The 101,127-nt window shown below is 67.1% G+C and carries 81 protein-coding genes; 31 read left to right on the top strand and 50 right to left on the bottom strand.

Going from position 1 to position 101,127, the window contains the following annotated elements:
• Positions 1-239 precede the first annotated feature (239 nt).
• The gene (locus ACFOPO_RS17830; protein WP_386705015.1) at positions 240-1,538 is read left to right on the top strand and encodes an APC family permease; all 1,299 of its coding nucleotides are present in this window, start codon (positions 240-242) and stop codon (positions 1,536-1,538) included.
• A gap of 75 nt (positions 1,539-1,613) precedes the next feature.
• On the opposite strand, the gene ACFOPO_RS17825 is transcribed toward ACFOPO_RS17830, so the two are convergent.
• Positions 1,614-2,363 (bottom strand): N-acetylmuramoyl-L-alanine amidase, encoded by a 750-nt coding sequence (locus ACFOPO_RS17825; RefSeq protein WP_386705013.1) that lies wholly within the window; start codon positions 2,361-2,363, stop codon positions 1,614-1,616.
• Between the two features lie 17 nt (positions 2,364-2,380).
• On the bottom strand, positions 2,381-3,331 hold the full coding sequence (locus tag ACFOPO_RS17820; RefSeq protein WP_386705011.1) for a winged helix DNA-binding domain-containing protein: 951 nt from the start codon (positions 3,329-3,331) through the stop codon (positions 2,381-2,383).
• Between the two features lie 57 nt (positions 3,332-3,388).
• On the opposite strand from ACFOPO_RS17820, the gene ACFOPO_RS17815 reads away from it, so the two are divergent.
• A complete protein-coding gene (locus ACFOPO_RS17815; protein WP_386705009.1) occupies positions 3,389-3,958 on the top strand; it encodes a hypothetical protein in 570 nt (189 codons plus the stop codon).
• Between the two features lie 58 nt (positions 3,959-4,016).
• Here ACFOPO_RS17815 and ACFOPO_RS17810 read toward each other — a convergent pair whose 3' ends face one another.
• The 4 genes from ACFOPO_RS17810 to ACFOPO_RS17795 all read right to left on the bottom strand — a co-directional run bounded on the left by ACFOPO_RS17810 (position 4,017) and on the right by ACFOPO_RS17795 (position 6,478).
• Complete coding sequence (locus ACFOPO_RS17810) at positions 4,017-4,454, bottom strand: hypothetical protein (protein ID WP_386705008.1); 438 nt, start codon at positions 4,452-4,454, stop codon at positions 4,017-4,019.
• Positions 4,455-4,559: 105 nt separating this feature from the next.
• Positions 4,560-5,465 (bottom strand): phosphogluconate dehydrogenase (NAD(+)-dependent, decarboxylating), encoded by a 906-nt coding sequence (gene gnd / locus ACFOPO_RS17805; RefSeq protein WP_386705006.1) that lies wholly within the window; start codon positions 5,463-5,465, stop codon positions 4,560-4,562.
• Positions 5,466-5,541: 76 nt separating this feature from the next.
• Positions 5,542-5,970 (bottom strand): hypothetical protein, encoded by a 429-nt coding sequence (locus ACFOPO_RS17800; RefSeq protein WP_386705005.1) that lies wholly within the window; start codon positions 5,968-5,970, stop codon positions 5,542-5,544.
• Positions 5,971-6,040: 70 nt separating this feature from the next.
• Complete coding sequence (locus ACFOPO_RS17795) at positions 6,041-6,478, bottom strand: hypothetical protein (protein ID WP_386705003.1); 438 nt, start codon at positions 6,476-6,478, stop codon at positions 6,041-6,043.
• 165 nt (positions 6,479-6,643) lie between these two features.
• On the opposite strand from ACFOPO_RS17795, the gene ACFOPO_RS17790 reads away from it, so the two are divergent.
• The gene (locus tag ACFOPO_RS17790; protein ID WP_386705001.1) at positions 6,644-8,188 is read left to right on the top strand and encodes a phospholipase D family protein; all 1,545 of its coding nucleotides are present in this window, start codon (positions 6,644-6,646) and stop codon (positions 8,186-8,188) included.
• 9 nt (positions 8,189-8,197) lie between these two features.
• Here ACFOPO_RS17790 and ACFOPO_RS17785 read toward each other — a convergent pair whose 3' ends face one another.
• On the bottom strand, positions 8,198-8,503 hold the full coding sequence (locus tag ACFOPO_RS17785) for an antibiotic biosynthesis monooxygenase (RefSeq protein WP_386705000.1): 306 nt from the start codon (positions 8,501-8,503) through the stop codon (positions 8,198-8,200).
• A 1-nt stretch (position 8,504) separates the two neighbouring features.
• Positions 8,505-8,714, bottom strand: coding sequence for a hypothetical protein (locus ACFOPO_RS17780; protein WP_386704998.1), 210 nt, complete (start codon positions 8,712-8,714; stop codon positions 8,505-8,507).
• Positions 8,715-8,937: 223 nt separating this feature from the next.
• Between ACFOPO_RS17780 and ACFOPO_RS17775 the strand changes: the two genes are divergently transcribed.
• On the top strand, positions 8,938-9,147 hold the full coding sequence (locus ACFOPO_RS17775; protein ID WP_386704996.1) for a dodecin: 210 nt from the start codon (positions 8,938-8,940) through the stop codon (positions 9,145-9,147).
• Between the two features lie 15 nt (positions 9,148-9,162).
• Here the strand turns inward: ACFOPO_RS17775 and ACFOPO_RS17770 are convergent, their stop codons facing one another.
• From ACFOPO_RS17770 to ACFOPO_RS17750, 5 genes are all read right to left on the bottom strand, one after another.
• Positions 9,163-9,720: a lipocalin family protein gene (locus ACFOPO_RS17770; RefSeq protein ID WP_386704995.1), complete on the bottom strand. Its 558-nt coding sequence runs from the start codon at positions 9,718-9,720 to the stop codon at positions 9,163-9,165.
• Positions 9,721-9,833: 113 nt separating this feature from the next.
• The gene (locus ACFOPO_RS17765) at positions 9,834-10,655 is read right to left on the bottom strand and encodes an aldose epimerase (RefSeq protein ID WP_386704994.1); all 822 of its coding nucleotides are present in this window, start codon (positions 10,653-10,655) and stop codon (positions 9,834-9,836) included.
• Positions 10,645-11,661: a glycoside hydrolase family 43 protein gene (locus ACFOPO_RS17760; protein WP_386704992.1), complete on the bottom strand. Its 1,017-nt coding sequence runs from the start codon at positions 11,659-11,661 to the stop codon at positions 10,645-10,647. The genes ACFOPO_RS17765 and ACFOPO_RS17760 overlap by 11 nt, the downstream gene beginning before the upstream one ends.
• 35 nt (positions 11,662-11,696) lie before the next feature.
• Entirely contained in the window at positions 11,697-13,181 is a 1,485-nt protein-coding gene (locus tag ACFOPO_RS17755; RefSeq protein WP_386704990.1) for an MFS transporter, read from the bottom strand.
• 142 nt (positions 13,182-13,323) lie between these two features.
• Positions 13,324-16,329, bottom strand: coding sequence for a TonB-dependent receptor (locus tag ACFOPO_RS17750; protein WP_386704988.1), 3,006 nt, complete (start codon positions 16,327-16,329; stop codon positions 13,324-13,326).
• A gap of 459 nt (positions 16,330-16,788) precedes the next feature.
• Here ACFOPO_RS17750 and ACFOPO_RS17745 point away from each other — a divergent pair, with 459 nt between their 5' ends.
• The 6 genes from ACFOPO_RS17745 to ACFOPO_RS17720 all read left to right on the top strand — a co-directional run bounded on the left by ACFOPO_RS17745 (position 16,789) and on the right by ACFOPO_RS17720 (position 26,132).
• Entirely contained in the window at positions 16,789-18,093 is a 1,305-nt protein-coding gene (locus ACFOPO_RS17745; protein WP_386704987.1) for an MFS transporter, read from the top strand.
• Positions 18,094-18,116: 23 nt separating this feature from the next.
• Positions 18,117-19,118 (top strand): endo-1,4-beta-xylanase, encoded by a 1,002-nt coding sequence (locus ACFOPO_RS17740; protein ID WP_386704985.1) that lies wholly within the window; start codon positions 18,117-18,119, stop codon positions 19,116-19,118.
• Between the two features lie 22 nt (positions 19,119-19,140).
• A complete protein-coding gene (uxaC, locus tag ACFOPO_RS17735) occupies positions 19,141-20,562 on the top strand; it encodes a glucuronate isomerase (protein ID WP_386704983.1) in 1,422 nt (473 codons plus the stop codon).
• 35 nt (positions 20,563-20,597) lie between these two features.
• Positions 20,598-23,282: a beta-galactosidase GalB gene (gene galB, locus ACFOPO_RS17730; RefSeq protein ID WP_386705018.1), complete on the top strand. Its 2,685-nt coding sequence runs from the start codon at positions 20,598-20,600 to the stop codon at positions 23,280-23,282.
• Complete coding sequence (locus ACFOPO_RS17725) at positions 23,282-24,346, top strand: SMP-30/gluconolactonase/LRE family protein (RefSeq protein ID WP_386704981.1); 1,065 nt, start codon at positions 23,282-23,284, stop codon at positions 24,344-24,346. The genes galB and ACFOPO_RS17725 overlap by 1 nt, the downstream gene beginning before the upstream one ends.
• Before the next feature lie 172 nt (positions 24,347-24,518).
• Complete coding sequence (locus ACFOPO_RS17720) at positions 24,519-26,132, top strand: ABC-F family ATP-binding cassette domain-containing protein (RefSeq protein WP_386704979.1); 1,614 nt, start codon at positions 24,519-24,521, stop codon at positions 26,130-26,132.
• A gap of 3 nt (positions 26,133-26,135) precedes the next feature.
• On the opposite strand, the gene ACFOPO_RS17715 is transcribed toward ACFOPO_RS17720, so the two are convergent.
• The 6 genes from ACFOPO_RS17715 to ACFOPO_RS17690 form a co-directional block, all read right to left on the bottom strand.
• Positions 26,136-27,593: a mannitol dehydrogenase family protein gene (locus ACFOPO_RS17715; RefSeq protein ID WP_386704977.1), complete on the bottom strand. Its 1,458-nt coding sequence runs from the start codon at positions 27,591-27,593 to the stop codon at positions 26,136-26,138.
• A gap of 151 nt (positions 27,594-27,744) precedes the next feature.
• Positions 27,745-30,441: a glycoside hydrolase family 3 C-terminal domain-containing protein gene (locus tag ACFOPO_RS17710; RefSeq protein ID WP_386704975.1), complete on the bottom strand. Its 2,697-nt coding sequence runs from the start codon at positions 30,439-30,441 to the stop codon at positions 27,745-27,747.
• An 83-nt stretch (positions 30,442-30,524) separates the two neighbouring features.
• Positions 30,525-32,213 (bottom strand): glycoside hydrolase family 43 protein, encoded by a 1,689-nt coding sequence (locus ACFOPO_RS17705; protein WP_386704974.1) that lies wholly within the window; start codon positions 32,211-32,213, stop codon positions 30,525-30,527.
• A gap of 5 nt (positions 32,214-32,218) precedes the next feature.
• Entirely contained in the window at positions 32,219-33,490 is a 1,272-nt protein-coding gene (gene manD, locus ACFOPO_RS17700; RefSeq protein WP_386704973.1) for a D-mannonate dehydratase ManD, read from the bottom strand.
• 25 nt (positions 33,491-33,515) lie between these two features.
• Complete coding sequence (locus ACFOPO_RS17695) at positions 33,516-35,552, bottom strand: sialate O-acetylesterase (RefSeq protein WP_386704971.1); 2,037 nt, start codon at positions 35,550-35,552, stop codon at positions 33,516-33,518.
• 6 nt (positions 35,553-35,558) lie between these two features.
• A complete protein-coding gene (locus ACFOPO_RS17690; protein WP_386705016.1) occupies positions 35,559-37,697 on the bottom strand; it encodes an alpha-glucuronidase family glycosyl hydrolase in 2,139 nt (712 codons plus the stop codon).
• Between the two features lie 197 nt (positions 37,698-37,894).
• Between ACFOPO_RS17690 and ACFOPO_RS17685 the strand changes: the two genes are divergently transcribed.
• Complete coding sequence (locus ACFOPO_RS17685) at positions 37,895-38,980, top strand: LacI family DNA-binding transcriptional regulator (RefSeq protein ID WP_386704969.1); 1,086 nt, start codon at positions 37,895-37,897, stop codon at positions 38,978-38,980.
• Between the two features lie 68 nt (positions 38,981-39,048).
• Here the strand turns inward: ACFOPO_RS17685 and ACFOPO_RS17680 are convergent, their stop codons facing one another.
• The 4 genes from ACFOPO_RS17680 to ACFOPO_RS17665 form a co-directional block, all read right to left on the bottom strand.
• Positions 39,049-40,482, bottom strand: coding sequence for a sugar porter family MFS transporter (locus ACFOPO_RS17680; RefSeq protein WP_386704968.1), 1,434 nt, complete (start codon positions 40,480-40,482; stop codon positions 39,049-39,051).
• A 104-nt stretch (positions 40,483-40,586) separates the two neighbouring features.
• On the bottom strand, positions 40,587-41,921 hold the full coding sequence (xylA, locus tag ACFOPO_RS17675; RefSeq protein WP_386704967.1) for a xylose isomerase: 1,335 nt from the start codon (positions 41,919-41,921) through the stop codon (positions 40,587-40,589).
• Between the two features lie 54 nt (positions 41,922-41,975).
• Positions 41,976-43,481 (bottom strand): xylulokinase, encoded by a 1,506-nt coding sequence (gene xylB / locus ACFOPO_RS17670; RefSeq protein ID WP_386704966.1) that lies wholly within the window; start codon positions 43,479-43,481, stop codon positions 41,976-41,978.
• 189 nt (positions 43,482-43,670) lie between these two features.
• Positions 43,671-44,738 (bottom strand): phosphotriesterase, encoded by a 1,068-nt coding sequence (locus ACFOPO_RS17665; protein WP_386704965.1) that lies wholly within the window; start codon positions 44,736-44,738, stop codon positions 43,671-43,673.
• A gap of 197 nt (positions 44,739-44,935) precedes the next feature.
• Between ACFOPO_RS17665 and ACFOPO_RS17660 the strand changes: the two genes are divergently transcribed.
• From ACFOPO_RS17660 to ACFOPO_RS17650, 3 genes are read left to right on the top strand one after another with little or no spacing between them, the layout of a single operon-like run.
• Positions 44,936-47,170, top strand: coding sequence for a DNA/RNA non-specific endonuclease (locus ACFOPO_RS17660; RefSeq protein ID WP_386704964.1), 2,235 nt, complete (start codon positions 44,936-44,938; stop codon positions 47,168-47,170).
• The gene (locus tag ACFOPO_RS17655; RefSeq protein ID WP_386704963.1) at positions 47,167-48,339 is read left to right on the top strand and encodes a T6SS phospholipase effector Tle1-like catalytic domain-containing protein; all 1,173 of its coding nucleotides are present in this window, start codon (positions 47,167-47,169) and stop codon (positions 48,337-48,339) included. Before ACFOPO_RS17660 ends, ACFOPO_RS17655 begins: the two co-directional genes overlap by 4 nt.
• Complete coding sequence (locus ACFOPO_RS17650) at positions 48,336-49,640, top strand: alpha/beta hydrolase (RefSeq protein ID WP_386704962.1); 1,305 nt, start codon at positions 48,336-48,338, stop codon at positions 49,638-49,640. Before ACFOPO_RS17655 ends, ACFOPO_RS17650 begins: the two co-directional genes overlap by 4 nt.
• Positions 49,641-49,652: 12 nt before the next feature.
• Here ACFOPO_RS17650 and ACFOPO_RS17645 read toward each other — a convergent pair whose 3' ends face one another.
• The 9 genes from ACFOPO_RS17645 to ACFOPO_RS17605 all read right to left on the bottom strand — a co-directional run bounded on the left by ACFOPO_RS17645 (position 49,653) and on the right by ACFOPO_RS17605 (position 62,130).
• Positions 49,653-50,000 (bottom strand): gamma-glutamylcyclotransferase family protein, encoded by a 348-nt coding sequence (locus ACFOPO_RS17645; RefSeq protein ID WP_386704961.1) that lies wholly within the window; start codon positions 49,998-50,000, stop codon positions 49,653-49,655.
• Positions 50,001-50,017: 17 nt separating this feature from the next.
• Positions 50,018-50,995, bottom strand: a complete 978-nt coding sequence (gene glk / locus ACFOPO_RS17640) for a glucokinase (RefSeq protein ID WP_386704960.1) — start codon at positions 50,993-50,995, stop codon at positions 50,018-50,020.
• 68 nt (positions 50,996-51,063) lie between these two features.
• The gene (locus ACFOPO_RS17635; protein WP_386704959.1) at positions 51,064-52,836 is read right to left on the bottom strand and encodes a cellulase family glycosylhydrolase; all 1,773 of its coding nucleotides are present in this window, start codon (positions 52,834-52,836) and stop codon (positions 51,064-51,066) included.
• Positions 52,837-52,846: 10 nt separating this feature from the next.
• The gene (locus ACFOPO_RS17630; RefSeq protein ID WP_386704958.1) at positions 52,847-54,373 is read right to left on the bottom strand and encodes a tryptophan halogenase family protein; all 1,527 of its coding nucleotides are present in this window, start codon (positions 54,371-54,373) and stop codon (positions 52,847-52,849) included.
• Positions 54,374-54,383: 10 nt separating this feature from the next.
• The gene (locus tag ACFOPO_RS17625) at positions 54,384-55,403 is read right to left on the bottom strand and encodes a cupin-like domain-containing protein (protein ID WP_386704957.1); all 1,020 of its coding nucleotides are present in this window, start codon (positions 55,401-55,403) and stop codon (positions 54,384-54,386) included.
• A complete protein-coding gene (locus ACFOPO_RS17620) occupies positions 55,387-56,094 on the bottom strand; it encodes a SapC family protein (protein ID WP_386704956.1) in 708 nt (235 codons plus the stop codon). Before ACFOPO_RS17620 ends, ACFOPO_RS17625 begins: the two co-directional genes overlap by 17 nt.
• 51 nt (positions 56,095-56,145) lie before the next feature.
• The gene (locus tag ACFOPO_RS17615) at positions 56,146-57,687 is read right to left on the bottom strand and encodes a tryptophan halogenase family protein (RefSeq protein WP_386704954.1); all 1,542 of its coding nucleotides are present in this window, start codon (positions 57,685-57,687) and stop codon (positions 56,146-56,148) included.
• A gap of 90 nt (positions 57,688-57,777) precedes the next feature.
• Positions 57,778-60,819, bottom strand: a complete 3,042-nt coding sequence (locus ACFOPO_RS17610) for a TonB-dependent receptor (protein WP_386704952.1) — start codon at positions 60,817-60,819, stop codon at positions 57,778-57,780.
• Positions 60,820-61,122: 303 nt separating this feature from the next.
• Entirely contained in the window at positions 61,123-62,130 is a 1,008-nt protein-coding gene (locus ACFOPO_RS17605; protein ID WP_386704950.1) for a LacI family DNA-binding transcriptional regulator, read from the bottom strand.
• 295 nt (positions 62,131-62,425) lie between these two features.
• On the opposite strand from ACFOPO_RS17605, the gene ACFOPO_RS17600 reads away from it, so the two are divergent.
• The 3 genes from ACFOPO_RS17600 to ACFOPO_RS17590 are packed head-to-tail and all read left to right on the top strand — an operon-like array spanning position 62,426 to position 67,098.
• Positions 62,426-64,930 (top strand): glycoside hydrolase family 3 N-terminal domain-containing protein, encoded by a 2,505-nt coding sequence (locus ACFOPO_RS17600; protein ID WP_386704948.1) that lies wholly within the window; start codon positions 62,426-62,428, stop codon positions 64,928-64,930.
• On the top strand, positions 64,896-65,768 hold the full coding sequence (locus ACFOPO_RS17595; protein ID WP_386704946.1) for a polysaccharide deacetylase family protein: 873 nt from the start codon (positions 64,896-64,898) through the stop codon (positions 65,766-65,768). Before ACFOPO_RS17600 ends, ACFOPO_RS17595 begins: the two co-directional genes overlap by 35 nt.
• 28 nt (positions 65,769-65,796) lie before the next feature.
• Positions 65,797-67,098, top strand: coding sequence for a sugar MFS transporter (locus tag ACFOPO_RS17590; protein ID WP_386704945.1), 1,302 nt, complete (start codon positions 65,797-65,799; stop codon positions 67,096-67,098).
• 86 nt (positions 67,099-67,184) lie between these two features.
• On the opposite strand, the gene ACFOPO_RS17585 is transcribed toward ACFOPO_RS17590, so the two are convergent.
• Positions 67,185-68,444, bottom strand: coding sequence for a cation:proton antiporter (locus ACFOPO_RS17585; protein ID WP_386704943.1), 1,260 nt, complete (start codon positions 68,442-68,444; stop codon positions 67,185-67,187).
• Positions 68,445-68,674: 230 nt separating this feature from the next.
• Between ACFOPO_RS17585 and ACFOPO_RS17580 the strand changes: the two genes are divergently transcribed.
• From ACFOPO_RS17580 to ACFOPO_RS17570, 3 genes are read left to right on the top strand one after another with little or no spacing between them, the layout of a single operon-like run.
• A complete protein-coding gene (locus tag ACFOPO_RS17580) occupies positions 68,675-69,346 on the top strand; it encodes a DoxX family protein (RefSeq protein WP_386704941.1) in 672 nt (223 codons plus the stop codon).
• Positions 69,347-69,361: 15 nt separating this feature from the next.
• The gene (locus ACFOPO_RS17575; RefSeq protein WP_386704939.1) at positions 69,362-70,219 is read left to right on the top strand and encodes a DUF692 domain-containing protein; all 858 of its coding nucleotides are present in this window, start codon (positions 69,362-69,364) and stop codon (positions 70,217-70,219) included.
• Positions 70,212-70,955 carry a DUF2063 domain-containing protein gene (locus ACFOPO_RS17570; protein WP_386704938.1) on the top strand — a complete coding sequence of 248 codons (744 nt, stop codon included), beginning with the start codon at positions 70,212-70,214 and terminating at the stop codon, positions 70,953-70,955. The genes ACFOPO_RS17575 and ACFOPO_RS17570 overlap by 8 nt, the downstream gene beginning before the upstream one ends.
• A gap of 131 nt (positions 70,956-71,086) precedes the next feature.
• On the opposite strand, the gene ACFOPO_RS17565 is transcribed toward ACFOPO_RS17570, so the two are convergent.
• From ACFOPO_RS17565 to ACFOPO_RS17550, 4 genes are all read right to left on the bottom strand, one after another.
• A complete protein-coding gene (locus ACFOPO_RS17565; protein WP_386704937.1) occupies positions 71,087-71,578 on the bottom strand; it encodes a transposase in 492 nt (163 codons plus the stop codon).
• 139 nt (positions 71,579-71,717) lie between these two features.
• Positions 71,718-73,094, bottom strand: a complete 1,377-nt coding sequence (locus tag ACFOPO_RS17560; RefSeq protein ID WP_386704936.1) for an aspartate aminotransferase family protein — start codon at positions 73,092-73,094, stop codon at positions 71,718-71,720.
• A 12-nt stretch (positions 73,095-73,106) separates the two neighbouring features.
• Complete coding sequence (locus ACFOPO_RS17555) at positions 73,107-73,535, bottom strand: VOC family protein (RefSeq protein WP_386704935.1); 429 nt, start codon at positions 73,533-73,535, stop codon at positions 73,107-73,109.
• Complete coding sequence (locus ACFOPO_RS17550) at positions 73,532-74,506, bottom strand: iron-containing redox enzyme family protein (protein WP_386704933.1); 975 nt, start codon at positions 74,504-74,506, stop codon at positions 73,532-73,534. The genes ACFOPO_RS17555 and ACFOPO_RS17550 overlap by 4 nt, the downstream gene beginning before the upstream one ends.
• 103 nt (positions 74,507-74,609) lie before the next feature.
• Between ACFOPO_RS17550 and ACFOPO_RS17545 the strand changes: the two genes are divergently transcribed.
• On the top strand, positions 74,610-75,425 hold the full coding sequence (locus ACFOPO_RS17545) for a hypothetical protein (protein WP_386704931.1): 816 nt from the start codon (positions 74,610-74,612) through the stop codon (positions 75,423-75,425).
• A 4-nt stretch (positions 75,426-75,429) separates the two neighbouring features.
• Here the strand turns inward: ACFOPO_RS17545 and ACFOPO_RS17540 are convergent, their stop codons facing one another.
• Positions 75,430-76,056, bottom strand: a complete 627-nt coding sequence (locus ACFOPO_RS17540) for a DUF4136 domain-containing protein (protein ID WP_386704929.1) — start codon at positions 76,054-76,056, stop codon at positions 75,430-75,432.
• A gap of 205 nt (positions 76,057-76,261) precedes the next feature.
• Between ACFOPO_RS17540 and ACFOPO_RS17535 the strand changes: the two genes are divergently transcribed.
• From ACFOPO_RS17535 to ACFOPO_RS17525, 3 genes are all read left to right on the top strand, one after another.
• Entirely contained in the window at positions 76,262-76,621 is a 360-nt protein-coding gene (locus ACFOPO_RS17535) for a hypothetical protein (protein WP_386704927.1), read from the top strand.
• Positions 76,622-76,773: 152 nt separating this feature from the next.
• Positions 76,774-77,445: a class I SAM-dependent methyltransferase gene (locus ACFOPO_RS17530; RefSeq protein ID WP_386704926.1), complete on the top strand. Its 672-nt coding sequence runs from the start codon at positions 76,774-76,776 to the stop codon at positions 77,443-77,445.
• Between the two features lie 78 nt (positions 77,446-77,523).
• Positions 77,524-78,105, top strand: coding sequence for a manganese efflux pump MntP family protein (locus tag ACFOPO_RS17525; RefSeq protein ID WP_386704924.1), 582 nt, complete (start codon positions 77,524-77,526; stop codon positions 78,103-78,105).
• 37 nt (positions 78,106-78,142) lie between these two features.
• Here the strand turns inward: ACFOPO_RS17525 and ACFOPO_RS17520 are convergent, their stop codons facing one another.
• From ACFOPO_RS17520 to ACFOPO_RS17510, 3 genes are all read right to left on the bottom strand, one after another.
• Positions 78,143-78,586 (bottom strand): EF-hand domain-containing protein, encoded by a 444-nt coding sequence (locus tag ACFOPO_RS17520; RefSeq protein WP_386704923.1) that lies wholly within the window; start codon positions 78,584-78,586, stop codon positions 78,143-78,145.
• 86 nt (positions 78,587-78,672) lie between these two features.
• Entirely contained in the window at positions 78,673-79,065 is a 393-nt protein-coding gene (locus tag ACFOPO_RS17515) for a hypothetical protein (protein WP_386704922.1), read from the bottom strand.
• 109 nt (positions 79,066-79,174) lie between these two features.
• Positions 79,175-79,639: a hypothetical protein gene (locus ACFOPO_RS17510; protein ID WP_386704920.1), complete on the bottom strand. Its 465-nt coding sequence runs from the start codon at positions 79,637-79,639 to the stop codon at positions 79,175-79,177.
• 142 nt (positions 79,640-79,781) lie between these two features.
• On the opposite strand from ACFOPO_RS17510, the gene ACFOPO_RS17505 reads away from it, so the two are divergent.
• Complete coding sequence (locus tag ACFOPO_RS17505) at positions 79,782-80,723, top strand: alpha/beta fold hydrolase (RefSeq protein WP_386704919.1); 942 nt, start codon at positions 79,782-79,784, stop codon at positions 80,721-80,723.
• A gap of 14 nt (positions 80,724-80,737) precedes the next feature.
• Here ACFOPO_RS17505 and ACFOPO_RS17500 read toward each other — a convergent pair whose 3' ends face one another.
• The gene (locus tag ACFOPO_RS17500; protein WP_386704918.1) at positions 80,738-81,229 is read right to left on the bottom strand and encodes a hypothetical protein; all 492 of its coding nucleotides are present in this window, start codon (positions 81,227-81,229) and stop codon (positions 80,738-80,740) included.
• Between the two features lie 325 nt (positions 81,230-81,554).
• Between ACFOPO_RS17500 and ACFOPO_RS17495 the strand changes: the two genes are divergently transcribed.
• On the top strand, positions 81,555-82,322 hold the full coding sequence (locus ACFOPO_RS17495) for a TerC family protein (RefSeq protein ID WP_386704916.1): 768 nt from the start codon (positions 81,555-81,557) through the stop codon (positions 82,320-82,322).
• 72 nt (positions 82,323-82,394) lie between these two features.
• Here ACFOPO_RS17495 and ACFOPO_RS17490 read toward each other — a convergent pair whose 3' ends face one another.
• The 4 genes from ACFOPO_RS17490 to ACFOPO_RS17475 all read right to left on the bottom strand — a co-directional run bounded on the left by ACFOPO_RS17490 (position 82,395) and on the right by ACFOPO_RS17475 (position 89,766).
• Positions 82,395-85,415, bottom strand: a complete 3,021-nt coding sequence (locus tag ACFOPO_RS17490; protein ID WP_386704915.1) for an autotransporter domain-containing protein — start codon at positions 85,413-85,415, stop codon at positions 82,395-82,397.
• Positions 85,416-85,544: 129 nt separating this feature from the next.
• Positions 85,545-86,759: a hypothetical protein gene (locus tag ACFOPO_RS17485; RefSeq protein WP_386704913.1), complete on the bottom strand. Its 1,215-nt coding sequence runs from the start codon at positions 86,757-86,759 to the stop codon at positions 85,545-85,547.
• On the bottom strand, positions 86,759-89,110 hold the full coding sequence (locus ACFOPO_RS17480) for a putative bifunctional diguanylate cyclase/phosphodiesterase (protein WP_386704911.1): 2,352 nt from the start codon (positions 89,108-89,110) through the stop codon (positions 86,759-86,761). Before ACFOPO_RS17480 ends, ACFOPO_RS17485 begins: the two co-directional genes overlap by 1 nt.
• Positions 89,111-89,124: 14 nt before the next feature.
• Positions 89,125-89,766, bottom strand: coding sequence for a methylamine utilization protein (locus ACFOPO_RS17475; protein ID WP_386704909.1), 642 nt, complete (start codon positions 89,764-89,766; stop codon positions 89,125-89,127).
• Positions 89,767-89,992: 226 nt separating this feature from the next.
• Between ACFOPO_RS17475 and ACFOPO_RS17470 the strand changes: the two genes are divergently transcribed.
• Both ACFOPO_RS17470 and ACFOPO_RS17465 read left to right on the top strand, forming a co-directional pair.
• Positions 89,993-90,745 (top strand): DUF72 domain-containing protein, encoded by a 753-nt coding sequence (locus tag ACFOPO_RS17470; protein ID WP_386704908.1) that lies wholly within the window; start codon positions 89,993-89,995, stop codon positions 90,743-90,745.
• Positions 90,738-91,469: a DNA-formamidopyrimidine glycosylase family protein gene (locus ACFOPO_RS17465; protein ID WP_386704907.1), complete on the top strand. Its 732-nt coding sequence runs from the start codon at positions 90,738-90,740 to the stop codon at positions 91,467-91,469. The genes ACFOPO_RS17470 and ACFOPO_RS17465 overlap by 8 nt, the downstream gene beginning before the upstream one ends.
• A 12-nt stretch (positions 91,470-91,481) precedes the next feature.
• Here the strand turns inward: ACFOPO_RS17465 and ligD are convergent, their stop codons facing one another.
• Together ligD and ACFOPO_RS17455 are read right to left on the bottom strand one after the other, a co-directional pair.
• Positions 91,482-94,013, bottom strand: coding sequence for a DNA ligase D (gene ligD / locus ACFOPO_RS17460; RefSeq protein ID WP_386704906.1), 2,532 nt, complete (start codon positions 94,011-94,013; stop codon positions 91,482-91,484).
• On the bottom strand, positions 94,010-94,921 hold the full coding sequence (locus ACFOPO_RS17455) for a Ku protein (RefSeq protein WP_386704905.1): 912 nt from the start codon (positions 94,919-94,921) through the stop codon (positions 94,010-94,012). Before ACFOPO_RS17455 ends, ligD begins: the two co-directional genes overlap by 4 nt.
• Positions 94,922-95,068: 147 nt before the next feature.
• Here ACFOPO_RS17455 and ACFOPO_RS17450 point away from each other — a divergent pair, with 147 nt between their 5' ends.
• On the top strand, positions 95,069-96,334 hold the full coding sequence (locus ACFOPO_RS17450) for a phosphatidylserine/phosphatidylglycerophosphate/cardiolipin synthase family protein (protein WP_386704903.1): 1,266 nt from the start codon (positions 95,069-95,071) through the stop codon (positions 96,332-96,334).
• Positions 96,335-96,376: 42 nt separating this feature from the next.
• Positions 96,377-97,426 carry an oxidoreductase gene (locus ACFOPO_RS17445; RefSeq protein ID WP_386704901.1) on the top strand — a complete coding sequence of 350 codons (1,050 nt, stop codon included), beginning with the start codon at positions 96,377-96,379 and terminating at the stop codon, positions 97,424-97,426.
• On the opposite strand, the gene ACFOPO_RS17440 is transcribed toward ACFOPO_RS17445, so the two are convergent.
• Positions 97,423-97,791 carry a YkvA family protein gene (locus ACFOPO_RS17440; protein WP_386704900.1) on the bottom strand — a complete coding sequence of 123 codons (369 nt, stop codon included), beginning with the start codon at positions 97,789-97,791 and terminating at the stop codon, positions 97,423-97,425. The two genes, ACFOPO_RS17445 and ACFOPO_RS17440, sit on opposite strands and share 4 nt — an antisense overlap.
• 240 nt (positions 97,792-98,031) lie before the next feature.
• Here ACFOPO_RS17440 and ACFOPO_RS17435 point away from each other — a divergent pair, with 240 nt between their 5' ends.
• Complete coding sequence (locus ACFOPO_RS17435; RefSeq protein ID WP_386704899.1) at positions 98,032-99,453, top strand: M20/M25/M40 family metallo-hydrolase; 1,422 nt, start codon at positions 98,032-98,034, stop codon at positions 99,451-99,453.
• 1,166 nt (positions 99,454-100,619) lie between these two features.
• On the opposite strand, the gene ACFOPO_RS17430 is transcribed toward ACFOPO_RS17435, so the two are convergent.
• Positions 100,620-101,003: a hypothetical protein gene (locus ACFOPO_RS17430; RefSeq protein WP_386704897.1), complete on the bottom strand. Its 384-nt coding sequence runs from the start codon at positions 101,001-101,003 to the stop codon at positions 100,620-100,622.
• Positions 101,004-101,127 lie beyond the last annotated feature (124 nt).

Genomic DNA, 101,127 nt, shown 5'->3' with positions numbered 1-101,127 from the left:
GGATTGATCCGCAGCGGGACATGGATGTCCCGCGCCCCGCATCAGACAGGATGTCTGACTAAGGGGCGGAGCAATCCCCGGCCCGGCGGACGACGCCACTCCGCAAGATGCAAGCCCAATCGCATCGGCAGGTCCTTCGACTTCGCTGCGCTACGCTCAGGACGAACGGTGGTCGGCAGTGGCGACCGCAGCGCAGCATCAGGCACTCTCGGCCTGTCGCCCTCGCACAGGCAGCGCCCTTGGACCAGCAGGCAACGGCACGCCCCACCAGCACCGTTCGCGCCGTCAGCCGATGGCAGATCGTGGGCTTGTCGATCAATGACGTGATCGGCAGCGGTATTTATCTGCTGCCCGCCGCCGCAGCAGCACTGCTCGGCCCGGCCAGCCTGTGGGCGGTGCTGCTGGCCGGATTCGCCGTGAGCCTGCTGGTGCTTTGCTATGCCCAGGCCGCCAGCTACTTCGACGGCCCCGGCGGCGGCTACCTCTATGCACGCGAAGCGTTCGGGCCCTTCATCGGCTTCGAAGTCGGCTGGATGCTGCTGCTCACCCGCCTCGCCACCGCCGCAGCGCTGAGCAATGGCCTCGCCGAAGCCGTCACCCACTACTGGCCCGCGGCCGCATCCGGCCTGCCGCGGATCGCGATCGTCACCGGCTCACTCGGCCTGCTGGTGGTGATCAACGTGATCGGCGTGCGCGCCGCAGCGCGCACCGGCGTCATCCTCGCCATCGGCAAACTGCTGCCGCTGCTGCTGTTCGTGGCCATCGGCATCTTCCACGTCGATGCCACGCTGGCCTCGCCGGCGAACGCACCGGTCACCTCCAAAACCCTCGCCGAAGCCGCGCTGCTGCTGTTGTTCGCGTACGCCGGGTTCGAAAACCTGCCAGCCGCCGCGGGTGAATATCGCAACCCCCGCCGCGACGTCCCGTTCGCGCTGCTGACGATGATCGCCACCGTCACGCTGGTCTACGTCAGCGTGCAATGGGTGGCCCTGGGCACGCTGCCGGGCCTTGCCCAATCCTCGACACCGCTCGCACAGGCCGCCGCAGGCTTCAGCGGCGAGACGCTGGCGCTGCTGATGACCGTCGGCGCCAGCATCTCGATCCTCGGCACCAGCAGCAACACCGTGATGATGGCGCCACGCTACCTGCTGGCGCTGGCCAGCGACGGTTACGGACCGCGCTCACTGGCCGCGATCCATCCGCGCCTGCACACGCCCGCGGTCGCGGTCGTGGTGATCGGCGTCGTCTCCCTGGTGCTGGCACTGTCGGGGTCGTTCGTGCAGCTTGCGCTGCTGTCGGTCGTGTCGCGACTGTGTACCTACATCGGCACCGCCTGCTCGGTGCTGGTGCTGCACCGCCGCCACGGACACCACCAGGGCGCATTGCAGTTGCCCTTCGGCCCGCTGATCCCGATCGCGGCGATCGTGCTGAGCCTCGGATTGCTCGCCAGCGCCAGCATCGCCAACCTGCTCGCCGCCGCCGTCGCCATGCTCGTCGGCGCCATCGTCTACAAATTCCGCCGCCCCCCGCCCCCGTAGCCCGGGTAAGCGAAGCGCACCCGGGATCGCCGCCGGCAGAGCGCAACCCGGGTGCGGCCTTTGGCCTTACCCGGGCTACGGGGTTGGCATTTCCATCAGCTGTTGCTGCAGGTCGTACAGGATCTCGGCGTCACCCGGCAGCCACTGCTCTTCTTCGTTGCCGCGATAGTGACGATGGAACGCGCGCACCGCCGCTGCCGGGTCGCGCAGGTCGTACCCGACCAGTCGCAAGGCGGCCCACGAGTCGAACCCAGCCGGCGCCGCCACAAGCGGCGTGCGCGGCCACAGCCCATAGCCGGCTTCAGCCAGTCGCTGCCATGGAAACAGTGCACTCGGATCACGCTTGCGCGCCGGCGCGATGTCACCGTGGCCGATGATCAGGTGGCGCGGGATATCCAGGCGCGAGGTGATGTTGCCCAGCAGCCACAACAGCGCGTCGATCTGCTCGGTGCTGAAGGGCGCGACGCCGTCGTTGTCCAGCTCGATGCCGATCGTTGCGGAGTTGAGGTCGGTCACGCCGCCCCAGCGCGATGCGCCGGCGTGCCAGGCGCGATTGGACTCGGCCACCAGCTGGTACAGGTGGCCGTCCTTGCCGATCAGGTAATGGGCACTGACGCGGCCCGTGGAGTTGCTCGTCTGCAAGGTCAACAACGCCGCTTCGGCCGATTCCATCTCGGTCTGGTGGATGATGATCATCTGCGCGCTGCGGGCGTTGAAGTTCAACGACGGCCGCCACTGGGGCTGCGGATTGGGCGCGGCCGGCGGTGCGCTCGCGCAGCCGGCCAGCACCAGCGCGCTGGCCACGACGGCGATGACTGCCTTCATCCGGATCTCCCTTGCGTTCATGGGTGCAGCTCGACGTCGTGATGATCGGCATCGGGCTCGAGGAAATGCAACAGCGCCAGCGCCTCCGTGGCGATGTCGTCGCGCGTGCCGGCGTCGAAGCGGTCGAACAGCTTGACCTGGATGCTGGCCTTGCCCTTGTCGCAGGCATGTGACCAACCGGCGCGGACGAAACCGTCGACCAGCACCGCACGCAGGCGCCGGCCATTCGCGGTCTGGGTGAAATGCTGGCTGTGCTGCGGCATGACGATGCGATCGCGATCGTCGTGCGACAGGAACACGTTGTCGTACTCCGGCAACAGCCGCACCGGCGCTGGCGTGTCCGCACGCGGGCGCGGCGCCTGCGGGAGGTCGAACAGTTCGCGTCCGGATTCGTCGCGATACACCTGCAGCCGTGGCCGCAGAGCTTCGAGCGCAGGCTTGATGCCGCGCAACCCGGACCAGCTGCGCAGGTCGGCGGAACTGGCCGGGCCGATCGCGGCGATGCCGTGCAGCAGCAGTTCGGCGGTGCTCGCCGGTGCCAGCGGCTGTTGCAGCCACTGCTCGGCCGGCACGAAGCGCGGCGGACGCGGGTAACCCCAGCGGTCATCGCTCGGGACGATGGCCAGCGCGACGCGCGTGCGCACCCAATGCCCCAGCCCGGCCTTCTGCGCGTCCGGGAAATGCGCCAGCAATGCCGCGCCGAGCTCCTGCGCGCTCATCGGCCGTTGCGCCATCAGCGCGCGCGCAAGCGGCTCGACCCGCGCCGGATCGAAACCGCCGCTGATGGCGCGCCAGTTCGCGGTCTCCAGTTCGCGATCGATGACCTGCTGGAGCACGGGGCGAAACGCCAGGAAATCGGCGCTTGCGACGGTGTGGATGGTGGACCGCAGGTAGCTCCCGCGCACGACGTCGCCACGTTGCGCGGTGCGTGCAGGGCCTCGCCCTTGAACGCGCTCAATCGCGACCACAGGGCCACATACGGATCCCTGGGCTCCTGCGATTGCAATCCGCCGACGCGATGAACGATGTCGGCGATGGACAGGCGTTGGCGCTTCAACAACCCCTGCCTGGCCAGCAGGGCGCGGTTCAGTGCGCGGTTGCTCAACGTACGTATCGCCATCAGGTCGGTTCCGTTGCCGGTGGCGGTGACAGGCGCCCGCATTGTTTCACACGTGCGTTTCCGCGCGCCGACGCCGGTGGGACGTCCCGTCGCGGAGATGAATGCGCGCAGCTATCCTCTCGCGCTCGACAAACTCGACGCCCATGGACAGGGATACGTCTTGGACATCCTCATTGCCGCGCTCCACGTTGCCGCGGATTACAGATCCTGGATTACCGCGACGGTGATGGCGACGGTGACGGCCGCCCTGGTACTGCTGCCACCGCGGCCTGCATGGAGGGCGCCGATGGCAGTGGCGGCACTGCTGGCCCTGGCCAACCAGTGCTTCGGCCATCGAATGGCAAGCGCACTGTCGGCGCGGCATGACGTGGTCGTCGAGGAAGCCGATCGCGGCGTCGACGATCAGGCAGTCGAAACCCGCTTTGACAGGCGCGTGATCGCCAGGTCACCGCGGCAGGCGGAAACCGCCCGCTGATCCATGCCTAATGCGGTGATCGGGCATCGCCGTTGTCCGGCGATGCCCGATGACTGCCTCAACCAATCCAGCGCCGCGCCGCAGCCTTGCTCGCATACGACAGCAGGAACAGCGCGATCACGAGGATCAGCGCCGGCATTGCCAGGCCCATCGGGCCAAGCAGGCTCCACGCCGGGGTCACCAGGAACGTGCCGGCAATCTGCACGACCAGCGCGGCCAGCGACAGCTGGAACAGGGCCACCGCCCAGCGCTTCTTCATCAGCAGTCCGATCGCGCCGAACGCGCCGGCAAACACGGCCACGCCATAGGCGACGTTGAGCCAGGTCGGTGTTGCGGCGATGATCTGCTGCTGCTCGGTTGGCAGCGCCGCCATCTGCGCGGCGCCTGCGCTCATCTGCATGTAGAACATGTAGACGCCGATCAGGTTCCACACCAGCGCGAGCGTGGCGATGATCCAGTAACTGGTGGGACGCGATGACGCGACGACAGTGGTCATGTTTCCCTCTCCTCCCCAGGGGCGGGATGCCCGGCAGCAAGACTACCCGCCTGCCGGGCGGCGTGTTGCCGCACTGCGGCATGGCCGCCGGCATGCCCGGCCCGCTCAGGTCTTGCGGATGGCGTGGCCGCCGAACTCGTTGCGCATCGCCGCCAGCAGCTTGTCGGCGAAGGAGTCGTCTTCGCGCGAGCGCAGGCGTTCCAGCAACGACAGGGTGATCACCGGCGCCGACACGTCCAGGTCGATGGCCTCGGCCACGGTCCAGCGCCCCTCGCCGGAGTCGGCGACGTAGGGGGCGATGCCGTCCAGTTGCGGGTTGCGGCCCAGGGCATTCGCGCTGAGGTCGAGCAGCCACGAACGCACCACGCTGCCATGGCGCCAGATCTGCGCCACCTGGCCCAGGTCGAGGCCGAAGTCGGTCTTGCGCTGCATGATCGCGAAGCCTTCGGCGTAGGCCTGCATCATTCCGTACTCGATGCCGTTGTGGACCATCTTGGCGAAGTGGCCCGCGCCGCTGGGACCGACCCGTCCCCAGCCGCTGTCGGGCGTCGGCGCCAATGCGCTGAAGACCGGCCGCAGCCGCTCCACCGCTGCTTCGTCGCCGCCGATCATCAGGCTGTAGCCTTCGCTCAGCCCCCACACGCCGCCGCTGGTGCCGCAGTCGATCCAGGCGATGCCGTGTTCGGCGAGGCGCTGCGCGCGCCGCAGGGTGTCCTTGTAGTTCGAGTTGCCGCCATCGACGATGGCGTCGCCGGCAGCCAGCCGTGGCAGCAGTTCATCGATGGTGCGATCAACCGGGTCGCCCGCCGGCACCATCAGCCACAGCGTGCGCGGCGATGGCAGCGCCGCGATCAGTTCGGCCTGTGACGCCACCGCTTCCACGCCGCGCGCGGCCGCCTGTTCGCGCGCCGGCGCGCCCGGGTCGAATCCGACGACGCGATGCCCGTTGCGCACCAGCCGTTCGGCCATGTTCGCGCCCATCCGGCCCAGACCCACCATTCCCAGTTCCATGCTGCGTCCTCGCCACCTGTCTTGGACGGGAAGCGTACGCGGTCCGGGATGGAGGGCGGGCGAACGCCGCTCTGGCTCAGCTGCCGCCGCAGCGGCCGAAGCGGGCCTGCATCGCCCCGCCGACGATGGACGCGGCGCTCGGGACGTAGCCTTCCAGTGGCACGTACGTGCCCTTGGCGTCCTCGAACACGTACAGCGAGAAATCGTCGCCGATGAATTCGACCTTGTAGCCCTCCGGCACGGCCGAGGTCGGTGCGCCGCCGAAGCTGGTGTACGAGTCCATCCGCGCCGGCGTGCGCATGCTCTTGCCGCTGGCGCTGATCTGCAGGCCGTCGGCGCCGATGCGCACCTGCGGCGCGGCGTTGTTGGCGCAGTCGGGCGAGTAGATGCCGCCGTACAGCTTCAGCGACTCCGGGCGCAGGTCCTGCGCGGCTGCCGTCACTGGCGAGGCCAGGATCGCCGCGCCCGTCAGGACCACGGCGAACCACGTACCTGTAATGCGCATGGACCTGCTCCGGTTCCTTGTCTGAGGAACAACGCGCCGAGCAGCGCGTGCAGGCCAGCGCAGCGCGCCGTTACTGCAGGCGCGTCGGCGCTTCCAGGCCGGCAGCGGGACGCGGCGGGACATCGTCGTCGTCACGGCTGCGACGCTCGTTCTCGAGCGCGGCCAGGTACTCCTCGAGGGTCTGCTCGTGCACGGCGGCTTCACGCGCCGCCGCGGTCAGCAGCGGTGGCGAGGCGTGGAGTTCCAGTTCGACGCCGGCGTCGGCCTGCACGGCGACGACATGGCGCAGCATCGCCAGCGCCATCGCCGCGCTGTCGCTGCTGGCGACCACCTGCCCGGCCAGGACCAGCAGCCACTGGCCGTCGCGCCAGCCGACGCCGCCGACGGCATTGCCGTCGCTGTCGAGCAGTTGCGCGTGCGGCTGCAGCGAGGCGCCAAGGCGGCGGATCGGGCGCTTGGGTTCGTTCTTCTTGCGAACCGCGCGCTTGACCTTGGAATTGCGGGACATGGGATTCCTTGCTTGCTGCCTGGCGTGCTGCCTGTCACCGCATTCTAGGCCCGGCACGTCCCGGCCGCGACGCAGTCGAGGCGTGGGAACCTGACCCCAGGCGTTGGCCCATTGTGCCTCCACATGCCGTGTGATATCCGACTGCAAACCAACTGGCCAACGCCCATGACGCGCATCTCCCGGGTTGTCCTGACGATGTGCCTGCTGGGGCTGGCGGCCTGCTCCAGCCTGCCCGAGCGGCCGGTCCTGCCCGACGCCTTCGCCCAGCCACCGGCGGCCGAAGGCGAACTGGCCCGGCGCACCGGGCCGGCCGAATCCCGCCATCCCGGCCAGTCCGGCTTCCACCTGCTCAGCAACGGCACCGAGGCCTACGCCCTGCGCATGTACAGCGCCCAGGTCGCCACCCGCAGCCTCGATGTCCAGACCTATATCTGGCACGCCGACCTGACCGGCAAGATGCTGGCCCAGCGCGCACTGGCCGCCGCCGATCGCGGCGTGAAGGTGCGCCTGCTGGTCGACGACATGGACGCCCGCGCCAAGAACGCCGGCTTCGCCGCGCTCGACGCGCACCCGGACATCGAGGTCCGCATCTTCAATCCGTTCGCCAGCCGCAGCGGCAAGGCCAGTCGCGTCGGCGAGCTGGGCACAAGCTTCGACCGGCTCAACCACCGCATGCACAACAAGAGCTGGATCGCCGACAACCGCGTCGCGGTGGTCGGCGGGCGCAACCTCGGTGACGAGTACTTCGGCGCCAGCGCCGAGAGCAATTTCGTCGACCTCGACCTGGCCATGGTCGGCCCGGCGGTGCGCCAGGTCAGCGGCAGTTTCGACCGCTACTGGAACGCACCGAGCAATTATCCGATCGCCACGATCAGCCCCGACGCGGTGACGCCCGAGGCGCTGGCGAAGCTGCGCGGCGACCTGCAGGGCACGCCGGCCGAACTGGCCGCCAGTCCCTATGCAACGGTGCTGCGCGAAGACCCGGACGTGCAGCGCATTCTCGACGGCGGTACGCGGATGCACTGGACCGCGGAGTGGACGTTCGCCAGCGACGACCCGCTCAAGCTCAACCTCAAGGGTAATGAAACCGCGATGGATCGCTCGGCGGTCCTGTCGACGCTGACGCCGGCGATCCACGCCGCACAGCGCCAACTGCACCTGATCTCGCCGTACTTCGTGCCCGGCGAGGTTGGCACGCAATCACTGGTGACATCGGCCATCGCCGGCACCGACGTGCGCGTGCTCACCAACTCGCTGGCCGCGACCGACGTCGCCGCCGTGCATGGCGGTTATTCGCGCTACCGCGAGGACCTGATCGACGGTGGCGTGAAGGTGTGGGAGCTCAAGCCGACCCGGGACGCCGCATCGGGCTTCAGCCTGCGTGGCTCGTCCGGATCGAGCCTGCACACCAAGGCGGCGATCATCGACGAGCGCCAGGTGTTCGTCGGCTCCTACAACCTCGACCCGCGCTCGACCTCGATCAATACCGAGCAGGGCGTGCTGGTCGCGCATCCGGCGCTGGCGCAGGAACTCGAACGCATCTTCCAGGAGCAGCTGCAGGGCAGCCGCGCCTGGCGCGTCGAGCGGGTGGACGACAAGCTGCAGTGGAGCGACGGCACGCAGACCTTCACGCGCGACCCGGACGCCAGCGGCTTCCGCCGCTTCCAAGCCTGGCTGATGAAGGTGCTGCCGCTGCAGTCGCAGCTCTAGGAATCGCACCTAGGCCGGCGCGTCGACGTCGTAATGGACCACCGCGGGCTCGAACTCGAGCAGGAAGCGGTCGTCTTCCGGGTAGTACTTCGCCCGGGTGACGTCGCTGCCGGCGAAGGCCTCTATCGCCGCCAGCGACTGCCAATGGGTCAGGATCAGGAAGTGCGCCAGCCGGCCGTCCACGCGATGCATCAGGCTGACCGACAGGTTGCCCGGCGTGCCGCGGTAATCGGGCACGGCACGCTGGCGAAGGAATGCCAGGTACTCCTCGGCGTCCTCGCGCAGCGTGATGCCGTGCCACAGGCGGGCGATCATGTCAGCGCGGCAGCATCAGCTCGTTGAGCAGCAGGGCGAGCGCGCCGAGACGCGACACCCCGCGCGGCTTCCGGCGCTCGCCGCCATCACGCGGCGCAACCACGCCGCCGGGCGAGGCCTGGGCATCGTCGCCATCCTGCGCGAGCGAAACCGCCAGTTCCGGGTTCTGGATATAGCCGTGCTGGAACAGCAAACCGGTGTAGATGTTCATGGCCAAGTCCTTGTTGCCTTGAGTGGAAGGCAACGTTAGACCCGGACGAATCGACGAAAAAGCGATTGTTTGGCAAGCCTGCCTTGAACCTCGTTCAAGGCTCGGGGCATCACCCGGGGCACGGGCGGGCGGCGCTATGATCGGCCGCACCCGCGCCGCGTATTGGCCGGCGCGAGGTTCCGCTTCTTTCCCGGTTTTTCCTTCCCCCACGGAGATCCAGGCCATGAGTGAGCACGTCTACAAGGCGCTCGAGCTGACCGGCTCGTCGAAGACCAGCTGCGATGACGCCATCCGCAAGGCGATCGAGCGTGCCTCGGGCACCGTCCGCAACATCAAGTGGTTCCAAGTGCTGGAAACACGCGGCCACGTCGAGGACGGCAAGGTCGCGCACTGGCAGGTGACCATCAAGATCGGCTTCACGCTGGAAGGATGACCGGCGCGCGCCGCTTCACAGCAGCGGCGCCATCACCTTGAGATCGTCCAGCCGGTAGCCCTTCGCCGTGGCCCGCGCCTTGATCTGTTCGAACAGGGTGCGGTCCATGCCAGGCGTTCGCGACAGCACCCACAGGTTGTCGCGATCCGGGCCGCCGACGACCGCCCAGCGGTACTGCGGATCCAGGTCGATCACCCAGTAGTCGGCCCACACCATCGGCACCCACGACAGCCATTCCGGCGCGAAGCGGACTTCCAGTTGCCCCGGCTTGGCGCCGACCGGTCGCGCCACGCCTTCGGACACGTCGCGCGTGCCATCGCTGGTGCGGCAGGCATTGCGCACACCGACCGTGCCGTCGGGCTTGGGCGTGTAGGTGGCGGTGATGTCACCGACGCACTGGCGCTGCCAGAACATCGGCAGGTGCGCGATTTCGTGCCACTGGCCGCTGTAGCGCTGCAGGTCCAGCGCGGGCACCGGTGCGTTGGCCGTGGTGCTGGCCTGCGCCTGCGCGCGCGCGCCGGGAGCAATCAGTGAAGCCGTGGCAAGCGTTGCTGCGAGGATCAGGCGTTGCATGGCATCTCCTGGAAGGTCAGGGAGATGCAGGGTCCCGATCGTGGCGTTGATGCGGCGTGAGAAACCAGCCGAGCGCGCGCGCAGTATTCAGCTTTGCCAACGTGCCGCGACGATCACATCCACTCAAGAAGGAACCAGGCCGCGACCGACGTATGCGGTGCCAGCACGATGGGCTCCAGGTTGAAGGCATCCGGCGGTCCGCTCTGCGGCTCGACGCAGGTGGCGTGCGCGGCCGCGTCGTAAACCACCCAGTGCACGCAATCCGAGGTCAGGCGGATGCGCTGCCCACCGCGCTCGACGAGCACGGGAAGGTCGTTGATGAAGCAGTCGTCCCACGGCCCCGGCGTTGGCGCGGTCAGTGGGCGGATGGCGATGCCATCGGCATCGCGCGGGTAGATCATGCGCGGCTCGAACTGCATCCGGTCCGGCTTGCGGAACCACGGATGCCAGCCGATCGTCGCCGGCATCGCCTGCTCGCCTGCGGTCGCCGACAAGGTCAGCCTGATGTGGCGGTGGCCGACTTCGATGCGCTGGTGCGCGCTTCCACCGAAGGGCCAGCGTTCGTCCTGCGGCATCGACAGCGAAAGTTCGGCGTGGTCGGGGCCGTGCGATGGCAGTTGCCACGGCATGGTGAAGCCGACGCCGTGGATGGCGTGCACACCCAGGTTCAGTGGCAGGTGATGGTGGCGGCCTTCGCTGGCAAAGCGACCGTGCCGCACCCGTCCGGCCCACGGCACCATCGGGTAGCAGCCCCATGCGATGGCGGCGCTGTCGTCGCCGTGGCCGACCAGCTGTTCGATGCCGTCGACGCGGATCTGCGCGATGCGCCCGCCCGCTTCCGGCGCGATGTCGACCGCCACTGCGCCCACGCCAATCGTGGTTACCGGGCCCGCCGCCAGCGGAGCCATCGCGTCGACGCGAGGATCACTCCCCATACGGATGGATCGTCCCGATCTTGCCGTCGTCGTCGTAATGCAGCTCGGTGACCTTGATCGAACGCAGGTGCGTCACGCCGCCCGACAGAATGGAGTCGTGGTAGAACAGGTAGGTGCGGCCCTGGAATGCGCAGATGGAGTGATGCGTGGTCCAGCCCACCACCGGCGTGAGGATCGTGCCCTGGTAGGTGAAGGGCCCGTACGGGCTGTCGCCGACTGCATAGCACAGGAAGTGCGTGTCGCCGGTCGAGTACGAGAAGTAGTAGCGACCCTGGTGCTTGTGCATCCACGACGCTTCGAAGAAGCGCCGGTCGTGGTCTCCGGCGCGCAGCGGCTGGCCGGCCTCGTCGAGGATCAGCACTTCGCGCGGCACTTCGGCGAACTGCTTCATGTCGCCACTCATGCGCGCGACGCGCGCGCCCAGCGCCGGCTCGCCATCGGCCGGCTCGACGTGCGCCGGGTCGTAGGCGTTGTCGCGGTACTTCTGCAGCTGACCGCCCCAGATGCCGCCGAAGTACATGTAGTGCTCGCCATCGTCGTCGGCGAACACCGCCGGATCGATCGAGTAACTGCCTTCGATCGCCTCGGGCTCGGGCACGAACGGACCTTCCGGCCGCGCACCCACCGCCACGCCGATCTGGAAGATGCCGTCGGCGCGCTTGGCCGGGAAGTACAGGTAGTACCTGCCGTCCTTGCTGGCCGCGTCGGGCGCCCACATCTGCCGCTGCGCCCACGGCACGTCCTTGACGTGCAGCGCCACGCCGCAGTCGACGGCCTCGCCGGTGGGCGAGTCCATGCGCAGGACGTGGTAGTCCTCCATGCCGAAATGACCGCCGTCGTCGTCGAACGGCAGCCCGGCATCGATGTCGTGCGACGGATAGATGTAGAGCCTGCCGTCGAACACGTGCGCCGACGGGTCGGCGGTGTAGATGTGGGTGACCAGCGGCTGCGAGATGGCCTTCGCAGCCAGCGCCTTCAGCTCGTCGGTATCGATGTCGTCAGCCATGGCGGTTGCCTTCGCGTTCGGGTTGCAAATGGAATTCAGGCCGCGCTGCCGGCCTGCAGCCTGCGCGCACCCAGTTCCTGCTCGATGCGCGACTCCATCGACTTGTTGATCTGGTACAGGAACAGCAGCACGACGCACAGCAGCAGCGGGATCGAGCAGTAGATGCTCACCGCCATGCGGATGCCGTCGATGGTCTGCGCCGACTGCACCGGCTCGCCGGCCTGGTAGCCGTAGTAGGCCAGCAGCCCGGCCACCAGCGCGCCGCCGACGCTCAGGCCGATCTTCAGGCCGCACAACATCGCCGAGAAGATGATCGCGGTGGCGCGGCGGTAGTTGCGCCACTCGGAGTAGTCGGCGACGTCGGCGATCATCGCCCACAGCAGCGGGATGGTGATGCCGTAGAAGAAGCCGTGCAGCACCAGCGAGACGAACACCAGTGCGACTGCCGTCGGCGGGTAGAAGAAGAACGCCAGCAGGAAGATCGTCGAGACGAACAGCGCCCCACCGAACACGTCCCGCTTGCCGAAACGGTCGGCGAGGCGCTTGGAGAAACCGATGCCGACGATCATCGAGATGATGCCGGCGGCGTTGAACATGCTGTACGCCGAGGTCGGCGCATCCTTGGGCCATTGGAACTCGGTCAGGCCGATGCCGGTAAGCGCGGCATTGAGCCCGCCGATCAGGCGGTTGAAGCCGACGTCCTCGAGGAATTTCGCCAGCGCGGCCGGATCGAGGTAGTACTGGAAGTAGTAGATGTACGAGCCGCCCTTCAGTGCCAGGGTCACGAACACCAGGATGGTCAGCGCCAGCATCACCATCCACGGACGGTTGCGGGCCAGGTCGGCCAGGTCCTGCCTGACGCTCGACTTGTGCTCGGGCGCGGCCACGATCCGCTCGCGCGTGGTGAAGAAGGTGATCAGGAAGAACACGGTGCCGACCACGGCGAACAGCATCATGGTGTTGTGGAAGCCGCGCACCTTGTCGCCGCCGCCGAGGATCAGCACCAGCGGCAGCAGCAGCACCTGGATCACGAACTGCGCCAGCATCACCGCGACGAAGCGGTAGGACGACAGGCTGTTGCGCTGCGCCATCGAACCGGTGAGCACGCCGCTGAGCGCGGAGTACGGCAGGTTGTTGGCGGCATAGATCATCACCAGCAGGATGTAGGTCGCCAGCGCATAGACCACCTTCCCCTGCTCGCCCAAGTCGGGCGTGCTGAAGGCCAGCAGCGAGAACACGCCGAACGGAATCGCCGTCCACAGGATCCACGGACGGAACTTGCCCCAGCGCGTGTTGGTGCGGTCGGCGGCAAAGCCGATGATCGGGGTGAACACGAACGCACCGAGCATGCCGCCGATGAAGATGATGGTGGCCGCCGTGCCGGCCGGGATCCGGTAGACGTCGGTGTAGAAGAAGGCCAGGAAGGCGACCAGGGTCTGGAAGATCAGGTTCGCGGCGAGGTCGCCGAGGCTGTAGCCGACCTTTTCCCTGACGGAAAGAATTTCAGATGTGCCGTTCATTGACCACTGCTTGAGGAGGGTGGAAAAGCGTCCTGCGTCGCGTCCCGACCCAGGCCCTGGTTTGACAGCCCCAGTATGGCGCGGCTCGCCCGTTGCCGAAGCAGCGGGCGGGCCACGCGGTGGTTACCCACCGACTACCGCATCAGAACGTACCGCGAACACCCAGCAGCACGGTGTAACCCGGCTCGTAGTACTCGTAGGCAGCGTTGTCGAACGCGAAGGTCTGGCGCAGCGGCTCGCTGGTGATGTTGATCACGTTGAGCGTGATCTGCGGCTGCGAACGGATGTTGGCCAGGGTGTAGCTGGCCGACAGGTCGAGCTGGCCGCGCGAGTCGAGGTAGCGACGGGCGTACGGGATGCCGTTCTCGTTGAAGCCCGAGGTGATCATCTCGTCGGTCCAGGTGTACGACAGGCGCACCGAGGTGATGTCGTTCTCCCAGTAGGCCGTGGCGTTCCACAGGTTCGGGGCGACGCCGATCGCGACGGCCGGCACGCCCTGCCCTTCCGAGGTCTGCTTGACGTTGGTGTAGTTGGCCGTGAAGCCCAGGCCTTCGACCAGGCGGTCGAGCGGCTGCACCCACGTCGCTTCCCAACCCTGGATCTTCAGGGTGCCGTCGGCGTTGACCTGCTGCTGGACCGTGACGGTGGCGTTGTCCGGGCCGCCGCGCTGGTCGAGCGCCAGCTGCTGCGACGGCAGCAGGCTGTCGTACGGGATGCCCAGGTCGTTGAACGGAATCGTGTTCGTGCCCAGGACGGTGAAGCCTTCGATGTCCTTGCGGAAGTAGGTCAGGCCGACGTAGCCCTCGGCACCGGTGTACCACTCGCCACCGAGGTCGAAGTTGGTCGACAGGTACGGCTGCAGGTCCGGATTGCCCTGCGAGGCCTGCTGCGCGGAGATGTCGCTGAAGTTGGTGTTCGGCAGCATGTCGCTCGGGTTCGGACGCGTCAGCGTGCGCGAACCGGACATGCGCAGGACCACGTTCTCGGCTGCATCCCAGGCCAGGTTCATCGACGGCAGCATCTTGTCGTAGTCCGACTGCAGCGTGCGCCACACGCGCGTCGTGCCGGTCTGGACCGGGCCGCTGGTGGTCTGGTCGGTGCTGACGTAACGCACGCCGGCGTTGATGCGCAGCGGACGGTTCCACACCTCTGCCTCACCGTTGGCCTCGACGTAGGCGCCCAGGTTCTGTTCGTCGATCAGGCCGGTGGTGGCGGCGGTGTTGGACGAACCGGACTCGGGTGCGTTGTCGCGCAGGGCGTAGTAGTTGGTGTCGTTCTTGAAGCGGTCGAAGTCGACGGTGACGAAACCGAACGGACCCGGGCGCAGGTACGACGCCAGCGACGGCTGCGGCACGCCCGCCAGCGGTCCGCCGACGCAGGCCGGACGCGGGTTGGGGACGCTGCCATCGGGGTTCAGGCCGCGGCAGGCCGCGTCTTCCCAGGCGGCGCTGTTGTCGAAGCCCTGGATGCGGCGCGACGCCTCGTCGTAGGCGATGCCGACGCGGATGTTGCTCTTGTCCTCGCCGAACTGCAGGTCGGCGCGGGCGCCCTTGGTCTCGACGACGCGCTTTTCGTTGTTGATGTTGACGCGGCCACCGGCCCAGGTCCAACCGGCGTTGGGATCATTGAGATCCACGCCCGTCGTCCAGGTCGGGGTGTCGCCGCCGTTGTTGTTGTACTGGACCGTGGTGAACGGCGTGTTCACCAGCACCGTCGGCGATTCGCGGAACAGCCAGCTGCGGCTCATGTTGGCCTGGAAGTCGAGCTTCAGGTCGTCGGAGAACCAGAACGTGCCGCCCGGATTGACGTTCCAGAACTTCACGTCCTCGATGTACGGGCGTGCTTCCAGGAAGAACTGGGCATTGGTGAAGGTGGCGCTGGTGACGACGTTGTTGGCGTCGACCTGCATGTTCAACGGGATCATGTTGCCGTTGCGGCCGATCAGGTTGATGTCGATGCGGTCGTTGGTGCGGTGCGCCTGCGTGTACATCGTGTCGAGGTAGAACTGCGCGCTTTCGTTCGGACGCCATTCCAGCGAGCTGACGAAGGCGTCGCGGTCGCGGTCGCCGGACATGTGCACCGGACGGCCGAGGCGCGGGATCAGCGCTTCGCTGATCTGCTGGATCGACAGGCCGGGGTTGTTGGCCAGCAGGAAGTTGCTGTCGATCAGCGTGCCCGGGACCAGGCCGGCGCCGGCGGTGGTCGGGACGCGGTCGGGGATGCGCCAGTTGCCGCCGCCGCCGACGTTGCAGTTGGCGGGCTGGATCGTCATCGACGTGCCGGTGCCGCACTGCACCTGGGTCAGGCCGGGGTTGGTCCAGCCGACCGACTCGAAGCCTTCCACGCCGATCTTGCCCTTGACCGAAGACAGGCCGACGAGGGCGCCGAAGGTGTTGTCGGCGTTGGTCCAGCTGCCGATCAGCGAACCGCGCGGGCTGTACTCCTCGCTGGTCTCGTTGTAGTCGCCCTGCAGCGAATAGGTCAGGTGCGTGCCGGGGTTGTCGAACGGACGCGCGCTGCGCATGTCGACCACGCCGGACACGCCGCCTTCGAGCTGGCTGGCGAGCGGCGTCTTGCTGACCGACAACTGGGTGAAGAACTCGGTCGGGAACAGGTTGAGGTCGACTTCGCGGTTCTGGTTCTGGTTGTTCAGGCCGATCGACGCGGTGGCGATCGAGGAGCCGTTGAGCGTGGTCTTGGTGAAGCTGCTGCCGAGGCCGCGGATGGCGACGTTGAGGCCTTCGCCGTTGACGTCGCGGGCCAGCTGCACGCCCGGGATGCGGTTGAGCGACTCGGCGATGTTGAGGTCCGGGAACTTGCCCATGTCCTCGGCGAACACCGTGTCGGTGACGTTGACGGCGTCGCGCTTGGCCTGGGTCGAGTACTCCAGGCTCTTGCGGAAACCGGTGGCAACAACGCGGTCAAGATTGACCGCATCCTGCGAACCGGCCGGCGCCTGCGCCGCCGTGGCGGCGGTGTCTGCCTGCGCGACCTGGGTCGGTGCCTGCTGCGTGCCGGCCTGCTGCGTGGTCGCCTGCTGCGTCTGTGCCTGCTCTTGCGCCTGTGCCAGCGCCGAACTGCTGGCCATGCCGAGCAGGGCGATGCCCAAGGCGCGCGACAAGGCCGTTCTTGCGAAATGCGTTTGCACCGTACTCCCCTCCCGTTTCTGGTGTCTGCACCGGCGCGCGAACCGTGTCGCTGCGCAGGCGAGGCTTGGTTTTTGTTGTTTGGCTACAACACTCGTGACGCGACAAATCCGTCTGAGGCAATCCGGGCGGATGGTAGCGCTACCATTTTTGCCCCGCACGCTGCATAGCAACATGAGCGATTTCGCCCCTTCCGGCCGGAGTTTTCCGCACGCCAGATTTCGCAACATGCAGGACCTGAAGCGATTTTCAGTCTGTGACGGCCGTCGAACAGCAGTAGCCCGGTCCCCGATCCGTGTGCTAATGCTAGCGCTAACACTTAGCTCCACTGCGTGCGAAAACGCAGGGAAAACCGCGATGACACGATTCGCCAGACCCGCGCATGACGCGTTGCACTGCAGCAATTTTCCTCGCGCCTGTCGCACTGCGGCGACACTGGCGCAGGTCCGGACGGGGGTCGCATGAGCGAGGCAACCACGAGCGCAGGCTCCCCCGCGGCGCCGGTGGCGAAGGTCGGCATGTACCGCTGGCGCATCTGCGCCATGCTGCTGCTGGCCACCACCATCAACTACATCGACCGCCAGGTGCTCGGCGTGCTGGCGCCGTTCCTGCAGACCGAGATCGGCTGGAACGAGATCGAGTACGGCTACATCGTCACCGCCTTCCAGGCCGCCTATGCGATCGGCCTGCTCTGCGCCGGCGCGATCATTGACCGGCTCGGCACGCGCATGGGTTACGCCATCGCCATCAGCATCTGGAGCCTGGCGGCGATGAGCCATTCGCTCGCCGCCACCGTGATTGGCTTTGCCGCCGCGCGCTTCGTGCTCGGCTTCGGCGAAGCCGGCAACTTCCCCGCCGCGATCAAGACCGTGGCCGAATGGTTCCCGCGCAAGGAGCGGGCGCTGGCGACGGGCATCTTCAATTCCGGCTCCAACATCGGCGCGATCGTGGCGCCGATGATGGTGCCGGTGGTGGCAGCCACGTGGGGCTGGCAGGCGGCGTTCCTGGTCACCGGCGCGCTCAGCGCGACCTGGCTGGTGGCGTGGCTGGTGATCTACCGCACGCCGGAGGAACAGCCCAGGCTCAGTGCCGGCGAACTGGCCTACATCCGCAGCGATCCGCCGGAGCCTTCCGTGCGTGTGCCGTGGGCGCGCATCCTGCGCCATCGCCAGGCGTGGGCGTTCGTCGCCGCGAAGTTCATCACCGACCCGATCTGGTGGTTCTTCCTGTTCTGGCTTCCGAAGTTCCTGCACGCCGAGTACGGACTGACCCTGCTCGGCCTGGGCCTGCCGCTGATCGTGATCTTCGTGATGGCCGACGTCGGCAGCATCTTCGGCGGCTGGCTTGCCGGTCGCTTCATCCGCATGGGCTGGAGCGTCAACCGCGCGCGCAAGACCGCCATGGGCATCTGCGGCCTGGCCGTGGTGCCGATCGTGTTCGCCGCGAATGCCGACAACCTGTGGCTCGCGGTCGGCCTGATCGGCTTGGCGACGGCCGGCCACCAGGGCTGGTCGGCCAATGTGTTCACGCTGACGTCGGACATGTTCCCGCGTCGCGCGGTGGCGTCGGTGGTCGGCATCGGCGGCTTCGCCGGCGCGGTCGGCGGCATGATGATCGCCACCTTCACCGGCTTCCTGCTGCAGACCACGGGCAGCTACGTGCCGGTGTTCCTGATGGCGGGGTCTGCCTATCTGATCGCGCTGCTGGTGGTGCACCTGCTGGCGCCGCGCCTGGAGCCGGCGCAGCTGGATGGAGCGGGCGCATGACCTACATCAAGGGGGATGCAAGGATGAAAGCACTCATGTTGGCCCTGCTCGCTGCCCTGCCGCTGACGCTGCAGGCGCAGGGAGCACCGCTCGCCGCCGGGCAGCAGAAATTCCTCGGCAGCGTCCACAGCCCGACCCAGTTGGCAGGGTTCGACAGCTACTGGAACAAGGTCACGCCGGAGAACGCCGGCAAGTGGGGTTCGGTCGAAGCGGTGCGCGACCAGATGGACTGGTCCGGGCTGGACGCGGCGTACAAGTTCGCGAAGAGCCACGGTTTCCCGTTCCACATGCACGTGATGGTCTGGGGCAACCAGCAGCCTGAGTGGATGGAGAAGTTGCCACCGGCAGAGCAGCGCGAGGAGATCGAAGAGTGGTTCGCCGCCGTTGCGCAGCGCTACCCGGACCTGGACTACGTCGAAGTGGTCAACGAGGCACTGAACGACCCGCCCAACAAGGACGACGAAGGCGGCGGCAACTACATCAACGCGCTCGGCGGCAGCGGCGCCACCGGCTGGGACTGGATCGTCGAGTCGTACCGCCTCGCGCGCAGGACCTTCCCGCACGCGAAGCTGCTGATCAACGACTACAACATCACCAACAAAGACGAGAACACCCGCCGCTACCTCGAGATCATCGAGTTGCTGCGCAAGGAAAATCTCGTCGACGGCATCGGCGTGCAGGGCCACGCCTTCGCCACCAAGCCCGACATCCCGATGTCGGTCCATCGCGCCAACCTCGATCGCCTGGCCGCGACCGGGCTGCCGATCTACGTGACCGAGCTCGACATCGACGGCGCCACCGACGCGCAGCAGCTCAAGGACTACCAGCGGATCTTCCCGGTGTTCTGGGAGCATCCGGGGGTCAAGGGCATCACGCTGTGGGGCTTCCGCCCGGGCATGTGGCGCACCAAGGAAAAGGCCTACCTGGTGCGCAGGGACGGCAGCGAACGGCCGGCGCTGTCGTGGCTGCGCGGCTATGTGCGCGGCGTGACCGGACCTGCTTCCTCCACCGCAACCGCGAAGTGATGGCAACGAAGAGAACCGCACGATGAGCACCACGAAAGTACTGGACCTGCACCCCGACCGCCTGTTCCCCGCCGAATCCGGCGCACGCGCGATCGCGCGACGCCTGTACGGCCAGGTCGCGCAGCTGCCGATCATCAGCCCGCACGGCCACACCGATCCGTCGTGGTTCGCCGGCAACGAGGCCTTCGCCAACGCCACCGAACTGTTGCTGATCCCGGACCACTATGTGTTCCGCATGCTCTACAGCCAGGGCATCGAGCTGGACGCACTGGGCATCCCGCGCCGCGACGGTTCGCGTTCGCCGGTGGATCCGCGCGCGGCATGGCGGCTGTTCGCGTCCAACTTCCACCTGTTCCGCGGCACGCCGTCGTCGATGTGGCTCAACCACGTCTTCCACGAAGTGTTCGGCCTGCGCGAGCGCCTCGATGCCGGCAGCGCCGACCGCTACTACGACCACATCACGGCAGCGCTGCAACAGCCGGAATTCCGGCCGTGTGCGTTGTTCGACCGCTTCCGCATCGAGCTGCTGGCGACCACCGAATCGCCGCTCGATCCCTTGCAGCACCACGCGCAGATCCGCGCCAGCGGCTGGCCGGGCCGCGTGGTCACGGCCTATCGCCCGGACCCGGTGGTCGACCCGGAGCACGAGGAGTTCGCTGCGTCGCTGGAGCGCTTCGGCGAAATCACCGGCGAGAACGTCTACACCTGGGACGGCTACCTGCGCGCGCACCGCCAGCGCCGTGCCGCCTTCGCCGCGATGGGTGCAACGTCAACCGACCACGGCCACCCGACCGCCGCCACCGCCGACCTGCCTGCCGACGAAGCGCGGCGCCTGTTCGAGAAGGTGTCGCGCGGCGGTGCGAGCGCGGCCGAAGCCGAACTGTTCCGCGCCCAGGTACTGACCGAGATGGCGGCGATGAGCCTCGACGACGGCCTGGTGATGCAGATACACCCCGGCTGCTTCCGCAACCACAATGCGCGCCTGTTCGAACGCTTCGGCCGCGACAAGGGCGCGGACATGCCGATGCGCACCGACTACGTCAACGCGCTCAAGCCGCTGCTCGACCGCTTCGGCAACGATCCGCGCCTGCGCGTGATCGTGTTCACCCTCGACGAGAGCACTTACGCGCGCGAACTGGCGCCGCTGGCTGGTCACTATCCGGCGCTGTTCCTCGGCCCGGCGTGGTGGTTCCATGACGCACCCGAAGGCATGTGGCGCTTCCGCGAACAGACCCTCAGCAGCGGTGGCTTCTACAACACGGTCGGCTTCAACGACGACACGCGTGCGTTCCTGTCGATTCCGGCACGGCACGATGTGGCGCGCCGCGTCGATTGCGCGTTCCTGGCCAAGCTGGTCAGCGAACACCGCATGGACGAGGACGAAGCGGCCGAGCTTGCCGTCGACCTGGCCTATCGCCTGCCGAAGCAGGCTTACAAGCTGTGAGGTTGTTGCGCCGCCTCCGCTTCGTGGTGGCGCCGATGCTGGTGCTGATTGCGTCCACGACCGCACATGCGGGGGACGCGTCAGCGCGCGAGCGCATCCCGATCAACGGTGGCTGGCGATTCCACCAGGGCGACCCGCCCGGGCTGTCGACGCGGCTGGACTACGACGTGCGGCCGAAGGTGACGGACAACCAGGACGGCAAGGCCGCCGATGCGCGTCCCGAGGAGGCCGAACAGGTCGCTGCGCAGGCGCAGGGCGTGCTCAAGCCCTGGATCCTGCCCAGCGGCAACGCCTTCATCGGCGACCCGTCGCGGCGTCATGTGCGGCCGGCCGGCGACCCCGGTAGCGACGTCCCGTTTGTGCAGCCGAAATTCGACGACCGCGCCTGGCAGCAGGTCACCCTGCCGCACGACTGGGCCATCGCCGGGCCGTTCCTGCGCGAAGGCCCGTACGGCGGCATGGGCCGACTGCCGAGCTGGGGCATCGGCTGGTACCGGCGCAAGCTGGACATTCCGTCGAGTGATCGTGGTCGCTCGGTCTTCCTCGATGTCGACGGTGCCATGTCGTACGCGACGGTGTGGCTCAACGGCCATCTCGTTGGCGGCTGGCCATACGGCTACAACTCGTGGCGCGTAGACCTGACGCCGCACCTCAAGCCCGGTGGCGACAACCAGCTGGCGATCCGCCTCGACAACCCGCCCGATTCGGCGCGCTGGTATCCCGGCGGCGGGTTGTACCGGAATGTCTGGCTGAGCAAGGTCGACCCGCTGCACGTGGCGCACTGGGGCACGCGTGTGACGACACCGCAGGTGTCGGCCGACGCGGCGACGATCCAGCTCGATGCGACCGTCGACAATGATTCCGGACGCAGCACTGACGTCGAAGTTGCCACCGAGATCGTGGCGCTCGACGAGTCTGGCCAGCGAACCGGCGATGTGGTCGCGCGCATCGCGCCAATGCGCACCAGTGTCGCCGCTCGTTCCAGTGCGACCGTCACCGGCACGACCACCCTCGCCCGCCCGCGGCTGTGGGGCCCGCCGCCGACACAGCGGCCGAACCGCTATGTCGCCATCACAATGGTCTCGCGCGGCGGCCGCATCGTCGACCGTTACGAGACACCTTTCGGCATCCGCTCGGTCCGCTTCGACGCCAACGAGGGGCTGATCGTCAACGGCGAGCGCATCGTCATCCGCGGCGTCAACAACCACCATGACCTCGGTGCGCTGGGTGCCGCCTTCAACGTCCGCGCGGCCGAGAGGCAACTCGAGATCATGCGCGACATGGGCGCCAATGCCGTGCGCATGAGCCACAACCCGCCGGCGCCGGAGCTGCTTGAGCTGGCCGACCGCATGGGTTTCCTGGTGGTCGATGAAGTGTTCGATTCCTGGGAGCGCAAGAAGACGCCGCTCGATTTCCACCTGATCTTCAAGGACTGGCACGAGCCCGACCTGCGCGCGATGCTGCGCCGCGACCGCAACCATCCGTCGATCATTGCATGGAGCGTCGGCAACGAGGTCGGCGAGCAGTACACCGGTGAAGCCGGCGCGGCGATCGCCAAGCGCCTGCACGAGATCGTCCGCGAGGAAGACCCGACCCGGCCGACCACCAATGCCATGAACTGGGCCAAGCCGGACATGCCGCTGCCGGCGGTGCTCGATGTGATCGGCCTGAACTACCAGGGCGAAGGCATCCGCGACACGCCCGAGTTCGAGGGCACCGAGCGCATCCGCACGCCGCCGCAGTACCCGGCGTTCCACGCGCGCTTCCCCGACAAGGCGATCGTCAGCACCGAGACCGCATCGGCGCTGAGCAGCCGCGGCGTGTATCTGTTCCCGGTGACGAAGGAGACCAGCGCGCCGGTCCGCGACGGCCGTGGCGGCGATTCGAAGATCCGCCAGGTCAGCGCGTACGAACTGCACGCGGTGGATTTCGGCTCCAGCGCCGACAAGGTCTTCGCCTCGCTCGACCGCAACCCCTATGTCGCCGGCGAGTTCGCCTGGACCGGGTTCGATTACCTCGGCGAGCCGACGCCCTACTACGACTCGCGCAGTTCCTACTCCGGCATCGTCGACCTCGCCGGTTTCCCGAAAGACCGCTTCTACCTGTACCAGGCGCGCTGGCGCCCGGACCTGCCGATGGCGCACCTGCTGCCGCACTGGACCTGGCCGCGACGCGAGGGCCAGGTCACGCCGGTGCATGTATTCACCTCCGGCGACGAGGCCGAGCTGTTCGTCAACGGCAAGTCGCAGGGGCGCCGGAAGAAGGGCCCGTACGAGTACCGCCTGCGCTGGGACGACGTGGTGTACCAGCCCGGCGAACTGCGCGTACAGGCCTACCGCAACGGCAAGCCCTGGGCCGAGGCACGCACGCGCACGGCCGGCGCCGCGGCAACGCTGGACCTGCAGCCGGATCGACGGCAAATCCGGGCCGACGGCAGCGACCTGTCGTTCGTGACATTGCGCATACTCGACCGCGACGGACAGCCCGTGCCCGATGCCGCTTCGCTGGTTGAATTCAGCGTCGAAGGCCCCGCCGAGATCGTTGCCACCGACAATGGAGATCCGACCGACATGACCCCGTTCCCGTCGCACCAGCGCAACGCATTCCATGGCCTTGCACTGGTGGTCCTTCGCAGCAAGCCGGGCCAGGCCGGCACCGTCACGCTGCGTGCGACGTCGGCGCAACTGCAGGCCGCGCAATCCACGGTACAGGTGCGCTGATGCGCCGCCTCCCGCTCCGCGCCACGCTTCTCATCACGCTGCTGGCGACAGCAGGCGCATGCACACCGGCAGTCGATACCGCCGCCACGCGCACGTATCCGACCGTCGGACACATCATCGTCTACGACGACGCGCTGCGCTCGATCGTCGCGCCTGACGCGCGCATCGAGCGGATCGCTGAAGGCTTCACCTGGTCCGAAGGGCCGCTGTGGATGCGCGACGGCGGCTACCTGCTGTTCAACGACGTGCCCGGCAACACGATGTATCGCTGGTCGCCGCGCGACGGACTGTCGGTGTTTCTCAAGCCATCGGGTTACGGCGGCACCGATGTGGAAGGCTTGCGCGAGGCCGGCGCGAACGGGCTGGAGGTCGAACCGGAAGGCACGGTGCTGCTCGCCGACTCGGGTTCGCGCCTGATCGCGCGCCTCGACCCGGCGACAAAGCACAAGACCGCGCTTGCCGCTGCTTACCAGGGCAAGCGCCTCAACAGCCCCAACGATGTCGTCCGCCACGGCAACGGCTCGGTGTACTTCACCGATCCGCCCTACGGATTGAAGGGCATCGACGAATCGCCGCTGAAGGAGCAGGCCGCGAATGGCGTGTACCGCCTGGACCGCGACGGTTCCGTGCACCTGCTGGAAGGCGGCCTGCGCTTCCCCAATGGCGTCGCGTTGTCGCCCGACCAGCGCACGCTCTACGTGGCCAACTCGGACGAAAAGCGCCCGGTGTGGATGGCATACCGGCTGGACGATCGCGGCAACGTGCTCGACCGGCGCGTGCTGGCCGATGCATCGGACCTGGTCGCCGCCGGCGCCAGCGGCGCGCCGGACGGGCTGTGCATCTCCAGCGACGGCCACCTGTTCGCCAGCGCGCCCGGCGGGCTGCTGGTGATGGATGCCAACGGCAAGCGGCTGGGCCTGATCGAAACCGGCAGCCGCGTGTCGAACTGTGCCTTCGGCGACGACGGCCGCACGCTGTACCTGACCTCGCACACGTTTGTCGCGCGCGTGCGAGTGGCGGTGACCGGGCTGGGGTTCGGACACCCGACCGGTAACGGCGACTGACCGGAGCAACCGGCCGCGGCAGGTAGCCGCGGCTTCGTTCGCTATAATCGCCCCGTTCTCCACGTCTCTCCGAGGTGTTGCGCCATGCGCCAGTGATGCCGCCGTCGTTCTGACGGCCTGACCGCCTCCATCCCATCCGGGTGGATCGGCCCATGGCATACCTGGAGTCCGCATGACCTCGCCCTTGCTCGCGCTCGAGCGCGTCGCATTTGTCCTGCCCGATGGCAGGCCGCTTTTCACCGATCTCGATGTCCAGCTCGACCAGCGCCGCACCGGCCTGGTCGGTCGCAATGGCGTGGGCAAGAGCTTGCTCGCGCGCATCCTCGCCGGCGACCTTGCGCCGACCGCCGGGCACTGCCTGCGTGCGGGATCGGTGCACTACCTGCCGCAGCAGATCGTGCCTGCCCACGGCGCCAGCGTCGCCGCCATCGCCGGCGTGCAGCCGGTGCTGGACGCGCTTGCGCGGATCGAAGCCGGCAGCGTGGACGTAGCGGATTTCGACCTCGTCGCGGAGCGCTGGGACATGCGCGAACGCATCCAGTCCGGACTCATCGAGTGCGGCCTCGGCAAGCTGCGGGCGGACCTTCCCGCGGCCTCGCTCAGCGGTGGCGAACTGACGCGTGTCGCGCTGCTTGCAGCGCGGCTCGGCGAAGCCGATTACCTCGTCCTCGATGAGCCCAGCAACCACCTCGACCGGGAGCAGCGCAGCGCGTTGCTGCACCAGCTGGGCCAATGGCCGCGCGGATTGCTGGTGGTGAGCCACGACCGCGAACTGCTGGAATCGATGGAGCGAATCCTCGAACTGACGCCGGCCGGATTGCGCGACTATGCCGGTGGCTACTCGCTGTACGCACGGGAGCGTGCAAGCCAGCAGCAGCAAGCCGAACGTGAGCTGGCGCGGGTGAAGGTCGAGCGCCGCCGCGGCGAAGCCCGCATGCGCGAGGAGCGCGAGCGCCAGCAACGCCGCCAGTCGCGCGATTCCAGGCAGGCGCGCGACGCCAATCAGGCGAAGATCCTGCTGGGCAACCAGAAGCAGTGGAGCCAGGCCAGCGCCGGCAAGTTGCAGCACCGGCACGCCGACCTTTCCGCCAAGCTCGCCGACGACGTGCAGCAAGCGGCCCGGCACGTCGAGTCCGAGACGGGCGTGGCGTTGTTCGCGCCCATGCCGCCTGCGGCGTCGCAACGCCGCGCGGTGCGTCTGGAACAGGTGCTGGTGCCGTTCGGGGCCGCGGCGTCCCATCCGCTCGATCTCGATATCGGCGGTTGCCAGCGCATCGGCCTGGTGGGCGCCAACGGCAGCGGCAAATCGACGTTGCTGAAGCTGCTGGCCGGCTCGGTGGCGCCGGCAGGCGGCCGCTGCGAGGTCCATGTGCCCACTGCCTACCTGGGCCAGCAACTGGAAACGCTGGCCGCGGATGCGACACCGCTGCAGTCGCTATCGCAGGCCAATCCGTCCGCCGAGGAGGCCGAGCTGCGAACACGCCTGGCACTGCTGGGGTTGCCGGCCGAAGCGGTGCTGACGCCCAACCATCGGCTCAGCGGCGGTCAGTGCCTCAAGGTCGCGCTGGCGTGCGCCGTGTATCGCACCCGGCCCGCCGAGCTGTTGTTGCTCGACGAGCCTACGAACCACCTCGACCTTGCTTCGGTCGAAGCGCTGGAGCTCATGCTCCTGCGCTATCCCGGCGCGATGGTGGTGGTGTCGCACGACGAAGCATTCCTGCAACGCCTGGCGCTGGATGCACGGCTCGAGGCGCGTCCACAGGGTTGGCAGTTGACGCTGCTCTAGGCGTCAGTCCGACAGGGCGCGCCAGACCGCGGCTGGCGTGCCGTCGCCCAGTCGGGCGTAGGCGTCACGCACCGCATCGACGAAACGCGCGTCGGCCGAGAGTGGCGCGAAGATCGAATCCAGTGCCAGGAACCTTGCGACGTCGTCGTTGGCATCGCCGGTCGTGGCGCGGCCGACTTCCACCAGCATCTCCGCCATCGGATCGACCAGCGCCACGCCAATGCGCGCCTGTCGACGAACGAACTGCATCCACGCCGCCACCGGCAGGCACAGCAGGTCGATCGGGCGGCCCGCGGCGAGTGCATCGCTGATGGTGCCCAGCAGGCGCACCGGCAGCTTCTGCGAGCCGTCCCATGCGATCTGCAGCAAGCGGTGCTGGATCGCAGGATTGCGGAACCGCGCGAGGATCGCCTCGACGTAGGCGCCGGCATTGAAGCCCGCCGGCGCCTTCACGTTCGGCACGATGCCGTCGTGCATCAGCCGCTCGACGAAGCCGGCCAGCACCGGCGTGGCCATGGCCTGCGCGACGGTCTCGATGTCCATCAGCGCGCCCAGGTAGGCCAGCGCCGAATGCGGTGCGTTGAGCAGGCGCAGCTTGGCGCGGTCGTAACCGGCGATGTCGCCGCTGAGGGTCACGCCAACCTTCTCGAACGCGGGCCGGCCGTTGCAGAAGCTGTCCTCGACCACCCACTGCGTGTAGGCCTCGCGCTGCACCGGCCAGGCGTCGCTGCAGCCCAGCTGTGCGGCGACGCGTTCGCGCAATGCGTCGTCGGTGGCCGGTGTGATGCTGTCGACCATCGAACAGGGGAAGGCCACTTCGGCCTCGATCCAGCGCGCGAGCTCGGGATCGAGCTTCCACGCAAACTGCACCACGGCGCGCGCGAGCTTGCGGCCGTTCTCGGGCAGGTTGTCGCAACTGAGGACCGTGAACGGCGGCAGGTGCAGCTTGCGCCGTACCGAGAGTCCGGCGACGACGTAGCCGATGGCGCCGTTCGGTGCATCCGGTGAGGCCAGGTCGTGGACGATCTCCGGATGGCTGAGGTCGAGGTCGCCGCCGGCCAGGCAATAGCCCTTCTCGGTAATGGTCAGCGTGACGATGCGCACCAGCGGGTCGGCCAGGCGCTTGAGCACCTGCTCGCGCTGCTCGCGGGCGAACAGCAGTTCGCGGATCGAACCGATCACGCGCAGCGAAGGGTTCTGGCCGAGTAGTGCCAGTGCGTACAGGCCGTCCTGCGGCTGCAGCGCGTCGCGCACGTCGCGGCTGTTGAGGCTGACGCCGCAGATCGCCCAGTCCGGTTCGCTGGCGAGCACGTCGTCGAGGTAGACCGCCTGGTGGGCGCGATGGAACGCGCCCACGCCGATATGGACGATGCCGATACGGGTGCCGGCGCGATCGTAGGCGGGACGAATGACGTCGGGCGGCAGTGTGGCGAGTGCAGCCTGGTTCAAGCGGTGGGACATACGTTTCCTTCAAGGAGTCCAACCCCGTCATCCCCGCGAAGGCGGGGATTCCACCATGTCCGTCATCCCCGCGAAGGCGGGGATCCAAGGACGTTGACGTTGCGTCGTTGACGTCCATGGGTTCCCGCCTTCGCGGGAACGACGGTGATGCTTACTTGGTGATGGTCAGCTTCGTCTTCGCGCGAATGTCCTCGCTCGACGCACCGACCTGCACTTCATAGCTGCCCGCATCGACCGCGTACGCCTTCGCGCCCTCGTCGTAGTAACGCAGGTCGACCGTCGGATCGAGCTTGAAGGTCAGCGTGCGCTCCTCGCCCGGCTGCAGGGTCACGCGCTGGAAGCCGCGCAGCTCCTTGCGCGCACGCGGCTGCTTCGGATCGAGCGCGCGCACGTACAGCTGCACGACCTCGTCGCCGGCGCGCTTGCCGCTGTTGCGCACCTTCACCGTCGCCGCCACCGCCTGCTTCGCACCGGCCCTGGCGCGGTCGAGGCGCAGGTCGGAGTAGGCAAACGTGGTGTACGACAGGCCGTGGCCGAACGGATACAGCGGCTCACCCTCGTAGTAACGGTAGGTGCGGCCCTGCATCGCGTAGTCGTCGAACGCCGGCAGCTTCGCATCGGCCTTGTAGAACGTGACCGGCAGGCGACCGGCGGGGTTGGCGTCGCCGAACAGCACGTCCGCCACCGCGTTGCCGCCGCGCTGGCCGGGATACCAGGCCATCACGATCGCCGGCAGGTTGTCCTTGGCCCAGTCCACCGCCAGCGCGGAACCCGCGGTCAGCACCATCACCACCGGCTTGCCGGTTGCCTTCAGCGCTTCGAGCAGCTTGCGCTGCGTGGCAGGCAGGCGCATGTCGGTGCGGTCACCGCCGGCGAAGCCCGGATAGCTGACCGTCATCTCCTCGCCTTCGACATCACCGGTGAGGCCGCCGACGAAGATCACCACGTCGGACTCGCTCGCCACCTGCAGTGCTTCCTCGAACGGCGGCCTGGCGCCGGGCATGCGCCAGGCCAGGCGCACGCCTGCGTCGCGCTCGCCGTCGTAGTACTCGAGCTTGATGTCGTAGCTGCGGCCGGCCTCGAGCGTCACGTTGGTGCTGTCGGCGCGCAGGCGATCGGTATCCTTCCACTGGTCCAGCACGAGCTTGCCGTCGAGGTACAGGCGGAAGCCATCGTTGGCCGATGCTTCAAGTTGATAGCTGCCCGACACCGGCGGCAGCAGCTGGCCGCTCCAGCGGATGCTGAAGTTGTCCGACGGCACCGACTGCCCGCCGTGCGCCTCGCCGCGCGCCATCAGGTTGTCGGTCGGCGAGCCGCGATCCCAGCGGAAACCGATCTGCGAATCGACGCGCACCAGCGCCGGCTTGCCGGACAGGTCACGGCTGCGGAAGTACTCGCCGCGCAGGCCGCGCTCGCTCGAACCCTTTTCCGGGCGCAGGTACTGCGGCTCGATCAGCGGTGTCGCCGCCGGATCGTCGCGACCTTCGACCAGGTCGACGCCGCGCGCATGAACCACCTGCGCGTTCGGCACGGCCTGGCGGATGCCCTGCAGGATCGTCACCGGCGCGGACGGCGTGCCGTAGTAGTTGCCGAGCAGCGCCATGGTGTCGTCGGCGGTCGGGCCGACTACCGCAATCCGCTTCGTGTCGCGCGACAACGGCAGCACGCCGTCGTTCTTGAGCAGCACGATCGACTCCTGCGCGACCTTGCGCGACAGCGCGTCGTGCGCGGGCGCCTGGTTCACCGAGTACGGGATGCCGGCCCAGCGCACCTTCTCCGGCGGGTCGAACATGCCCAGGCGCATCCGCGCGGTGAACAGCTTGGTCAATGCCTGGTCGATCTCGGCCTCGCTGATCAGGCCCTTCTTCACCGCCACCGGCAGCGATGGCGTGTAGGTGTCACCGCAGTCGAGCTGGGTGCCGTTCTTGACGGCGAGCGCGGCGGCCTCTTCCGGTGTCGCGACGATCTTGTGGTGCTTCCAGATGTCGACGATGGCCCAGCAGTCGGAGACGACGTACCCCTTGAAGCCCCACTGGCCGCGCAGCGTGTCCTGCAGCAGGAACTTGCTGGCGCTGGCGGACTCGCCGTAGACGCGGTTGTAGGCGCCCATCACGGCGTCGACCTGGCCTTCCTTCACCAGCGCTTCGAAGGCCGGCAGGTAGGTCTCGTACAGGTCACGCTGGCTCGGCCTGGCATCGAAGGTATGGCGGTCCGCTTCCGGGCCGCTGTGCACGGCGAAGTGCTTGGCGGTGGCGTCGAGCTTGCGGTACTTCGGGTCGTCGCCCTGCAGGCCCTTCACGAAGGCCACGCCCATGCGCGCGGTGAGATAGGGATCCTCGCCGTAGGTTTCCTGGCCTCGGCCCCAGCGCGGATCGCGGAAGATGTTGATGTTGGGCGACCAGAAGGTCAGGCCCTGGTAGCGGCCATGCTGGCCCTGTCGCGCGAACTCGTGGTGCTTGGCGCGCGCCTCGTCGCTGATGACCGTGGCGGTCTCGTTCATCAGCGGCACGTCGAAGGTGGCCGCCATGCCGATCGCCTGCGGGAACACGGTCGCCGCTCCGGCGCGGGCGACACCGTGCAGCGCCTCGTTCCACCAGTCGTACGCCGGCACGCCGAGGCGTTCGATGGCGGGCGCGCCGTTCTGCATCTGCGCGGCCTTTTCCTCGAGCGTCATCCGCGAGACGAGGTCGGCGGCGCGCGCTTCGAAGCTCTTGTCGAGGTCGAGGTAAGCCGGCGTCGCGCACAGCGCCTGTGCGCTCGCGGCGAGGAGCACGGCAGCAATCACCGCGCGCAAGGTTGCAACCCCCGCCTTTCCGGAAACGTCATCCCCGCGAAGACGGGGATCCATGGACGTCGCGCGTGAAGCACCAACGTCCATGGATTGCCGCCTGCGCGGCAATGACGAGCAGGTTTCTTCCCGGCGAATGTCATTCATTTCTTCGTCTCCGTACGCGCATAGGGCCCCACCACCGCGCCGACGAATCCGCCGGCGACGTCGGTGCTGAGGATGGTTCCGTCTTCGTCCTTGCGCAGCCACTGCCAACCCTTGCCGTCGACATCGAAGCCGAACGAGTAGGCACCGCTGTCGCCGGTGATCTTCAGTTTCAGCGTCTTCGTGTTCGCGATGGCAGTGGTAGCGATGGTGCTTGCCTTGCCGTCGACGCTGCGCTGCAGGATCAGCTCCAGGCCGGCGCCAGCGCGGCGCACGCCCAGGAAGTACCAGTAGCGCTCGTTCTGGAACGCGACGATGCCGGCTTCCGTGCCCGCCTCGGCCGGCACCGTCAACGCGGTGCTCGACTCGAAGGCAAGGTGCTGCTGCCGTCGTGCCAGGAACGAGGGATTGCGCAATGTGCCCAGGCCTTCCGCCAGCGGATGGATCGCCAGCTGGCCAGGCCTAGCGGCCAGGTCGGCCCACGGCTGCTTGGGCACGCGCACGTGCATCCATGCGCGATCGAGCTTCGGCTTGTCGAACTCGTCGCGCCACGTGAAGTTGCCGGTCATCGGCGCCTGGGTCTTGCCGCGCTCCATGAAAGCCGGGCCCTGCAGTACCTGCGGTATCGCCCGTCCATGCTCGAGGATCACCGGCCAACCATCCTTCCACGTCACCGGCAGCAGGTACGTCTCGCGCCCGGTGTTGTAGTGCACGCCACCGTAGTTGCGACTGGCGAGGAAGATCGCCCACCAGCTGCCATCGAGTCCCTCGACCAGGTCGGCGTGCCCGGCGTTGGTGATCGGGTTCGCACGCGCCGGGTCGAGGTCGCGCTGGGTCAGGATCGGATTGCCCGGGTACGGCGCATACGGCCCCCACACGTTGCGACTGCGCAGCACCACCTGCGAATGGTCCGGCCCGGTGCCGCCTTCTGCGCAGACCAGGTAGTACCAGCCTTTGCGCTGGTAGATGTGCGGGCCTTCGATCCAGATCGGGTTCTTCGACGGGTCGACGCCGCCGTCGATCAGCACCTTGCGCGGACCGACCGGCTTGCGTTGCGCCAGGTCGAATTCCTGCATCCAGATCGCGCGGTGGCCGTCGTAGCGGGCCTTGCCTTGCGGCTCGCCGTTGTTGAGCAGGTAGGTCTTGCCGTCGGCGTCGAAGAACAGCGACGGGTCGATGCCGTCGATGGTCGGCAGCCACACCGGTTCCGACCATGGACCCGCCGGATCGGTTGCGGTGACGAAGAAGTTGCCGCCGTTGTCGACCGCGGTGTTGACGACGTAGAAGGTGCCGTCGTGGTACGCGATCGTCGGCGCGAACACGCCGCGCGACATGCCCAGGCCATCGAAGTCGAGCTGCGACGGCCGCTCGATGGCGTTGCCGATCTGTGTCCAGTGCACCAGGTCGCGGCTTTCGAACACCGGGATGCCCGGGAAGTAGGAGAAGCTGGAATTGACCAGGTAATAGCGGTCATTCGCGCGCACGACCGCCGGGTCCGGATGGAAGCCGGCGAGCACCGGGTTGCGGAAGCTCCCTTCCGGCAGCGGCTGCTCGAACGTGGCGTCGTGGCCGCTGTATTCGAACCAGTCGAACAGCACCGGCTCGCGCGCCTGGGCGTGCCCCAATCCTGCTGCAGCCGCCGACAACGCCAGCAGCAACGGAGCCATCTTCCTCGAAAGGTTCGTCATCGTGATCACCAGTCCCACATCGAGCCGTCTTCCAGGCGCGCGATCGGCAGTTGCTTGGGCGAGTACGGGTAGCGCGCGGCGAGCTTCTCGTCGATGGTCACGCCGTGGCCCGGCGCGTCACCGACGTGCAGGCGTCCGTCGCGGAACACGTAGTCGTGCGGAAACACTTCGTTGGCTTCTTCGGAATGGAACATGTACTCCTGGATGCCGAAGTTCGGCACCCAGGTGTCGAAGTGCAGCGCCGCGCCCATGCACACCGGCGACAGGTCGGTGGCGCCGTGGAAGCCGGTGCGCACCTGGTGCAGGCCGGCGAAGTCGGCCAGTCGGCGCAGGTGGGTGATGCCGCCGCCATGGACGATGGTGGTACGGATGTAATCGATCAGCTGGTTCTCGATCAGGTGCTTGCAGTCCCAGATCGAGTTGAAGACCTCGCCCACCGCCAGCGGCGTGACCGAGTGCTGGCGGATCAGCTCGAACGACTTCTGGTTCTCGGCCGGCGTGGCGTCTTCCAGCCAGAACAGGCGGTAAGGCTCGACGTCGCGGGCCAGGCGCGCGGCTTCGATCGGGCTCAGGCGATGGTGCACGTCATGCAGCAGCTCGACATCGTTGCCATGGTCGGCGCGCAGGCGTTCGAACAGCTTCGGCACGACTTCCAGGTACTTCGGCGTCGACCACACGGTCTCGGCAGGCAGTTCGCTCTCGGCCGGCTCGTACGGCTTGCCGCCGCTGGAGATGCCGTAGGCCTTCTTCACACCGGGTACGCCGCACTGCGCGCGCACGGCGAGGAAGCCCTTTTCGCGGTACTTGCCGACTTCCTCGCTGGCCTCGCTGATGTCGCGGCCGTTGGCATGGGCATAGACCAGCGCGCCCTCGCGCGAGCGACCGCCCAGCAGCTGGTACAGCGGCAGGCCGGCCATCTTGCCGAGGATGTCCCACAGCGCGACGTCGACCGCGGCAATCGCGGTCATCGTCACCGGGCCACGGCGCCAATAGGCGCCGCGATAGAAGAACTGCCAGATGTCCTCGATGCGGCCGGCGTCGCGGCCGATGAGGTTCGGTACGAGGTGGTCCTGCAGGTACGAGGCCACCGCCAGCTCACGGCCGTTGAGCGTGGCATCACCCAGGCCAACCACACCCGAGCGGGTTTCGATGCGCAGGGTGACGAAGTTGCGTCCCGGGCAGGTGACGATGACGCGCGCGTCGACGATCTCGCGGTCGCGCGAGGAGCCGTGGGTGGTGGTTTCGGTGTGGGCGCCGGTATGGGCGTTAGTGCTCATCTTCGAGTCGCTCGGCTGTGTGCGTTTACTTGATCGGGGTTTCGAACGGACCGGCCGGCAAGCCGGCGCCATCAAACAGGGTGCAGACCGGGCCGTCGGCCCAGCAGTAGCGCACGCGCGTGGCATCCGCCGCCGCAGTGGCGCGCAGGGTCACGCTGTTGCCACTGATGCGGGCATCGGCGTAGTGGCAGCTGTCCTTGGCCGCGCCGCACAGCTCGAAGCCGATCGGGCCATCGGCGCCGAACGCGACCAGGCCGTCGCTGACATCACCGAACGCGAGCACCACGGCGTCGCCTTCGCGTTTGGCCGATGCCGGCACCGGGCCCGAAGGCGGCTGCTTCTCGCCGTAGATCGCATGCCGCGCAGCGCGCGCGAGGCGGCGCCCGAGCTCCTGCTTGTTCGGCGGATGGATGTCGTAGTGGTCGCCGATGTCGATCGTCACCGCCAGCCCGCTGTGGGCATCGTCATTGGCGACGATGCGCTGGGCTTCGCGCAGTTCGGCCCAACCGCTTTCGGCCGGTTGCGACTTCGGCATGCCATAGCCGGCCAGCTGCACGATCAGCACCGGCAGGTCGGCACCGAAGCGCGAACGCCAGTCGTTGCGCCACATGCGCAGCAGGTCGGCATAGCGATCGGCTTCGAAGGTGTTCGACTCGCCCTGGTACCAGAGCATGCCGCGGAACCCGTACTTTCCGATCGGCGCGATCATGCCGTTGTAGAGCGTCGACAGGCCTGCGGCCGTCTGCCACGGCGCGCGCGGCGGCCAGTCGTAACCCGGCGCCGGACGGTACTTCCAGGCGCCGTCGAGCGGCACGGTGGTGCCGTCCTTGAAGCGCACCGCATACGCCGACGCGGGACCGCTCATGCCGCCGGCGCGATAGGTGTCGAGCACGTTGATGGTGACCGAGTTTTCGCCGGCCTTGAGCAGGCCAGCCGGCAACGGGTATTCACGACCGGAGCCGGGCCCGTAGGTGCTGCCGACGCCGTGGCCATTGACCCAGGTCATGTCGACTTCGTCGATCGAACCCAGCAGCAGCACCGCGTCCTGCGCGGCCTGCTGTTCGGTGAGCTTCACCGAGGTGCGGAACCAGACCATGCCGTCGTAGGCGGCCAGGTCCTTCACGCCCCACTCTTCCCACGGACCGAGCGCGCGCGGTGCATTGCGCCAGCCCTCGCCAGCGTTGTAGCCGGCCGCCCACGGTTCATCGCCGGCCTTGAAGTCCTTGCGACCGTCCCACCACTTGCCCCAGACCTCGCCCCACTGCCCCACTGCGGCGACAGGGTCCTTCGCGTATGACGCGAGCACGTCGAGTTCGTCGTCGTACTGGCCCGAGGCACGCAGCGCCTCGCCGCTGGTCCAGGCCTGGATGCGCGAGCCGCCCCAGGCGGCCGTGACCAGGCCCATCGGCACCTTCACGGTCTTCTGCAGTTCGCGAGCGTAGTAGAAGCACGCGGCGGAGAAATCGGCCGTGGTCTCCGGCGATGCCTTCAGCCACTTCACCGGCGCGGCAAAATGCTCCAGCGGCGTGACGCTGCCGGTTTCGCCGACGGTGAGCATGCGGATGGCGTCGTTGGCGGATCCGGCGATCTCGGCGCGCGAGTCGAGCGTGCGATGCACCTGCAGCACCATGTTCGACTGGCCGGAGCACAGCCACACGTCGCCGACCATCACGTCGTCGACGGTCTGCTTCAGGCCGCCCTGCGCACTCACGCTCAGCGTGTACGGCCCGCCCGCGGCCATCGGCGGCAGGTTCGCCTGCCAGCGACCATTCTCGTCGGCGCGTGCGTTGGCCTGCTTGCGCGCGAGCGTCACCTTCACCACCTGCCCCGGTCCGGCCTGGCCCCACACGCGGATCGGCGCGTTGCGCTGCAGGACCGCGTGGTCCTGGAACATCTCGTGCAGCAGCGGTGCCGGCCTGCGCTCGGTCGTGGTCGCGCCGGGCTGGTCCTGCAGGGGTTCATGCGCGTTGCTGCCGGCGTTGACGGCTGACGTCGCCAGCAGCGCCAGTGCCAGCAGGCCGGCGCGCGGGAGACGCAATGATTTCGATACGGTGGAATTCATGCTGCCTCAGTGACCCGGCGCGAAGGGAAAGGAAAGGGCTTCGTAGTACTCGAGCGAATGCGCGGGCGGCGCGGCTCCCGCGGGCAACGGCCGCTGCGAGAACGTCTGGAAGTAAGCGATGCTGGCGTCGCGCCACCACTGCGCCTCCTTCTGCTGGATCGACAGGAACGTGGCGACCTCGGCGTGGCGCTCGGCGTCGATACGGCCGTCCAGCGCGCTCCAGGCCTGTTCCATCTGCTTCACGCTGTCGACGCCGTGGCCGTAGCGGTACACGAGCTCGTCCCACAGCGTGCGGCCGGACTGCGTGCGGTAATCCCACGGCACGTGGTGGAACCACAGCAGGTACTTCTCCGGCACGCGCTTGAGGTCGCCGAACTCGCGCGCCACCGGCGGCGCGTACTGGGCCACGGCATTGCTGCCGCTGGCGCTGCGATCGAAGCCGATGCCGTCACGGTTGGCGCGGTGGTAGTACACCGAGGTCCAGTCGGCGCGCGGACCGCCCGACACCCACGGGCCCGGGCCGTAGTGGTGACCGTTGCCCATCAGGTGATGCAGGCCGAGCGGCGTCATGTAGTCGACCACCGCTTCGCGCGAGCCCATCATCATCTCGACGATCGGCTTCACCACGTCGGCGTCGTTGGAGAACGTCATCCGCGTCCATTCCTCGGCGATCGGCCGGGCCTTGAGCGACGGATCCCAAGCCATGCGGCCGAACACATACCAGTTGGCCTGGTCGAACTGCGAGCCGCTCCAGTTGCGGTCCGAACCGATGTTGGCGGCACCGGCCATGCCGGTCAGCGCGTACTTGTGCAGCGAGCCGTCGACCACCTTGGCCACGGTCGAGCCCTTGCCGCGACGATGCGTGTCGGCTTCCAGCGTCTCCTCGTACATCGGCCCCAGATAGGCCAGGTGCGTGGCGAAGCCGAGGTACTCCTTGGTGATCTGGAACTCCATCATCAGCGGCGTCTTCGGCATCGCGCCGAACAAGGGGTGAAACGGCTCGCGTGGCTGGAAGTCGATGGCGCCGTTCTTGACCTGGACGATGACGTTGTCGCGGAACTTGCCGTCGAGCGGCACGAACTCGCTGTAGGCCTGCTTGGCGCGATCGTCCGGTTCCTCGTGCGAGTAGACGAAGGCGCGCCACATCACCACGCCGCCGTGTGGCTTGACCGCGTCGGCGAGCATGTTGGCGCCGTCGGCGTGGCTGCGGCCGTAGTCCTGCGGGCCAGGCTGGCCTTCGGAGTTGGCCTTGACCAGGAAACCGCCGAAATCGGGAATGACCTTGTAGATCTCGTCGGCCTTGTCGCGCCACCAGCGCTGCACCTGCGGATCGAGCGGATCGGCCGTCTTGAGGCCACCGATCTCGATCGGCGCACTGAAGCGCGCACTGAGGTACACACGGATGCCGTAGGGCCGGAACACGCCGGCCAGCGCAGCGGCCTTCTCCAGGTACATCGGCGTGAGGCTCAGCGCATTGGCGTTGACGTTGTTGAGCACCGTGCCGTTGATGCCGAGCGAAGCATTGGCGCGGGCGTAGTCGGTGTAGCGCGGGTCGAGGTAGTCGGGCAGCTTGTGCCAGTCCCAGATCGACTCGCCGGCATAACCGCGTTCGACATGCCGGTCGAGGTTGTCCCAGTGGTTGAGCACGCGCAGCTGCACGTGCGGTGCCTCGCGCAGGTCGAGCGCCGCCAGCGGCTGCGCGGTCTGGATCAGGCGCAGGAAGTGGAATGCGCCGTACAGCGCGCCGACATCCTCGTTGGCGGCAATGACCGTGGCACGGTGGCCGTCTACGGTGACGCTGCGTATCAGGTAGCCCTCGCGACCCAGGCCCCGCAGCTTGAGGCGAAGCCCGGCGATCAGCGGCGAGGACGCGGGCGTGCCGACGATGACGGCGCCGTCGGCGCTGGCCTCGTTGGCCACCGTCGGTGCGCTGCCCAGCAGTCCGGTGAGGCCGCGCAGCAGTTCGGCGCGCGTGGCGGCCTGGGTCGGCGTCGCGTCGGCGACGACCAGCTGCGAGACGTTCGCGCGATAGGCCGTGGCACTATCGGCCGGCAATGGCCGGTAGCGCAGCCACAGGTCGTAACCATCCTCGGCGTGCGCGACCGGCACGACCGACAGCGTCGCGAACAGGGCAACCATCGCCATCCCGGCCAGGCCCAGGCGCTGGAAGGCCCGGCGCAGCAGGCGCCTCGCCCCGGTAATCGCCCCGGAAATCGCCGTGGTGTTGTCGCTGCGTGGGGCGGTTGTCGGTACCATGTGCTTCGTTGTCATTCCCTGTCCGATGTCACTTTGGTGTAGATGAGAACGTCTGCGCCGACCTAAGCCGAGCTAAGGAAGGAACGTTGGAAAAGCCCAAGAAATCGGTTCGCCGCAAGGGTCGTGCAGTCACCATCGATGAGGTGGCGGCGCTCGCCAACGTTTCGCCGATGACCGTCTCGCGCGTCGTCAACGGCTACGGCAAGGTCCGCGAGTCCACCCGCGAACGCGTCACCCAGGCGGTGCGCGAGCTGGGCTACACGCCCAACCAGGCCGCCAGTTCGCTGGCCGCGGCGCAGGACACGCGCATCGCGCTGATCTACACCAACCCCAGCGCGGCCTACCTGCGCGAGCTGCTGGTGGGCGCATTGAACGGCGCCTCGCGAACCGCCGCGCAGCTGGTCATCGACACCTGGGAAAACTTCGACGCCGAGCAGCAGCGCCATGCCGCGCGTGCGCTGGCCAAGACCGTGGCGGGGGCGATCCTGCCGCCGCCGCTGTGCGAGTCCAAGGCCATCGTGTCCGAGCTGGTCAATGCCGGCGTGGCGGTGGTGGCCATCGCCTCCGGGCGCTTCAGCCAGGAAATCTCCAGCGTCCGCATCGACGACTTCCACGCCAGTCGCGAGATCACCGCGCACCTGATCGCGCTCGGCCATACCCGCATCGGCTACATCAAGGGCAATCCGAACCAGACCGCCAGCGCGCGCCGTTACGAAGGTTTCCAGGCGGCGATGAGCGAAGCCGGCATCGCGCTCGATTCGGCGCTCGTGCAGCAGGGTTACTTCACCTACCGCTCCGGCCTCGACGCCACGGAAAAGCTGCTGGGCCTGCGCAAGCCGCCGACGGCGATCTTCGCCAGCAACGACGACATGGCCTCGGCGGTCATCTCGGTCGCGCACCGGCGCGGCCTCGACGTGCCGCGCGACCTGTCGGTGGTCGGATTCGACGACACCTCGGCCGCGACCACGGTGTGGCCGGAACTCACCACCATCCACCAGCCCATCGCCTCGATGGCCGATTCGGCCGTCGACATCCTGTTGCGCAACATCCGCCGCAAGGATCGCAACACGCGCGTGGTGGTCGATCACGTCCTGCCCCACCAGCTGGTGTCGCGCGACTCGGTCGCACCGCCGGCCAAACCCGCCGGTCCGGACGACGCGACCGGCCAGTGACGCCCGCTTGACCGCGGGCGTCATGGCAACGCGAAACGGAAGCGCTGGAACCGGAAGCATCCCCCGGCTCAGCCTTCCATCTGTTCCAGTTCCCTGCCCTTGGTCTCGTAGACGTAGCGCAGGACGAAGAACACCGAAATGATAGCGGCCACGGTGTAGATGCCGTAGGCACCGGCCAGGCCAATGCTGCCCAGCAGCATCGGGAAGGTCACGGTGATGGCGAAGTTGGACGTCCACTGCGCCGCACCGGCGACCGCGAGGCCCGAACCGCGGATCTGGTTGGGGAACATCTCGCCCAGCATCACCCACATCACCGGGCCCCAGGACGCGTTGAAGAAGATCACGTAGACGTTGGCCGCGACCAGCGCCAGCGTGCCCATCGAATCCGACAGCGCCAGCTTGTGGTTGGCATCGATCGATCCGGTGGTGAAGGCCCACGTCATCAGCGCCAGCGACACTGCCATGCCGGCCGAGCCGACCCACAGCAGCGGCTTGCGACCGATGCGGTCGATCAGCAGCACGGTCACCAGGCAAGCACCGATGCTCAGTGCACCCGACAGCACGTTGATCAGCAGCGCATCGCTCTCGGAGAAGCCGACCGCCTGCCACAACACCGCGCCGTAATAGAAGACGACGTTGATGCCGACCAGCTGCTGGAACGTGGCCAGGCCAATACCGATCCAGACGATCGGGCGGATCTTGCCGGTCGCCTTGTTGACCAGGTCCGACAGCTGCGGGCGGTGATGGTCGGCCGAGAGCGATGCGTCGATCTCGGCCAGCTTGGTGCGCGCCTGCGCCGCACCGTACAGGCGCGTGAGCACCACCAGCGCATCGGCCTGGCGCTTCTTCACCACCAGGTAGCGTGGGCTTTCCGGAATCGTCAGCAGCAACACCAGGAACAGCAGCGACGGAATCGCCTGCACCCAGAACATCCAGCGCCATGCCGCCTGGCCCAACCACAAGCCCTCGGTGGAAGCACCGGCGGCCTTGGCCAGCAGGTAGTTGCTGAGGAAGGCGCAGAACAGGCCGCCGATGATCGCGATCTGCTGCACCGTGGCCAGGCGGCCGCGGTAGCGCGCCGATGCCACTTCGGCGATGTACGCCGGCGACATCACGCTGGCGGCACCGACGGCGAAGCCGCCGAGCACGCGCGCGATGACGAACATCGTCGATGTGGCCGCCGCGCCGGCGCCAATGGCCGACAGCAGGAACAACACCGCCGAGATGATCAGCACCGAGCGCCGACCCCAGCGGTCGGCCAGGCGGCCGGCGAAGAACGCGCCGATCGCGCAGCCCAGCAGCATCGAGGCGACCTCGAAGCCGAGGCCGGCCTTGCTGGACCCGAAGGCCTGCTGCAGTCCGTCGACGGTGCCGTTGATCACGCCACTGTCGAAGCCGAACAGGAAGCCACCGATGGTGGCCACGCAGCTGACCAGGATGATCAGGCGTGTGTTCTCGGCGTCGTGGTTGGACGTGGCGTTTTCGAGCGTGGCGCTGTTCATGGCCTACCCCTCATTGTTGATCCGGCCCCCTGTCACCGCGCGCGGCGCGGTGACCCTCCCTTCTTCCTTCCCCCGTTGCCGGAACGGGGGAAGGCGCGCGCCGCTCAGCGCATCAGGTACTGGTTGAGCAGGTTCTCGTAGCGCTCCTGCTTGCCGCTGATCTTGGCAGGCTCGCCCTTGCCCGCCAGTGCACTCAGCGCGGCGAGGTCCAGCTTGCCGCCGGCGAAGTCCTTGCCGGCGCCATTGTCGAAGCTGGCATAGCGCTCGGCGCGCCACTGCTCCCACGGCGACTTGGTCAGCAGCGCGTGCGCCACTTCCAGGCCGCGCGCGAACGCATCCATGCCGCCGATGTGGGCCAGGAACAGGTCGTCGGCATCAGTCGACTCGCGACGCACCTTGGCGTCGAAGTTGAGGCCGCCCGGCTGCAGGCCGCCCTGGCGCAGCACCACCAGCATCGCGCCGACGGTGTCGTACAGGTCGGTCGGGAACTGGTCGGTGTCCCAGCCGTTCTGGGCGTTGCCCCGGTTGGCATCGATGCTGCCGAGCATGCCGGCGTCCGACGCAACCTGCAGGTCGTGCTCGAACGTGTGGCCCGACAGCGTGGCGTGGTTGGCTTCGATGTTGAGCTTGAAGTCCTGGTCCAGGCCGTGCTCGCGCAGGAAGCCGACGACCGTGGCCGAGTCGAAGTCGTACTGGTGCTTCATCGGCTCCATCGGCTTGGGCTCGATGAGGTAGTTGCCCTTGAAGCCGATGCTGCGGCCGTAGTCGCGCGCCATCGTCAGGAAGCGGCCGAAGTGCGCCAGCTCGCGCTTCATGTTGGTGTTGTGCAGCGAGGCGTAGCCTTCGCGGCCGCCCCAGAACACGTAGTTCTCGCCGCCCAGCTCGACCGTGGCTTCGATCGCGGCCTTGACCTGCACGGCAGCGCGCGCGACCACGGCGAAGTCCGGGTTGGTGGAGGCACCGTTCATGTAGCGCGGGTGGCTGAAGAGATTGGCCGTGCCCCACAGCAGCTTCATGCCGGTCGCCTGCTGGCGCTCCTTGGCGATGGCGACCATGTGCTTGACGTTCTTCTCGTACTCGCCGATGTCGTCGGCGTCGGGCGCCAGGTCGATGTCGTGGAAGCAGTAGTACGGCACGCCGAGCTTGGTGAAGAACTCGAACGAGGCATCGGCCTTGGCTTCGGCACGCGCCAGTGGCGTGGAAGCGGCATCCCACGGATAGACGCGGGTGCCCGGGCCGAACGGATCATGGCCGGCGTTGCAGAAGCTGTGCCAGTAGCACACCGCGAAACGCAGGTGCTCGGCCATCGTCTTGTCGCCGATGCGCTTGTTGGCGTCGTAATGCTTGAACGCCAGCGGGTTGTCGGAATCGCGTCCCTCGAACGGGATGCGGCCAATGCCGGGGAAGTATTCGCGGGCGCCGATGAAGGGAGTCGTCATGGTGGCTGTCACTGTTCGGAGGTGAGGAGGGGCGGGCTGCAGGCCCGGCTGGCGTCAGGGGTTGTTGGAGTGGGCGTGGGACTGCATGGCCGCATCGAGGTGGCGGCGGAACTGGCGGTAATGCGAGCGGTAGGCGGAAGCGGCATTGCCGTCCGGGCGCGCGACCGAAGCCGCGTCGGTGCCGACGTGCTCGCGCGCGATCGTGGCGATGTCGTCGCCGCCGCCATTGGCGCGGCCGTGTGCCCAGACCGCCTGCAGCGCGGCGCCGAACGCGGCGCCCTCGCTTTGCTCGGGCACGGCGACGGGCAGCTCGAACACATCGGCCACCATCTGCCGCCACGCGGCGCTCTGGCTGCCACCACCGGTGAGGCGGATCGCGTCGAACTGCAGGCCGGCCGCGGTCAGTGCGTCGTAGCCGTAGCGAAGTGCATAGGTCGCGCCTTCCATTGCCGCGCGGTAGACATTGCCGCGGGTGAGGTTGGTCGAGTCCATGCCGTGCAGCGAACCGCGTGCGTGCGGCAGGTCCGGCGTGCGCTCGCCATTGAGGAACGGCAGCATCACCAGCCCGCCCGCGCCCGGCGCGGTGTCGGCCATCACGGCATCGCCGTCGCGGCTGCTGAAGCCGAACATGCGGGCGACGCTTTCGGTGGCGACGGTGCAGTTCATCGTGCAGATGAGCGGCAGCCAGCCGCCGGTGGACGAGCAGAACGCGGCCCAGCCACCGGCGTCATCGACGACCGGGTGGTCGGCATGCGCGAACAGCGTGCCGGAGGTGCCCAGGCTCATGCTCAGCACGCCGGAGGCGACGTTGCCGGTGCCTATCGCCGCCATCATGTTGTCGCCGCCGCCGGCGGCCACGCGCACGCCCTGCGGCAGGCCCAGTTCGTTGGCGATCGATGCGGAGAGGGTGAAGCTGGCATCGGCTTCGACCAGCGGCGGCAGCAGGGCCGACAGGTCACGCTGCGCATCGGTCGCGGCAAGCATGCGCGGCGACCAGCGGCGCGTGCGCACGTCGAGCCAGCCGGTGCCGGAAGCGTCGCCGTATTCCATCCAGCGTTCGCCGGTGAGCCAGAAGTTGACGTAGTCGTGCGGCAGCATGATCGCGGCCAGGCGCGAGTAGACCTCGGGCCGGTGCTTGCGCGTCCACGGCAGCTTCGATGCGGTGTAGCCGGCAAGGATGGGATTGCCCGCCAGCGCGATGCAGCCCTTGGCGCCACCGGCGGCGGCCATGATCTCGTCGCACTCGACCGTGGTGCTGGTGTCGCACCACAGCTTGGCCGGCGCGAGCACGTCGCCGGCGGCATCGACCGGTACGAAACCGTGCTGCTGCCCGGACACACCGATCGCGCTCACGCGTGCGCGTTGCGCGGGCTCCATGCGGGCGAAGCAGGCGCGGATGGCGTCGATCCACCACTGTGCGTGCTGCTCGCGGCTGCCGTCATCGCCAGCGATGAGTTCCAGTGCATGGCCATGCGTCGCCACGACTTTGCGCGCCTGCGGATCGTAGGCAACGAGCTTGACGCTCTGGGTACCAACGTCGAGACCGACGAACAGGCTCATGCGGACCTTCCAGAAAAAAAGTTAGCGCTACCACTCCGGACGCATAAAAAAACATCACCGGTGATGCTGGCCAGCCGAGTCATAGTCAAAAGGGGGTCCCGGGACGGATGGGGGAACTCTACCCAGCGTTGCGCAAAATGGCTTGCTGCAATGCGGAATGCCTTTGCAGACAAGCACTTACGACAAACCTCAGGACCGTATCTTCCGCACCGCGAAGGCATGCGACGGGTTGTCGACGAAGATCTTGCCGATCTGCGCCTCGTCGAAACCGCCCTCCCGCAGCGCCGGGATCAAGGCCGTGAACAGCGGCAGGTAGGGTTTGAACTCGCCGCCCCGTGGCTGGGCGGCGTTGTACCAGCCTGCGTCCTGCGACACGAGCACGCGGTCGAGCAGGCCTTCGTCGCGCATGCGGCCGATCATCGCCAGATAGGCCGCCTCCTGCCCCGGCCGGAAGCCATCAAACGACACCCAGGCGCCACGACGCGCTGCCTCGACATGCTGGCTGCCCTGCGCCTCGTTCTGCGCATGCACCCAGATCCAGGCCGACGGGTCGACGCCGGCGCCCTGCAGCAGGTCGAGTTGGGCGAAGGCGCACCGCCCATTGCGGCCCGGCGCGACGTCGGCCCACGGCCCCGTGTGCGAGGCGATGACAAGCCCCGTCTCCAGCTGCGCATCGGCGGCGGCACGGAGCACTTTGCGTTCGGTGTCGCTGGGCAGGTCGCCCTCGATTCCGAGTTTGATCAGGCCCGGGCGGATGCCCGTATCGCCGATGCCATCGCGCCATTCGGCGATCCACCGTTGTGCCAGCTGGTCGGCGGTTTCGCTCTGCACATAGGGCGGCACGAAGCGACCGCCAGCCGCGACGTAGGCGCCGGTGACGGTCAGCATCTGCAGGCCACTGGCCTGCGACAGCCGTCTTATCAGCACCGGATCGCGTCCGAGCGTCGTGGCAGTGCAGTCGACCAGCGTGCGACAGCCCTGTCGCTGTATCTCCCGCAGATAGGGCAGCACCACCTCCACCACTTCATCCCTGTCGACCGCGAGGGGGCTCGTCATCTGCTCCGCATAGGGGCGCAGGTCGGCGAACAGGTGCTCATGCGCCAGCGTCATGCCCATGTCCGCGGCCGGGATCGAACCGTTCACGGTCATCACGGTTGCGCCCGCCTTGCCGGCCCCGCCGTCGATACCGGCGCAGCCGGGCAAGCCCCAGGCGAGCGACGATGCCGCCAAGGCGCCGAGAAATTCCCTGCGTTGCATCGCGTGGCATCCCTTCAGGACTGAGGCATCGCGATCTTATCGCCAGTTCGCGATCGGGATCGCGATCGGGATCGGCATCCGCAAGGGCGCCTTACCGGCCCCGCAAGTGGTGCTTAGCGCGGGCTCAGGCCTCCGGTGACCGCGTGAACCGCGCCGCGACGTCTCCTGATAGAGGGCAGGACCTCATGGAGGGTGACATGGAGCGAGTCAAGGAGGTCCAGTGCAAGCGTCGCGGGCTCTGGACCGAAGCCTACGGCCGCTGGGAGAACTTCGCGGTCGCCAAGCGGCCACTCGAATCGGCCGTTCGCAACATCGACGGTTCGATACCGCGACCGGCCGTTGCCGTCAGCACGCCGGTGCAGAAGTCGCGATTCGAGGAACGCCAGCGAATGCGGCAGGTGTTCGAGAGCGCCGCCTACCGCGGCATCCGCATTGCCGCGGAGCGACAGGTCGGCGCGACGCTCGACTTCGCCGACCTTCCGCCCAACGAGCAGGCGCTCAAAGCCGGTCGACCCGTGGCCCGGCTGGTATCGCTGGGTGGCAACGGCATCGAGCCCAAGGGCTTCGCCACCGCCTTCCTGGTCGCCAAGGACGTGATCCTGACCAACTACCACGTCTTCCAGAAGCCCAGCGACGCTTACAACTGCGGTGCGCAGTTCCTGTTCGAACGGATCGAACAGGGCGTGCGATCGGGCCTGATATTCGAACTCGATCCGGACCGGTTCTTCATCAGCAACCGCGAACTCGACTACGCGCTCGTGGCGGTCAAGCCACGGTCGTTGACGGAGGCATCGCTCGACCAGTTCCAGTACCTGCCGCTGATCGGCGCCAAGGGCAAGATCGAGAAGGGCGGCACGGTCAACATCATCCAGCACCCGGAAGGACGGCCGAAGCAGTACGCCACGGTCAACAACCTGCTGCTGGACCTGCGCGACGACGGCTTCCTGCTGTACGAGACCGACACCCTCGAAGGATCCAGCGGATCGCCGGTCTTCAGCCAGTGGTGGGAAGTGATCGGCCTGCACCACTGCGGCGTCCCGCAGATGCAGGACGGCAAGCTGGTCAAGCGCAACGGCGAGATCGTGCCGACCAGCGCCGAGGTCGACGACGACGAGCTGATCTGGATCGCCAACGAAGGCGTTCGCGTCAGCGCGATGGTGGATTCGTTCAAGCAGCAGCGCGTGGATGGCACCGAGCCGAACGCGATACTGCAGCGGATCATCGAGAGCACGTTCGACACGCTCTGCCTGGTCGCAACGGGCAGTCCGCTGATCCAGCCCGAAGTACTCGCATCGCCCGGGGGCACTCCCATGGCCAGCCACACCTTCCAGTTTTCCGGTCCGGTGACCATCTACATGGGCGGTGGCGGTGCCGCAGCGCCTGCCGTCGCCATTCCCGCCGCGGCGCCGGTCGTTGCCGTCACGCCCGCCGCGTCGCCGGCACCGGCCGTGGCCGCAGCCGTGGCGGCGGCAACGGAGTTCTTCGAGAAGAAGCTGCGCTTCGACGAGAACTACGCCTCGCGCGATGCGCTCGGCTACGACACCACCTTCCTGCGTGGGTGGCGGATCCCGGCGCCGCAGCTGAGCGCGGCGCTGGAGGCGAAGGCACTCAAGAAGAAGAACGGCAGCCCGTGGGTGCTGAAGTACTACCACTACTCGCTGGTGATGCACGAACCGCGGCGCCTGTTGATCTGGGCCGCCAGCAACGTCGACTACAGCGCCGCCGCGAGGAAGCGCACCAAGCCCCGGAAGGAATACGGCGGCGAGGACTGGCGCCTTGATCCGCGCGTGGCGCTGCAGGCACCCGGCCTGCAGATCGAGGACGTCGACTTCTATCGCCCGGCCACGAAGATCGACCGGGGGCATATTGTCCGTCGCGAGGACGCGTGCTGGGGCAGCACGGCCAAGGAGGCGGAGTTCGCCAATTCCGACACCTACCACTGGACCAACTGCACGCCGCAGAGCCAGGCGTTCAACCAGTCCGGCGAACACGGTATCTGGGGCAAGTTCGAGGAACACATCCAGCGCGAAGCCAAGGCGCTCGACGGCCGCGTGTGCGTGTTCGCCGGGCCCGTGCTCGGGCTGCGCGACCCCCGGCACGGCTACGATGACGACAACCTGATCAAGGTGCCGATGAAGTTCTGGAAGATCGTCATGTGCGTGTCGAACAAGGACGACGGCTCCGAGCCGCTGGCCTACGGCTTCATCTTCGACCAGACCGAGGCCATCGAACGACTGGGTTTTGAACGCATGGACATGAGCGAGTACGAGATCTACCAGGTGCCGGTTGCCGAGATCACCCGCAAGACCGGCGTCCAGTTCGACGACTCGGTCCTGGCCGCGGACGTCCTGCGCCGCGGTGGCGCCAACGAGAGCCTGCGCGACGACAAGGGCGTCAGCATCACCACACTGGAGGACATCGTCCTGCGATGAACACGGAACTCCACCACATCGGAAGTCGCAACCTGGTGGTCTGCCTGGACGGCACGGGCAATGCCTACGGCAGTGCCAACACCAACGTGGTGAAGATCTACGCCATGCTGGATCACGACCCGCACCAGCAGATCGCCTACTACGACCCTGGCGTCGGCACCTTCAGCGCGCAGGGCGCGTGGACGCGCGCCAGCAAATGGCTCACCCGCGTGATGGGGCTCGCGTTCGGCTATGGCCTCGCCACCACGCTGGCCGAGTCCTACGGTTTCCTGCAGCGGAATTATCGGCCAGGCGACCGTGTGTACATCTTCGGCTTCAGCCGTGGCGCCTACGCCGCGCGTGCGCTGGCCGGCATGGTGCACAAGGTCGGCCTGCTGCGACCGGAGCTGCGCGACCTGGTGCCGTATGCCGTCGACATCTTCAAGAAGGAGAACCGGTCCTCGGTGATCCACGGTTTCCGCGACACGTTCTCGCGGCCCTGCCCCGTCCACTTCCTGGGACTGTGGGACACGGTCAGCTCGGTCGGCTGGGTGTGGAATCCGAAAGTCCTGCCCTACACGCGCGACAACCCCAGCGTCGCCATCGTCAGGCATGCCGTGTCGATCGACGAGCGTCGGGCGTTCTACCGCACCAACCTGTGGAACGATTCGGCGGCTGACCAGGACGTGAGGCAGACCTGGTTTCCCGGCGTGCACTCCGATATCGGCGGCTCGTACCCGGAGCACGAAGCCGGGCTCGCCCAGCTGGCACTGCAATGGATGGCCTGCCACGCGCAGTCGGCCGGACTGCTCGTTGATCCCGTGGCGCAACAGCGCCTGCTTCCGCGGACGACGCACGCCGACGGGCCGGTCGCGCCGGATCCACTGGCGCCAATCCATCGCTCGCTGCACGGCATCTGGTGGCTGGCGGAGATCCTGCCGAAATGGTTCCGCGACCCGCGCCGGAATTTCCGCAGGCGCCTGCGCTTCAACCTCGCACGGCGCCGCTTCATGCCGGCCGGTTCGTGGGTGCATCCGGCTGTCGTGCAACGCCAGGCGTCGGCGCAGGCGAACTACCGTCCCACCAACCTTCCCGCCGACGTGCGCGTGGACATGTCCGAGCAGCTGTTGTGCCCCGGAAACGTCGACACCCGGATCGCTGCCACGGCCCCGTTGCCTTCGTCGCCATGAGGGCCGTCGTACGTGCCGGATGCACGATCGCGTTGCTGGCGGCGGCGGTCGCGACCTGCGGGTGCGCGCCCAATGCTGCATACCGGACGCGCGTGGCGCCCGTGGGCGAAGCCTGCGATTTCGCGTCCGGCACCTGCGAAAGCGATGTCTGGCAGCGCCTCCCGCCGGCCAACAGCCCGGGCCCGGCGCCACGCAATCCGGTCAGCCTGGGCTTCGTTGAGTTCGACGACCAGGGCCAGCTCAGGGACCGGGCGCTCAAGGACGCGCTGATTTCGCACGTCCGCGCGGAGGCCGACGCACACCCGCTGCTGATCGTCGTGTTCGCGCACGGATGGAAGCACAACGCATCGGCCTCCGACAGCAACGTCGCCGACTTCGGCAAGCTCGTCCAGCGCATCGCCGCCGAGGACGAGAAGGCCTGCGCGGGCCACTCGTGCGCCGATCGGCACGTGGTCGGCGTGTTCATGGGCTGGCGTGGATTGTCCGCCTCGGTGGAGCCGTTCAAGGAGCTGTCGTTCTGGACGCGGAAAAGCCGCGCGCACCGGGTCGGTTCCGATGGCGCGATGGAAGTCCTCGCCGAGCTGAAGAAGATCGACGGCGGCGATGACCTGGGCCGGATGATCATCGTCGGACACAGTTTCGGCGGCGCGCTCATCTACACGGCGGTGCAGCAGCAGCTAATGCGCGACACCGAGTTCCTCAACCGCGGCAGCGTGGCGCGCAATGCCGCCGACCTGATCGTCCTGGTCAACCCGGCGTTCGAGGCCGCGCGCTTCCACGCGCTCAATCGCCGCGCCGCCGCGATGACCCATCCGGATTCGCAGCGGCCGATATTCGCGGTATTCACCTCCACCAACGATACGGCGACCGGCAATGCGTTCCCGGTCGGACGCACCCTTGGCACGCTGTTCCAGAGCCACGTGTCGGACGAGCAGCGCCGCGAGAACCGCACCGCGCTGGGCCACTACGTGCCGTTCCAGACCCACGACCTCAACCTGACCCGGGCCGCCGGCAACGACACGCAGTCACTGCTGCAGTTGTCGACGTGGTCCGACTACGGTTGCGCCTGGCAGGCTTACCAGGCCGGCACGACCGACGTCTGGTCGCTCGGCGACCTGGCACTGAGCCGCCGGCCGGCGATGCAGACCGAGGGCCAGCGGCACAACCCGTTCTACATCGTCAGCGTCGACCCCGGCATCATCGATGCCCACAACGGCATCTGGGGCGACCGCTTCAGCCAGTTCCTCTATCGGTTTGTCGCCGTGCAGTCGTGGCGGGAAAAGCCGGGTTGCGATGGCTGACGGCGGACTCGCTCAAACGTCAGGCACGTTGCGATCATGCAACGCATATACGTTCGCATCCACCGGCGTGCCGTCCTCGAGCGTGGCCTTGATCTGCACGCGCTCGTACCCCTCACCTTCGAATTCATCCAGCCGCGGCCAGTGCCGACTCAGTTCTTCGGACGAGAACACCAGCCCCGGCACCTCGTCGCCAGATTCATCCGGGATGATCCCCGGATAACCGATCGCCGCACCCCAGCCTTCGGAGAACAACTTTCCGCGAACGGTGGCTGGCTGCCACGTGCCGGGCACGTCGGCCAGCACGTGGGCATTGGCCTGCCCCGGCGCCAGCGATCCGTAGACGAAGAGTCGCTCGATCATGGCCGCAACTATAACGCTCAGCCGTTGGGCGACTGCAGCAGCTGCGCCGCGTGCGCGGCCGCGCCGAGCAGCCCCGAACTGGGATGGACGATGGCCAGCGAAGGCACCTCGGCCAGCGCCGACGAGAAGCGGCCCTTGCTCTCGAACCGCTCGCGGAACGCCGACGCCTGCAGCGCGGGCAGCATCTTCGGTACCAGGCCGCCGGCGAGGAACACGCCGTCCCAGGCGCCGTGCATCAACACCAGGTCGCCGGCCATGGAGCCGAACGCCGCGCAGAACACGTCGATCGCCTGCTGGCAGGTGGCATCGCCCGCCGCTGCCCTGGCGGTGATCGCCGACGGTGCCAGCGCCTGTTGCGGCAGGCCGTGGATCTCGCAGACGGCATCGTGCAGGTTGACGAGGCCAGGGCCAGACACGAGGCGCTCGCACGATACGCGGCCGAACCGGCCGATCAGGCATTCCAACAGGCGCAGGTCCTCGATGGTCACCGGCGCGAAGCCGGCATGGCCACCTTCGGTTTCCAGTGGGTAGCACCTGCCGTTGCGCACCAGCAGTCCGCCGACACCGAGCCCGGTGCCCGGTCCGATCACGGCGAAGGTGCGCGGCTCGCGCGCATCGAACGGGCGCCAGGGTTGCGGCCCGATCGCGACGACATCGTCGCGCTGCAGGCAGGTGATCGCCATCGCCTGGGCGGCGAAGTCGTTGATCAGCGCGACGTGGCCGACACCGAGTGCGCGTTCGGTCTGCTGACGAGATATCACCCACGGGTGGTTGGTGATGCGCACTTCGTCGCCGAGGATGCGTCCCGCCACGGCGAAGACCGCGGTGTCGACGTGCTCGCCCTGCATCTCCAGGTAACTGGCAGCGGCCTCGCTGAGCGAAGCGAATCCGGCCACCGGGAACTCGCGGACACTGCCCTCGACCAGCACGCCATGGCTGCCGGCCTCCGCCAGGCCGAAGCGCGCATTGGTGCCGCCGATGTCGCTGACCAGCACGCGCGTCCCTGCCCGTCTTGCGACATGTCGAGCGCTTGCGCTATCACGCAAGCGACCTGCTGCGTTGCTCACTTGCGCTCCGATGCCGTGGTAAGCGGCCTGAACTGTAGGGACTGCAGGTCGATGCCGGCGCTGATGGCTTCGATCACGAGCGTGTTGCGGCCTTCGAGCAACGTCACTTCGCGCGGCCGTGCGGTCGTGGCCTTGCCGGCGTCGACGCCATTGACGGAGACGCGGGCGTCGCCACGGCTGCCGTTCAACTGCAGTGGATAGCGGCCGGCGCTGGCCACCGTGAAGGTGTACTTCAACCACTCGCCAGGCTGCATGTCGGCAACCTGCAGGCCGTCCGCGCCGTCGGCCAGGTCGACGCCGTCGTTGCGATACGTCTTCGATGGATTCCAGCCGGTGTCCGGCTTGCCGCTTTCGTTTGCCGACGTGAGGTCACGATAGGCAATGCCATTGCGGCCCATGTCGAAGTCGACGGCCGCGATCGTGCCGCCACCCGCACCAATCCGGTGATCCTTGAACGGCACGCTGCGATCGTCGCCGGGTGCGCGCAGCAGGGCATCGACGACGTCCGGGTGCACGATGTTGTTCTCATGGCGGATGTCGTGCGTGGCCAGCATCATCAGCGCCGCTTCGGCCTCGGCCGGCGCCGGTTTGGCGCCCTCGCCACGCCAGTACGCCAGCACCTTGGCGTAGCCGGGGTTCGGCTGGACCTGCAACGGATTGTTGTAGCGGATCTTCTTCAGCGGCCAGATCGCCCAGCCGATGCCCTCGGCCTCGACCGTTGCCATGGTGCGCGTGAACCAGTCGTTGGAGTTCTCGCCGGTTTCGCCGAGCCACAGCGGCATGTTCCAGCGCTCGCGCAGCGCCAGTTGATCCTTGAGGGTGTCGCGGCCGGTGCCGTTCCAGTACTTGTGGAAGCTGACCACCAGGTTGTCGTCCCAGGGGCCCGCATCCAGCACGCCGCGGTAATTGTTGCCCCAGCAGTTGCCCTCGATCACGACGATGTGGCGGCGATCGACTTCGCGGATCGCCTGCGTGGTCCGCACCAGCAGCTCGCGCAGCGGCGCGTTGCCGTTCTCGCTGCAGCCGTGCTTGTCGGTGGCGTCGGCGAAACCCCAGTTGGGTTCGTTGATGATGTCGTAGGCGGCGATCGCCGGCTCGTCCTTGTAGCGCTCGGCCAGCATCCGCCACAGCGCCACCATCTTGTCGCGGTTGGCCGCGTCGTCCCACAGCGACGGCATCGCCGGGTCGCGGTCGGAGATGTTGAGGTCGTTGCCCTGTCCGCCCGGCGCCGCATGCAGGTCCAGCACCAGGTACATGCCGTTGGCCTTCACCCACGACAGCAGCTCGTCGGTGCGGCGGAAGCCTTCCTCGCGCCAGGTCTGCTGGCCGCGCACCGGTTCTTCCGACACCGGCGGCGTGTACAGCTCGTAATGCATCGGCAGCCGCACCGAGTTGAAGCCCCAGGCTGCCAGCGCGTCGATGTCGGCCTTGGTGACGTGGTTGTCGCGCCAGGCCTGGTAGAACGCCTCGGACTTGTCAGGGCCGATCAGGTCGCTGATGCGGGCGCGGATCGAACGCTGCGTGCCGTTGCCCTGCACTTCCAGCATGTAGCCTTCCTGCAACATCCAGCCGCCCAGGCCGATGCCGCGCAGGAGCACCACGTTGCCCTGCTCGTCGACGATCTGCTTGCCCTGCGCGCGAAGGAAACCGCCTGCAGTGGCCGGAAATGCGACCAACGCGAAGCAGGCAACGAGCGCCGCGGCCGCCAGGCGGCCCGCCCCTGCCCTGGGCCGGCGGCGCTTGCCACCGGCCTCGTTCGTCGCGTGCATGTGCGCTGCCTCAGCCGGCGCTGACCGGCGCCGGCTCGCGCGGGCCCGGGCAGTACTGGTCGATGTAAGCCTGGTGCTGCGGCAACGCCTTGACGGTGCTGTCGACGTTGCGGCGGATGTCGTCTAGGAACCGCTTCAGGTCCGGCTCGCTCATCACGTCGGCCGTCGGGTGGTACTGCTTCGGCATGACTCCCTGGCCCATCATCACCTGCACCCACGAGTTCTCGGCGAACAGTTCCTCGGCCTGGCGGAACACCTTGCCGGTCTCGCGGAACAGGTCGATGCGGTGCTTCAGCGTCGCCGGGATCTCCATGTCCTGGATGTCGCGCCAGTACTGCGAGTCGCGGCGGTTGGTCAGGTGGTAATGCATCACCACGAAGTCGCGCACGTGCTGCAGCTCGGAATCGAGCGTGGCGTTGTACTGGTCGATGTCGGGCTGGGCGACCACCTGCGGGAACATCCGCAGCAGGTGGACGATGCCGCGCTGGATCAGGTGGATCGTGGTCGACTCCAGCGGCTCGATGAAGCTGCCGGCCAGGCCGAGCGCGATGCAGTTCTTCTCCCAGCTCTTCTTGCGCTGGCCTGGCTTGAAGCGGACCGGCCACGGGTCCTTGATGATCTCGCCTTCCACGCTCGACAGGAACTCGTGCCTGGCTTCGTCGTCGCTCATGTGCTTGCTGGAGTAGACGATGCCGTTGCCGACGCGGTGCTGCAGCGGGATGCGCCACTGCCAGCCGGACTTGCCGGCGATGGCGCGCGTATAGGGCACCGCGTCGCGCACGGCCAGGGTCTGCGTGGCCAGGGCGCTGTCATTGAACAGCCAGTGCGACCAGTCCTCGAAGCCGACGCCGAGGGTCTTGCCGATCAGCAGCGCGCGGAAGCCGGTGCAATCGATGAACAGGTCGCCCTCGACCGTCGAGCCATCGGCGAGCTTGAGCGCGGTGATGAAACCCGAGGCCTCGTCGGTCTCGACCTCGACGATCTTGCCTTCGATGCGGCGCGCGCCGTGGTCCTGGCTGAGCTTGCGCAGGAAGCGCGCGTACAGGCTCGCATCCATGTGGTAGGCGTAGTTGATGCCGCCGCGTGGCAGGTGCGCGAACTTGTCCTCGAGCGCGGCCTTGAGCTCGACGCAGTAGTCCTCGTAGCCGCTGGCGATGCCGAGCTTCTGCCCACGCATCCAGAAATGCTGGAAGCCGGCGGACCAGTGGTCCTTGCCGCTGATGCCGAAGGAATGGATGTAGCGGTGGCCTTCGTCGAGCCAGTTCTCGAACGAGATGCCGAGCTTGATCGTGCCCTTCACCGCCGACATGTACTCCTGCTCCTTGATGTCGAGCAGGCGGTGGAAGGTCACCAGCGTCGGGATGGTGGCCTCGCCGACGCCGACCGTGCCGATCTCCTCGGACTCGATCAGGGTGATGTCGAGCACCTTGCCCAGCGTCCGCGAGAGTGCCGCGGCCGCCATCCAGCCGGCGGTGCCGCCACCGGCGATGACCACGCGGCGGATCGGCTTGTTTTGAAGGTCGCGGGCGCTCGTCATGCACTGTTCCTCAGCGGTTGAGTCGTTGCAGCAGGCGCGCGCGCAAGCTGCGCGCCTGGGTTTCATCGAGGGGCGACAGCACGCGGCGCGCGCTCTCGGGTATGTGGTCGGCGGTCGCTTCGCCGGGCTGGAAAACGTAGTGCCGGAACACGTCCTCCCAGTTGGCGCGCTGCTCCGGCGGCAGGTCGCGCACGGTCATGATGGCCAGCATCAGCGCGTTCATCGGCGTGTCCATCCACGCCGGCGTCTGCCGCCACCAGTAGTTGACCAGCACGTTGAAGTCTTCCAGCGCTTCCATGTGGTGCCACCACAGGCTCGGGATGAGCACCGCGTCGCCGGGCTCAAGCACCGCCGTCAGCGCGTGCGCCTGCGCCTCGCGGAAGCGCGGGAAGCGCTCGTAGTCCGGCGCGGCGAAGTCGACCAGGCTGATCGGCTGGCCGGCCGGCGTGTGGTCGAGCGGACCGATGTAGAGGTTGGGCAGCTGGTCGGGCGGGAACAACGTCACCCGGCGCCGGCCGGCGACCACGCAGGCCAGGTTGTCCGGCACGTCCTGGTGCGCGGCGATGCGGGTGCGGTTGCCGATCCAGATGCTGGCCAGCGGCTCGGCGCCTAGGATCGTCAGATCGTTGTGCTGGCGGAAGCCCGGCAGCCAAGTGTCGATCGTGGTCGAGCCGATGTAGATCGCCGGCGACGCGTCCTGCTGCGCGTACTTCAGCAGCGTCTTCAGGGCGACACCGAGCGGTACGTGCTCCTGGCGGAAATTGAAGCCGCTCAGGTCGTCGTTGTAGAAGAAGCGCCCGCCGATTTCCGGCGGACCCACGGTGGCGACCACCGGCGGTCCATCGGCGCGTTCGAAACCGCGCAGGTAGGCCACCGACGCTTCGGCCGGGCCGCGGCTTGCCTGCACCATCGGCCAGCTTGCGACGAGGCCGCGCAACACCACCGGTTTGCCCGATTGCAACAGGTCGGGCGGGATTGCACGCGGATCGACGTCCGCGAGCTCGCCGATGGGGCTAGTGCCCGGCAGCATGGCGTCGGTTCATCCGCGCGATGAGGTCGCGGAAACGCGAGACCGACGCGACCACCATGTACACCGGCTCCAGGTGGCCGGCGCGGTGCAGCTCGTCCAGCGCGGCGGCATCGAGCGCGCGCAGGCGTTCCTCGTTGATCGTGTAGAAGCCGACCAGGCGATTGAGCGAACCGTCATCGAGCTCGACGTCGAGCGTGAACGACTCGATCAGGTCGTGGCGCAGCATCGCCTCCATGAAGGCCGGCGTGCCGCCCAGGCCATCGTGCAGCGTCATAAGCACCGAGGTGATGCGGTCGAGGTAGTCGGTGGTGCCGCCCTGGTCGCGGAACAGCATCTCGCCGCGGTCGTTGCGCACGCGCGGGTGGTCGAGGTCGATGTGGACCATCAACTGCTCGCCGTCGCGGCCGATCAGGAACGGCTGCCGCTCGATTGCGAGCGGCACGTAGGTCGCATCCCAGCGCCCGCCGTCAAGAAAGAGGTTGCTGCCCTGCTTGAAGCCGAACATGGCCACCGGCTGCAACTCGCCCTGCGCGTCCTTGTGGAACACGATCGGGTAATGCGCCTGGACGCTGCGGAACTCCGCCGGGAAGGTCACCGTGAACATGACATCGTCGCCCAGCGCGGCGCCATGGCCGGTATCGATGCGCAGGGACTTGTGGTCGATGTTGTTGAGCAGTACGTGGTTCGGCATGGCCCTGGTGTGTCCTGGCAAACGCGTGAGTACCTATCCTATGCGCGGCGGCTAGATCTTTGACATCCCGCGCGTCATGACGTGATCGAGCATTTCGCGATGCCCCGGCAGCGCGGCCAGCATCTTGCGGGTCAACTCGGCCGCCTCGCGGAAGTAACCTTCGGCCTGCGCGGGATCGTCCATGCGCCGCGTCGTCGGCCGCTGCTCCGGGTGGAAGCCCATGCCGTAGAGGATGTACTGGTAGCTGGCCGAGGGGAACACCTCCTCGATCCTGTACAGGTCATGGCGCGACGGCGGCTGGTGGCGCCACAGCTGCAGCAGTTCCTTCAGGCGATCGGGGATCGACTCGGGCCGGCAGTTGTCGCGCCAGTAATCGCTGTCGGTGCGCCCGGTCAGCACGTAATGCAGCTTGAGGAAATCGACCACCCGCTCCCAGCGGTACTGGAACGAATCGTTGTAACGCCTGGCAACGATGTCCATGTCGCTGCGCGTGGCCGGCAGCTGATCGCTGAGCATGCCGGCGGCCAGTTCCACCAGCACCAGCGAGGACGCCTCGAGCGGTTCCATGAAGCCGCTCGACAGGCCGATGGCGACGCAGTTGCGGTGCCAGGACTTGGGCCGGTAGCCGGGACGGATGGTGATCTTCGGCAGCGTGTAGATGTCCTGCTCGCGCCCGCCGGTGGCCTTGACGTATTTCAGCAGTTCGTCGGCGGCTGCCTCGTCGGTGGTATGCGTGCTCGAGTAGACGTGGCCGACGCCGCGCCGCGTCTGCAGGCCGATATCCCAGACCCAGCCGCTGCTCTGCGCAGTGGAGATGGTCTGGCAGGCGATCTCCTGGCGCGGGTCCGCGTACGGAACCTGCAGGGCGATCGCACGGTCGTTGAACAGCACGTGCTTCTGCGACTGGATCTCGATGCCGTAGTGCTGGCCGATCAACAGCGCGCGCATGCCCGTGCAGTCGATGAACAGGTCGCCCTCGATGGCACCGTGATCGCGCGTCTGCAGCGAAGCGATGTCGCCGTTGTCGTGCGCGTTGACGCCGGTCATGTGGTCACTGACGTGGCGCACGCCGAGCCGCTCGATGCAATGCTTGCGCATGAACACGCCGAGCTTGCCGGCATCGAGGTGGTAAGCGTAGTTGGCCACCGCCGCCCACTCGGGCGTGGAGAACTGCTTGGGTGCCTTGCCGGCCTCGCACAGGTGCGGCTGGAAGCTGACCAGCTTGCCGAACGGCACCTGCGAATGCTTCGCCCATCCGGCGACGACATTCGTCTCCAGGTAGCCTTGCGGCAGCACGAACGGATGGTAGTAGTAGTCGTCGTCGCGATCGACGCGCCAGCGCGCGAACTTCGAGCCCTGCTTGAAGGCGGCATCGCACTCGCGGATGAAATCGGTCTCGGTCACGCCGGTCCGGCGCAACGTGTCGCGCATCGTCGGCCAGGTGCCTTCGCCTACGCCAATCGTGGCGACGTCGGGAGATTCGATCAGGGTGACTTTCAGGCCGCCGGCGCTGGCCGCCTGGTGGTCGGCGGCCAATACCGCCGCGGTCAGCCAGCCCGCCGAGCCGCCGCCAAGGATCACAACGTGCTTCACAGCTTGACTCAAATCGTCCCCCTGGCCCCGTACAGCAAACGGGAGCCGCCAGCGTGCCGGCGGCTCCCGTGACTTGCAACCGTCAGAACATCAGAACTGGTACCGGAAACCGAGCATGTAACGTGGACCGTTCTGGGTGGCAAACAGCGTCTGCCGCTCATTCCGGCCGAACACGCGCACGGTTTCGTCCGTGATGTTGATGCCCTCGAACTGCACCGACATGTGGTCGTTGATCTGGTAGCCGACGCTGATGTCGAGCTGGCCGTAATCATCGACATAGTTCGGGTTCGGGATGCCCGAGCCGTCGAACACCGCCGACAGGAACTGGTCACGCCAGTTGTAGGCCGCGCGGACCGACCAGTCGTACTTCTCGTAGAACAGCACCAGGTTGGCCGAGTCGCTGAGGCCGACCAGGGCGAACTGTCCGCCGAGCACGGCGTTGTCGTAGTTCAGGTCCGGACTGTCGACGATGGTGTAGTTGGCCGCGACGCCGAAGCCGGTCTCGCCGAACACGTGCTGGATGTTGAATTCCCAGCCGTCGAGCGTGGAGTCCTGCTTGTTGGCCGGCGTGGTGATCTTGAAGCTCGCCAGCGGATCGCTGGCCAGTCCGTTGATCGTGCCGGTGGCGTTGCCGTTGGCATCCGTGCCGGTGCGGGTCACGCCCGGCTGGCCGTTGAAGTTGCCAAGGATGTAGTTGCGGATGCACACCACGTCGGCCTGCGGGCAACCGTTGGCCAGCGCCGCGTTCCAGTAGCCGCCGCCGACCGGCGTGTGCAGGTTGAACGGCGTCTCGCCGTCGCTGCCGCCGACGTCGATGATCTGCGAGGTACCGATGTAGTTCTCGATGTCCTTGCGGAAGTAGCCCACCGACACGTAACTGGACTCGGCGAAGTACCACTCGAACGACAGGTCGAAGTTGTCCGACAGCAGCGGCTTGAGCGACGGATCGCCCTGGGTGCCGGTGCCGCCGTCGACGCGCACGATCTGGTCGAGCGTGCGCCCGCCCTGGATGTCCGCCCAGCCCGGCCGGCCAATGGTCTGGCTGTAGCTGCCGCGCAGGATGATGCTGTCGGTGATGTCGAGGCTGGCGTCGAGGTTGGGCAGCCAGTAGTCGTACTCGCCACGCAGCGTCGCGAAGCCCGGCTCGCCGAAGTTGAGGTTGAGCTCGTTGGCGGCGCTCCAGGAGATCCCGGTGGCGGTCGGCACCAGTGCCGACGAGGTCACCTCGGTCTTCTCGTAGCGCACGCCGGCGGCCAGGTTCAGCGGCATCGACCAGTTGAACGTGGTCGTGTACTGCATGTAGCCGCCGGTGGACTTCTCTTCCGTGCGCAGGTCGCGGGTGAAGGCGTCCGGCGCGCGGTACCACTCGGGGTGCCCGGTCAGCTCCGCTGCCCGCGCGCGCAGTCGATCGAAATCGAACAGCAGGAAGCGGTCGGTGAAGGACGAGGCGTTGTGCCCGGAGAAGCTCTCGAAGTAGTTCCCCATGTTGTCCGGGGAGAAGATGCTGTCGTCGTAGTCCGCGGCGGTGCCCACGCCACCCCAGGTATCGCGCTGCATGAAGCCGAAGGCAGTGCGGTTCTCGACATCGGTGTAGGACGCGCCGAAGTCGAGGCCGGAGTACTCGCCGAACTCGTAACGGCCCTTGAGCTGGGTCTGTTCGATCTCGGACTTGTTGTAGGCGTTGTTGAACACCGAGCCCGACACCAGCGCCTGCGACGGTTCCACCTGCGACACGCCGGGCGGAAGCGCGATGGTCACCACCGGGAAGTCGCGGGTGAAGTCCGCGGTGGTGTCGCCGCGCACGAACGCCGACATGCCCAGCACGCCGGCCGAGCCCCACGGGCTGTCCGGACGCGTTTCGGCCGACGAGTTGTGGTAGTCCAGCGACAGGTCGAGCGAGTCGCTGATGTCCCAGTCGACGTTGAAGCCGAGCGACTTGTTCTCGTTGACGTTCGCCAGGCGCATGCCGCCCATCGAGACGTCGCTGGTCGCCGGATTGATGATTTCCTTGTAGATCAACGGCGCAGCCACCGGGCCGTCGGTCCAGGAGGACACCGACGGGCCGAAGTTGAACCACACCGACAGCTCGTTGCGCTGCTGCTGGATCTTGTTCTCGGAGTACGTGTAGTCCAGCGTCGTGGTGATGTTGTCGGCCGGCGCCCACTGCAGGGTCAGCTGGCCGTTGGTGCGCTGGCGCTGCACGCCGTTGACGCTGTAGTTGAGGTTCTGCGGAACCGAGTAGATGTCGGTCGGACCGGGGCGGTTGGTGATGTTCTCCGAGCCCGGCGTGCCCGGCTGCGGAATCGTGCCCCAGTTGTTCTCGTCGCCGCGGAACGGACGCCAGCCGTTGGGCACGCCGACCTGGCTGAAGCCGAAGTCGCGTTCCTGGTAGCTGCCGGTCAAGGCGACGCCGAAGGTGCCGTCGAGGTAGCGCTGGCTGAAGATGCCCGAGATTTCCGGGGTGATGTCATGACCCTGCAGCGAATCGGGCAGGTTGCCATTGGACGTGTCGTAGACGCCCTTCATGCCGACATTGATGACCGGCTCGGACTCCAGCGGCCGCGCGGTGCGGATGTTGATCGTCGCACCGATGCCGCCGGGCGGGATGCTGGCGCGGCTGGTCTTGTAGACCTCGACGCTGGAGATCGCTTCCGACGCCAGGTTGGCGAAGTCGAATGCGCGCGAGTTGGACACGCCGGCGCCGTTGCCGTTGCTCGATGCCGGCATCTGCCGGCCGTTGAGCATGACCAGGTTGTAGTCCGGGCCGATGCCGCGCACGGTGACCCGCGCGCCCTCGCCCAGCGAGCGGTCGATCGACACACCGCTGATGCGCTGCAGCGACTCGGCCAGGTTGGTGTCCGGGAACTTGCCGATGTCCTCGGCGACGATGCCGTCGACGACACCCTGCGAGTCGCGCTTGAGGTTCATCGACGAGGTCAGGCTTCCGCGGATGCCCTGGACCACGACGGTATCCAGCGTCCGCGCGTCCTCGTCGACCGTGGCCGAGCGCTGCCCGGCCTCGGACGTGTTGGTGGTGTTGGTGGTCTGTTGCGCATACAGCGGCTGGCCCAATGCCAGCAGCAATGCCGACGCAAGAAGTGTGCGCTTGGGGGCGACACGCGACTGCTTCATCGAAACTCCTCCCCAGAATTCACGATAGAGATGCAGGCGTCGCCACGCTGCCCGCAGGTTTAGTGCGAGGGGATTTGACGTCGGATTGACAGCGCTGTCAACACACCCCTTTCAGGACGTGCTTTTCAGTACGAAACAGCTGTTTTCAAGGGATTTTTTCGTTGTGCAGTGCAGCGATACAGGCTACGTGCCCTGCGATTCGCAGCATCGCCGCGCCAGTGGTAGCGCTAGCATTTGTGCGCTTCGTGCGCGCTCGCACATACGCACGCATACGCGTGCGCGCGAGCAGTCAAGCACGATGGCTCAGCGGCGCGACGGCGCCTGCGTCGATTCGCGCATCACCAGTGCATGGTCGACACGCAACATGCGCCCTGCTTCGGGCGACCGGATCCTGGCCAGCAGTTCAAGCGTGGCAAGGCGGCCCATCTCGGACGTGGGCTGGCGGATGGTGGTCAACGACGGATAGATGTGCCGCGAGATCGGCGTGTCGTCGAAGCCGCACACCGAGAGGTCGCCGGGCACGTTCAATCCGCGCTCGCGTGCAACGCGGATCACGCCGGCCGCCATGTCGTCGTTGGCGGCGAAGATCGCCGTCGGTGGCTTGCGCAGGTCCAGCAGCGCCTGCGCACCGGCGCACCCGGATTCGAACGAGAACGCGCCCTGCACCACCAGCTCCGGGTCGAAATCGATGCCGGCGTTCTGGAGTCCCTTGCGGTAGCCGTCGAAGCGCCAGCGGCAGGCGCCGTGCGCGGCGGCGCCCTTGATGTGTCCGATCCGCGTGTGCCCGAGCTCGACCAGCTTGGCCATCAGTTCCAGTACCGCGGTCGTCTCGTCCATGGCCACGCCTATCCGGCCGGCGGCGTTCTTGGGCGCGATGCAGGCGAACGGCACGCCCATCTTCTCCAGCTCGTCGATGATCAGCTTGTCGTCGGTGAGCGGCGGGATCAGCAACACACCATCGGGGCCGAAGTTGCGGAACAGGCCCTGTATGTCGGCGACGCGCTCCCGGCCCAGGCTGACCGCGGCCAGGAACAGGTTGTAATTGCTGGCATGGCAAGCCTCGAGCATGCCGTTCTGCACTTCCATCATGTAGTTGCGTGACGGGTTGTTGTAGGCCAGCGCCACGCTGTACGAGCGCTGCCCTGCCAGGCTGCGCGCGGATGGATTGGGCTTGTACTGCAGCTCGGTCACCGCCTGCATGACGCGGTCGCGCATTTCCTCGCGCACGTTCGGCTCGTTGTTGAGCACGCGCGAGACGGTCTTCATCGACACGCCGGCGGCGGCGGCGACATCCTCGATTCGAATACGCATTGAGCGGCGGATGCTCCAGGGGGCGGAACGCGGCAGATGGTGCCAGAACCATGGCCGCCTGCGATGACAGGAAAGGACATGGGCTCCGAGCGGCCAGAGTATGCATCGCAAAGCCTTGCTGCAGCGCAACAGTCCCGCCGGCATCGGCATCGGCCAACTCGGGACGAGTCCACAGTCCAGTACGCGCAGCAGGCAGGAACGTTGACAAGGGCGCGCCAGCCCTAGTATTGACAGCGCTGTCAACCGGCTGGGGAATAGAACGGTGCAGGCGAGAGCTTTCGTTGGAGCAAGTCTTTTGGCGATAGGAGCGGCACTGTTTCTGTATGGCGGTAACGGCAATGCCGCCGGCGCGGCGCCGGTGCTGCAGGACTGGCCGCACGTCGACAGCGCCGTCCGTCCCGACCCCGGCATCGAGGCGCGCGCCGCCCGGATCCTTGCCGGCATGTCCCTGGCCGAGAAGATCGGGCAGATGACGCAGCCGGAGATCAAGGCGATCACGCCCGACGAGGTGCGCAGCTACCACATCGGCTCGGTCCTCAACGGCGGCGGCTCGTGGCCGGCGATGAACAAGCACGCCACGGTGGCGGACTGGCTGGCGCTGGCCGACGCCTACCACCAGGCGTCGATGAGTGCAGCGGTCAAGAACCCCATCCCGGTCATCTGGGGCACCGACGCGGTGCACGGCCACAACAACGTGGTCGGCGCGACATTGTTCCCGCACAACATCGGCCTGGGCGCGGCGCACGATCCGCAGCTGGTCGAGAAGATCGGCCACGCCACCGCGCAGGCCACGCGCGCGACCGGCATCGACTGGGCGTTCGCGCCGACCCTTGCCGTCGCCCAGAACCTGCGCTGGGGGCGCAGCTACGAGAGCTTCTCGTCGGACCCGGCGGTGGTGCACGACTATGCCGCGTCCTACATCCGCGGCCTGCAGGGCGACCTGCGCGGCGACGGCACCGTGGTCGCGACGGCCAAGCACTTCATCGGCGACGGCGCCACCGACATGGGTCGCGACCAGGGCAATGCGCTGGTCACGCGTGCGGAGATGATCAACGTCCACGGCCAGGGCTACTACGGTGCGATTGGCTCCGGCGTGCAGACGGTGATGGCCTCGTTCAACAGCTGGGACGACGTCGAAGGCGGCGTCGACTACGGCAAGATGCACGGCGCGCAGGCGCTGCTCACCGGCGCGCTGAAGGACAAGATGGGCTTCGACGGTTTCGTCGTCTCCGACTGGAACGGCATCGCCCAGGTGCCCGGCTGCAGCAATGCCAGCTGTCCGCAGGCGATCAATGCCGGCATCGACATGGTGATGGTGCCGGAGGACTGGAAGGCCTTCATCGCCAACACCATCGCCCAGGTCGAGGCCGGCACGATCCCGATGGCGCGGATCGACGATGCCGTCACCCGGATCCTGCGGGTGAAGTTGCGTGCCGGCCTGTTCGACCGTAAGCCCTCCGATGGCCGTTACGCCGGCAAGGCCGACGCACTAGTGCACCGGGAACTCGCCCGCGAGGCGGTGCGCGAATCGCTGGTGCTGCTCAAGAACGAACGCAAGGCGCTGCCGCTCAAGCGCGGCCAGCGCGTGCTGGTGGTCGGCAAGAGCGCCGACAGCTTCACCAACCAGACCGGCGGCTGGACGCTGACCTGGCAGGGCACCGACAACGCCAGCGCCGACTACCTCAACGCCGACACGGTGCTGACTGGCCTGCGCGACGCCCTCGGCGCGGACCACGTGACCTTCGACGCGACCGGCACCGCCAACCCGGGCAAGTTCGACGTCGTCGTCGCCGTGATCGGCGAAACGCCGTACGCCGAAACCAACGGCGACATCATCGGTTCCGACACGATGGCGCACAGTCGCCGCCATCCCGAGGACCTGGCCGTGCTGAAGGCGGCCGCCGCACACGGCAAGCCGGTGGTGACGGTCTTCATGTCCGGCCGCCCGCTCTACAGCAACGACCTGATCAACCTGTCTGACGCCTTCGTCGCGGCATGGTTGCCGGGCTCGGAAGGCGGCGGCGTCGCCGATGCGCTGGTGGCGGCGAAAGGCTTCGACTTCCGTGGCCGGTTGTCGTTCTCGTGGCCAGGCGTCGCCTGCCCTGCACCGGAGAACCGGCCCGATGCCAAGCGCCCGCCGCTGTTCGCGCGCGGCTATGGCCTGACCTATGCCAAGCCGGTTGCGGTGCCGAAGCTGGGCGAATCGCATGTCGACGCCTGCGGCCCGGCGACCTCGCTGCCGATCTTCAGCACCAACGATGCGGCGCCGTTCCAGCTGCAGGTCGAAGCCGCTGGCGCCACGCAGGCGGTGGGTGCCTCGCTCAACGACACACTGGAGTGGCCCAAGGCCAGGCCGGCCATCCGCGTCGCCACGACGCAGATCAACACACAGCAGGATGCGAAGTCGGTGACCTGGCTGGCGCCGGCACGCGTGTTGGCACGCAGCGTCGGCCCCAACAACCTCAACGCCCTCGCCTTCGCCGACGGCGGCCTGCAGTTCGACGTTGTGGTGCAGAAGGCGCCGACTTCGCCGGTGCTGCTGGGCATGGGCTCGGGCAAGGTGTCGGGCAGCGTCGACATCGCGCCGCAACTGCTCGCGGCCGGCATCGGCAAGAAGGTGACGATCAACGTGTCGCTGCGCTGCTTCGGCAACCAGAAGGTGGATGTCGGCGCCGTCGATGTGCCCTTCAGCGTCTCGGCACAGGCACCGTTCGCGGCAGCGTTCACGCGGATTGCGGTGGTCGCCGGTGCGGCCAGGCAAGCCAATGCGATCGACTGTGCCCCGGCCCCGGCGCCGTAACCGGCTGCAGGCCCGCGCCGCTGCGGCGGCGCTGGTCCTGCTGGCGCTGCTGGGCGCTTCGCCGTCCGTCGTTGCCGCCGAACCTTTCGCATGGCCGCAGGGCCAGCAGGCCGCGGTCAGCCTGGGCTACGACGACGCGCTCGACTCGCAGCTCGACATCGCCATCCCGGCGCTGGACAGGCACGGATTCAAGGCGACGTTCTTCCTGGTGATGGCCAACAAGCCGGTCGCGGCGCGGCTGGCCGACTGGCGTGCCGCCGCCGCCAACGGCCATGAGCTGGGCAACCATACGCTGTTCCACCAGTGCTCGCGCTCGGCTTCCGGCCACGACTGGGTCGAACCGCAGCGCGACCTCGACACGACCACCGCACAGCAGATGAAGGACCAGGTGCTGCTGGCCAGCACGATGCTCAACGCCATCGACGGCAAGACCGTCCGCACGATGGCGCTGCCCTGCAACGAGTCGTCGGCACAGGGCCAGGATTACCTGCCACTGGTCGCCGATGCCTTCGCCGGCATCCGCATCGGCGGCCGTGCCGTCACCGCCGATGTCGCCCACATGAACCCGTCCGCGGTCACGGTGATCACCACCGATGGCTTGTCCGGCAAGGACATGATCAAGCTGGTGAAAGAGGCCAGGCGCCAGCACGGGCTGGTCAGCTTCACCTTCCACGGCGTCGGCGGCGACTACCTCACCACCTCTGCCGATGCGCACGAGGAGCTGCTCGTTTACCTGGCCAGGCACCGCGACGTGTATTGGGTCGATACTTTCGTCAATATCATGACCCACGTCAGGCAGCAGCAGGCTGCGGCCAACAAAACACCGGGCGCCCCCTGAGGCCCATCCTTTCTTCAGCGGAGCCCACATGAACCAACGCCAGCTCTCCACCCCCGTCACCATCGCGATGATCAGCCTGATCTTCTTCGCGTGGGGCGGCATGACCAGCCTCAACGACGTGCTGATCCCGCACCTGAAAGCCGTGTTCGCGATGAACTACGCGCAGACGATGCTGATCCAGTTCACCTTCTTCGGCGCCTACTTCCTGATGTCGCTGCCGTCGGGCGCGATCGTCTCGCGGATCGGCTACAAGTCGAGCATCGTCGTCGGCCTGCTGACCGCCGCGGTGGGCGCGGCCATGTTCTACCCGGCGGCACGGCTGCCGTCGTATGGGGTGTTCCTGGCGGCGCTGTTCGTGCTGGCCAGCGGCATCACCCTGTTGCAGGTGGCGGCCAATCCGTACATCAGCCTGCTCGGCAACCCGGCCACCTCGGCCAGCCGCCTCAACCTGGCGCAGGCGCTGAACTCGCTGGGCACGACGGTCTTCCCGTACTTCATTGGCCCGCTGATCCTGTCCGGCGCGGTGCTCGGCGCCGACCAGCTGGCGGCGATGGCACCGGAGGCCGTGACCGCGTACAAGACCACGCAGGCACAGTCGGTGCAGGTGCCGTACCTGATGCTGGCCGGTGGCCTGCTGGCGATGGCGGCACTGGTGCTGCTGCTGCGCATCCCGTCACTGCGTGAAGCGACCGACGCCGGCGACAAGCTGCACCACCACACCTACCGCGAGACGCTGCAGCACCCGCACCTGCGCTGGGGCGTGCTGGCGATCTTCCTGTACGTCGGTGCCGAAGTCTCGATCGGTAGCTTCCTGATCAACTACATGGCCCAGCCCGACATCGGCGGCCTGAGCGAAGCCACCGCCAGCCGCTACCTCGTCTACTACTGGGGCGGCGCGATGGTCGGCCGCTTCATCGGCGCGGCGCTGATGACCGTGATCGACGCACGCAAGCTGCTGGCGCTGTTCGCCGTCGTCGCCGCGGCGCTGCTGGCGACGACGATGGGCACGCACGGCAACCTCGCGATGTGGAGCGTCCTCGCGATCGGCCTGTTCAACTCGATCATGTTCCCGACCATCTTCGCCTCGGCGATCGAAGGCATGGGCCCGCTGACCGGCAAGGCCTCGAGCCTGCTGGTGATGGCGATCGTCGGCGGCGCGCTGGTGCCGATGTTGCAGGGCGCGCTGGCCGACAGCATCGGCATCCAGTCCGCATTCGCCGTGCCGCTGGTCTGCTACGCCTACATCGCCTGGTATGGCGCCCGCGGATCGCGCGTGGTCGAGAGCCTGGGCCAGGCCGAGAGCGCGGCGCTGGCGCATCCGCGGCACTGACGCGGAGCGATCGGATCGGCAATGACAAAGGCCCCGCAAGGGGCCTTTTGTTTTGGGGACGACACCCCTCCGTAGACAGAAGAAACTCAGGCCAACTCGCGGCCCGGAGACTCCACCGCCCGCTGCCGCACCAGCCACCGGAACGCAGGGCCAGTGAGCAGCGTGGACAGCACGGCCAGCGTCACCAGCGCCGCGAACGCGTGCTCGGACAGCAGGCCCTTGTCGCGCAGGATCGTGGCCGCGACGATTTCCATCAGCCCCTTGCACTGCAGCAGCGCACCAACGGCCAAGGCTTCACGTCGTTGCAGATGCGGCGCAGGCGGGCAGACCAGCACGGCGGCGAGCTTCGCGCTCACCGCCAGCACCAGCAGCAAGACCGAAGCCTGCAACGACGCCCACCCCAGCACCTCGCCGTCGATCTTCATGCCGCTGTGGCCGAAGAACAACGGCGCCAGCGCCAGCAACGCGAACTGGCCGATACGCTCGACCGGCAACTTCCTCGCCCAGGCCTGCGGCACCATCGCGCCGGCAAAGTAGGCACCGAGCAATTCGTGCAGCCCCAGCTGCGACGTCGACCACGAGCCCGCCGCCAGGAATACCGGCAGCGTCGCCCACGCCACCCAGCGCGGCGGCGAGACACCCATCCGCTTGATCACGCTTGCGGTAACGGCCAGTGCCACGAGCAGCAGCAGCGCAACGCACTGCACCGCCGAAACCCCATCCAGCAGCGAGCCACCATCGGCCGCCAGCAGCAGCGCCGCCAAACCGATCCAGAGCACCGCGTCGTCGATCACCGCGATGCTCAACGCCAGCTGCGACAACGGACGATGCAACGGCCCCAGTTCGCGCACGATGCCGATCAGCACCGGCAGCGCGCTGACCGCGACGCACAGGCCGATGGCGAGCGACCCCAGCCATTCGCCACCACGGGGCGCCGCCCAGCCGGGCAACTGGGTGAAATGGAAATGCGCGGCAACGGTGCCGACGCAGAACGGCAGCAACAGCGCCACCGCCGCGCTGGCAATGAAGCGCAGCCTGCGCGCGTGCGTCTGCGTGGTCGTACCCGACTGGGCCGGAAGGTGCGCCTCCTGGCGTGTCTCCAGCCCGGCAGCGAAGGCCAGCAGCAGCACGCCGGCCCAACCGATCCTGTCGCCGATGACCGAGGGAAGGCCCCAGCTCGCAGGCACTGCACCGCTGGCGGCCAGCACCAGGCCGATGATGATCGGGATCACCGCGATCGGAATGGATCGGCCCAGCGCGCGCCACACGCACCAGGCGAGGACGACGAAGACGAGGGTGTCGAGGGCAGCGGCGATTAGTGACGGCACGATGCCGATCATAGCCATCTGCAACGGCGATGGAACACCTGTTTCGCGGTTGCGTGGCCCGGCCCGCCGACGCTCCCGATTCATCTGGGCTTCGACGGATCGACCGGGCCCGGGTTTGTATCGAAACGTATCCCCGCCGATCCACGCCAAGCTCGAAGACAAAACCGCGGACCAGGCGACAACCGGGGGATACCTCGCGGCCCCGAAATGAGGCCATCGAATCCCATCGCCTCGCCGAGGAACCCGCAATGACCACCGCCACCCCCACTTCCGGACTGCTGTCGCGCGTCGACGGCGTCGGCCAATGGCTCTCCCCGCTCGGCCTGCGCGTGCTGCTGGCGTGGGAGTTCTTCGAAGCCGGTCGCGAGAAGCTGCAGGGTGACAACTGGTTCGGTGACCTGGCCGACAAGTTCCCGCTGCCGTTCTCGCTCCTGGGCGCCAACATCAACTGGACGCTCGCCACCTGGTTCGAACTGATCGGCAGCATCGCGCTGCTGCTGGGCATCGGCACCCGTTACGCCGCGGCCACGCTGTGGGTGCTGACGGTTGTCGCCATTTACGCCGTGCACTGGCCGTCGGAGTGGTCGAGCCTGTCGGAGCTGTGGCAGGGCTACGCCATCAGCAACGACGGTCATGGCAACTACAAGTTGCCGCTGATCTACCTGGTGATGCTGCTGCCGCTGATGCTCAACGGCGGCGGCCGCTTCAGCCTCGACCGGGTGATCACTGCATTGCGTCCGGTGCCGGCCGCGGCCCCGGTTGCCGACACGTCGGCATGGGGCCTGGTGCTGTTCGCCGTTGGCGCCACCGTGGCGATGCTGTTGCCGTGGTTCGGTGGTGTTGCCGCCCTCGCCGGCGTCGGCCTGCTGGTGTGGTCGCGCCTGCGTTCGCAGCCTGGCGGCCGTTACGCCGCCGCCTGATCCGGAGAAGTCCTCATGCGCTCCATCATCACCTCCACTTCCGCTGGCCTTGGACTGCGCCGCGGCTTGATCCCGGAACTGCTGGCCATGGACGAGGGCCCGGTAGATTTCCTCGAGGTCGCACCCGACAACTGGATCGGTGTTGGCGGCAGGTTCGGCGAGCAGCTGGCGCAGTTGTCGGCGCGCTTTCCGATCAGCGCGCACGGGCTGTCGCTGTCGCTCGGCGGCAGCGAGCCCCTGGACATGGAGCTGCTCAGCCGCACCCGCCAGTTCAACGACCGCTTCGACGTGGTGCTGTACAGCGAGCACCTGAGCTACACCGGCGACGACGGCCATCTCTATGACCTGATGCCGATCCCCTTCACCGACGAGGCCATCGGCCACGTCGCCGCGCGCATCCGCCAGGTGCAGGACGTGCTGGGCCGGCGCATCGCGGTGGAGAATGTCTCGTACTACGCAGCGCCGTACCAGGCGCTGGCCGAGATCGATTTCATCAATGCCATCCTGGTCGAGGCCGATACCGACCTGCTGCTCGACGTCAACAACCTCTACATAAACTCGATCAACCACGGCTACGACCCGCACGCATTCCTGGCGCAGCTGCCACACGAGCGGATTGCCTCGTACCACATCGCCGGCCATTTCGACGAAGACATCGACCTGAAGGTCGATACGCACGGTGCACCGGTCAAGGACGACGTCTGGTCGCTGCTGGACAGCGCCTACCGCCGCTTCGGCGTGCGCCCCACGCTGCTGGAGCGCGACTTCAACTTTCCGCCACTGGCGGTACTGCTCGGCGAGACCGGGCGCATCCGCATGATGCAGACCGCGCACGCGGACCGCCATCGCCTGCTGGAGCAGATCCATGCATGAGGTTCTTCGTGAGCAGCAGTTCGTCCTGGCGCGCCATCTGCGCGATCCCGCCGCCAACCCGCCACCGCCCGGCCTCGGCGAGCGGCGGCTGCGGATCTATCGGGAGCTGTTCTTCAACGCCATGGAGGGTTTGCTGGCAGGCGGTTTTCCGGTGATACGCGAGACGTTGGGCGAGACGAGCTGGAAGGCGCTGGTGCGCGCGTTCTATTCCGGCCATCGCAGTCGCACGCCGTTGTTTCCGCAGATCGCCGGGGAGTTCGTCGATTACCTCGAGCATCGCGACGCCGACGGCGACCTGCCGGCGTGGCTGCCGGAACTGGCGCACTACGAGTGGATCGAGCAGAAGCTGTTCACCAGCGATGCGCAGGTGGCGGCGCATGACCCGGAGGGTGATTTGATCGACGGCGTGCCGTTGCTGTCGCCGCTCGCGTTGCCGTTGGCGTATCGATGGCCGGTGACGGATATCGGGCCTGGTTATCTGCCGAGCGTGGCACCGGACACGCCGACGTCGCTGCTGGTGCATCGTGACAGTGAGCATCAGGTGCGCTTCGCGCGGATCGCGCCGTTGGTGTATGCGCTGCTGGTTTCGTTGCAGGCCAATGCATGGACGGGGCGGGAGCACCTGGCGGCGCTTGCGGCGCAGAGCGGGGCCGACGCGGCATCGATGTTCGAGGAAGGTCGGGCGTTGTTGCAGGCGTTGCGGGCGCAGGGGGTGGTGGTCGGCACGGTTGCGTGACCGCGATCCCGGGTGCGCTGCGCTTACCCGGGCTACGGGTTGGGGCGATCGCCGCGATCCCGGGTGCGCTTCGCTTACCCGGGCTACGGGGAGGGGGTGTAGCCCGGGTAAGCGCAGCGCACCCGGGGCCCTCACCGCTCGCCAAATCCTTTGGCGAATTCCGTTACGCCCGCCCAATCCTCGGGCAATTCTCCTCGCCGCACGTATTGATGAAATGACGAATGCGGCCATTCGCAAACCCGTGACACCAAACCGTGCTTCATCGGATTGATATGCACGTAATCCACATGCGCCGACAAGTCGGCCTCCGACCGGATGGTGTGCTCCCAGAAGCGCGGTTGCCAGGGCGACGGCGCACCCAAGCGCTTGGTGAACCCCTTCTTGATCTCCTGGCACAGGCGTGAGTAGTCGCCCCGGTCGTCCTGCATCCTGATCACGGTGTGCAGGTGGTCTGGAAGGATCACGGCAGCGATGATTTCATGCGGCACCCGCTGCCGCGCGCGAATCCAGGACGCGCGCAGCAGGTCAACGTGCCGGATCAGCGCGTCGTCTCGCCGGTCGCGCAGGGTCGCGGTGATGAAGTACGTCGCGCCGGCGATGGGGTTGCGGCGGTATCGCACCATCGGTGGGCCCTCGGCACGGGTCCGTGTGCCAGGGGGTGATGGTAGGGGGCTTCGTTGCCCCGGGTGCGCTTCGCTTACCCGGGCTACGTGTAGGGCGCCGGGTGTAGCCCGGGTAAGCAAAGCGCACCCGGGTCCGTGCCTAACCCACGCTGTACCGATCAGCGGTATCCAACGCCTCGTCGATGATCGCCAGTCCCTCACGTAGCGTCGCTTCGTCGATGACCAGCGGCGGCGCCACGTGCAGGCGGTTGCCCACCACGAATGGCCACAGTCCACGCTGCTTGCAGGCGGCGGCGAATGCCGCCATCGGGGCGTTGTCCGCGCCGCTGGCGTTGAACGGCACGAGCGGTTCGCGCGTCGCGCGGTCGCGCACCAGCTCGATGGCCCAGAATCCGCCCAGCCCGCGAACGTCGCCGACCGACGGGTGCCTGGCCTGCATCGCCTGCAACGCCGGCGCGAACACTTCGTCGCCAAGGCGCCGGGCATGTTCGATGGTGCCCTCTTCCTTGTAGATCCCGATGCAGGCCACCGCCGCCGCGCAGGCCAACGGATGGCCGGCGTAGGTCAATCCACCGGGATAGGCGCGCGATTCGAAACTGGCCGAGATCGCGTCGCTCATGATCACGCCGCCCAGCGGCACGTAACCCGAGTTGACACCTTTGGCAAACGTGATCAGGTCCGGCACCACCTTCCAGTGGTCGATCGCGAACCATTGACCGCAGCGACCGAAACCGACCATCACTTCGTCGGCGATCAGCATGATGCCGTGCCGGTCACACAGGTCCCGCACGCCCTGCAGGTAGCCATCGGGCGGGACCAGCACGCCGCTGGAACCGATCACCGGTTCGAGCACGATCGCGGCGATGCCCTTGGCACCCTCGACCATGATCGTGTCGGCAAGGTGCGCCAGCGCGCGCTCGCATTCTTCTGCGGTGTTCGCGGAATGGAACGGGGAGCGATACAGGTACGGTCCCCAGAAGCGGGCGAAGCCCGGCGCGCCCGGTTCGGACGCCCAGCGTCGCGGGTCGCCTGTCGCGGTGATCGCGCCAGCGGTCGCACCGTGGTAGCTGCGGTACGCAGTCAGTACCTTGTGGCGGCCGGTGTGCAGGCGCGCCATGCGGATCGCGTTCTCGATCGCTTCCGCGCCGCCGTTGGTGAAGAAGACCCGGTTCAAGCCCTCCGGCGCGACTTCGGCGATCAGCCGCGCCGCTTCGCTGGTCGCCGGGTTGGCGTGATAGGGCGCGACCGTGCACAGCACGTCGGCCTGGGCCTTGATCGCCGCGATGAGTTTCGGGTGCTGGTGGCCGACGTTGACGTTGACCAGCTGGCTGGAGAAATCGAGCCAGCGCCGTCCGCTCTCGTCGTGGAAGTGCACACCGGCAGCGCCGGTGACGACGAGCGGATCCAGCGCGCCATGGGCCGACCACGAATGCAGCACGTGCAGCCGATCGTCGCGGGCAGCGGCAGACCGTGCGGCGCCCGCACCGGCCACGCCATCGGGGGAGACGTCACGCATTGGCTTTACGCCTCAGGGGATGAAGGTTTGAGTCGGGTCGTCGAACGACTTGAACTCTAGCGCATTGCCCGAGGGATCGAAGAGAAACATCGTCACGTGCTGGCCGGGCTTGCCCTTCAGCCGAAGGTGCGGCTCCTCGGCAAAGGCGACGCCGGCCGCTCTGAGCCGCTTGGCCAACGTCTCCCATGACGCGCGGTCCAGGTTCATGCCGAAGTGCGGCACCGGCACCGCCTCGCCGTCGAACTGGCTGTCGAGTGCGGGCCGGCCGTCGCCGCCGAGGTGGGCGACCAGGTGGTGGCCGAAGAAGTCGAAGTCCTGGTAGTTGACGTCGCTCCTGCCCTGCGGGCAACCGATCACGCCGCCATAGAAGTTGCGTGCCTCATCGAGGTCACGGACCGGGAAAGCAAGGTGGAACTGGGTCAGCGGCCTGGCTGCGTTCATGACACCGTGCCCGGCCGGATCGCGCAGCTGGCAAAGATGTTCTGCCAGAACAGGTTCCATGCGGTGATGCTGCATTCGTAGCCGTCGGCCAGGTCCGACAGCGCTTCGGGCTCGTGGCGGATGTAGTCGTCGATGGCCTGCCGCGTCAGCTCGCCGTGGATGATGTCCTGTTCTCCGGTATGGATGGTCCAGAACTCCCAGTCGATGCGGTCGGCATGCTCGACCATGTAGGGATGGGTCTTGAGGTGTTCGAACAACACCGACAAGTAGGTCTGGCACAGGCACTCGCCGCCCATTCCGCGCAGGCCGACGCCAAACGCGGAACTGCGTGCGGACAGTTGTCGCGTGAGGCTGTCCAGGTTCTTGCGATTGGCGGGAATGCAGCGCTGCAGCTGTTCGGGCTCGACACCTATCGTCGCCAGGAAGCGGTCGTAGATGGCCGGATGCGCCCTGTCCGGATCGCCTTCGCCAAGCTCTTCGGCAAGGATCTCGCTGAGCAGGCTGCGAAGACCGCCGAATGGCAGCTTCGCCAGCAACAGGGCCAGATCGCTGATGTAGTCGATGGTGAAGAAGCGGTACTGCACGCAGACCTGGCGCAGGTCTTCGATCGAAAGCTGCGGCAGGACTTTCATCTTTTGCGCCGCCAGCGCTTCGGTCGCTTCCTTTGCCGCGTCGGCAAACTGCCAGAAGCTGTCCCGGTCCCATGTGCCCGAAGGCAGCGCACCGGGTATCAGCGCGCCGGACTCGATGGAGGATGGTGTGGCCTGCGCACCTTGGCTCTTCAGCAATGTCATTCGTCCAGCCCTGGAGAGGTCGGGGCGAGCATAGCTTCGAAAAGCAGAGCCGCATTTCACTCCGCGTAGACCCGCAAGTCGCATTTTGGAGCGCTGGTTCACTGAACATTTGACTTGCGCGCCCTGCAGCGGCGCTGACTCGTATTCATCATCGAGATCGCCGGTGTTGCGGTTCACGATGCGTTTTGAATTTGCGCAATTCTTCGTGCAGGTTTTGTTCACGGCCCGACGTGCCATATAGGACACACGACATCGGATGTACTGTGATGCGATGCAAGCGATGCAAAGCAACGATAAATCCAACGTAAACCTGCTCTGGACGGGCGGGTGGGATTCGACGTTCCGATTGCTGCAGCTGTTGTTGCAGCACCGCGTTCCGGTGACGCCGTACTACCTCGAAGACCCGACCAGGCCGTCGACGCGGATCGAGCTGGACACCATGGTCCGCATCGGCGACCACCTGCGCGCCACCTATCCGCACACCCGCGGGCTGCTGCAGCCGATCCGGGTCGCCTCGGTGCGGGACGTCGTCGAGGACGACGAGATCGATGCCGCGCTGAGGGAGATCCGCCGGCGCATGTACATCGGCAGCCAGTACGCGTGGCTGCCGTCGTTCTGCAAGCACAACGCGATCGACGCGATGGAACTGGGCGTGCACGTAGACGATAAGGTGCAGGCGCTGGTGCGGCCCTACGCGCTGGAATCGGACCACCCCGACGGCTACCGCCACATCCGCGTCGACCCCCTCCATGCCGGCACCGCCGAGTACCGGTTGTTCCGCTACTTCAGCTTTCCGCTGTTCCACATCGACAAGGTGGGCATCGACCGGCAGGCCGACGCGGAGGGCTGGAGCGCGATCATGGACATGACCTGGTTCTGCCACACGCCCGTGCGCGGCAGGCCCTGCGGCATCTGCGCGCCCTGCCTGTACACCATCGAAGAGGGGCTTGCGCGCCGCGTGCCGGTGTCGCGCCGTGTGGTGTCGTTCTTCTACCGGCACCTCGCGCTGCCGCTGAAGGCGCCGCTGCGGCGCGTGCGGGCGTCGCTGCGCGCGGGACGCCGCGGTAGCCGTCCTCGCGCGCCGGGCGTGCCCTGAAGGCTTACTTCGCGGCAGCGCGCGCCGTCGGCAGCTGCGCCAGCGTCTGCGTGGCCACGGTGTCGAGGTTGACCGACGCACCCTTCCTGGCCCGCACCGAGCCGCGGTAGAGCGCGCGCCACAGCACGCGGATATCGGCCGGCTGCAGCACTTCCACCAGCAAGCCGCCTTCCACCATCATCTTCGTGTCGAGCTTCACCGCCGGCACGCCGTTGTCGCCCTTGGTGACGATCTGCGAACAGCCGCCGGCCTTGCATTGCACGGCGGTCTCGTTGGCGCTGGCCAGTCCCGTGTCGCGCACCGTGGTTTCTTCGGTGTCGCGCACGCCGACGCGATAGGCAACGGCGATGTCGGCCTGGCGGACGTCCTCGATGCGCCGATAGCCCTTGGCTTGCAGTGCCTTGTCCAGCGCCGCCTGCACGCGCTGGCGCAGTTTCGGATCCTGCACGCGCTTGTCGAACTCCGCTGCCTGCTGCGGCGGCATCGCCACCCAGGCGTAGCGCGTGCCCGGCAGGGAGGTGGCGGGTTTCGACACCTGGACCGATGACTGCGGCGCCTGCGCGGGCGCGGCGATCGGTGCCAGCAGGAAGACCAGTGCACAGGACAGCAATGAGGACTGCAGGCGATTCATGTAGGAGGCTCCGGATTCTGGGACGTGACGATCAACGCGCTCGTGGCGCCCCAGCCAGTGGCCGGAGTTCGGTTCGAAAGCATTGCTCCGCGGCAATCGTCCGATCAGCGCATGTGAAACAGGCGTGACGACGTGCGCGCGTTCACCGCGCCATCACCGGCCCGGGTGACGCTATGGCGCACGAACCGATCAAACAGGCGCGAGTATGAAGCGGCTATTCCCGGGTCTGTTTGTCGCCGCGCTGGCCATTGTCGTGACAGGCTGCGGCGACATGTGCAGGAACGACCAGGTGACCGTCGTGCCCTCGCCTTCAGGCAAAACGCGCGCGATTGTTTTCCATCGCAACTGCGGGCCGACGACGGAGCGCAACACGCAGGTCGCCGTGCTCCCGCATTCGGCCCAGCTGGCCAACATCCCCGGCAACGCACTGATCCTCGGCGGCGACGTCCCGCTCAAGGTCCGCTGGGACTCCGACACCACCGTGACCGTCTCCGGCCTCGGCAGCGCACGCGTGTTCAAGCAACAAGACAACGCCGCAGACGTCACCCTCACCTACGAAAAGTAGCCCGGGTAAGCGCAGCGCACCCGGGAAGCAGGGTGTAGCATGCCCCCACACCCGCCACACACGCGCGCGTTCGTTCGGCCGCCCAGCGCCCGCCCTCCTCGCTCCCCCCACGTACGACCACCCGCCTCCATGCGAGGCACCGGGAGCGCCACATGCCGGGCTATACAACGCGAAATCAGGTCGTGCCCATCGGTGGCCACGACTATCGCCTGCGCGTCCTAAGCGACAAGCAGCAGTACTCCGATCCCGACGGCCATGGCGAACGACTGGGCATTTCCTCGGCGCAGTGGAGCCTGTTCGGCCAGGTGTGGCCGGCCGGGCGCCTGCTTGCGCAGGCGATGCACCGCTTCGACGTCGCCGGCAAGCGCGTCCTGGAACTGGGCTGCGGCATCGGCCTGGCCAGCCTGGTCCTGCAAGGGCGTGGCGCGAACGTGGTCGCATCCGACATGCATCCGCTGGCGGAGGCCTTCCTTGCGTACAACGCCGCGCTCAACGCGCTGCCGGCGCTGCACTATCGCCAGTTGCGCTGGGATGTGCCGCTGCCGACGCTGGGGCACTTCGACCTGATCATCGCCAGCGACGTGCTGTACGAACTCGATCACGCCCTGCTGCTGGCCAGCGTTGTCGAAAGGCACGCGCAGCCGACGGCCGAAATCGTGCTCACCGATCCCGGCCGCGGCCACAGCACGCGCTTCACCCGCATGCTCGCCACCCAGGGCTTCGCGCTGGTCGAGGAGCGCTGCCCGATGGACGACAACGACCTGCCGCCGTACCGCGGCCGGCTGCTGCATTACTCCCGCGTCGCTCCCGCCGCCGTGGCCTGACGCAGCCTGCACGTCGCAGGCTCTTGCCGCGCGTCGCAGACACGAGCACCCTGTCCGGCCAAACGGGAGTGCCTCGCGATGAATCCGGTATCCACCGTGCTGCTCGGCCTGGCCATGTCGACCGATGCCTTCGCCGCGGCGCTCGGCAAGGGCGCGGGCATGCTGAAACCGCGCTGGCCGCAGGCGCTGCGGATCGGGTTGATATTCGGCGTGGTCGAAGGCCTGACGCCGATCATCGGCTGGCTGCTGGGCACCGCGGCCTCGCGCCATATCGAGCAATGGGACCACTGGATCGCCTTCGGCATGCTCGGTGCGCTCGGCCTGCACATGATCTACAAAGCCGTCACCGGCCAGGACGAGGTTGAAGCCGCGGCAGTCGGCGGACGCAGGGATGGGCTGTGGTCGGTCGCGCTGACCGGCCTGGCGACCAGCATCGATGCGATGGCCGTGGGCGTTGGCCTGGCCTTCGTCGACGTGAACATCCTGATCGTCGCCGTCGTGATCGGACTGTGCACCGTCACGATGGTGACGCTGGGGATCATGGCCGGTCGCGTGCTCGGCACGCTGATCGGCAAGCGTGCGGAGATGGCCGGCGGCGTGATCCTGATCCTGGTGGGCACCGGCATCCTCTACGAGCACCTGCACGCCGCGGCTGGGTGATCACCGGCAGCGGCGATGCATGACCGCCCTCTGGCGATCAGGGCCGGACGCGAACGCCGAATCCCGACCGCATTTCTTCCATGTCGAGATTGCCGTCGCTGTTGCGGTCGAGCCAGCCGAAGCGCATTTCCAGCGCGCGACGCAGTTCGTCGTCGTCGAGTTCGCCATCGCGATCGAGGTCGGCCACGATCAGGCGATCCGCCGCAGTCGGCACGCCCTGCACCGGCGGACCCAGGATCGCCTGAAGCTCCTGGGCGGAGATAAGCGAGTTGTGGTCGGCGTCCGCCGTTTCGAAGGCGACCTCGCTGTCGTACTCGTACTTGCTCAGCACGCCATCGCGATTGGCATCGAGGTATTCGAAGCGGGCCTCGGCACTGTCAGGGAGTTTCCGGGTCGTCGTGCCAGTGACATCGCACCATCCCGGCCCTGCGATCGCGATGCCAAGCACGAGGGTGGACAGGCGCAGCAGGCAGGCGGTCATGGCGGTTCCCCAGGGCGATGAGCTCAGGCTCATGCAACGGCCCGTGCGCCGCAAAGCGGACACCAGGGGCTCTCACTGGGGTCAGATCACCAGAACAGGTTCGGCCGTCCGGACTGCAGCAGCAGGGTCCAGATCATGACGCCGCCGATCGTGCCCGCCATCGCGGCAACCAGCCCGCGCTGGAACCAGCGCGATACCGGCGATGCGATGGCGGTCAGCACCGTGTCGTCAGGCGCCAGTCCGACCAGCGACACCAGGTAGAGCAGTGACACCACGATCGGACAGACCAGCGGGTTGTCCAGCCAGTAGTTCACCGGCCAGTGGCACAGCGCGATCGCCGCCGTCAGCGCGACCCACAGCCAGCCCCGCCCGGCAACCAGCATCGGCTTGCGGGAGCGCACGATGGCAAACCCCGCCCAGGCCAGCAGCATGGTGGTGATGATGTAGCGGGCAAGGTCGAGCGATGTCCAGGAAGCCACGGCACAACGGCCCCGGAGGGCGTCTGTTCAAACCGGCGAGTCTGCGGCGCGCGGTGTCGGAGAGCGGTCGGAGTCGACGGCTGCAGCCCCGCGGCGCCGACCTTCGCGCCTAGAAGGCCGTTCCTGTGAATATGACGACATCCTCTTTCTGCTTGGCCAAGGCATCGCGCTCGAATTCCGCGGGATCGAGCCTGGCGAGCGCGCATCCGGTGACATCGGCGTCAAGATTGACGACTGCGCCGGTCAGCGACAGGAACGTGGGTCGCCGCGCCTTCTTCGCGCTCTTGCTGAAGTAGTCGGCCTGGTGGCCGCGCAGGACTACCGCGTTGCCACCCTTGGCGCTTGCAGCCTGCTGCAGCTTCGCGAATGCCGCCCGATAGCTCACGGAGGTGGGGGCCATGCCGGTACGCAGGTTCGGCTCCCGGTTGCCGACAGTGACCGACACCTGGCCAAGCCTGTCCTTCACGCACGATGGCGATGCGCTGAGCAGTTGCACCTTGGATGATGGATCGGCCGCGCTTGCGGCAACGGACATGGCGAGCAATACGCTACCGAACAAGACGTGGCGTTGCATCCGGTTCCCCTGTGCCGTTGACAGTAGTCGGATAGTAAAGGACCCCGGCCGGGCGTGAACTCGCCCGTCACGCCCGGCACTGACAATCCACTGCTGACCGGCAGGCACCCTCGCCAACACCGGTCCGAATCAGGAGACTCCCATGTCCCGCTCGAAGTCCATGGCACGTGCAGTACTGATCGCGTCGATGCTCTGCATGCTGCCGGCCATCGAAGCCGCCGCAGAGGTAAAGCCATTCCCCGCCAGCTTCCACGACAGCCAGATGCCGGTGGCCGGTGGAACGCAATACGTTCGAGTTGGCGGCAAGGGACCGGCGGTCCTGCTGCTGCATGGTTTCGGCGACACCGGCGACATGTGGGAACCGCTGGCGACCCGGCTGGTGAAGGACCACACGGTGATCGTTCCCGACCTGCGCGGCATGGGCCTGTCCTCGCATCCCGAGGATGGTTACGAGAAGGCGGCGCAGGCGCGCGACCTGGTCGCCATCCTCGACAGCCTCAAGGTCAAGCAGGTGCAATTGGTCACGCACGACATCGGCAACATGGTCGGCTATTCGCTGGCCGCCCGTTACCCGGGCCGTGTCACGTCCTGGGTGGTGATGGATGCGCCCCTGCCGGGAATGGGAACCTGGCAGACGCAGCTGCTCAACCCCCGGGTCTGGCACTTCAACTTCCGCGGGCCGGACGTCGAGCGACTCGTCGCCGGCCGCGAGCGCATCCTCCTGGACCGGTTCTACAACGAGCTCGGCGGCAACCCCGCCGGCATCGATGAGCAAACGCGCCAGCATTACGCCGCGCTCTATGCGCGGCCCGGCGCCATCCACAATGCCTTCGGCGGACAGTTCGAGGCGTTCTCGCGCGATGCCGAAGAGAACAAGGCGAACTTCGACAAGGTCGGGAAGCTCGACATTCCCGTCCTTGCGATCGGTGGCGACCACTCCTATGGCGCTTCGATGAAGCCGGAGATCGACTATGTCGCCTCGAATGTGGAAGGCGCGGTCATCAAGGATTCCGGGCACTGGATCATGGAAGAGCAGCCGCAGCAGGCCCTCGACGTGATCCTGCCGTTCCTCGCGAAGCATTGAGGCATTGCCTGGGCTCAATGCGGGCCCAGGCGCTGACCCTCCGGCTGCGGCGACGAGGTCGTGCGCAGCAGGCTTTCGAGGTTGCGCACGCCGCGCATCGACGCGACTTCGCGCAGCAGGTCCTCGAACTCTTCCTCGGCCACGGCGCCTTTCAGCTGCACCCATCCGTCGTGCACGTGCACTTCGACGTCGTGCGGATGGCCCACGAAACGCCCGAGGCGCGCGCGGATGCGATCGTGCAGCCGGTCGTCGTCGAGGGGTTCGGTGGACAGGCTGGCGCGTCCGCGTGCGGCGACGCCCTTGAGGCGATGGGCCGCGCGCTTGGCCTTGCCGCGTACGTAATGCCCGGCGTCGCTGCCCATCGAAGCACTCCGGTCGCGTATCAGTGCGCGACGCCGGCGGCCGGTGTTGGGATCGAGCAGGTACATCACCAGCGCACCGGCGGCGAAGGCCAGGGCGACGCCGGACAGCAGATTCAGCGTGCTCCGGGGGGATGGTTCATGCATGGGGACATCTCCAGACACAGGTTCGCGTGAGGGGTGATGCTGCCAAACCGGTCGCAAACGAAGCGCGAAGAAACGGCCACTGTTTGCTTAACACGCACGCCCTGCCGCCCCCGGGATGGTTCCCGGACGGGGATATGCATTACCATCGCGCTCACGAAGGGGAGTAGCTCCCACATGCTGTCACCGTCACTACGGGATCCGTCCCCGGTGCAGCAGCAGGTCGCCTGAGGCGGCCTGCGAGCAAGACCTTCGCCGTCCCACGGCGAAGGTGCGTCCATCGGATACGCAGGCGTCGTGGCACCCCTGCCCTTCCGACGAGCTCCCAATGGACGTATTGCTGAACCCCGAAATCTGGATTGCACTGGCCACGCTGACTGCGCTTGAGCTGGTGCTCGGCATCGACAACATCATCTTCATCTCGATCCTGGCCGGCAAACTGCCGCCGGAGCAGCGCAACAAGGCGCGCCGCCTGGGCATCACCCTGGCCGCGGTGACGCGACTGGGCCTGCTGCTGGCCATCGCCTGGATCGTCAGCCTGACCGCACCGCTGTTCTCGGTGCTGGGCAACGAGTTTTCATGGCGTGATCTCATCCTCATCGGTGGCGGCCTGTTCCTGATCGGCAAGGCCACGCACGAGATCCACCAGAAGCTCGAAGGTGCCAGCGAGCATGTGGGCGTCGGTGCGGCGACGGCCACCTTCGCCAGCGTCATCGCCCAGATCATGGTGCTGGACATCGTGTTCTCGCTGGACTCGATCATCACCGCCGTGGGCATGGTCGACGAGCGCTGGGTGATGGTGACCGCGATCCTGATCTCGATCGTCTTCATGCTGATGTTCGCCCGGCCGATCGGCGAGTTCGTCGAACGCCACCCGACCGTGAAGATCCTGGCGCTGAGCTTCCTGATCATGATCGGCCTGGTGCTGATCGCCGACGGTTTCGGCCAGCACATCCCGAAGGGCTACATCTACGCCGCGATGGCGTTCTCGGTGTTCGTCGAGATGATCAACCTGTGGATCCGCAAGCGCGAGAAGGCCAAGGTCGCGCCGGTGCAGTTGCACGAGCGGTACACGGACGATACGCCGTCGGCGTGAGGCAGAAAGCAGAACGGCCGGCCCTGGGGCCGGCCGTTCTGCATGCCGAGACAGTCAGATGCTGCGCGCTGCTCAGTACGCGACCGACCAGGTGGCCATCGCGCCGGTCCAGGTTTCGCCATGCTCGCGGCGCGAATCGACGTTCAGGCCGAGGGTGCCGCGACGGCCGAGTTGCGCGTCGAAGCCCAGGCCGAACACGGCCGCTTCGCGGGCGAGGCCTTGCACGTCGACCGGCGACCACGCATCCACCGCGGAGAAGCGGGCCTGGAGTTGTTCGCCCGACACCGACAGCAGGCGCTGCCATTCCAGCCTGCCCTGCAAGCGCCACGTGGCGCCGCCGATGTCGCCTTCCTGCTGCAGGCGGGTGCCGAACTGCGCCTGCCCTGCGCGCAGCGTCGAATCCTTCGTGGTCAGGCCGAAGCCGGCGGCGCCGTCCTCGCCGAAGCCGTCGCGATCGAACTGCATGCCCTGCGCACCGGCGTAGAGCGTGACGGAACCGCTGTTCCACGCCAGCGGCATGCCGGCCTGCATGCCAACCGTCGCATAGCGCTGCGTGTAGTCGCTGCCGACGCGGAACGCGTTGGCGCCGAGCAGGACGTCGCGCCGGGTCCAACGCTGCATGTGGCCGAACGACGTGGTGCCCAGCAGGTAGCCGCCGTGCCCCAGTCCCCATGCCGCGTACAGCTGGCCGTCGTACTGGCGGTTGAGTTCGCGGTCGCCGCGTTGCGAATGGTAGGCCGTGCCATCGACCTCGGACAGCGCGGCACCGACCGTCAGGCGATCGTCATGGCGCAGGTCCATGCCCATGGTCCAGCCGTGGGTGTCCATGTCGAACCGGCCCATCGTCCGGCGCGCCTGCAGCGAGTCGCTCCAGACGCCGGCCGGCCCTTCCCGCAATGCATCGACGCGCGATTCCAGCGCGTGTCGATTGTCGTCGATGGCCATGGTCGCGAACGGCAGGTCGGCGCCGTGCAGTTCACCCGAAAGGCTGTCGAGCGAATCCTGGAGGGCGCCCTGGTCGGAGATTCGCTGCAACGTGCCTGCCGCATCGGCGAAGGCATCGGCGCCGCCGCGATCGGCGGAGTTGCCCGTCTTTCTCGCTTCCCGCTCGTCGAGCACTGCGAACGCGCCGTCCAGTCGCTCCGCCGCGCTGAAGCTGGCCGCAGTGAAGCCGCCGCCGACGGCCGTGGTGGCCGGGATCTGCGTGACGTCCAGCCAGACGCGATTGGCGTCGTAGCCCAACGTCGCCTGCACCATCAGGCCAAGCATCTTGAGTTGGGAAAAAGTGCCATCGATGCCGCCATCGGCAACCAGCACTTCCGTGTTGCTGCGCGCCACGTAACCAGGCGCGATACCCGCCACGTTCAGTACGCCGTCGATATCGGCATGGCCAGTCACGTGCACCGGCGGCGTGCCCAACAGGATCTGGTAGATGCTGGTCGGGCCCAGCGTCAGGTTGCCCTCCATGGTGGTCACCGCGGAGTTGCCCCAGTTGGCCATGTAGCCGTGGTTGACCACGTTGCCCTTCATCACGGTCGGGCTTTGCGGGACGAAACTGGTGTTGAAGAGCAGGCTGCCGCGATTGGTGATGTCGCCTTCCAGCGTCACTTCCCACGCGTAAAGCTGCGCGCCGCTGTCGATCTCGACGTCGGCTGCCAGGCGGCCATTGACGGTGACATCGGCATCGCCACTGATGTGCAGTGGGCCGTCGAACGTGTTGTTGCCATGCAACAGCAGCCAGCCGCCGCTGCCGGTGACGTTGATGCCACCGCGTCCGGAGATGTCGTTCCACCAGATCGTGTCGGTGTCATAGGGCAGGAACACGTTCATGTCGCCCCAATCGAGGCGACCGGGGCCGCGCAACGCCTTCTCCACGTTGATCAGGCCCTGGCCGAAGACCGGGTCAGGGCCGGGGACGCCGAGGTCGGTCGCGGTGCCGAGCAGGATGTCGCGCACCTGCTTGCCGTTGAGGTTCGGGAATGCCTCCCAGACCAGCGCGGTGGCGCCCAGCACCAGCGGCGAGGCGACCTGGGTGCTGCTCATCGACCAGTAGGTCGGATTGCCGGCCGTGTCGTCCTTGCCCACCAGGGTCACGTCGCCCGGTGCGACCAGGCAGTAGGTCATCGCGGCGCCGCAGCCGTTGGAGTACGACGCCAGGTGGTCGGGACGCGCGGTCTCCACCGCCGCGACGGTGATCCAGTGATCGGCCAGCGACGCAGGTGCGCCGGCAAGGCTCGGCAGCTTGGCCATCTGGCTCGGTTCGGCCTTGCCGCCGTCACCGGCCGCGAAGACCACCAGGCCGTCGTAGGAAGGCGAACCCGCCGACCAGTCCACATAGGTTTCGAAGGCGTCGAAAAGCCGCGTGGAGACGGCCGGATCGGTCCACTGGAAGTTGCCGTCCCAGGTGAAGCCGACTGCACGGGAGAACGCGCTCTTGCTGGCCAAGCCACTTTCCAGCGCGCTCAGGCCTGCTTCCACGGTGGGCTGGCCGAACGGATTGCCCAGCGCGGGCTGGTCCGGAATGATCCGCATCACCGTCAGGTTGGCATCGGGTGCGGCACCGCCACTCCAACTGCCCTGCGCGCGACCGATCGCCGCCATCGCCGTCGCCGTGCCGTGGCCGTTCACGTCGTCGCGGGTGTAATCGTTCTGGGCGCGGTCGACCAGGTCGGAACCATTGCCCCACCACAGGTGCTGGTCGAGCACCGGCGTGCGCAGCGCGCCCGTGTCGAACAATGCGATGAACTGTCCGCCGCCCTTGTGGCCATTGAGGTGGGCGTCGGTCGCGCGCATGACGCGCAGATGCGCGTCGCCCGCGGTGGGCGGTGCATCCAGTCGCGTCGGCATGACCAGGCCCGTCGGTGCGGGCGGCGTGACGGGCGGCGTGACCGGAGGCGTGACCGGAGGCGTGACCGGCGGTTCAACCGGCGGTGTCACCGGCGGAGTGACGGGAGGCTTGACCTCGGGAGTCGTCGGCGGAGGGTCGCTCCGGACATTGCCACCACCACCGCCGCCGCCGCAGCCTGCAAGCGTCGCGGCGAGACACAGCAGGACCGCGCGGGACAACGCCGCGCGTGCGAAAGTCTTTTCCATGTGTAGCCCTCCCGGCCCCACCCGCTCCCCAGCAGGTTCCCTGAGCCGTCGAGGGCACATTCAAGCATGGGGGTTTTTGAGCGTCCATCGCTCACGGGCCGATATGAGCGGTTGGGCAAGTTCCCGCCATCAAAAGAAAAGTCGCACGCCTACCTGGACCTGGACATCGCGCTGGCGGACATCGAGCCCCTCGTCGCGCCGCTGGTTGCGGCTGCTGTCGACCTGCAACACCTCGCCGGTGATCCGCAGGCGCTCCTGCGGCCGCCAGTTCACCGCAAAGGTCACGGCATTGCCGTGCTCGCTCAGCATCGACGACGGGTCGGGCCGCTGGCGCGACTGGAACAGGTCGACCCGCAGCGCCGGCTGCCATTGGCCGTACTCGCGCGCGAGCATCAGGTAGCCGGCATTGAATTCGGTGTTGAGCACCATGCCGGGCACCGGCTCGAAGATCGTGTAGCCATGCATGGCCTGGCCCAGCAGCGCCCATTCGCCGAAGCGCTGTTCCGCCCCCGCGCTCCAGAAGTGCGTGCGCCAGGCGAACAGCGTGCGACCGGCGTACTGCACCGATTCGTCGAGATCGGCGTGGTTGTCGTAGTACAGCGCGGTGAAGCGGGTCTGCGACGACGGCTCCCATCCCAGCGAACCGTAGAAGCCGGGATGGTCATCCATCTCGACGAACGGGCGGTACTCCATCGGCACCGGCGCATACGCGACGGATGCGTACACGTCGGGCTGGCGCAGGCCGCCATCGAGGCCCGTGGCGATGTCGCCCAGGGCCCAGCCGCGCGAGGAGAGCAGCTCGCCGGCCGGGTCGTTCTTGAAGAACATCGCCGCGCGCGCGTCGAGCGTGCCGCGCTGGCCGCGGTGTTCGACATGCAGTTCCGCGCCGATCGTGCGCAGCTCCTCGCCGACCCAGCTGTTGATCGCCGAAGGCGTCAGCGTCCGGGTGGTGCTCCAGCCGACGCCGTCGTGTTCCAGCGATATCGGCGGGAAGAACGCACCTGCCTGCACGGACCAGCGCCAGGGCGTGGTCGACACCGGCCGGTAGCGCACCCAGGCTTCGGTCAGGTCGAACGGTTTGGGCAACTCCGGCTGGTACTGCGCCGTCGCGCTGGCCAGCAGCGACGGCGTGGCCTGGAAAGAGAGCTTCAGGACCGCCCCGCCCGATAGCGCATCATCCCCACCGCCGAAACGGGTCTTGCCCAGGCCGCCGTCGAGCCAGCTGGTTTCGTCCGCCGGGGCCGCCACGCGCAGGTCGAGGAAGCCTTCCGTCGTCAGCGACTGTGCCTGCGCGGGCAGCGCCATCAGGCAGGTCAGCGCGACGATCGTGCGCGTCGTGCGCATCAGGCCTCCACTCCGGCCCGTTGCTGCCACGGTTCGGCGTGGATCCAGCCAGCCAGGTCCTGCGCCGGCATCGGCGGCGAGAGCAGGAACCCCTGCGCATGGTCGCAGCCGATGTCACGCAACCAGGCCAGCGCTGCCGCGTTGTCCACGCCTTCCGCGGTGACCTGGTAGCCCAGGTGATGGCCGAGCTCGACGATGGAGCTGACGATGATCCGATCCTCGCGCGACTGGGCGAGGTTGGTGATGAACGTCTTGTCGATCTTCAACTCGCGCACCGGCAAGCGACGCAGGTACGCGAACGACGACTGGCCCACGCCGAAGTCATCGATGGCCAGGTCGATGCCCTGGTCGGCGAGGCGCCGCAGCACGCCGATGGCCGCATCCGGCTTGCCCATGATCGCGCTCTCGGTGATCTCCAGTGCGATCTGCGCGGGCGCGACACCATGGGTCCGCAACAGCCCGGCGATGCGACGTGGGAGATCGGCGTCCTCGAGGTCGCGCGCGGAAATGTTGATGTAGACGCGCAACGCACGCCCTTCGGCCTTCCAGCGACTGGCCTGTGCAATGCCGGTGTCCAGCGCCCAGCGCGTGACGTGGCGGATGTTGCCGGTTTCCTCGGCCAGCGCGATGAACGCATCCGGCGCGACCGGGCCCAGCACCGGATGCACCCAGCGCGCGAGGCCTTCGGCACTGTCGATGCGGTCCTCGCGCAGGTTGAGCCGGGCCTGGTAGTGCAGGTCGATGCCGCCGAATTCCAGCGCGTGGCGCAGGTCGCCCATCAGCGACAACCGCTCCGGGCGATGCGGATCGGTCGCGGGGTCGTAGACAGCGATCGGATCGACCGCATGCAGCGCGCCCATCATCGCCACCTCCGCGCGACGCAGCAGGACGCCGGCGTCGGTGCCATGTTCGGGCGCCAGCGCGATGCCGACGGCAGGTGCGAAGTCGAGGGTGAGGTCGGCTTCGCGGTAGGGGTCGCTCAGCGCCTCGACGATCCGCTGCGCCAGCTTGCGTGCACCCGCGCGTGCGTCCGCCCCTTCGCGGAGGAAGATCGACAGCTGCGTGTCGGTCGCGCGCGCCACCAGTGCGTTGCCGGCGACCGCCTGCACGCGGGCGCCGGCTTCGCACATCAACCGGTCGGACACCACGTGGCCGAGCGTCTTGATGATCTCCGGCAAACGCTCCAGGCCCAGCATCAACAGCGCCGCGCCACCGTCCGGACGTGCGGCCAGGGCGTCCTGGATCGCGACTTCGGCATGGGCACGATTCGGCAGTCCGGTCACCTGGTCGTGGCCGGCCTGGTGCAGGATGCGCGCCTCGCGTTCGCGGATCGCGTCGGCCATGTTGCCGAACGCATTGGCCAATTGGCCGAGTTCGTCGGAGCGCGCCGGTGTGTCCGGCGGGCTGTAGTCACCTGCCGCGATGCGCCGGGACAGCGCGGCCAGCGCCTCGACCGGCCGCGATACGCCGCGCGCGATCAGCCAGGCGCAGACCAGGCCCACGGTCAGCCCGAACGCCAGCAACAGGGCCCATGCAAAGGCGACGGAGCGATACGGCCTGAGCGCGTCATCGACCGAGAAACCCAGCACCGCGGCCACCTGCGGACTCTGGCCCGAGCCCCGCAGCCAGACGGCCTGCGAGACGTACTCGCGACCTTCGACTTCCACCACCACCGGCGAAGTCGGCAAGTGGCCGCGCGCGGACAACGGCACGGCGAGCCGGCTCGGGTCGCTGCCGCGCGCCAGCACGCTGAAACCACCCGAGGCATCGGCGGCGGCCAGCTCGATGCTCTTGGGCAGCACCGACTGCTGCTGCAGGCGCGACATCACCCGATCGTCGACGGGGATGACGGCACCGATGTAACCCACCAGGTCCGGGGCGAACACCGGCACGACCACCATCCAGCATGCGCGACGCTTCAAGGCCACGACCGCCGCCACCGGCTCCTGCAATGCGTTTTCGATCAGGTCCGCATAGGGGAACGGAGCGCCCACGGACAGCTGGTCCGATGTATCGGCCTGCACGCGACCGTCCACGCCGACCAGCAGCATCTGCGTGGCGCCGACACGCTGGCCGTGGTTGTGCAGCGCCGATGCGAGCGTGGCCGAATCGTGCTGCGCCACGGCCGAACGCAGGGCGAAGTCCTGCGCCAGCACCTGCACGGCCGCCGCGGTGCTGTCGGACATGTCGTCGAACTGATGCGCGAACGACTGCGCCGATACCTGCAGCTGGCGCTTGCCTTCGCCGATGAGCTCGCTGCGGGTGACGCGATAGACCAGCAGGCCGGTGATGCCCTGCACGAGCACGAGCGCCACGACGAAGAACAGTCCCAGTCGGAAGCGGAAGCCCACGGCCGGCGCCTGCGTCAGTACCGCGTGTGTTCGCGGTCGAACTGCCGCCGTGAATCGGGCAGCAGCGTCAGCGAGAAATCGAGGCTGCGATCCTCGTCAGCGCGCAACGCGATGCCGGACAACTCTAGGTCCGGGCGCTTCGGCGGCAACCGCGGATGCCAGACGCGCACGTCGAACTCACCGGCGGGCAGGTCGCGGAACTTCACCACGCCGCTCGTGTCGGTGTGCGCGACCCACGGCGCATCGGAGATGTAGAGGTAATTGATCATGCCGTCGTGGATGTTGCAGCCGACGGCGATGACGCCGGAGCGCTCGAGCTTCAGCGGTGCCGAGCTTTCGCCGGGCGCCAGCACGAACTCGAACGCCTTGATCGGCGAGAACGAATAGACATGGTGTCGGGTGCGGTCGCTGTTGCGGTAGACGACCTCGTCGCCGGGACGGAATACCTCGACATACGGGGTGAAGACCAGCGCCTTCTGGTCGATCACGCGCGTGGTTGCCCGGCCGCGGGTGGACGGTCCGCGCTGCTCGCCGGCACCGGCGCCTCGCACGACCATGGTCACGACCGCATCGGTGACAGGCTGGCCGCCGCGATCGGCGACGCGCACTTCGAGCTCGGCCGCTGCGGCCGAATGGCCGAGCAAAGCCAGCGTCATGACCACCAACGCCCCTATCCGCATGCCGCTTCCCCCGAAGGCGCCACCGCAGGAGGACCGTCCCCACGGCCCGTGCCCCGAGGTTAGCACCGGCAGCGTGGAGCGCAACCGGCCCGGCCGAGCCGCTGGCGACGGAGTGCGTGCACGCCGCACTGACGGTCCTTTCGCCACGGGCTAACGAGTCGGCCTTGAAAGTGGAGCCTCCCAGCAAAGGATTCCAAACTGCATGCGCCAAGGTCGGGTCGGTTGTGCCGGATGGTCGATCTCGCGCAGGCATGCCCATTTGTTCGGGGAGGGCGAGAGCATGCTCGCCCGCTACGCCACCCGGTTTGCGGTGGTGGAGGTCAACTCTTCGTTCTACCGCCCGCACCAGGCCAGCACGTACGCGCGCTGGGCCGCCTCGGTGCCTGCGCATTTCCGCTTCTCGGTGAAGGTGCCGCAGACGATCTCGCACGAGCTGGCGCTGCGAGGCGCTGGCCCGGCGCTCGACCGCTTCCTCGCCGAAGCCGAAGGGCTGGACACCAAGCTCGGCGGGTACCTGCTGCAACTGCCGCCGAGCCTGGCCCTGGACATGCGGTCGGCCACGGCCTTCTTCCGCGCCTTCCGCACGCGCAGTGCCGCGCCGCTGGTGGTCGAACCTCGCCATGCCAGCTGGTTCAAGGACCGGGTGCATCCCCTGTTCGAGCAGTTCGAGGTCAGCCGCGTGGCCGCGGACCCTGCGCGATTCGAGCACGCCGACCGACCGGGCCCCGAACCCCGCTGGCCCTACTGGCGCTGGCACGGATCCCCGCGCATGTACTACAGCGACTACAGCGAAGAGGCCCTGCGCTCACTGGCGGTGGAAGTCCGCAAGCACAGGAATGCGCCCGTGGCCCCCTGGGTCATCTTCGACAACACCGCACACGACTTCGCGACCGCCAACGCGGCGCGCTTGCAGGAGCTGCTCGCAGCGCCACAAAGGAAGCGCACGCGTGCCTGAGGGTCCGTCCATCGTCATCCTCAAGGAGGCGGCCGCTAAGTTTCGCGGCAAGACCGTTCGCAAGGCGACGGGCAACAGCAAGCTCGACCTCAAGCGCATGGAGGGCCGGCGCGTGGTCGCGCTGCGGAGCTTTGGCAAGCAGTTCCTGATCGAGTTCCGCGGGTTCAGCCTGCGCATGCACATGCTGATGTTCGGCTCGTACCGCATCGACGAGGCCAAGCCGGTGCCCGCGCGCATGTCGCTGGAGTTCGACAACGGCACGTTCAACGTGTACTCGTCGTCGCTCAAGTACATCGAAGGCCCGCTCGACGAGGCTTACGACTGGCGCGCGGATGTCATGAGCCCCGACTGGGACCCGAAGCTGGCCAGGAAGAAGCTGAAAGCCGAGCCGTCCACGTTGGTGTGCGATGCCTTGCTCGACCAGGAGATATTCGCCGGCGTCGGCAACATCATCAAGAACGAGGTCCTGTTCCGCATCCGCGTCCATCCCTTGAGCGAAGTCGGCGCGCTGCCGCCACGCAAACTCGGCGAGATGATCAAGCAGGCGCGCGAGTACAGCTTCGATTTCCTGGAATGGAAGAAGCACTTCGTCCTGCGCAAGCATTGGCTGGTGCACAACAAGGGCACCTGTGCGAACTGCGGCGGACCGCTGGTACGGGCGCACCTGGGCGTGCGCAAGCGCCGGACCTTCTTCTGCGAGAACTGCCAGGTGCGATACCCGTGATCCGGGCCCGCATCAGTCCTGCTCTGCCCATCGCGACAGGTTCTGCTTGATCCGTTCGATGCCTTCCCACGGGTCCTTGCGCCTCCTTTTAAGCCTGGCAGGCACGTTCTCGATGGTGAAGGCATCGGGCCTGGCCAGCTTGCCGAGCTCGCTCCACGCCAGGGGCATGGCCACGGGCGCACCCGGGCGGGCACGCAGCGAGTAGGACGCGACGGCCGTGGCACCGCGGCCGTTACGCAGGTAGTCCAGGAAGATGCGCTTGTTGCGCAGGCTCTTGGTGGCGGTGGCGAGGAATCGATGGGGCTGCAACCGCGCCAGGGTTTCGGCGAAACCGCGTGCGAAGCGCTTGGTCAGTGACCAGTCGCAACCCGGGCTGAGCGGTACGACCACATGCAGGCCCTTGCCGCCCGAAGCTCGCAGGAACGATTCCAGCTCCAGCTGGGCAAGATGCCTGCGGATATCGGCGGCCGCTTTCTTGACCTCGGCGAATGGCACGCCTGTGCCGGGATCGAGGTCGAACACGACCCGGTCGGCCCGGTCGGGATCGGCGGCATGCGCGCCCCACGGATGGAACTCGAGTGCGTTGAACTGCACGAGTTCCATCAGGCCGGCTTCGTCCTCCACCACCAGGTAGTAGGCGTTGTTGCCGCCCTCCTCTTTCAGCTTCACGGACGATACGAGCGACAGGCCCGCCGTGTGGTGCTTCTGGAAGAAGCAGGGTTTGCCGATGCCGCCAGGGCATCGAATGATCGACAGCGGCCGCCCCTGGATCTCCGGGAGCAGGTGTTCGAGGACCGCGGTGTAGTAATCCCAGACCTGCTGCTTGGTGATTCCATCGTCGGGATAGACGACCCGGGTCGGGCTCGACAGGGTCGGAATCGCGGCCTTCGCAGTCGACTTCTTCGCAGCGGACTTCTTCGCGGCCTTCTTGGTTGCGGGCGCAGCGGGTTCGCGATCGGAATCGGCCAGGTCCTCGATGCGCTTGTCCCAGCGGATGGCCTTGAGCGATGGCTGTCGCAGCAGTTGTTGCCGGCCCATGCCGCGGTAGAACACTTCCACCACGAACCGCGGGGCAAACCAGGTGGCGGCGCGCAGGTCGGAATCGATGGTCCCCACATGCGCCGTCGGCGTTTTCTTGCCGCCCTTGCCGAGCTTGGCGGTCACCTCGCGCATCATGGCGTCGTTGAAGCCGGTGCCCACCCGGCCGACGAGTCGCCAGCCGTGCTTGGCATCGGGCTTGGCCAGCAGCAACGAGCCGAAACCCGAGCGGCCGCCTTTGGGCGCGGTGTAGCCCACCACGGCAAACTCGTCGCTGGCCAGCTGCTTGGTCTTGCGCCAGTCATCGCTTCTGCCGGGATGGTATGGCCGGTCGGAACGCTTGGAGATGATGCCCTCGTAATGGCGCTCTGCCGCCTTCTGCCAGATTTCCTCGGCGTCGCCTTCGAAGTGCGTGCTGAAGGCCAGGTGCGCGGGCGGGTCCGTCAGCAGTTCCTGCAGCAAGGCTTTCCGTTCGGACAACGGCGCCCGATCGATGTCCACGCCATCCAGATGCAGCAGGTCGAACAGCACCAGGCTGAGGTTGCCTTGTGATTCGCCCGACAACGTCGACTGCAGGAGATTGAAGTCCTCCTTGGTTCCGGTTCCGGCGATGAGCTCGCCATCCAGCGCCGCGGACTTCAGTCGCAAGGCTTCGATGCCTTCCCGGATCTCGGGGATCTTGTCCGTCCACTCCAGCGCGTTGCGCGACCACAGCCGCACCTCGCCGTCGGACACGGTCACCAGGATCCGATAGCCGTCCCACTTGAGTTCGTGCAGCCATTGCTCGCCTTGTGGCGGCGCTTCGCCCAGGCGAGCCAGTTGTGGCTCGAACGGACCGGATGGCGCCTTGCCCTTCCTTGCGTCGGTCAGGGAAAGCGCCTTCTTTGCCCAGTCCTTGCGCCGGCCCTTGCGCACCGGCACTGCGGCCAGCTGCTTCTTCGTCGCCTTGCCGGAGCCGGCGCGTGCACGATCGGCCGACGGCGCCTGCTTCACGTCGGCCAGCAGGTCATCGGCTTCGAGTTTGCCGGCGAACGCGTCCTTGTCCTTGAACAGCAACCACTGCGGCTGGCGCGCGGCCTTTCCCGACCGCACCAGGTGCCACCCACCTTTCAGCTTGCTTCCGAACAGCTCGAAGCGCAGATGACCCTTGGCCAGCTGTTCTTCCGGGTCGGCCTGGGTCGACCAGACGCCATGGTCGAACTGCGCGACGTGGCCGCCGCCGTACTGGTCCTTCGGAATCTCCCCTTCAAAGGTAGCGTAATCGAGCGGATGGTCCTCGACCTCGACGGCCATGCGCTTGACGGCCGGGTCGTAGCTGGGCCCCTTCGGCACCGCCCAGCTCTTGAGCGCCCCGCCCACCTGCAGGCGGAAGTCGTAGTGGCGGCGGCTGGCATGGTGCAGCTGGACCACGAAGATCGGCCGCTTTCCCTTGGGCACGGCCTTGCCGGGCTCGGGTTCGCGCGTCTTGTCGAAGCTGCGCTTGCGACGGTAATCCGTCAGGCTCATGCGCTGGCAGCCTTCTTGCGCGCCGTCTTCTTCGCCGTGGCCTTGCGTGCCTTCTTCGCTGGCGCCTTCTTCGCAGGGGCCGCCTTCCTGGCCGCGGCCTTGGCCGGCGTGCGCTTGTTGGTCTTCAGGCTTTGCTGCAGCAGCGACATGAAGTCCACGACATTGGTCGCGGCGTCTTCGCGCGGTTCGGGCTCCTCGAACTTCGTTGTTGCGCCGGCGGACTTGATGCGCTTCTTGATGGTGGCCGACAGGCGCGCGCGGAATTCGTCGTGGTAACCCTTGGGCTTCCACTCCGAGCTCATCGACTCGATCAGCTGCTCGGCCATCGCCATTTCCTTCGGCGTGACCCGGTGGTCGGCGGCCTTGCCGGTGGGCAGCTTGTACTCGTCCGGTTCGACCAGTTCCTGCGGGTATCTCAACAGCAGCAGGACCAGCGCGTCATCCTCGGGCATCACCGAGCACAGGTACTCGCGGGTGCGGATCACTACTCGTGCAATGCCCACCTTGCCGGTCTTGCGCAACGTGTCCCGCAGCAGCACATAGCCCTTCTCCGCTCGCTTGCCTGGGGTCAGCACGTACGGCTTCTCGAAGTAGCGCAGGTTGATGCTGCCGGCATCGACGAAGGTTTCGACCTCGACGGTCTCGTGGGTTTCCGGGGCGGCGGCGGCGATGTCCTCCTTCTCGACCACCACGTAACTGCCCTTGGCGTACTCGAACGCCTTGACGATGTCCTTCCACGGCACCTCCTCGCCGGTGTCCGCGTTCACCCGCTCGAAGCGGATGGGCTTCTTGTCGCGTGAATCGAGCATGCGAAAGCTCAGGTCGGTCTTGCGCTCGCCGGACATGAGCGAGACGGGGATATTGAGCAGTCCGAACGAGATGGAGCCGCTCCAGATGGGTCGGGCCACGATGGCGCCTCCTGCTGAGTTGCCCTGTTTCTAAGCCCCGGCCCGTGAAACTGCTGTCGATCCAGTAACGCGGCCTACACCGTCCTTCCGCTATTCATGCGCTTTCGCGCGAGCGCCCTCGCCATGGCCCACTGGATACGTGAACACATGCTGGCCACCATCGTAATCACCGTGGTCTTGACCCTGGCCGCGGTCATCCTCTTCACCAACCTCACGGGCTCGGAAAAGCGGGTGCAGCGGATCGTGCAGCACCGCTACGCGGTGAGCGACCCGCAGTTCCGCCGGGAGATGGGCGTGATGCTGGGTCCGACCGTGGTGCCGGGCAACCGGATCGTCCACCTGCGCGACGGCGACCAGATCTTTCCGGCGATGCTGCACGCGATCGAGAATGCCCGCGAAACCATCACGTTTGAAACCTACATCTACTGGTCGGGCGATGTCGGCCGGGAGTTCAGCGACGCACTCGCCCGGCGCGCACGTGCCGGCGTCAAGGTCAACGTGACCCTCGACTGGCTGGGCAGCGCCAAGATGGACGAGGACAGCGTCGAGAAGATGAAGAAGGCCGGCGTGCATGTCGAACGGTACCGCCCGCTGAGCTGGTACAGCCTGGATCGCATCAACCACCGCACCCATCGCAAGATCCTGGTGATCGACGGAAAGACCGCGTTCACCGGCGGTGTCGGCATCGCCGACCAGTGGCAGGGCCACGCGCAGGACCCGGAGCACTGGCGCGACAGCCACTTCCTGATCGAGGGCCCCGCCGCGGCACAGATGCAGGCGGCCTTCAGCGACAACTGGATCAAGATGACCGGGCACGTGCTCAATGGCGCGCCCTACTATCCGGCGGTGGAGCGCCAGGGCGACATGGACGCGCAGGTTTTCGTCAGCTCACCGGCCGGTGGCAGCGAAAGCATGCACCTGATGTACCTGCTGACCATCGCCGCCGCGACGCAGACGATCGACCTGGCGGCGGCGTACTTCGTCCCCGACAAGCTCACCCTGCGTGCCTTGATCGAGGCCCGGGACCGCGGTGTGCGGGTTCGCATCCTCGTACCGGGCCCGCACATCGATTCCGATGCGGTCCGCCTGGCGTCCAAGGCGGAATGGGGCGTGCTGCTGGCTCGCGGCGTAGAGATCCGGGAGTACCAGCCGACGATGATGCACGTGAAGCTGCTGATCGTGGATACGCACCTGGTGTCGGTGGGATCGACCAATTTCGACGCGCGCTCGTTTCAGCTCAATGACGAGGCGAGCCTGAATGTCTACAGCGCGGCCTTCGCGAAGGAAATGACGGATGTGTTCGAGGACGACCTGACCCACTCGACCGCCTACACCCTCGAGCAGTGGACCCGGCGGCCATGGAAGGAAAAGTTGTTGGAGAAGTTCGTGGTTCCGCTACGCTCGCAGTTGTAGCCCAATGGGTCGGGCCAGGCGGATCGAACTTTGCCATCGCATATGAACCCCTCTTCGAATCCGGCACGTGTCGCCCTGATCGGCTACGGCTATGCCTCGCGAACATTCCATGCGCCGCTGATCCAGGCCGTGCCCGGCCTGTCGCTGGCGCTGGTTGCCTCAAGCAAGGCCGAGCAGGTCCGCGCCGAGCTGCCCGGCGTCGCGATTGAAGCCGACCCTATGCAGGCGGTCGTCGCCCGAGGTGTCGATCTGGTCGTGATCGCCACCCCCAATGACACGCACTTCCTGCTCGCAATGGCCGCGCTGCGCGCAGGCAAGCATGTCGTCGTCGACAAACCGATGACGCCCAGCCTGGCCGAAGCCCGCGAGTTGCACGCGACGGCGCAGGCGCGCGGCCGGCTCCTGTCCGTGTTTCACAACCGCCGCTGGGATAGCGACTTCCTGTCGGTGCGGCAAGCCCTGCGCGACGGCCTCATCGGCGATGCACGCCATTTCGAATCGCGCATCGAACGGTTCCGCCCCCAGGTGCGCGACCGTTGGCGCGAGCGACCCGGGCCGGCAACCGGGTTGTGGTGGGACCTAGGGCCGCATCTGGTGGACCAGGCGCTGGCCCTGTTCGGATGGCCCGACACCGTGCAGGCGAACCTCGCCCTGCAACGCAGCGGCGCGACCACGGAGGACTGGGCGCACGTCGTGCTGGGATTCGGCCCGACCAGGGTCATCCTGCACGTGGGGATGCTTGCCGCGATCCCGGGGGCGCGTTTTGTCGTGCACGGCACGCGAGGGTCCATCGTCAAGGCGCGGCCCGATCGCCAGGAACAGCAATTGCTCGAAGGACTGCGACCCGGTGACCCGCAATGGGGGACCGATGCCGATCCCCTGCAATGGCAAAGCGATGATGGCCCGGCGCAGACGCGACCCGCCCTGCCGGGCGACCAATCGCAGTTCTACGTGGAGCTCGCTGCAGCGATCGCAGGCAACGGGCCCAACCCCGTTCCGCCGGACGAGGCCATTCGCGTCATGGCGATCATGCAAGCGGCGGTGGACTCGGCATCGGACGGGCGTACCGTTTCGCCGACCTGTCCTGTCTAGCGCCAAATCCATAGTGCGATCACAGCCGCCATCACGAGCCAGATGGTCACGATGGCCACGGCCATGGCACGACTGACTGGTCGGTCGACGGCGGCCGCGGCCTTTTCCCTGGCGGACTGTTTGACCTCTGGCGGGATAAGGCGCAGCACCAGCGTGACGCCAAGCGGGACAATGATCAGGTCGTCGAGGTAACCCAGTACCGGAATGAAATCCGGGATGAGGTCGATCGGGCTCAGGGCATACGCCGCAACGAACAATGCGAGCAGGCGGACCAGCCACGGCGTCCTGGGGTCACGCGCAGCGAAGTAGACGACAAGTGTCTGCTGCTTCAGCGCTCTTGCCCACTTTCTCAGCGTGGAAGTCATCGCCGCTTGTCAGGTGTCGCCAATGGGCAAGGCAGAGTACGGATGCACGACCCTGCTGACAGCGTTGGGTCGGAAGCGGACGTTAGCACCGGCTCCGAGCCCTGTCTCGGCCAATGCCCGCTAACGGCCGGAAGCGGACATCGGTCACTGGATACTGTAGAAGGCGGATCAGGGCCCTTCGATGCGAGGGGGCGATTGCGCAGGCTCGCGAAATTCGCGGACACAACCAAGGGGTTACGCATGAGAACGATGTGGGTGGCATTGGCGGTTGGCGCGTTGATCGCGGGTCCGGTGGTGGCACAGGTGCCGACCGGCAAGATGGACCCGCTGCGTCCTGACCAGCAACGCTTCTTCGAGCTCTACAAGCAACTGGTCGAGACCGACACCTCGGTCACCACCGGCAATTGCACCCAGGCCGCCGGGCAGATCGCCGCGCGCCTGAAGGCAGCGGGCTTTGCCGACGACCAGATCACCCTGTTCTCGGTGCCCGAGCATCCGAAGGAGGGCGGGATCGTAGCCATCTACCCCGGCACGTCCAGCACGCTCAAGCCGATCCTGCTGCTGGCGCACATCGACGTGGTGGCGGCCAAGCGGGCCGACTGGGTGCGCGACCCGTACACGCTGGTCGAGGAGGGCGGCTACTACTACGCGCGCGGCATCGCCGACGACAAGATGATGGCGGCGACCTGGGCCGACACGCTGATCCGCTTCAAGCAGGACGGCTACAAGCCCGCGCGCACGGTCAAGATGGCGCTGACCTGCGGCGAGGAGACCGACACCGCGTTCAACGGCGCGCAGTACCTGGCCAACCACAAACGCGATCTGATCGACGCGGCCTTCGCCCTCAATGAAGGCGGCGGCGGGGACACGGATGGCAAGGGGCACCTCGTCGCACAATCGATCCAGGTAGGCGAGAAGACCTACCAGGACTACAAGCTGGTCGCCACCAATCCCGGCGGACACAGCTCCCAACCCGTGCGCGATAACGCGATCTACGCCATGTCCGAGGCCCTGTTGAAGGTCGGAGGGCACGAGTTCCCGGCCGAGTTCAGCGACACTACCCGCGCCTTCTTCGCGCGCGCCGGCGCGGCGCGCAAGGATGAGTTGGGGGCGGCGATGGTGGCGTTGGCGAAGGATCCGGGTGACGCCAGGGCGGCGGCTGTCGTCAATACCGACAAGGGCTTCCACTCGATGCTGCGCACGACGTGCGTGGCGACGATGATCAACGGCGGGCATGCGGTCAATGCACTTCCGCAGCGGGTCGAAGCCAACGTCAATTGCCGCATCTTCCCCGGCCATACGCCGGTGGAGATCCAGGACGCGCTGGCCCGGGCGATCGGCAATCCCGCCATCTCGATCGACCTGGCACGCAAGGACAAGCCCCTGGCCAAGTCGCCCGCGCTCGATCCGGCGATCATCGGCCCGATGGAGACGTTGAGTGCGAAGTACTTCCCCGGCGTGCCAGTGATCCCGTCGATGTCGACCGGCGCGACCGACGGACTCTACATGTCGGCCGTGGGTATCCCGACCTACGGCGTGCCCGGCATGTGGGGCGATCCCGATGGCAATGGCGCGCATGGGCTCAATGAACGGCTGGAAGTGCGTTCGGTTTATTTCGGGCGCGATTATCTCTTCGACCTGGTCAAGGCGTTGGCGCAGTAAGGGCGCGGCCGGTCCCCTAAACGAAAGCAAGGGGCAGAGCATGGGGACGAGGTAATCAAGTCAGCCCTTGAACATCCGTCCACTCTTCAGGCCCGCCAACGGCGGGCCTACTTTGCTGCGAAAGGAGGAAGCACGGATTACTACTGTCGGATGTCTGCTTCCGGCCAGGAGCGGACATCTAAGGAATCGAAGTTTCTGGATACATCGAGGCCGCTTCCGCTCGACCCAGCATCCTGGCACCGCGGAGCGTTTCATGCCAGAGCGACCCGCAAGCATTGCAGCGCTTGAGAAAGGTTGGGCCATCTTCACGGGCAGCTAGCCGTTCGAACCTCTCAAACGGCGCGTGATAACCGACTTTGCAATCGGCACATTGAAGTTCGGTCTGGGTTGACATCAAGGCCTCTTCATTCGTTCGCCCGATCCCGGATGTCCGCTACGGGTCGAACGCGGACGTTAGCACCGCCCCCGGCGGTGGATCTAGCCGAGCGTCCGCTATCGGCCAGAAGCGGACGTTCGCCTATCAGCTAGGCAGCCGCAACAGATAGCCCGATTGGCTTGGCGAGGTAGCAACAACAAACACCCATCCTTGCCCGACTGGATCGACAAAATGCAAATCGCCGGCCGCGAACCCACTAATCCTACGATGCGTTGGTTTGAGGTATCGAGTCATGAGCCATCGGCACCGATACTTGTCCGTGACCCGGACTCTTCCGCACCGGGAGGGCCGCACGCCAACTCGGTCAATCGCCGCTCCTCAATCACGTGAGGAGGAAGCGTTCCATGCTCAATCATTGCGTAAAAGCCTGTCCAGCCAGGCTGCTCGGGCCAGCGTGACCTATATGCCTCACGCTCGTCCCCAGTCAACGCGCGATACCACACGCTCCATTCGACCCAATAGCTCTCGCCGTGCCCCATGCGCCACCCGAGACTTCCCCAGGGGATCGTGGGGAACTGGACGAAGGGCGGACTCTTCTCCATGCACAGTTCTCATGTTCGAAAGATCGGCGAAGCGGAGTATGTCCGCTTTGGGTCGGAAGCGGACGTTAGCATCGGCCCCGGCGACCAGGTAGCCCCCAAGTCCGTTACCGGCCGGAAGCGGACGTTCGCCTCCGCCGAGCCCGAGTCAACCAGCGAAGCGCCTTCAGCTTGAAGCGAACTCAGGCTGATCACGAATACCTGGCGGGCAGCGGAGCATGGGTACGGATAGCCTCAAGCACCTCATCCGGGTCGCTCTGGCACCAGTAGCGGAAGTACAAAGACGGCTGCTTTGATCCCTTGAAAATATCTTCCGCGCTTGTGTTGGGAAGGATCAGAAGCTTTGGGGCGCTCCACTGCTGAGCCATGACGCCGATAGGACCTAGCTGACCAATCACATCAATCAGCCATGTGGCCTGGCCTCCCGCGATGCTGGCTAGTGGGCATACCCGCCAGGCCGCAGCCAAGACCTCCAAGATGTCGCACGAAGCGGCAATGGAGAACGCCGCTTCGTGAGAGGCGCAATCGTCCCCTGCGCAAACGCTATCCCGGTCAACGGTGATGGCGAGGATCATTGGGAACGGGGCCTGGAATGTCCGCTATGGGTTGCGGTTTCAACCGGTCGATGCAACACACTGAGAGCTGCCTAGGCAGCGGGAGTGTTGCAGATGAAGTACCGGGCAAGGATCTGTTACACGG

Origin of the sequence: Lysobacter sp. GCM10012299 (genome assembly GCF_042649405.1) — a bacterium.
GTDB lineage: Bacteria > Pseudomonadota > Gammaproteobacteria > Xanthomonadales > Xanthomonadaceae > Lysobacter_J.
The sequence above is the reverse complement of the archived record's forward strand: the minus strand, read 5'-3'. Positions and strand labels throughout refer to the sequence as shown.

What these genes read in the sequence shown, in the direction of transcription:
- ACFOPO_RS17825 (WP_386705013.1), bottom strand. Translation starts at nt 2,363, where the DNA reads ATGAAGGCAGTCATCGCCGTCGTGGCCAGCGCGCTGGTGCTGGCCGGC.
- ACFOPO_RS17815 (WP_386705009.1), top strand. Translation starts at nt 3,389, where the DNA reads ATGTCGGCGATGGACAGGCGTTGGCGCTTCAACAACCCCTGCCTGGCC.
- ACFOPO_RS17810 (WP_386705008.1), bottom strand. Translation starts at nt 4,454, where the DNA reads ATGACCACTGTCGTCGCGTCATCGCGTCCCACCAGTTACTGGATCATC.
- gnd (WP_386705006.1), bottom strand. Translation starts at nt 5,465, where the DNA reads ATGGAACTGGGAATGGTGGGTCTGGGCCGGATGGGCGCGAACATGGCC.
- ACFOPO_RS17800 (WP_386705005.1), bottom strand. Translation starts at nt 5,970, where the DNA reads ATGCGCATTACAGGTACGTGGTTCGCCGTGGTCCTGACGGGCGCGGCG.
- ACFOPO_RS17795 (WP_386705003.1), bottom strand. Translation starts at nt 6,478, where the DNA reads ATGTCCCGCAATTCCAAGGTCAAGCGCGCGGTTCGCAAGAAGAACGAA.
- ACFOPO_RS17790 (WP_386705001.1), top strand. Translation starts at nt 6,644, where the DNA reads ATGACGCGCATCTCCCGGGTTGTCCTGACGATGTGCCTGCTGGGGCTG.
- ACFOPO_RS17785 (WP_386705000.1), bottom strand. Translation starts at nt 8,503, where the DNA reads ATGATCGCCCGCCTGTGGCACGGCATCACGCTGCGCGAGGACGCCGAG.
- ACFOPO_RS17780 (WP_386704998.1), bottom strand. Translation starts at nt 8,714, where the DNA reads ATGAACATCTACACCGGTTTGCTGTTCCAGCACGGCTATATCCAGAAC.
- ACFOPO_RS17775 (WP_386704996.1), top strand. Translation starts at nt 8,938, where the DNA reads ATGAGTGAGCACGTCTACAAGGCGCTCGAGCTGACCGGCTCGTCGAAG.
- ACFOPO_RS17770 (WP_386704995.1), bottom strand. Translation starts at nt 9,720, where the DNA reads ATGCAACGCCTGATCCTCGCAGCAACGCTTGCCACGGCTTCACTGATT.
- ACFOPO_RS17765 (WP_386704994.1), bottom strand. Translation starts at nt 10,655, where the DNA reads ATGGGGAGTGATCCTCGCGTCGACGCGATGGCTCCGCTGGCGGCGGGC.
- ACFOPO_RS17760 (WP_386704992.1), bottom strand. Translation starts at nt 11,661, where the DNA reads ATGGCTGACGACATCGATACCGACGAGCTGAAGGCGCTGGCTGCGAAG.
- ACFOPO_RS17755 (WP_386704990.1), bottom strand. Translation starts at nt 13,181, where the DNA reads ATGAACGGCACATCTGAAATTCTTTCCGTCAGGGAAAAGGTCGGCTAC.
- ACFOPO_RS17745 (WP_386704987.1), top strand. Translation starts at nt 16,789, where the DNA reads ATGAGCGAGGCAACCACGAGCGCAGGCTCCCCCGCGGCGCCGGTGGCG.
- ACFOPO_RS17740 (WP_386704985.1), top strand. Translation starts at nt 18,117, where the DNA reads ATGAAAGCACTCATGTTGGCCCTGCTCGCTGCCCTGCCGCTGACGCTG.
- uxaC (WP_386704983.1), top strand. Translation starts at nt 19,141, where the DNA reads ATGAGCACCACGAAAGTACTGGACCTGCACCCCGACCGCCTGTTCCCC.
- galB (WP_386705018.1), top strand. Translation starts at nt 20,598, where the DNA reads ATGCTGGTGCTGATTGCGTCCACGACCGCACATGCGGGGGACGCGTCA.
- ACFOPO_RS17725 (WP_386704981.1), top strand. Translation starts at nt 23,282, where the DNA reads ATGCGCCGCCTCCCGCTCCGCGCCACGCTTCTCATCACGCTGCTGGCG.
- ACFOPO_RS17720 (WP_386704979.1), top strand. Translation starts at nt 24,519, where the DNA reads ATGACCTCGCCCTTGCTCGCGCTCGAGCGCGTCGCATTTGTCCTGCCC.
- ACFOPO_RS17715 (WP_386704977.1), bottom strand. Translation starts at nt 27,593, where the DNA reads ATGTCCCACCGCTTGAACCAGGCTGCACTCGCCACACTGCCGCCCGAC.
- ACFOPO_RS17710 (WP_386704975.1), bottom strand. Translation starts at nt 30,441, where the DNA reads ATGGATCCCCGTCTTCGCGGGGATGACGTTTCCGGAAAGGCGGGGGTT.
- ACFOPO_RS17705 (WP_386704974.1), bottom strand. Translation starts at nt 32,213, where the DNA reads ATGACGAACCTTTCGAGGAAGATGGCTCCGTTGCTGCTGGCGTTGTCG.
- manD (WP_386704973.1), bottom strand. Translation starts at nt 33,490, where the DNA reads ATGAGCACTAACGCCCATACCGGCGCCCACACCGAAACCACCACCCAC.
- ACFOPO_RS17695 (WP_386704971.1), bottom strand. Translation starts at nt 35,552, where the DNA reads ATGAATTCCACCGTATCGAAATCATTGCGTCTCCCGCGCGCCGGCCTG.
- ACFOPO_RS17690 (WP_386705016.1), bottom strand. Translation starts at nt 37,697, where the DNA reads ATGGCGATGGTTGCCCTGTTCGCGACGCTGTCGGTCGTGCCGGTCGCG.
- ACFOPO_RS17680 (WP_386704968.1), bottom strand. Translation starts at nt 40,482, where the DNA reads ATGAACAGCGCCACGCTCGAAAACGCCACGTCCAACCACGACGCCGAG.
- xylA (WP_386704967.1), bottom strand. Translation starts at nt 41,921, where the DNA reads ATGACGACTCCCTTCATCGGCGCCCGCGAATACTTCCCCGGCATTGGC.
- xylB (WP_386704966.1), bottom strand. Translation starts at nt 43,481, where the DNA reads ATGAGCCTGTTCGTCGGTCTCGACGTTGGTACCCAGAGCGTCAAGCTC.
- ACFOPO_RS17665 (WP_386704965.1), bottom strand. Translation starts at nt 44,738, where the DNA reads ATGCAACGCAGGGAATTTCTCGGCGCCTTGGCGGCATCGTCGCTCGCC.
- ACFOPO_RS17660 (WP_386704964.1), top strand. Translation starts at nt 44,936, where the DNA reads ATGGAGCGAGTCAAGGAGGTCCAGTGCAAGCGTCGCGGGCTCTGGACC.
- ACFOPO_RS17655 (WP_386704963.1), top strand. Translation starts at nt 47,167, where the DNA reads ATGAACACGGAACTCCACCACATCGGAAGTCGCAACCTGGTGGTCTGC.
- ACFOPO_RS17650 (WP_386704962.1), top strand. Translation starts at nt 48,336, where the DNA reads ATGAGGGCCGTCGTACGTGCCGGATGCACGATCGCGTTGCTGGCGGCG.
- ACFOPO_RS17645 (WP_386704961.1), bottom strand. Translation starts at nt 50,000, where the DNA reads ATGATCGAGCGACTCTTCGTCTACGGATCGCTGGCGCCGGGGCAGGCC.
- ACFOPO_RS17635 (WP_386704959.1), bottom strand. Translation starts at nt 52,836, where the DNA reads ATGCACGCGACGAACGAGGCCGGTGGCAAGCGCCGCCGGCCCAGGGCA.
- ACFOPO_RS17630 (WP_386704958.1), bottom strand. Translation starts at nt 54,373, where the DNA reads ATGACGAGCGCCCGCGACCTTCAAAACAAGCCGATCCGCCGCGTGGTC.
- ACFOPO_RS17625 (WP_386704957.1), bottom strand. Translation starts at nt 55,403, where the DNA reads ATGCTGCCGGGCACTAGCCCCATCGGCGAGCTCGCGGACGTCGATCCG.
- ACFOPO_RS17620 (WP_386704956.1), bottom strand. Translation starts at nt 56,094, where the DNA reads ATGCCGAACCACGTACTGCTCAACAACATCGACCACAAGTCCCTGCGC.
- ACFOPO_RS17610 (WP_386704952.1), bottom strand. Translation starts at nt 60,819, where the DNA reads ATGAAGCAGTCGCGTGTCGCCCCCAAGCGCACACTTCTTGCGTCGGCA.
- ACFOPO_RS17605 (WP_386704950.1), bottom strand. Translation starts at nt 62,130, where the DNA reads ATGCGTATTCGAATCGAGGATGTCGCCGCCGCCGCCGGCGTGTCGATG.
- ACFOPO_RS17595 (WP_386704946.1), top strand. Translation starts at nt 64,896, where the DNA reads ATGCGATCGACTGTGCCCCGGCCCCGGCGCCGTAACCGGCTGCAGGCC.
- ACFOPO_RS17590 (WP_386704945.1), top strand. Translation starts at nt 65,797, where the DNA reads ATGAACCAACGCCAGCTCTCCACCCCCGTCACCATCGCGATGATCAGC.
- ACFOPO_RS17585 (WP_386704943.1), bottom strand. Translation starts at nt 68,444, where the DNA reads ATGGCTATGATCGGCATCGTGCCGTCACTAATCGCCGCTGCCCTCGAC.
- ACFOPO_RS17580 (WP_386704941.1), top strand. Translation starts at nt 68,675, where the DNA reads ATGACCACCGCCACCCCCACTTCCGGACTGCTGTCGCGCGTCGACGGC.
- ACFOPO_RS17575 (WP_386704939.1), top strand. Translation starts at nt 69,362, where the DNA reads ATGCGCTCCATCATCACCTCCACTTCCGCTGGCCTTGGACTGCGCCGC.
- ACFOPO_RS17570 (WP_386704938.1), top strand. Translation starts at nt 70,212, where the DNA reads ATGCATGAGGTTCTTCGTGAGCAGCAGTTCGTCCTGGCGCGCCATCTG.
- ACFOPO_RS17565 (WP_386704937.1), bottom strand. Translation starts at nt 71,578, where the DNA reads ATGGTGCGATACCGCCGCAACCCCATCGCCGGCGCGACGTACTTCATC.
- ACFOPO_RS17560 (WP_386704936.1), bottom strand. Translation starts at nt 73,094, where the DNA reads ATGCGTGACGTCTCCCCCGATGGCGTGGCCGGTGCGGGCGCCGCACGG.
- ACFOPO_RS17555 (WP_386704935.1), bottom strand. Translation starts at nt 73,535, where the DNA reads ATGAACGCAGCCAGGCCGCTGACCCAGTTCCACCTTGCTTTCCCGGTC.
- ACFOPO_RS17545 (WP_386704931.1), top strand. Translation starts at nt 74,610, where the DNA reads ATGCAAAGCAACGATAAATCCAACGTAAACCTGCTCTGGACGGGCGGG.
- ACFOPO_RS17540 (WP_386704929.1), bottom strand. Translation starts at nt 76,056, where the DNA reads ATGAATCGCCTGCAGTCCTCATTGCTGTCCTGTGCACTGGTCTTCCTG.
- ACFOPO_RS17535 (WP_386704927.1), top strand. Translation starts at nt 76,262, where the DNA reads ATGAAGCGGCTATTCCCGGGTCTGTTTGTCGCCGCGCTGGCCATTGTC.
- ACFOPO_RS17530 (WP_386704926.1), top strand. Translation starts at nt 76,774, where the DNA reads ATGCCGGGCTATACAACGCGAAATCAGGTCGTGCCCATCGGTGGCCAC.
- ACFOPO_RS17525 (WP_386704924.1), top strand. Translation starts at nt 77,524, where the DNA reads ATGAATCCGGTATCCACCGTGCTGCTCGGCCTGGCCATGTCGACCGAT.
- ACFOPO_RS17520 (WP_386704923.1), bottom strand. Translation starts at nt 78,586, where the DNA reads ATGACCGCCTGCCTGCTGCGCCTGTCCACCCTCGTGCTTGGCATCGCG.
- ACFOPO_RS17510 (WP_386704920.1), bottom strand. Translation starts at nt 79,639, where the DNA reads ATGCAACGCCACGTCTTGTTCGGTAGCGTATTGCTCGCCATGTCCGTT.
- ACFOPO_RS17505 (WP_386704919.1), top strand. Translation starts at nt 79,782, where the DNA reads ATGTCCCGCTCGAAGTCCATGGCACGTGCAGTACTGATCGCGTCGATG.
- ACFOPO_RS17500 (WP_386704918.1), bottom strand. Translation starts at nt 81,229, where the DNA reads ATGCATGAACCATCCCCCCGGAGCACGCTGAATCTGCTGTCCGGCGTC.
- ACFOPO_RS17495 (WP_386704916.1), top strand. Translation starts at nt 81,555, where the DNA reads ATGGACGTATTGCTGAACCCCGAAATCTGGATTGCACTGGCCACGCTG.
- ACFOPO_RS17490 (WP_386704915.1), bottom strand. Translation starts at nt 85,415, where the DNA reads ATGGAAAAGACTTTCGCACGCGCGGCGTTGTCCCGCGCGGTCCTGCTG.
- ACFOPO_RS17485 (WP_386704913.1), bottom strand. Translation starts at nt 86,759, where the DNA reads ATGCGCACGACGCGCACGATCGTCGCGCTGACCTGCCTGATGGCGCTG.
- ACFOPO_RS17475 (WP_386704909.1), bottom strand. Translation starts at nt 89,766, where the DNA reads ATGACGCTGGCTTTGCTCGGCCATTCGGCCGCAGCGGCCGAGCTCGAA.
- ACFOPO_RS17470 (WP_386704908.1), top strand. Translation starts at nt 89,993, where the DNA reads ATGCGCCAAGGTCGGGTCGGTTGTGCCGGATGGTCGATCTCGCGCAGG.
- ligD (WP_386704906.1), bottom strand. Translation starts at nt 94,013, where the DNA reads ATGAGCCTGACGGATTACCGTCGCAAGCGCAGCTTCGACAAGACGCGC.
- ACFOPO_RS17450 (WP_386704903.1), top strand. Translation starts at nt 95,069, where the DNA reads ATGCTGGCCACCATCGTAATCACCGTGGTCTTGACCCTGGCCGCGGTC.
- ACFOPO_RS17445 (WP_386704901.1), top strand. Translation starts at nt 96,377, where the DNA reads ATGAACCCCTCTTCGAATCCGGCACGTGTCGCCCTGATCGGCTACGGC.
- ACFOPO_RS17440 (WP_386704900.1), bottom strand. Translation starts at nt 97,791, where the DNA reads ATGACTTCCACGCTGAGAAAGTGGGCAAGAGCGCTGAAGCAGCAGACA.
- ACFOPO_RS17435 (WP_386704899.1), top strand. Translation starts at nt 98,032, where the DNA reads ATGAGAACGATGTGGGTGGCATTGGCGGTTGGCGCGTTGATCGCGGGT.
- ACFOPO_RS17430 (WP_386704897.1), bottom strand. Translation starts at nt 101,003, where the DNA reads ATGATCCTCGCCATCACCGTTGACCGGGATAGCGTTTGCGCAGGGGAC.